The organism is Streptomyces sp. NPDC051563 (assembly GCF_044454225.1).
Classification (GTDB): domain Bacteria; phylum Actinomycetota; class Actinomycetes; order Streptomycetales; family Streptomycetaceae; genus Streptomyces.
This window is the reverse complement of record NZ_JBITDL010000027.1, coordinates 1-111,693: the sequence shown is the minus strand read 5'-3', so window position 1 is coordinate 111,693 and position 111,693 is coordinate 1. Positions and strand designations below refer to the sequence as shown.

The 111,693-nt window shown below is 72.4% G+C and carries 88 protein-coding genes, 1 tRNA gene and 1 pseudogene; 39 read left to right on the top strand and 51 right to left on the bottom strand.

The features are described 5' to 3' along the window. Positions 1 to 125: 125 nt before the first annotated feature. Complete coding sequence (locus ACIA8F_RS28810) at positions 126 to 1,409, bottom strand: MFS transporter (protein ID WP_399383066.1); 1,284 nt, start codon at positions 1,407 to 1,409, stop codon at positions 126 to 128. Between the two features lie 82 nt (positions 1,410 to 1,491). On the opposite strand from ACIA8F_RS28810, the gene treY reads away from it, so the two are divergent. Together treY and ACIA8F_RS28800 are read left to right on the top strand one after the other, a co-directional pair. After that, a complete protein-coding gene (gene treY / locus ACIA8F_RS28805; RefSeq protein ID WP_399383065.1) occupies positions 1,492 to 3,981 on the top strand; it encodes a malto-oligosyltrehalose synthase in 2,490 nt (829 codons plus the stop codon). Between the two features lie 95 nt (positions 3,982 to 4,076). Continuing rightward, on the top strand, positions 4,077 to 5,411 hold the full coding sequence (locus tag ACIA8F_RS28800; RefSeq protein ID WP_399383063.1) for a M14 family zinc carboxypeptidase: 1,335 nt from the start codon (positions 4,077 to 4,079) through the stop codon (positions 5,409 to 5,411). A 38-nt stretch (positions 5,412 to 5,449) separates the two neighbouring features. Here the strand turns inward: ACIA8F_RS28800 and ACIA8F_RS28795 are convergent, their stop codons facing one another. Both ACIA8F_RS28795 and ACIA8F_RS28790 read right to left on the bottom strand, forming a co-directional pair. Beyond that, complete coding sequence (locus tag ACIA8F_RS28795) at positions 5,450 to 5,938, bottom strand: GNAT family N-acetyltransferase (protein ID WP_399383061.1); 489 nt, start codon at positions 5,936 to 5,938, stop codon at positions 5,450 to 5,452. Between the two features lie 84 nt (positions 5,939 to 6,022). Next, positions 6,023 to 6,586, bottom strand: coding sequence for a DUF1707 and FHA domain-containing protein (locus ACIA8F_RS28790; protein ID WP_399383060.1), 564 nt, complete (start codon positions 6,584 to 6,586; stop codon positions 6,023 to 6,025). Positions 6,587 to 6,698: 112 nt separating this feature from the next. Between ACIA8F_RS28790 and treZ the strand changes: the two genes are divergently transcribed. Both treZ and ACIA8F_RS28780 read left to right on the top strand, forming a co-directional pair. Continuing rightward, positions 6,699 to 8,666 (top strand): malto-oligosyltrehalose trehalohydrolase, encoded by a 1,968-nt coding sequence (gene treZ, locus ACIA8F_RS28785; protein WP_399383058.1) that lies wholly within the window; start codon positions 6,699 to 6,701, stop codon positions 8,664 to 8,666. A gap of 116 nt (positions 8,667 to 8,782) precedes the next feature. Further along, positions 8,783 to 9,562: a class I SAM-dependent methyltransferase gene (locus ACIA8F_RS28780; protein ID WP_399383057.1), complete on the top strand. Its 780-nt coding sequence runs from the start codon at positions 8,783 to 8,785 to the stop codon at positions 9,560 to 9,562. Positions 9,563 to 9,598: 36 nt separating this feature from the next. Here ACIA8F_RS28780 and ACIA8F_RS28775 read toward each other — a convergent pair whose 3' ends face one another. Continuing rightward, complete coding sequence (locus ACIA8F_RS28775; protein WP_399383055.1) at positions 9,599 to 10,720, bottom strand: M24 family metallopeptidase; 1,122 nt, start codon at positions 10,718 to 10,720, stop codon at positions 9,599 to 9,601. Positions 10,721 to 10,939: 219 nt separating this feature from the next. Here ACIA8F_RS28775 and ACIA8F_RS28770 point away from each other — a divergent pair. Then, a tRNA-His gene (locus tag ACIA8F_RS28770) sits at positions 10,940 to 11,012 on the top strand. A 212-nt stretch (positions 11,013 to 11,224) separates the two neighbouring features. Here ACIA8F_RS28770 and ACIA8F_RS28765 read toward each other — a convergent pair. Together ACIA8F_RS28765 and ACIA8F_RS28760 are read right to left on the bottom strand one after the other, a co-directional pair. Further along, the gene (locus ACIA8F_RS28765) at positions 11,225 to 11,980 is read right to left on the bottom strand and encodes an alpha/beta fold hydrolase (protein WP_399383053.1); all 756 of its coding nucleotides are present in this window, start codon (positions 11,978 to 11,980) and stop codon (positions 11,225 to 11,227) included. 125 nt (positions 11,981 to 12,105) lie between these two features. After that, complete coding sequence (locus tag ACIA8F_RS28760) at positions 12,106 to 14,169, bottom strand: phosphocholine-specific phospholipase C (protein WP_399383052.1); 2,064 nt, start codon at positions 14,167 to 14,169, stop codon at positions 12,106 to 12,108. A gap of 311 nt (positions 14,170 to 14,480) precedes the next feature. Here ACIA8F_RS28760 and ACIA8F_RS28755 point away from each other — a divergent pair, with 311 nt between their 5' ends. The 7 genes from ACIA8F_RS28755 to ACIA8F_RS28725 all read left to right on the top strand — a co-directional run bounded on the left by ACIA8F_RS28755 (position 14,481) and on the right by ACIA8F_RS28725 (position 21,638). Beyond that, positions 14,481 to 15,548: a 3-oxoacyl-ACP synthase III family protein gene (locus ACIA8F_RS28755; protein WP_399383050.1), complete on the top strand. Its 1,068-nt coding sequence runs from the start codon at positions 14,481 to 14,483 to the stop codon at positions 15,546 to 15,548. After that, entirely contained in the window at positions 15,545 to 16,297 is a 753-nt protein-coding gene (locus tag ACIA8F_RS28750) for a glycosyltransferase family 2 protein (RefSeq protein ID WP_399383048.1), read from the top strand. Before ACIA8F_RS28755 ends, ACIA8F_RS28750 begins: the two co-directional genes overlap by 4 nt. Beyond that, positions 16,297 to 17,889, top strand: coding sequence for an AMP-binding protein (locus tag ACIA8F_RS28745; protein ID WP_399383047.1), 1,593 nt, complete (start codon positions 16,297 to 16,299; stop codon positions 17,887 to 17,889). Before ACIA8F_RS28750 ends, ACIA8F_RS28745 begins: the two co-directional genes overlap by 1 nt. Positions 17,890 to 17,990: 101 nt before the next feature. Then, on the top strand, positions 17,991 to 18,731 hold the full coding sequence (locus ACIA8F_RS28740; protein ID WP_399383046.1) for a YhjD/YihY/BrkB family envelope integrity protein: 741 nt from the start codon (positions 17,991 to 17,993) through the stop codon (positions 18,729 to 18,731). Beyond that, positions 18,728 to 19,486: a glycosyltransferase gene (locus tag ACIA8F_RS28735; RefSeq protein ID WP_399383044.1), complete on the top strand. Its 759-nt coding sequence runs from the start codon at positions 18,728 to 18,730 to the stop codon at positions 19,484 to 19,486. The genes ACIA8F_RS28740 and ACIA8F_RS28735 overlap by 4 nt, the downstream gene beginning before the upstream one ends. Next, entirely contained in the window at positions 19,483 to 20,586 is a 1,104-nt protein-coding gene (locus ACIA8F_RS28730; RefSeq protein WP_399383043.1) for a cytochrome P450, read from the top strand. Before ACIA8F_RS28735 ends, ACIA8F_RS28730 begins: the two co-directional genes overlap by 4 nt. Before the next feature lie 80 nt (positions 20,587 to 20,666). After that, positions 20,667 to 21,638, top strand: coding sequence for an NAD-dependent epimerase/dehydratase family protein (locus ACIA8F_RS28725; protein ID WP_399383041.1), 972 nt, complete (start codon positions 20,667 to 20,669; stop codon positions 21,636 to 21,638). Here the strand turns inward: ACIA8F_RS28725 and ACIA8F_RS28720 are convergent. The 8 genes from ACIA8F_RS28720 to ACIA8F_RS28685 form a co-directional block, all read right to left on the bottom strand. Continuing rightward, a complete protein-coding gene (locus tag ACIA8F_RS28720) occupies positions 21,586 to 22,164 on the bottom strand; it encodes a GTP-binding protein (protein WP_399383040.1) in 579 nt (192 codons plus the stop codon). The genes ACIA8F_RS28725 and ACIA8F_RS28720 overlap by 53 nt on opposite strands. 64 nt (positions 22,165 to 22,228) lie before the next feature. Then, positions 22,229 to 22,597, bottom strand: coding sequence for a DUF742 domain-containing protein (locus ACIA8F_RS28715; protein ID WP_399383038.1), 369 nt, complete (start codon positions 22,595 to 22,597; stop codon positions 22,229 to 22,231). After that, positions 22,597 to 23,019, bottom strand: a complete 423-nt coding sequence (locus ACIA8F_RS28710) for a roadblock/LC7 domain-containing protein (protein WP_399383036.1) — start codon at positions 23,017 to 23,019, stop codon at positions 22,597 to 22,599. Before ACIA8F_RS28710 ends, ACIA8F_RS28715 begins: the two co-directional genes overlap by 1 nt. Then, positions 23,016 to 25,340, bottom strand: a complete 2,325-nt coding sequence (locus ACIA8F_RS28705; RefSeq protein ID WP_399383034.1) for a nitrate- and nitrite sensing domain-containing protein — start codon at positions 25,338 to 25,340, stop codon at positions 23,016 to 23,018. The genes ACIA8F_RS28710 and ACIA8F_RS28705 overlap by 4 nt, the downstream gene beginning before the upstream one ends. Positions 25,341 to 25,594: 254 nt before the next feature. Continuing rightward, entirely contained in the window at positions 25,595 to 26,002 is a 408-nt protein-coding gene (gene msrB / locus ACIA8F_RS28700; RefSeq protein WP_327255659.1) for a peptide-methionine (R)-S-oxide reductase MsrB, read from the bottom strand. Positions 26,003 to 26,038: 36 nt separating this feature from the next. Beyond that, positions 26,039 to 27,433, bottom strand: a complete 1,395-nt coding sequence (murC, locus tag ACIA8F_RS28695) for a UDP-N-acetylmuramate--L-alanine ligase (RefSeq protein WP_399383033.1) — start codon at positions 27,431 to 27,433, stop codon at positions 26,039 to 26,041. A gap of 88 nt (positions 27,434 to 27,521) precedes the next feature. Continuing rightward, positions 27,522 to 27,989, bottom strand: coding sequence for an indole-3-glycerol phosphate synthase (locus tag ACIA8F_RS28690; protein WP_399383032.1), 468 nt, complete (start codon positions 27,987 to 27,989; stop codon positions 27,522 to 27,524). Positions 27,990 to 28,136: 147 nt separating this feature from the next. Beyond that, a complete protein-coding gene (locus ACIA8F_RS28685) occupies positions 28,137 to 28,910 on the bottom strand; it encodes a pyrimidine reductase family protein (RefSeq protein ID WP_399383030.1) in 774 nt (257 codons plus the stop codon). A 36-nt stretch (positions 28,911 to 28,946) separates the two neighbouring features. Between ACIA8F_RS28685 and zapE the strand changes: the two genes are divergently transcribed. The 5 genes from zapE to ACIA8F_RS28660 all read left to right on the top strand — a co-directional run bounded on the left by zapE (position 28,947) and on the right by ACIA8F_RS28660 (position 34,392). Next, the gene (gene zapE, locus ACIA8F_RS28680) at positions 28,947 to 30,050 is read left to right on the top strand and encodes a cell division protein ZapE (protein WP_399383028.1); all 1,104 of its coding nucleotides are present in this window, start codon (positions 28,947 to 28,949) and stop codon (positions 30,048 to 30,050) included. A 63-nt stretch (positions 30,051 to 30,113) separates the two neighbouring features. Then, positions 30,114 to 30,539 (top strand): OsmC family peroxiredoxin, encoded by a 426-nt coding sequence (locus ACIA8F_RS28675; RefSeq protein ID WP_383938963.1) that lies wholly within the window; start codon positions 30,114 to 30,116, stop codon positions 30,537 to 30,539. A gap of 138 nt (positions 30,540 to 30,677) precedes the next feature. Then, positions 30,678 to 32,114, top strand: a complete 1,437-nt coding sequence (locus tag ACIA8F_RS28670) for an alkaline phosphatase PhoX (RefSeq protein WP_399383026.1) — start codon at positions 30,678 to 30,680, stop codon at positions 32,112 to 32,114. A 395-nt stretch (positions 32,115 to 32,509) separates the two neighbouring features. After that, complete coding sequence (locus tag ACIA8F_RS28665) at positions 32,510 to 33,436, top strand: polyphosphate kinase 2 family protein (protein WP_399383085.1); 927 nt, start codon at positions 32,510 to 32,512, stop codon at positions 33,434 to 33,436. 17 nt (positions 33,437 to 33,453) lie between these two features. Then, positions 33,454 to 34,392, top strand: coding sequence for a polysaccharide deacetylase family protein (locus ACIA8F_RS28660; protein ID WP_399383024.1), 939 nt, complete (start codon positions 33,454 to 33,456; stop codon positions 34,390 to 34,392). Positions 34,393 to 34,418: 26 nt separating this feature from the next. Here ACIA8F_RS28660 and ACIA8F_RS28655 read toward each other — a convergent pair whose 3' ends face one another. Continuing rightward, complete coding sequence (locus ACIA8F_RS28655) at positions 34,419 to 34,631, bottom strand: hypothetical protein (protein ID WP_399383022.1); 213 nt, start codon at positions 34,629 to 34,631, stop codon at positions 34,419 to 34,421. Positions 34,632 to 34,719: 88 nt separating this feature from the next. After that, the gene (locus ACIA8F_RS28650) at positions 34,720 to 35,394 is read right to left on the bottom strand and encodes an AIM24 family protein (RefSeq protein WP_399383021.1); all 675 of its coding nucleotides are present in this window, start codon (positions 35,392 to 35,394) and stop codon (positions 34,720 to 34,722) included. 71 nt (positions 35,395 to 35,465) lie between these two features. On the opposite strand from ACIA8F_RS28650, the gene ACIA8F_RS28645 reads away from it, so the two are divergent. The 5 genes from ACIA8F_RS28645 (at position 35,466) to ACIA8F_RS28625 (ending at position 41,603) form a co-directional block, all read left to right on the top strand. Further along, positions 35,466 to 36,215 carry an aminoacyl-tRNA hydrolase gene (locus tag ACIA8F_RS28645; RefSeq protein WP_399383019.1) on the top strand — a complete coding sequence of 250 codons (750 nt, stop codon included), beginning with the start codon at positions 35,466 to 35,468 and terminating at the stop codon, positions 36,213 to 36,215. Positions 36,216 to 36,441: 226 nt separating this feature from the next. Beyond that, a complete protein-coding gene (locus ACIA8F_RS28640) occupies positions 36,442 to 37,809 on the top strand; it encodes a DUF692 family multinuclear iron-containing protein (protein WP_399383017.1) in 1,368 nt (455 codons plus the stop codon). Beyond that, complete coding sequence (locus ACIA8F_RS28635) at positions 37,806 to 38,867, top strand: TIGR04222 domain-containing membrane protein (protein ID WP_399383016.1); 1,062 nt, start codon at positions 37,806 to 37,808, stop codon at positions 38,865 to 38,867. The genes ACIA8F_RS28640 and ACIA8F_RS28635 overlap by 4 nt, the downstream gene beginning before the upstream one ends. 84 nt (positions 38,868 to 38,951) lie before the next feature. Beyond that, positions 38,952 to 39,737, top strand: coding sequence for a TIGR04222 domain-containing membrane protein (locus ACIA8F_RS28630; RefSeq protein ID WP_399383014.1), 786 nt, complete (start codon positions 38,952 to 38,954; stop codon positions 39,735 to 39,737). Between the two features lie 81 nt (positions 39,738 to 39,818). Further along, on the top strand, positions 39,819 to 41,603 hold the full coding sequence (locus tag ACIA8F_RS28625; protein ID WP_399383013.1) for an alpha/beta hydrolase: 1,785 nt from the start codon (positions 39,819 to 39,821) through the stop codon (positions 41,601 to 41,603). Between the two features lie 106 nt (positions 41,604 to 41,709). On the opposite strand, the gene hemQ is transcribed toward ACIA8F_RS28625, so the two are convergent. Both hemQ and hemG read right to left on the bottom strand, forming a co-directional pair. Beyond that, a complete protein-coding gene (gene hemQ / locus ACIA8F_RS28620) occupies positions 41,710 to 42,423 on the bottom strand; it encodes a hydrogen peroxide-dependent heme synthase (RefSeq protein ID WP_327303858.1) in 714 nt (237 codons plus the stop codon). Between the two features lie 4 nt (positions 42,424 to 42,427). Next, a complete protein-coding gene (hemG, locus tag ACIA8F_RS28615) occupies positions 42,428 to 43,921 on the bottom strand; it encodes a protoporphyrinogen oxidase (RefSeq protein WP_399383011.1) in 1,494 nt (497 codons plus the stop codon). Between the two features lie 164 nt (positions 43,922 to 44,085). Between hemG and ACIA8F_RS28610 the strand changes: the two genes are divergently transcribed. Then, entirely contained in the window at positions 44,086 to 45,180 is a 1,095-nt protein-coding gene (locus ACIA8F_RS28610; protein WP_399383009.1) for a DUF4349 domain-containing protein, read from the top strand. A gap of 64 nt (positions 45,181 to 45,244) precedes the next feature. Next, positions 45,245 to 46,633, top strand: coding sequence for an FAD-dependent oxidoreductase (locus ACIA8F_RS28605; RefSeq protein WP_399383083.1), 1,389 nt, complete (start codon positions 45,245 to 45,247; stop codon positions 46,631 to 46,633). Positions 46,634 to 46,754: 121 nt separating this feature from the next. Here ACIA8F_RS28605 and hemE read toward each other — a convergent pair whose 3' ends face one another. Continuing rightward, positions 46,755 to 47,819 (bottom strand): uroporphyrinogen decarboxylase, encoded by a 1,065-nt coding sequence (gene hemE / locus ACIA8F_RS28600; RefSeq protein ID WP_399383008.1) that lies wholly within the window; start codon positions 47,817 to 47,819, stop codon positions 46,755 to 46,757. 91 nt (positions 47,820 to 47,910) lie between these two features. On the opposite strand from hemE, the gene ACIA8F_RS28595 reads away from it, so the two are divergent. From ACIA8F_RS28595 to ACIA8F_RS28575, 5 genes are all read left to right on the top strand, one after another. After that, positions 47,911 to 48,573 carry a DUF3000 domain-containing protein gene (locus tag ACIA8F_RS28595; protein ID WP_399383006.1) on the top strand — a complete coding sequence of 221 codons (663 nt, stop codon included), beginning with the start codon at positions 47,911 to 47,913 and terminating at the stop codon, positions 48,571 to 48,573. 301 nt (positions 48,574 to 48,874) lie between these two features. Next, entirely contained in the window at positions 48,875 to 49,537 is a 663-nt protein-coding gene (locus tag ACIA8F_RS28590) for a response regulator transcription factor (RefSeq protein WP_214956508.1), read from the top strand. A gap of 133 nt (positions 49,538 to 49,670) precedes the next feature. Then, positions 49,671 to 50,981, top strand: a complete 1,311-nt coding sequence (locus ACIA8F_RS28585; protein ID WP_399383005.1) for an HRDC domain-containing protein — start codon at positions 49,671 to 49,673, stop codon at positions 50,979 to 50,981. A gap of 342 nt (positions 50,982 to 51,323) precedes the next feature. Continuing rightward, complete coding sequence (locus tag ACIA8F_RS28580) at positions 51,324 to 52,550, top strand: thiolase family protein (RefSeq protein ID WP_399383003.1); 1,227 nt, start codon at positions 51,324 to 51,326, stop codon at positions 52,548 to 52,550. Then, the gene (locus tag ACIA8F_RS28575) at positions 52,547 to 54,688 is read left to right on the top strand and encodes a 3-hydroxyacyl-CoA dehydrogenase NAD-binding domain-containing protein (protein WP_399383001.1); all 2,142 of its coding nucleotides are present in this window, start codon (positions 52,547 to 52,549) and stop codon (positions 54,686 to 54,688) included. The genes ACIA8F_RS28580 and ACIA8F_RS28575 overlap by 4 nt, the downstream gene beginning before the upstream one ends. Positions 54,689 to 54,787: 99 nt before the next feature. Here ACIA8F_RS28575 and ACIA8F_RS28570 read toward each other — a convergent pair whose 3' ends face one another. The 6 genes from ACIA8F_RS28570 to ACIA8F_RS28545 all read right to left on the bottom strand — a co-directional run bounded on the left by ACIA8F_RS28570 (position 54,788) and on the right by ACIA8F_RS28545 (position 64,851). Continuing rightward, the gene (locus ACIA8F_RS28570) at positions 54,788 to 56,056 is read right to left on the bottom strand and encodes a phosphodiester glycosidase family protein (RefSeq protein ID WP_399382999.1); all 1,269 of its coding nucleotides are present in this window, start codon (positions 56,054 to 56,056) and stop codon (positions 54,788 to 54,790) included. Then, on the bottom strand, positions 56,049 to 56,765 hold the full coding sequence (locus tag ACIA8F_RS28565) for a hypothetical protein (RefSeq protein WP_399382998.1): 717 nt from the start codon (positions 56,763 to 56,765) through the stop codon (positions 56,049 to 56,051). The genes ACIA8F_RS28570 and ACIA8F_RS28565 overlap by 8 nt, the downstream gene beginning before the upstream one ends. Further along, the gene (locus ACIA8F_RS28560; protein ID WP_399382996.1) at positions 56,762 to 57,529 is read right to left on the bottom strand and encodes a rhamnogalacturonan acetylesterase; all 768 of its coding nucleotides are present in this window, start codon (positions 57,527 to 57,529) and stop codon (positions 56,762 to 56,764) included. Before ACIA8F_RS28560 ends, ACIA8F_RS28565 begins: the two co-directional genes overlap by 4 nt. A gap of 19 nt (positions 57,530 to 57,548) precedes the next feature. Then, on the bottom strand, positions 57,549 to 61,988 hold the full coding sequence (locus ACIA8F_RS28555; protein WP_399382995.1) for a glycosyltransferase: 4,440 nt from the start codon (positions 61,986 to 61,988) through the stop codon (positions 57,549 to 57,551). After that, positions 61,985 to 63,166 (bottom strand): CDP-alcohol phosphatidyltransferase family protein, encoded by a 1,182-nt coding sequence (locus ACIA8F_RS28550; protein WP_399382993.1) that lies wholly within the window; start codon positions 63,164 to 63,166, stop codon positions 61,985 to 61,987. Before ACIA8F_RS28550 ends, ACIA8F_RS28555 begins: the two co-directional genes overlap by 4 nt. 218 nt (positions 63,167 to 63,384) lie before the next feature. Further along, positions 63,385 to 64,851, bottom strand: a complete 1,467-nt coding sequence (locus tag ACIA8F_RS28545) for a hypothetical protein (protein ID WP_399382991.1) — start codon at positions 64,849 to 64,851, stop codon at positions 63,385 to 63,387. Positions 64,852 to 65,161: 310 nt separating this feature from the next. On the opposite strand from ACIA8F_RS28545, the gene ACIA8F_RS28540 reads away from it, so the two are divergent. Beyond that, the gene (locus tag ACIA8F_RS28540) at positions 65,162 to 66,226 is read left to right on the top strand and encodes an LCP family protein (RefSeq protein WP_399382990.1); all 1,065 of its coding nucleotides are present in this window, start codon (positions 65,162 to 65,164) and stop codon (positions 66,224 to 66,226) included. Between the two features lie 76 nt (positions 66,227 to 66,302). Here the strand turns inward: ACIA8F_RS28540 and ACIA8F_RS28535 are convergent, their stop codons facing one another. The 7 genes from ACIA8F_RS28535 to ACIA8F_RS28505 all read right to left on the bottom strand — a co-directional run bounded on the left by ACIA8F_RS28535 (position 66,303) and on the right by ACIA8F_RS28505 (position 75,340). Beyond that, a complete protein-coding gene (locus tag ACIA8F_RS28535) occupies positions 66,303 to 66,821 on the bottom strand; it encodes a GNAT family N-acetyltransferase (RefSeq protein WP_399382988.1) in 519 nt (172 codons plus the stop codon). A gap of 21 nt (positions 66,822 to 66,842) precedes the next feature. After that, positions 66,843 to 68,357, bottom strand: coding sequence for an amino acid permease (locus ACIA8F_RS28530; protein WP_399382987.1), 1,515 nt, complete (start codon positions 68,355 to 68,357; stop codon positions 66,843 to 66,845). A 137-nt stretch (positions 68,358 to 68,494) separates the two neighbouring features. Continuing rightward, a complete protein-coding gene (dxs, locus tag ACIA8F_RS28525; protein ID WP_399382985.1) occupies positions 68,495 to 70,411 on the bottom strand; it encodes a 1-deoxy-D-xylulose-5-phosphate synthase in 1,917 nt (638 codons plus the stop codon). A gap of 263 nt (positions 70,412 to 70,674) precedes the next feature. Then, entirely contained in the window at positions 70,675 to 71,946 is a 1,272-nt protein-coding gene (locus ACIA8F_RS28520) for a sugar ABC transporter permease (RefSeq protein ID WP_399382984.1), read from the bottom strand. Continuing rightward, the gene (locus tag ACIA8F_RS28515; RefSeq protein ID WP_383939046.1) at positions 71,943 to 72,731 is read right to left on the bottom strand and encodes an ATP-binding cassette domain-containing protein; all 789 of its coding nucleotides are present in this window, start codon (positions 72,729 to 72,731) and stop codon (positions 71,943 to 71,945) included. Before ACIA8F_RS28515 ends, ACIA8F_RS28520 begins: the two co-directional genes overlap by 4 nt. Before the next feature lie 160 nt (positions 72,732 to 72,891). After that, positions 72,892 to 73,995, bottom strand: a complete 1,104-nt coding sequence (locus ACIA8F_RS28510; protein WP_399382983.1) for a substrate-binding domain-containing protein — start codon at positions 73,993 to 73,995, stop codon at positions 72,892 to 72,894. Positions 73,996 to 74,125: 130 nt separating this feature from the next. Beyond that, positions 74,126 to 75,340: an ROK family protein gene (locus tag ACIA8F_RS28505; protein WP_399382982.1), complete on the bottom strand. Its 1,215-nt coding sequence runs from the start codon at positions 75,338 to 75,340 to the stop codon at positions 74,126 to 74,128. A 591-nt stretch (positions 75,341 to 75,931) separates the two neighbouring features. Between ACIA8F_RS28505 and mgtA the strand changes: the two genes are divergently transcribed. Then, the gene (mgtA, locus tag ACIA8F_RS28500) at positions 75,932 to 78,652 is read left to right on the top strand and encodes a magnesium-translocating P-type ATPase (RefSeq protein WP_399382980.1); all 2,721 of its coding nucleotides are present in this window, start codon (positions 75,932 to 75,934) and stop codon (positions 78,650 to 78,652) included. 33 nt (positions 78,653 to 78,685) lie between these two features. Continuing rightward, positions 78,686 to 79,411, top strand: coding sequence for an MgtC/SapB family protein (locus ACIA8F_RS28495; protein ID WP_399382978.1), 726 nt, complete (start codon positions 78,686 to 78,688; stop codon positions 79,409 to 79,411). 9 nt (positions 79,412 to 79,420) lie between these two features. Here ACIA8F_RS28495 and ACIA8F_RS28490 read toward each other — a convergent pair whose 3' ends face one another. The 5 genes from ACIA8F_RS28490 to ACIA8F_RS28470 all read right to left on the bottom strand — a co-directional run bounded on the left by ACIA8F_RS28490 (position 79,421) and on the right by ACIA8F_RS28470 (position 87,063). Continuing rightward, positions 79,421 to 80,356 carry a carbohydrate ABC transporter permease gene (locus tag ACIA8F_RS28490; protein ID WP_399382977.1) on the bottom strand — a complete coding sequence of 312 codons (936 nt, stop codon included), beginning with the start codon at positions 80,354 to 80,356 and terminating at the stop codon, positions 79,421 to 79,423. Positions 80,357 to 80,368: 12 nt separating this feature from the next. Beyond that, positions 80,369 to 81,313: a carbohydrate ABC transporter permease gene (locus ACIA8F_RS28485; RefSeq protein WP_399382975.1), complete on the bottom strand. Its 945-nt coding sequence runs from the start codon at positions 81,311 to 81,313 to the stop codon at positions 80,369 to 80,371. Between the two features lie 44 nt (positions 81,314 to 81,357). Beyond that, complete coding sequence (gene ngcE, locus ACIA8F_RS28480; protein ID WP_399382973.1) at positions 81,358 to 82,809, bottom strand: N-acetylglucosamine/diacetylchitobiose ABC transporter substrate-binding protein; 1,452 nt, start codon at positions 82,807 to 82,809, stop codon at positions 81,358 to 81,360. Positions 82,810 to 83,114: 305 nt separating this feature from the next. After that, complete coding sequence (gene acnA / locus ACIA8F_RS28475) at positions 83,115 to 85,829, bottom strand: aconitate hydratase AcnA (RefSeq protein WP_399382972.1); 2,715 nt, start codon at positions 85,827 to 85,829, stop codon at positions 83,115 to 83,117. 154 nt (positions 85,830 to 85,983) lie between these two features. Beyond that, positions 85,984 to 87,063 (bottom strand): LacI family DNA-binding transcriptional regulator, encoded by a 1,080-nt coding sequence (locus tag ACIA8F_RS28470; RefSeq protein WP_399382970.1) that lies wholly within the window; start codon positions 87,061 to 87,063, stop codon positions 85,984 to 85,986. Between the two features lie 93 nt (positions 87,064 to 87,156). Between ACIA8F_RS28470 and ACIA8F_RS28465 the strand changes: the two genes are divergently transcribed. Beyond that, a complete protein-coding gene (locus ACIA8F_RS28465; protein ID WP_399382969.1) occupies positions 87,157 to 89,136 on the top strand; it encodes an amidohydrolase in 1,980 nt (659 codons plus the stop codon). Between the two features lie 130 nt (positions 89,137 to 89,266). Here the strand turns inward: ACIA8F_RS28465 and ACIA8F_RS28460 are convergent, their stop codons facing one another. After that, positions 89,267 to 90,148: a haloalkane dehalogenase gene (locus ACIA8F_RS28460; protein WP_399382967.1), complete on the bottom strand. Its 882-nt coding sequence runs from the start codon at positions 90,146 to 90,148 to the stop codon at positions 89,267 to 89,269. 103 nt (positions 90,149 to 90,251) lie between these two features. Between ACIA8F_RS28460 and ACIA8F_RS28455 the strand changes: the two genes are divergently transcribed. From ACIA8F_RS28455 to ACIA8F_RS28435, 5 genes and pseudogenes are all read left to right on the top strand, one after another. After that, the gene (locus ACIA8F_RS28455) at positions 90,252 to 90,746 is read left to right on the top strand and encodes a MarR family winged helix-turn-helix transcriptional regulator (RefSeq protein WP_399382966.1); all 495 of its coding nucleotides are present in this window, start codon (positions 90,252 to 90,254) and stop codon (positions 90,744 to 90,746) included. Positions 90,747 to 90,824: 78 nt separating this feature from the next. Next, positions 90,825 to 92,354, top strand: a complete 1,530-nt coding sequence (locus tag ACIA8F_RS28450) for a UDP-N-acetylglucosamine 1-carboxyvinyltransferase (protein ID WP_243331486.1) — start codon at positions 90,825 to 90,827, stop codon at positions 92,352 to 92,354. A 297-nt stretch (positions 92,355 to 92,651) separates the two neighbouring features. Next, positions 92,652 to 93,359, top strand: a complete 708-nt coding sequence (locus ACIA8F_RS28445) for a hypothetical protein (RefSeq protein ID WP_399382964.1) — start codon at positions 92,652 to 92,654, stop codon at positions 93,357 to 93,359. A gap of 139 nt (positions 93,360 to 93,498) precedes the next feature. Continuing rightward, complete coding sequence (locus ACIA8F_RS28440; RefSeq protein ID WP_399382962.1) at positions 93,499 to 94,281, top strand: hypothetical protein; 783 nt, start codon at positions 93,499 to 93,501, stop codon at positions 94,279 to 94,281. Between the two features lie 202 nt (positions 94,282 to 94,483). Further along, a pseudogene (locus ACIA8F_RS28435) lies at positions 94,484 to 94,681 on the top strand (cytochrome P450); the annotation flags it as partial. Between the two features lie 20 nt (positions 94,682 to 94,701). Here ACIA8F_RS28435 and ACIA8F_RS28430 read toward each other — a convergent pair. Continuing rightward, positions 94,702 to 96,267, bottom strand: a complete 1,566-nt coding sequence (locus tag ACIA8F_RS28430) for an MFS transporter (RefSeq protein WP_399382961.1) — start codon at positions 96,265 to 96,267, stop codon at positions 94,702 to 94,704. Positions 96,268 to 96,387: 120 nt separating this feature from the next. Here ACIA8F_RS28430 and ACIA8F_RS28425 point away from each other — a divergent pair, with 120 nt between their 5' ends. Beyond that, entirely contained in the window at positions 96,388 to 98,493 is a 2,106-nt protein-coding gene (locus ACIA8F_RS28425; protein WP_399382960.1) for a prolyl oligopeptidase family serine peptidase, read from the top strand. Between the two features lie 172 nt (positions 98,494 to 98,665). Here the strand turns inward: ACIA8F_RS28425 and ACIA8F_RS28420 are convergent, their stop codons facing one another. From ACIA8F_RS28420 to ACIA8F_RS28365, 12 genes are all read right to left on the bottom strand, one after another. Continuing rightward, complete coding sequence (locus ACIA8F_RS28420; RefSeq protein WP_399383081.1) at positions 98,666 to 99,595, bottom strand: ABC transporter ATP-binding protein; 930 nt, start codon at positions 99,593 to 99,595, stop codon at positions 98,666 to 98,668. Between the two features lie 95 nt (positions 99,596 to 99,690). After that, positions 99,691 to 100,710 carry an ABC transporter ATP-binding protein gene (locus tag ACIA8F_RS28415; protein WP_399382959.1) on the bottom strand — a complete coding sequence of 340 codons (1,020 nt, stop codon included), beginning with the start codon at positions 100,708 to 100,710 and terminating at the stop codon, positions 99,691 to 99,693. Then, positions 100,710 to 101,696, bottom strand: coding sequence for an ABC transporter permease (locus ACIA8F_RS28410; RefSeq protein ID WP_399382957.1), 987 nt, complete (start codon positions 101,694 to 101,696; stop codon positions 100,710 to 100,712). The genes ACIA8F_RS28415 and ACIA8F_RS28410 overlap by 1 nt, the downstream gene beginning before the upstream one ends. After that, complete coding sequence (locus ACIA8F_RS28405) at positions 101,693 to 102,706, bottom strand: ABC transporter permease (protein ID WP_399382955.1); 1,014 nt, start codon at positions 102,704 to 102,706, stop codon at positions 101,693 to 101,695. Before ACIA8F_RS28405 ends, ACIA8F_RS28410 begins: the two co-directional genes overlap by 4 nt. A 41-nt stretch (positions 102,707 to 102,747) precedes the next feature. Further along, entirely contained in the window at positions 102,748 to 104,493 is a 1,746-nt protein-coding gene (locus ACIA8F_RS28400) for an ABC transporter substrate-binding protein (protein WP_399382953.1), read from the bottom strand. A gap of 209 nt (positions 104,494 to 104,702) precedes the next feature. Beyond that, positions 104,703 to 105,413: a GntR family transcriptional regulator gene (locus tag ACIA8F_RS28395; RefSeq protein ID WP_399382951.1), complete on the bottom strand. Its 711-nt coding sequence runs from the start codon at positions 105,411 to 105,413 to the stop codon at positions 104,703 to 104,705. Between the two features lie 74 nt (positions 105,414 to 105,487). After that, the gene (locus tag ACIA8F_RS28390) at positions 105,488 to 106,420 is read right to left on the bottom strand and encodes an ornithine cyclodeaminase family protein (protein WP_399383079.1); all 933 of its coding nucleotides are present in this window, start codon (positions 106,418 to 106,420) and stop codon (positions 105,488 to 105,490) included. 23 nt (positions 106,421 to 106,443) lie between these two features. Then, on the bottom strand, positions 106,444 to 107,475 hold the full coding sequence (locus ACIA8F_RS28385; protein WP_399382949.1) for a proline racemase family protein: 1,032 nt from the start codon (positions 107,473 to 107,475) through the stop codon (positions 106,444 to 106,446). After that, a complete protein-coding gene (locus ACIA8F_RS28380) occupies positions 107,472 to 108,476 on the bottom strand; it encodes a proline racemase family protein (protein ID WP_399382947.1) in 1,005 nt (334 codons plus the stop codon). Before ACIA8F_RS28380 ends, ACIA8F_RS28385 begins: the two co-directional genes overlap by 4 nt. A 20-nt stretch (positions 108,477 to 108,496) precedes the next feature. Beyond that, a complete protein-coding gene (locus ACIA8F_RS28375; protein ID WP_356507596.1) occupies positions 108,497 to 109,426 on the bottom strand; it encodes a dihydrodipicolinate synthase family protein in 930 nt (309 codons plus the stop codon). A gap of 87 nt (positions 109,427 to 109,513) precedes the next feature. Further along, a complete protein-coding gene (locus ACIA8F_RS28370) occupies positions 109,514 to 110,917 on the bottom strand; it encodes an NAD(P)/FAD-dependent oxidoreductase (protein ID WP_399382945.1) in 1,404 nt (467 codons plus the stop codon). Continuing rightward, positions 110,898 to 111,233: a (2Fe-2S)-binding protein gene (locus ACIA8F_RS28365; protein ID WP_399382943.1), complete on the bottom strand. Its 336-nt coding sequence runs from the start codon at positions 111,231 to 111,233 to the stop codon at positions 110,898 to 110,900. Before ACIA8F_RS28365 ends, ACIA8F_RS28370 begins: the two co-directional genes overlap by 20 nt. Positions 111,234 to 111,693: the final 460 nt, after the last annotated feature.

Below are 111,693 nucleotides of genomic sequence, written 5' to 3'. Positions count from 1 at the left end.
CGCGGAGTGGGTGGGTGGGGGGGCCCCCCCCCCCCCGCCGCGCCCCCCCCCGCCGCCCCCCCGCCCCCCCCCCCCGGCGGGGGGGCGGGGGGGGGCCGGGGGGGGGGCGGGCCCCGGCCCCCGCTTCAGTGCCCGGCGTAGGCGGCGCCCTCCAGGAGGACGTCCGGACGGGCGCCGCCGCCGGTCGCCACCGGTGCGTGCGTCCGGTCCGACGGCACCCGGGTGACCAGGGCCAGGACCAGGCACAGGGCGGCCGCCCCCACGGCCACCGCGAAGGCGGCGCTGGGCCCGTACGCCTCGGCGAGCCGCCCGGAGACGGCGAGCGAGGCGGCCTGCCCGGCGACGAGGGAGCTGGCGGCGAAGGCCATCGACTCGGCGAGCCGGCAGGGCTCCACCGCGCGCTCGGTGATGGCGAAGGCGGTGATCAGGTGCGGGGCGTAGGCGGCTCCGAGCACGGTGACGACCGCGTACAGCGGCCACAGCGTCTGCGTGAAGAGCAGCGGTACGGAGAGCACGAGCGCGGCGGCCGTGGCCCACCGCCAGCGCAGCCGCAGCCCGAAGCGGGCGGGCAGCGCGCCGAGCGAGAGCCCGACGGCGGCGCTGACGACGCCCATGGCCGCGTACACGATGCCGGCCTGGCCGGGGACGCCCAACTGTGCGGTGAGGGCGGCGATTCCGGCCTGGCAGGCGCCGAACATGGCGCCCTGGAGGGCGAGGGAGCCCCGTACCGCGAAGACCACGCGCGGCGGGCGGACCCGCGCACGCTCCTTCTCCCGGCGGACTCCCGCGGGCACTCCGGCCGTGACGGCGGCGGTCGGGTGCAGTGCGTAGAGGGTGCCGAAGACGGCGACGAGCGCGGCCGCGCCGCCGAGGGCGACGGCCGGGTGCAGGACGAGGGTGGCCAGGCCCACGAGGGCGGGTCCGAAGACGAAGGAGACCTCGTCCAGGGTGCCTTCGAGGGAGTGGATGGCGCCCACGACGCTCTCGTCGGACTTGGCGCGGTGGGCCAGGGCCACGGAGCGGGTGCGGGCGAGCGGTCCGATCAGCGGGACGGAGGCACCGGTGACGGCCCCGATCGCGGCGAGCGGCACGGTGGCGAGCCCGGAGAGCGCCCCGGCCACCAGGGCGGCGGTCGCCACCGCGTTGACCGCGGCGGCCGTCAGGACGACGGGGCGCTGCCCGTGACGGTCGGCGAGCCGGCCCAGCACGGGTCCGAAGACCACCTGTCCGGCGGAGAGGGTGCCGCCGACTATGCCCGCGGTGGCGAGGGAGCCGCTGGTTTCGGCGACCAGCAGGACGCTGCCGAACTGCGACATCGCGACGGGCAGTCGGGCGAAGAAGGAGATGAGCGGGAGTAGGGGCCCGGTCAGGGCGATGACTTTTCGATAGGTGTTGACGGTTCCAAACACTTGAGCAACGTTAACCCGGCGCAGTCACCCGGATGCATTGGGTCATGGCACGGAATCCCGCATCCTGGGTACGTACGTTCTCATGAGCCTGCCCCCGCGTACCGGTCGCACCAGTCCCGAGTTCAACCGGCCGGAAACCGATGTACCCCCGGCCGTCACCCCGGCGTCGACCTACCGCCTCCAGCTGCGGCCCGAGTTCACCTTCGGGCACGCGCGGGCCGTCGTGCCGTACCTCGCCTCGCTCGGCGTGACCCACCTGCACCTGTCCCCCGTACTGGAGGCCGTGCCCGGCTCCACGCACGGGTACGACGTCACCGACCACACCCGGGTCCGGGTGGAGCTGGGCGGCGAGGACGGCCTGCGCGCCCTGGCCGCCGAGGCCCGTGCGCACGGGCTCGCACTGGTGCTCGACATCGTGCCGAACCACATGGCGCTCCCGGCGCCGCTCCGACTCAACCGGCCCCTGTGGGAGGTGGCCCGGGAAGGCCCCGGCTCGCCGTACGCGCGCTGGTTCGACATCAACTGGGAGGCGCGCGGGGGACAGCTCCTGCTGCCCGTGCTCGCGGAGCCGCTGGACCCCGGATCCATCGAGGTCGCGGAGTCCGCGGAGGCCAAGGACTCCGGGGACTCCGGGGACTCCGGGGACTCCGGGGACTCCGGGTACTCCCGGGGCGGAGTCGGCTCCCGCGACCGGTCCGTCCTGCGGATCGGGGAGCTGGAGTTCCCGCTCCGGGAGGGCACGGCCGGGCTGGAACCGGCGGCCCTGCTCGCCGCCCAGTGGTACCGGCCCGCGTGCTGGCGCGAGGCCAGGACCGGCCTCAACTACCGTCGTTTCTTCACCATTTCGGAGCTGATCGGGGTGCGCGTCGAGGACCCCGAGGTCTTCGCCGCCACGCACGCCAAGGTGCTGGAGCTGGTCCGGGACGGGGTCGCGGCGGGGCTGCGCATCGACCACGTGGACGGCCTGGCCGACCCCGCCGGGTACCTGCGGCGGCTGCGGGAAGCCGTCGGCGCGGACTGCTGGGTGGTGGTCGAGAAGATCCTGGCCCGCGAGGAGCGGCTCTCTCCCGCCTGGCCGGTGGCCGGGACCACCGGGTACGAGGCGCTGTACCGGGTGGACGGGGTACTGACCGACCCGGCCGGGGCCGCGCGGCTCGACGCCCGCTTCCGCCGGGCGACCGGGCAGCCCCGCTGGGAGCGGACGGCCGCGGCGGCCGCCCGCGAGGTCCTGACCGGCGACCTGGCGGCCGAACTGGCCACCCTGGAACGGCTGGCGGGCTCTGAATTCTGCTCCGCTGTAAGCGAGTTGCTCATCGCCTACCCCGTCTACCGGCCCTACCCAGGGGATCCGGAGCTCTCGCCCGAGGCGCTGGAGCGGGCCGCCGCGGAGGCCGGCCCGGGCCCGGTGGCCGGCGTACGCGAACTGCTGCTGCGGGACCCGGCCTTCGCAGCCCGCTTCGCCCAGACCTCGGCGGCCCTGCGCGCCAAGTCCCTGGAGGACAGGGCCTTCTACCGGTACGCCCCCCTGCTGTCCGCCACGGAGGTGGGCGGGGATCCGGGGGCTCCGGCGGTCACGGTGGCGGAGTTCCACGCGTACTGCGCCGAACGGGAGCAGCTGTGGCCCCGCGCCGGAACGGTGCTGACCACGCACGACACGAAGCGCAGCGCGGACGTCCGGGCCCGGATCTCGGCGCTCTCGCAGGACCCCGACTCCGTACCGGACCCGGCCGGGGCGGATCCCCAACTCGCATGGGTGGCCTGGCAGACGGCGTTCGGACTCGGGGCCGACGGCTCCCCCGACGAGCGGCGCGACCGGCTCTCCGAGGCCCTGCTGAAGGCCGTCCGCGAGGCCGCCCTGCACACCACGTGGACCGAGCAGGACCCCGCGTACGAGGCCACGGTCCCCGGGTACCTCCCGGCGGCCGCACCGGAGCCCTCCGGACCCCTGGCGGCGGCGGCCCGCGCCAACCTGCTCGGCGCGGCGCTGCTGCACCTGGCCATGCCCGGGGTCCCGGAGGTCTACCAGGGCGCGGAGACGGAGTACCGGGCCCTGGTCGACCCGGACAACCGGCGGCCCGCCGTCTTCCCCCGGGAGACCCTGGCCCGGCTGGACGCGGGCGCCGCACCGTCCGGCGCCGCCGAGGAGAAGCTCGCCCTCACCGCCGCCCTGCTGCGGCTGCGGCGGAGCGAGCCCGCGCTGTTCACGGGCTACGCGCCGCTGCTCGCCCGGGGCCCGGCCGCGGAGCACTGCGTGGCCTTCGCCCGGGGCGCCGGAGCCGATTCCGGCCCCGACTCCGGTTCCGGCTCCGGTTCCGGCTCCGGTTCCGGCTCCGGTTCCGGCCCCGGCCTGGTGGCGGTGGTCACCCGGCTCTCGTACGGCCTGGCGACGGCGGGCGGCTGGCGGGACACGGCCCTGACCCTGCCCCCGGGCCGGTGGCGGCGGCTGGCGTTCCCCGGGCCCGCGGAGGGCACGCGCGAAGCCCCGTACGAGGGCGAGACACCGCTCGCCGCGCTCCTCGGCGGAGCCTGGCCGGTGACGGTCCTGCTCAGGGAGGACGCGGACCCGGCGTGACGGGCCACGTCCAGGTCACGGGCTGACCCGGCGCCGATCGGCAAACTTCCCGGTCACAGCACTAGGGCAGGCGCGGGGCGGGAATGGGACCGTCTGTGACCCTGATCCGTGACATGTGCTACCCCACCCCTCACGAACTCGCCCTGGCCGCACGGGCCCTGGCCGATGAACACCCGGCCCGGGCCCGGCTCCGCCAGATCGGCGCGTCCCGGGCCGGGGAACCCCTCTGGCTGCTCTCCGTCGGCAACGGGGACGCCGCCCGCGCCGTGCTCGTCGTCGCCGGGGCCCACGCCAACGAGCCCGTGGGCGGCGCCACCGCCCTCGCGCTCGCGCGCCGGCTCATCCACGCGGCCACGGGCTCCGGCGACGCCGAGGCCCGCGGCGGCGCGGCCCCACACCCCGACGTCGGCGCCGGGGCCGGGGCGGCCCCCACCGCCGCCGGAACGGCCTGGCACTTCCTGCTCTGCGCCGACCCCGACGGCGCGGCCCTGCACCGCACGCCCCGCCCGTACTCCCTGCTTGACTACCACCGGAACTTCTTCCGGCCGCCCGGCCCCGAACAGCCCGAATGGGCACCCTCTTTACTGCCCCCGGACCTCTTGCCGCCCGAGACCCTCGCCCTGACCCGGCTCATCGACGAGCTCCGGCCCGCCCTCCAGGTCTCCCTGCACGGCACCGATCTCGGCGGCTCCTGGGTGCAGCTGACCCGGGACATACCCGGGCTCGCCGAGCCCTTCGGCAAATCGGCCGCCGAGCTGCGCATTCCGGTCGAGACGAGCGCCTCCGACGCCTCGGGCTGGCCCTCGCCGGGGGCCGGGATCTTCGTGATGCCCGAGCCCGGGATCACCGCCGACGGGCCGTTCCATCCCGAGGACACCCGGCTCAGCACCTGGTACCACGCCCACCGCCACTCCGGCACGACCGCGATCGTCGAAGTCCCCATGTGGGCCTCGGACCTGGTGGACGACCCGGCCCCGCACCCCGACCCCCGCGCCGCCCTGCGCGTCCTGGCCCGTCGGCTCACCGCCGACGCCGAGCGGGTGGCGGCCCTGCGGGAGGGTGCGGGCGGCGGTACGGATCCGGGCGCCGCGGCCCTGCTGCGCGCGGTGGACTGGACGCTCGCGCTGATCCCCCGCATCACCGCCGAGTGGACGGGACCCGGAGCCCCCGCCGAGGCGACCGCCGCGTACATCGGGAGCATCGACGCCTTCGGGCGGCGGCTCTCGCTGCGCGCCGCGGCGATGCTGCTCCGGGTGCTGCGCGCCCAGGGGCAGCCGTCGGCGCCTGTCGTGGACCGGCTCGTCACGGGATGGTGCGAGGAGTTCGCGGACCGCTTCCAGGCACGGTGGGTCCCGGTGGCCACGCAGGTGGAGCACCAGTCGCGGGTGGTCCTCGCCGCCTACGACCGGCTCGTGGCGGCGGGCCGGTAGGCGCGGGGGCCAAGGCCGGCGGCCGCGGCCGGCGCGGCCTACTCCACCGGCAGGGCGTACCGGAGCTTCGGCTTGCCGGTGGCCCCGAGCCGGTCGTAGAAGCGGATCGCGCCCTCGTTCCAGTCGGGCGTCTGCCACTCGACGCGGCCGAGGCCCCGCTCGCGGGCGAGTGCGGCCACGCCGTCCATCAGGGCGGCCCCGAGGCCGTGTCCGCGGGCCTCCTCGGCCAGGTAGAGGCAGTCCATGTGGAGGTACTCGCGGGCCTCCCAGAAGGAGAACTCGGCCGAGCAGGCGGCGTACCCGGCCACCTCGCCCTCCGGGGTCCGCGCCAGCAGCACCCACAGGCGGGAGCCCTCGGCGAACAGCTGCGCGCCGAGCCGTCCGGCGAGACCGGCGGGACCGGCGGGACCGGCCGGGCGGGGCGCGGACCTCTCGTAGACCATGTGCTCGCCCATGAGCTCGACCAGGCGGGGCAGGTCCTCGGGGCGCGCGGGCCGTACGGCGGGGGCGGCAGACGTGGGTTCCATGGGTGCCATCCTCCGCACGGCGGGCGTCCGCACGCCAACCGGGTCCCGTACCCCGGGCCGGTGCCCGGAGCCGCGGCCCGGGGATCAGCCTCGCGACAGCCTGAAGGTCATCCGCCCGAAGCCGATCTGGTCGCCCTCGCGCACCACCGCCGAGCCCGTCACCCGGCGCCCGTTGACGGTGGTCCCGTTCGTCGAGCCGAGGTCCTTCAGCACCCAGACGCCGTCCCTGATGCCCAGCTCCGCGTGCGCCCGCGAGACCGTCTCGTGGCTCAGGCGCAGCCCGTTGCCCGGGTCGCGGCCGATGCGCAGCGGTCCGGCGCCCGGGTGCGGGAGGAGCAGCGCGGGCAGCTTCTCCGCGGCCCAGGCCCGCCGTACGCCCACCGACACGGCCGAGACCCGCCCGACCCAGCCGAACAGCCGGCGGGTCCACGGGCTCTCCCCGGCCTCCCGGCCCTCCAGGTCCGCGGTGAGCACGGCGAGGTCCTCGGAGCGGCGGGCCACGAGGGCGAGTTCCATGCGGCGCAGGAAGGTGTCGTGCGACAGCTTGCCGACGGCGGCGCCCTCCCTGAGCTGGCCCAGGGCGCGGTCGCGCTCGGCATCCGAGAGCCGTGGGGCGGGGAAGGGAGGGAACTCGAAACTCGACGTCACCAGGTGATTGTCGGCCTGTCGGGGGCAGAGTGTCCAGAACTCCCGCGACGAGCCGGGGATGATGGGCCGGACACGCAGGTTGGGGTACCGCCGCCAGACGAGGGGACCGTCCGTGCAGTTCGAGGTGTGGGCACCGCTGACAGACCGGGTCGCACTGCGGCTCGACGGGGCCGCGTACGCGATGGCGCCCGATCCGGAGCGCGCCGGCTGGTGGGTCGTGGAGGCCCCGGGCGCCGACGGTTCCCGGTACGGGTTCCAGCTGGGCGGCGCGCCGCAGGCTCCCGCGCCCGGGGGCGATCCGGACGAACCGGTGCACCCCGGGGACGATCCGCGCGACCCGGTGCACCCCGGGGCCGATCCGGGCGGCCCGTTCCACCCCGAGGACGATCCGCGCGACCCGGTCCACCCCGGACACCCGGAGCACCTCGGGCACCACGGACAGCACGGGCAGCACGGGCACCGGGCGGCCGGCCTCGTACAGCCCGTGCATCCCGTACGCCCCGATCCGCGCGGGCGGCGCCTGCCGGACGGCCCCGACGGGCTCTCGGCCGTGGTCGACTTCGCCGCCCTCGCCCCCGCCGAGCCGGCCCCCTCCCCCCGGGTGCCGCTCCAGGACGCCGTCCTGTACGAGCTGCACGTGGGCACCTTCACCCCCGAGGGCACCTTCGACGCGGCCGCCGCCCGCCTCGGTCACCTCACCTCCCTCGGCGTGACCCACGTCGAGCTGATGCCCGTCTGCTCCTTCCCCGGACGGCACGGCTGGGGGTACGACGGGGTCGCGCCCTGGGCGGTGCACGAGCCGTACGGGGGCCCGGCCGGGCTGGTCCGGTTCGTGGAAGCCGCGCACGCCGCCGGGCTCGGCGTGGTGCTCGACGTGGTCCACAACCACCTGGGCCCCTCCGGCAACCACCTCCCCGTGTTCGGCCCGTACTTCACCGAGACCCACCACACCCCCTGGGGCGCGGCGGTCAACCTGGACGCACCCGGCTCCGACGAGGTGCGCGCGTACCTCCTGGGCAGCGCACTGGCCTGGCTGCGCGACTACCGGATCGACGGGCTGCGGCTGGACGCGGTGCACGCGCTCGCCGACGGGCGGGCGCTGACCTTCCTGGAGGAGCTGTCCGCGGCGGTGGACGGGCTGGCCGCCGAGACGGGCCGGCCGCTGTTCCTGATCGCGGAGTCCGACCGCTGCGATCCGCGCACCACCAGCCCGCGCGCCGCCGGGGGCCTGGGGCTGCACGCGCAGTGGAACGACGACTTCCACCACGCCCTGCACTGCACGCTGACCGGCGAGTCCCAGGCGTACTACGCGGACTTCGCCGAGGCCCCGCTCGCGGCGCTCGCCAAGACCATGACCCGGGCCTTCTTCCACGACGGGACCTGGTCCTCCTTCCGGGGCCGCCACCACGGCCGTGCTGTGGACCGCGGGCGCACCCCGGCGCACCGCTTCCTCGGCTACGCCCAGACCCACGACCAGATCGGCAACCGCGCGCTGGGCGACCGGCTCGCGGCCTCGCTGTCCCCCGGGCTGCTGGCGTGCGCGGCGACGGTGGTGCTGACCGGGCCGTTCGTGCCGATGCTGTTCATGGGCGAGGAGTGGGGCGCCGGCACCCCGTGGCAGTACTTCACCGACCATCCCGACGAGGAGCTCGCCGAGGCAGTACGGGCGGGCCGGCGGCGGGAGTTCGCGGAGCACGGCTGGAAGGCGGAGGAGATCCCCGACCCCCAGGACCCGGCGACCCGCGACCGCTCCTGCCTGGACTGGGCCGAGCCGGGCCGCTCGGCCCACGCCCGCCTCCTGGACTGGCACCGCGCCCTGATCACGCTCCGCCGGACCCACTCCGACCTGCGCGACCCCGACCTGGCGGCGCTGCGGATCGCCCACGACGAGGAGCGCCGCTGGCTGACGTTCCGCCGGGGCGACGTCCGCGTGGTGGTGAACCTCTCCGCGGAGCCCGTCACCGTCGCGCTCGGCCGCAACGGGGTCCGGGTGCTGGCCGCCTGGCTGCCCGTCGAGCATCCGGACGCCGACGGGCGGGTGCACGTACCGGCGGAGTCGGCGGTGGTGCTGGGTCCTTAGCCTCGGGGCTCGGGGCTCGGGGCTCGGGGCTCGGGGCGGGGGGCTCGGGGCGGGGGCCGGGGCAGGGGGCGTAAACCCTGTCGCGGAGGCGCGGGGCCGTCTGATGGGATCGGCCCATGAAGATCGAATCCGACGAACTCTCCGCGGGCACGGGCGGCCGGACGGCCACGTACGACCGGATCGGGGTGGGGTACCGGCAGATCCGGCGGCCCGACCCGCGGCTGGCCGCGCTGATCGCGGGGGGCCTGGGTGACGCCCGTACCGTGGTCAACGTCGGTGCGGGCGCAGGTTCGTACGAGCCGGAGGACCGTGAGGTGACGGCCGTGGAGCCCTCGCGGGTGATGCTCGACCAGCACCCGGGGACCCGTAAGGTGCGGGCCGTTGCGCAGGAACTGCCCTTCGTGGACGGGGCGTTCGATGCGGCGATGGCCGTGATGACCGTCCACCACTGGCCGGACCCGGCGCGCGGGCTGGCCGAACTGCGGCGGGTCTCCCGCCGCCAGGCCGTCTTCACCTGGGATCCGGCGCACGCGACCGAGCTGTGGCTCTTCGAGGAGTACCTGCCGGAGATCGGGAAGGCGGACCGCTCCGCCTTCACCCCGCTGTCCGTGGTGACCGGGGCGCTGGACGCGCACACCGTGCTGCCCTTCCCGGTCCCGCACGATTTCACCGACGGGTTCCGGGCCGCCTTCTGGCGCCGGCCCGAGTCCTACCTCGACCCTGCCGTGCGCGGGGCCAGCTCCACCCTGGCCAGGCGGCCGGCCTCCGCGGTGGAGCCGGGGATCGCCCGGCTGCGCGCGGACCTGCGGTCGGGGGCCTGGCAGCGGCGCCACGCCGGCCTGCTGGAGCGGGAGAGCGTCGACTACGGCTACCGCCTGGTCCTCGCCGGGTCCTGAGCCCCGGCGAGGCGGCGGCCTCCGGCTGCCGCGGGCCTACTGCACGACGGCCAGCTCGCGGGAGGCGTTGTTGAAGCTGCGGCAGCCGTTCTCGGTGACCGTGATGATGTCCTCGATCCGGACCCCGAACCGCCCCGGGAGGTAGATCCCCGGCTCCACGGAGAAGCACATGCCGGGGACGAGGGGCTGTTCCTCGCCCTCCACCATGTACGGCGGTTCGTGCGTGGTGACTCCGATGCCGTGACCCGTGCGGTGGATGAACTGCTCCCCGTAGCCGAACTCGGTGATCACCGCGCGCGCCGCCCGGTCCACGTCCTGGCAGGCGGCCCCCGGCCGGGCCGCCGCCACGCCCGCCAGCTGGGCCTCGCGGACGATGTCGTGGACCCGCTGCTCCTCCTCCGTGGGCTCGCCGACGTGGACGGTGCGGGAGATGTCGGAGCCGTAGCCGTGCTTGAGGCCGCCGAAGTCGAGGACCACCATGTCCCCGTGCTGGATGACCCGGTCACCGGCTTCGTGGTGCGGGTTGGCGCCGTTCGGGCCGGAGCCGACGACGGTGAAGTCCACCTGCGAGTGGCCGTGCACGCGCAGCAGCGCGTCCAGGTCGGCGGCGACGTCGCTCTCCCGGCGCCCCGCGAAGGGAACGTGCAGGATCTGCGCGTACGCCGCGTCGGCCGCCTCGCCGGCCGCCGCGAGCCGGGCCAGCTCGCGCTCGTCCTTGACCGCGCGCAGCATCGGCAGCGCATCGGTCAGCGCAACGTACGAGGTGCCCGGCAGCTCCCTCTGCAGGCCCAGCAGGTGCAGGGCCCAGGTGTTGTCGCTGACCCCGAAGCGGCCGGTCACGTCCAGCAGCGGCGTGGTGACGGCGTACGGGTTCTTCCCGTCGGCCCAGTCCCGCAGGGTCAGCGCCCCCGCTCCGGGGGCCTTCTCCGCGTCGGGGGCTTCCAGGGCGGGGACGACGAGGACGGGGTCCTGACCGGCGGCGAGCACGAGCAGGGTCATCCGCTCGGTGTCGACGGGCCGGTACCCGGTGAGGTGGGCCAGGTCGGGCCCGGGAGCGACCAGCAGGCCGGCCAGCCCCGCGTCGGCCGCGGCCTGCGCGGCGGCGGCCATCCGGGCGGCGTAGTCGGCGGCCGTGAAGGGATCGGAGTCATGGTCCATGCCCCGATCCTCCCGCGCCCGCCCCCCGGCCGGCAGGGGGCCGCGCCGATCACCCGGCCGCTACCCCTCACGGCCGCTTCGCGGGCCGGCCCCGCGGGCGGCGTCCGGGCCGGCCGTGGCAGCGGCGGGCGGGGCCCTGGGAAAAGGCGTCGCGGGAGCACCCCGCTGATCAGCTATGCTGTGCTTGCACATCGAACGGACGGTCCGCCGTCCTTCGTGGTGGGTGTAGCTCAGTTGGTAGAGCACCTGGTTGTGGTCCAGGTGGCCGCGGGTTCAAGTCCCGTCACTCACCCTGTTGATCCCGTGGGGGTCGCGAGTTCTCTCGTGACCCCCACGGGATTTTTCTTGTCCCCGCAGGACAGGATCAACCACACGAAAAGTGACATAGGCGACATCCCGGCGCTGCTGATGCGGGACGCCCACTCCTGGCGGCACGCCGGCCCCGAGGGCTCCCCCGGGGCCCCGCCGGAGGTACGGAGCGGGTCGCGCGAGCGCTGCGCCGACCTACCCGCGCAGGAAGGACTCCACCTCCGTGGCCAGGGCCACCGGGGTCTCGTGCGGCGGGTAGTGCCCCGCACCGGGCAGGGGCCGGATGCGGCAGTTCGGGTACCAGACCTGCCAGGTGGACCGCATGAAGTCGACGGTGATCGCGAGGTCGTACTCGCCGACGAGGACCAGTACCGGGACCGTGCTGCCCTTCACGGCGGCGGTCAGGTCCAGCGGCTGCCAGCTCGCGAGGTAGGCGGCGAAGGCCTCCGGCCGGGACACGGCGAGCGAGTGCGCGACCATCCGGTCCAGCCAGTACGGGCTCGCGCGGCGGCCGGTGACGATGTCGAGGATGGCCCGGCGGTTCTCCTCGCCGGCGGCGGCCCCGTAGAAGAGCGCGTGGGTGGCGTCGTCCATCTCGTAGGGGCCGGCGGGGACCGGGTTGATGCCGATCAGCTTCTCCACGCGCTCGGGGGCGCGCACGAGGACCTGCTGCATGGCCTTGCCGCCCATGGAGTGGCCGAGGAGGGAGAAGGTGTCCCAGCCGAGCTCGTCGGCGAGCGCGAGGACGTCGTCGGCGATCTCGGGGAGCGCGTACCGGCCGGGGACGTCCCGGCGGTCGCCGTAGCCGCGGTAGTCGAGGAAGGCGTACGAGAACTCCCGCGGGTCCAGGTAGTCCAGTACGGAGCCCCAGTTCGCGGACGTGCCGAACCAGTCGTGCAGCACGATGACGCGGACGGGGCCGGTGCCGGTCCTGCGGTGGGCGATGGCCATGCGTTCTCCCTCGGTGACGACGGTTGCGTACGCGGACGCCTCCGTTCTGCCCACCGCCCGCGGGGTCGATGCGAGCGTCGACCCCGCGGGCGGCAGAAACGGGCGGGTGCACCCTGCGGGAGCGGTCAGACGGTCTTGATCGCCGGGTCCGAGACTCCGGTCGCGCCGGTTTCCACGTGGCCGGCGAAGCGGCGCAGGAAGGTGGCGTCCGCGTCGGAGACGACCGAGACGTCGTACCAGCGGCCCGTCGCCGACAGGGCCACCGTGTGCGCGACGGTGGCGCCCGCCGCGACGCGCAGGATCTGGGCCGTGCCGCCGTAGGCGTTGGTGACGGTCAGGTTGACGGCCGCCGTGCCCTCGTTGGTCAGGGACAGCAGCAGGTTGCCGGTGGCCTTGTCGTGGCGGGCCGTGACCTCGGGGCCGGCCTTCTTCGCCGGGCCCTTCCAGGTGCGCAGGAAGCCGTTCGGGCCCCAGACCGTGAGGTTGATCTGATTGCCGGTGGAGCTGCTCGTGCTCCAGGTGTCCGACAGGGTCTTGCCGGCCTCGACGGTGTAAGGCCACGGGCCGTCCGTACGGTTGCCCGAGTTGCTGTGGAAGTGGGCGCCGAGGGCGGGACCGGAGGAGAAGGTCAGGGTGAACTTGCCGGTGGAGACCGTGGCCTTGCCGTCCACGTACGGGGCGTAGCCCAGGGCGCGGGTCGGCTTGGCGCCGGCCTCCTGCTTGGGCAGGGTGCCCGTCGCGGGCGGGGCCGGGTTGTAGGACGCGTGGCGGTTCTTGTCCGGCGGTACGTACGCGGCCGTGGAGGGCAGGGCGGCGGGCGCGGAGTCGGCCCGGGTGAAGTCGAAGGCCGAGGTCAGGTCGCCGCAGACCGCACGGCGCCACGGGGAGATATTGGGCTCCTGCACGCCGAAGCGCTTCTCCATGAAGCGGATCACCGAGGTGTGGTCGAAGGTCTCGGAGCAGACGTAGCCGCCCTTGCTCCACGGGGAGACCACGATCATCGGGACGCGCGGGCCGAGCCCGTACGGGCCGGCCGCGTAGCCGGAGACGTTCCCGGTGTACAGGTCGCCGGTGACGCTGACCGTGGACAGGCCCTGCGCGGCGCTCGCGGGAGGGTACGGCGGGACGACGTGGTCGAAGAAGCCGTCGTTCTCGTCGTAGGTGATGAAGAGGGCCGTCTTCGCCCACACGTCCGGGTTGGCGGTCAGCGAGTCCAGGACCTGCGAGATGTACCAGGCGCCGAAGTTCGTCGGCCAGTTGGCGTGCTCGCTGAAGGCCTCGGGAGCGGCGATCCAGGAGACCTGCGGCAGGGTGCCGTTCACGACGTCCGCGCGCAGCTTGTCGAAGTAGGTGCCGCCCGACTTGACGTCGGTGCCCGTACGGGCCTTCTCGTAGAGGGCGCTGCCGGGCTGGGCGTTGCGGTAACTGTTGAAGTACAGCAGCGAGTTGTCGCCGTAGTTGCCGCGGAAGGCGTCGTTGATCCAGCCCCAGGATCCGGCGGCGTTCAGGCCGTCGCCGATGTCCTGGTAGATCTTCCAGGAGACGCCGGCCGTCTCCAGGCGCTCGGGGTAGGTCTTCCAGCCGTAGCCGGCTTCCTGGTTGCCGAGGACCGGGCCGCCGCCCACCCCGTCGTTGCCCGCGTAACCCGACCACAGGTAGTAGCGGTTGGGGTCGGTGGCTCCGATGAAGGAGCAGTGGTAGGCGTCGCACACCGTGAAGGCGTCGGCGAGCGCGTAGTGGAATGGGATGTCGTTCCGGGTCATGTACGCCATGGTGGTGGCCGTCTTGGCCGGGACCCACTTGTCGTACTTACCGTTGTTGTACGCCTGGTGGCCGCCGGCCCAGTCGTGGTTCAGCCCCGTCAGGAACTGCATGCCGAGGTCGTTGATCTGCGGGTTGAAGGGGAGGATGTCCTTCGTCCCGTTGGACTGATAGAAGACGGACTTGCCGTTGTCCTGGACGACCGGCCTCGGGTCCCCGAATCCGCGGACCCCCTTCATCGCACCGAAGTAGTGGTCGAAGGAACGGTTCTCCTGCATGAGGACGACGATGTGCTCGATGTCCTGGATGGTGCCGGTACTGCCCTGGGCCGAAATCGCGGCGGCCCGCGCGATGCTCTCGTTCAGCATCGTGACGGCGGCGGCACCACCGGCGATCTGCAGGAACCTGCGCCGATTCAATTCAGTCATGGAGAACGACCTCTGCGGGTGAGACGGGTGCGGGGGGATGTCAACGGGCGCCCCAAGAACAGCGGCCCCGGGGTACCGGTCGGCATTGCTTTGATGACAGTGGGCCGTACACCTGGAGAACGGAATACCTCGTCAGACGGTTCATGCCCCACGCGCCACATCCCTTCGGAGCCGTCGGCTCCGCTCGGGAGGAGGGCGGGAGGAGGGGGAGGGGGGAGGTATGAGGGCGGGAGCGGATACTCACCCGCCGGGCCCCCGGGTTGAGCATCCGTACTCAGGACCGGGCCCGGCCCGCGCGTCATCGTGAGGGCATGCCGAATCAGCCATCCGCACCGCGTCCGCCCGGCCCGCCGGGCCCGCCCGGACCGTCCGGCCCGCCGCGGCTCCGCGCCGGGATCACCGCCGTCGCCGGCATGCTCCCCGGGGACGTCCTCACCTCCGAGCGGCTCCAGCGCGAGATCGCGGACCGGTCCGGAATCACGCTGCCGCCCCGGCTGCTGACCCAGGCCACCGGGATCCGCGCCCGCCGGATCGCGGGCGACGGGGTGTACGCCTCCACGCTGGCGGTGGGCGCGGCCCGCCGGGTCCTGGACACGGCCGGGCTGGAGCCCGCCGACATCGACCTGCTGCTCTTCGCCTCCGCCTCCCGCGACGTCGCCGAGCCCGCCACCGCGCACATCGTGCAGGCCGAACTCGGCACGAGGGCGCATGCCGTGGACGTCACGAACGCGTGCAACAGCTTCGTCAACGGCATCGACCTCGCCCGCGCCATGATCCTCGCCGGCCGGGCCCGGCGGGCCCTGGTGGTCACCGGGGAGACCCCGAGCCGGGCCGTACGGACGGCGCCGGCCGACTTCGCCGAGTTCCGCTCCGGTTTCGCCGGTTACACCTTCGGCGACGCGGGGGCCGCCGTCGTCGTGGAGCCGGTGGAGCGCGGCGGGATCCTCGACGTGGACACCGAGACCCACTCCGAGCACTGGGGGGTCGGGGGCATACCGGGCGGCGGTTCGCGCCACCCGCGCGGGGACGCGTACACGTACTTCCGCGGAGACGGGCACGAACTGCGCGGTGTCTTCGAGAAGGTGGGCACCGCCGTCATCGACCGGACCCTGCACCGTACGGGGATGGGCTGGGAGGACTTCGCCAAGGTGCTCGTGCACCAGGTGACGGTGCCCTACCTGGAGCGGTTCGCCGAGCTGACCGGGGTGCCGGCCGGGAAGCTGGTGGTGACCGTGCCCGAGCTCGGCAACATCGCGAGCGCGACGATCGGGGTGCAACTGGACCTGGTGTTCGACGAACTGGCCTCTGGTGACCGGGTGTTGTTCGTCGGACTCGGCGGCGGGATCAGCATCATGACGATGGTCTGGGAGAAGTCGTGAACGTACCCGGACGGCTGTGGGTGGTGGTGCCCGCACACGAGGAGGAAGCCCGGCTCGCCGGTACCCTCGCCGCGCTGGCCCGCCAACGTGACCGGGATTTCACCCTATTGGTCGTCGACAACGCCTCGGCCGACCGGACGGGCGCGGTGGCCCGGGAGTTCGCGGCGGACGCGCCCTTCGCGGTGGAGGTCATCGAGGAACCGGAGAAGGGCGTCGGCTCCGCCGTGGACACCGGATTCCGGTACGCGATCGGGCGCGGCGCGACCCTGCTCGCCCGCACCGACGCCGACTGCCTGCCCCACCCGGGATGGACGGGTGCGGCGCGGACGGCCCTGACCCGGCAGCCGGGTCTGGTGTGCGGGCGGATCGTGGCCCGGCGCGACGAGCACGGCCCGCTGGGACGGGCCGGGTTCGGGATCCTCGTACGGCTCGCCGGGCTCTTCGGCCGGCTGCGCCCCGAGCACGCACGCCGCCGCGGCTACCGCGCCCCGTACCGGATGCACGCGGGGAACAACATGGCCATCACCGCCGAGCTGTACCTGGCCGTCGGCGGGATGCCCCGGCGCCCCTCCCCCACCGACCGGCTCTTCCTCAACGCGGTGCGCCGCCACACCGACCGGATCACGCGCTGCCGGGCCATGGTCGTGGAGAACTCCACGCGCCGGCTGCGGGCGTACGGGATCGCCGGCACGGCCCGCTGGTACCTCGGCCGGGGCAGCGGCCCGCACGGAACGGACGACCCCCGCTGATGCTGGACCGCCTCGATCACGCGCTGCGCGCCCGCCCCGAGCGGCCCGCCGTCCTGACCGCCACCCGTACGGGAGCCACCCGGACGGCCGCCACCCGCGGCGAACTCGCCGCGCTGTCGGATGCGTTCGCCGCAGCACTGCACGCGCGCGGACTGCGCGCCGGCGACACCGTCGGGGTCGCCGTACGCCCCGGACCGCGTGCGCTCGCCGTGCTGCTCGCACTGTGGCGACTCGGTCTGCGCGGGGCCGTCCTCGACCCCGGAGCCGGACCCGACGTGCTGCGCGCCCGGCTGGCCTCGGCGCGGCCCGCCCTGGTGCTCGCCGACGCCGCCGCGCAGGCGGTGGCCGGGTGGGCGCGGCCGCTGGCCCGGCGGGCGGTGGGACTGGAACTGCCCGAACTGGCCGCGCTGGGCGCACCGGTGGCCACGGTCGGGCGGCGGCTGCCGGGGTGCGCGCCGGGGCTGGACCGGCATGCGGGGCGGCTCGGGGTTCCTCCCCGCTTCACCGGCGACGGGGATGCCGACGCCGTCATCGTGTTCACCTCCGGGACCACCGCGCGGCCCCGGGCGGTGGTGCACACGCGGGCGAGCCTGGACGCCGGAATGGAGACGGTGTCGGCGCTGTTCTCCCCCGCTCCGGGGAAGGCCTGGGCCTCCGGCCCGGCCGCCGGGCCCGTGCTCGGCGGCACCTTCTTCGTGCTCGTCCCCGCCCTCGTGCGCGGCGCCCCGGTGGCCCTGCCGGCCCGTTCGCCCCGGGTACTGGCCCGCCAGCTGGCCCGGCTGGCGCCGCGGGACACCTACCTCACCCCGCCGCAGCTGCGGGACGCGCTGCGGGCGGGGGCCCGCTTCCGGGGCCGGGTGTGGACCGGCTCGGCTCCGGCGAGCGCGGAACTGCTGAGACGCGTAAGGGAGTCGGGGGCCGATGAGGCCTGGGGGGTGTACGCGCTCACCGAACTGTTCCCGGCCGCCGCGGTGGAGTCGCGGGAGAAGGCCGCGTACGAGGGCCCCGGCGACCTGGTCGGCGCCCCGCTGCCCGGGGTGCGCGCCGCGTCCGACCCGGACGGGCAGCTGCTGCTGACCGGCCCCGGGGCCCGGCACCGCTACCTCGGCGAGGATCCCGACCCGTGGGTGCGCACGGGCGACCGGGCCCGCCTGGACGGGGCGGGCCGGATCGTGCTGGAGGGCAGGGCCAAGGACATGGTGCTGCGCCGGGCCGAGAACATCTACCCGGGCCTGTACGAACCCTCCCTGCACGTGCCCGGGGTGGAACTGGCCCTGCTGGTCGGCATCCCGGCGGGGGCGGACGGCCGCCCTGGTGACGGCTCCGGCGATGAGCGCCTCGTGGCCGTGGTCCAGCCCTGCCACGGCGCCGCCGAGCCCGCCCTGCGGTCCGCCCTGGCGGGCCCGCTGCGCCGGATGGGCAAGGCCGCCCCCGATGCCCTGCTGTTCGCGCGGGTCCCCCTCTCGGGGCGCTCCCGCAAACCGGACCGCGCGGCAACGGCGGCCTTGGCGGCGCACCGGCTGAGCTCCGGCACCGGCACCGGCACCGGCTCCCGCTCCGCCCCCGCACGCAACGGGGCTCCCCGGTCGTGACCCGCCGGCCCGGGGCGGGGGCTCACGGGGCGGGGGCTCACGGCATCCACGCCGCCGCCGCCCCGTGGCGGGCCCGCGGGGCGGGCGTCCGGGAGCGGGTGATGGCCTCCCACCGCCGCTACGCCCGCGCGAACGGAGACGCGCTCGCGGGCTCGCTCACGTACGCCCTGCTCGTGGGGACGGCCCCGGCGGTGCTGCTGCTCGGCTCGCTGGCCCGCCGGGCCGGAGCGGGGGCGGAAGGGATCCGGCGGGTCGTGGACGGACTGGCGGCGGCCCTGCTGCCCGCCGCCGCGGCGCCGGCGGCCGAGCGGCTGCCCACCGCGGCCCCGCACTGGCGGCCGCTGCTCGTCCTCGCCCTCGGCTGGTCGGTGGTGCGCACGGCCCGGGCGCTGCGGACGGGCATCCGGGCCGTGTGCGGGCAGAACGCGGGCAGCGGGAACCCGGTGCGCGACGCGGCCCGGGACCTCGCGGGCGCGGTCCTGCTGTGCCTCGCGGGCGCCGCCGTCGCCGCCGTGGTGGCGGCGGGCGGTCCGGCGCTGACCGTCCCCGCGCTGTGGGCGCTGTTCTCGGCCGTCCTGTGGCTCGCCCCGCACCGGGCACCCGGCAGGCCCCGGCCGGGAGCCGTCGCCGGTCCCGCGCTGGCGGCCGCGCTGGCCTGCCGGCTGCTCGTCCTCGCCGCGGACCCCTGCCTCGCAGCGACGGCCGAACTGCACGGGGTCCTCTACCACCGGGCCGGTCCGCTGATCGGACTGCTCGTCTGGGGCGGACTGTGCGCGCGGGTCCTGCTCCGCGCGGCCTCCTGGGCCGCCACATCCCACCAGCCCGAAGGAGTCAAGCGTTGACGAACCTGTGGGTGGTCGTGCCCGCCTACAACGAGGCGGCGGCCATCGGTGCCGCCTTGGCCGCGCTCGCCGCCCAGCACGACACCGGATTCACGCTCGTGGTCGTGGACAACGCCTCCACCGACCAAACAGCCCGAGCCGTACGGGACTTCGCGCGCACGGCGCCCTTTCCCGTCGAGCTGGCCCGGGAGGAGCTCCCCGGCGCCGGGACCGCCGCCGACACCGGCTTCCGGCACGCCATCGCCGCCGGCGCCACCCACCTGCTGCGCACCGACGCCGACTGCCTGCCCGCCCCGGACTGGACGGCCGTCGCGAAGGCGGAGTTCGGCCGGGGCGCCGAGATGCTGTGCGGCCGCAGCGTGCCGCGCCGCGACGAGGCGCCCGGTTTCCTGGAGGCCCGGCTGCTGCCGGCGCTGATCCGGCTCACCTCGCTCTACGGCCGCTACCGCCCGGCCCACCGGCATCCGCGCTACCGCGCCCCGTACGTCCTGTGCCACGGCCACAACCTCGGCATCACCGCCGGCCTCTACCTGCGCTGCGGCGGCGCCCTGCGGGTGCCGCTGCACGAACGGTCCGAGGACGTCGCCCTGCTGAACCGGGCCCGCGAGCACAGCGACCGGATCGTCCGCGCGGAGCGCCTGGTGGTGCAGAACAGCGCGCGCAGACTGCGGAGTTGGGGACCGCGCCGCACCTTGCTCTGGTACTGGGACCGGCGTTACCGGCCCACCGACACCGCGGAGGCACACGTCCGATGACCACCCACACCAAGGCCCGCCGCCGGGACCGGCGGGTCTACCTGCGCGCCCACCCGGTCCTGTTCGCGCTGCTCGCCGCCACCCGCGGCCGGCCCGTGCGCCGGCTCGGCCGCGGCACGCTGCTCGTCCACGGTGCGGCGGCCTACCGGGAGGCGCTGACCCGGCTGCCGCTGGACCGCACCGCACCCGGCACCACGGGCGGCGCGGCCCGGGCCGCCCGGGTGGAGGACGTCCTCTTCGACCAGGAGGGCTCCGGCCACCGGAGCGCCCGCCGGGAGCTGGCCGAGCAGCTCGGCGCGGCCGGGACCGGTGAACTGCGCGCAGCATGGCACCCGTTGCTCCTACGGAGGCTCGCGCCGCTGCCGCTCGGGGGCACGGTCGACCTGGTGCCGCTGGCCCGGGAACTGGCCGGCGCGGTGGTGTACGCCCTGCTGGGCCCCGGCTCCGCGGGAGATTCCCGCACCTCGCCCCTCGCCCTCGCCGAGGCGGCCGCCGAGGCCGCGGCCGCCTCCGTGCGCAGCCACCTCCCTGGCCCGCCCCGCCCCGGCGCCGAGGCCGCGGCGGTCCGCGCCGCCGGGCGGCTGCGCGGGCTCCTGGGGCCGGGGGCGGACGCCCGGGCCGCGATGCTGGCGGTCGCGGCGGTCAACACCACGGTCGCGTCGCTGCCCCGGGCCGTGGCCTGGTGCGCCGACGCGGGTTTGTGGGACCAGGCGGCGGACCCCGCCCTGTGCCCGGCCCTGGCCGGCGAACTGCTGCGCGTGACGGCGGCCTCGCCCCTGCTGCCCCGGGTGGCCGCGGCGGACGGCTCGGTCGGGGGCTGCCCGGTCCGGGCCGGGGACCGGCTGCTCCTGGTGGCCCGGCACGCCGCCGGGGCCCACCTGCGGGACCCCGACGGACGCCGCCCCGCCGAGCCGGGCGTCGCCCGCCTGGTCTTCGGCGCCGGGCCGCACGCCTGCCCGGGGGCACGCCTGGCGCGGGAGCAACTGGCCGGCGTACTGGCGGCGCTGGCTCCGCACCGGCCGGTCGTGGTCCGGGCCCGGGTGGACCGCCGGGCCGCCCTGCCCGGGTGGCGTTCGCTGGTCGTACGGGCGGTGGCATGACCTCCCCCGCGCCGTTCCCTGCGCCGTTCCCCGGGCCGTCCCCCGAGCCGTCACCCGGGCCGCCCCCCGCACCGTCCGCCGTGGCCGGGCTCCGAATCGCCGTCACGGGCGCGAGCGGCTTCTGCGGCGGGCACGTCGCCCGCGCCGCGGCGGCGGCCGGTGCCCAGGTGGTGTGCGTGGGCCGCAGGCCCGGCCCGCTCGGGGAGCACCGCTTCTGGGACGCGGCCCTCGGGGAGCCGGACCTCTCCGGCACGGACCTCGTCGTGCACTGCGCGGCGGCGGTCGGCGATCCGGCCCCGGGCTCCCCCGCGGAGGCCGTCATGCACGCGGTCAACGTGACGGGCACCGAACGACTGCTGCGCGCGGCGGGCGGCCGCCCGGTGGTCTGGGTCAGCAGTGCCAGCGTCTACGACCCCCGCCGCGACCGCACGCTCGTCCGCGAGGACCACCCGCGCGCGGGGCACCTGAACGCCTACGGCCGGACGAAGGCGGCGGGCGATGCCCTCGCCCTGGCCGCCGGGGCGGTGGTGCTGCGCCCGCGCGCCGTGTACGGCCCCGGCGACACCCAGCTGCTGCCCCGGCTGCTGTCCCGGGTCCGTGCCGGGACCCTGTTCCTGCCGGGCCCGGACGTCCCGCTCAGCCTGACGGCGGTGGAGAACCTGGCCGCGGCCTGTCTGGCGGCTCCCGGCTGGCCCCCGGGCGCGTACAACATCGCCGATGCCCGCCCCTACCTGCGCGACGCGGCCGTATCCGAGGTCCTGCGGGCCCACGGCGTCCGCGCCCGCATCCGCCACCTCCCGCCGGCCCTGGCGCTCACGGCGGCCCGGCTCGCGGAAGCCCTGTCCTCCGGCGAACCGGCCCTCAGCCGCTACGCGGTGGACCAGCTCGCCCACCCCGTGGTCCTGGACCTGACCCGCGCCCGTTCCCGGTCCTGGGTCCCGGAGCGGAATCTGGCGGGGTACCTCGGCTCCCTGCGCGGCGCCCCGGACTCCGGTCCGTTCAGCCGGCCCGACCGCTCCGGGCGGGCGCCGCGGCCCCCGCGTTGGCGATGAGCTGGTCGAGGAGCGAGAGCAGGCAGGCCCGGACGTCCTCGCGGGAGCGGGCGTCGAGCATGAGCACCGGCGTGGCCGGATCCTTCAGGTGCAGGGCCGTCGCGATCTCCTCGGCCGTGTAGGGCTGTTGGCCGTGGAAGCAGTTCGCGCCGACCACGAACGGCAGTCCGCGGTTCTCGAAGAAGTCGACGGCCGGGAAGCTGCGGTCGAGGCGCCGGGTGTCGACCAGCACGATCGCCCCGAGCGCCCCGGCCAGCAGGTCGTCCCACATGAACCAGAAGCGTTCCTGGCCCGGGGTGCCGAAGAGGTAGAGGACGACCCCGGCGTCGTCGAGGGTGATCCGGCCGAAGTCCATCGCCACGGTGGTGGCCGTCTTCGACTCGATGCCGTCGAGGTCGTCGACGCCGACGCCCGCGGCGGTCAGCCGCTCCTCCGTACGCAGCGGCTCGATCTCGGAGATCGTCTCCACCAGGGTCGTCTTGCCGACTCCGAACCCACCGGCGATGAGGATCTTGACCGGGGCCACCTCTTGCGAGGCAGGGGCCTGAGGGGCAGGGGCCTGAGAGGCAGGGGCCTGCGGGGCGAACACATCATTTCCGGGCAAGGTTGTCCCTGATTCTCATGAGCAGGTGGACGTCGGTGGTCTCGGCGCCCCCCAGGGGCGGCCGGTGGTGGATCAGCCCGCGCTCGGCGAGTTCGCCGAGGAGCAGCGTCATCGGCGTGAGCCGGATGTGCATCCGCGCCGCTATCTCGGCGACCGCCCGCCCGCCCGGCTCCGTGCACATCGCGAGGATCTCCTGCCACTCGGTGGGCAGCCCGGCGCGGGCGTCCTCGGCCACCGCCGCCGTGATCGTGGTGTCCATGGTGAGGACGGTGTGCGCAGCGGCCGTACGTCCGTCGGTGAGGGCGTACAGCCGCGTCCGGCGGCCCCGTGCGGGCTGTGGCTCGTCCTGCGGCATTACGGGGTCGGCGCCTGGGCACGCTCCGGGGTGCCCAGCCACTCGCCGAGCGCCTGGGCCGTCCGTACGGCTTCGCCGCCCAGCTCCCCGAGCCGGGCCTTGCGGGAGGTCACCACGATGAGCGTGCTGCCCTCACCGCACCCGACGATGCAGAGGTACCGGTCGTCCATCTCGACCAGCTGGCGGATGACGCGGCCGCCGTCGATCTCCCGGGATATCGCCTTCATCGTGGCCGCGATGCCGGAGGCCGCGGCCGCCATGCGCTCGGCCTGGGGTTCGTCCAGCAGGTAGGCGCTGAGCTTGATGCCGTCGTTGGACAGGAGCACCGCTCCCTGGATGCCGGCGATCCTGCTGAGGTTGTTGTCCAGGACGCTGTAGATCACGTTGTCGGATGCCGCTGTGCTTGCTGAGGAGGTAGTCATGGCCGATCCCGTCGGAGCTCTTCTTCCACTGTCTGGGTCCCGCGTTCGTAGTCCGCCCAGGCGTCGGCCACCTCTTCGGGAGTCGCCGTGTCCTGCGGGACCACTGGTTCCGGTGCGCCGGGCGCGCGCAGCTGCTCGGCGATGTGCGTCTGCGGGACGCGCTCGGGGAGGGCCGGGCGGGCGGGTGCCGAGAGGGCCGCGGACGCGGGCACGCGTACGGGCGCGGAGGCGGGTTCGGGCACCGTCGTACGGCGGCTCGGCAGCCCGGCGCCCGTGTACAGGACCGGCTCGCGCTCCTTCGCGAGCCGCGGCGCCGGGGCGGTGGCCGTGGCCGTCGCGGGGGCCGCGGCGGCGGACGATACGGCGGCGGCCGCGGGCTCGCGCGGCGCTTCCCCTTCCGTCGCCACCAGGAGGTCCCCGGGGAGGATCACCACGGCGGAGGTCCCTCCGTACACCGAGCGGCGCAGGGTGACGGTCGCCCGGAGCTGGTCGGCGAGGTGGCCGACCACGAAGAGCCCGAGCCGGTGCGCGTTCTGCGCCAGGACGGAGTACGGCGGTGCCTCGTGGAGGCGGCCGTTCATCTCCTCGTACCGCTCGGGAGTCACCCGCGGTCCGCGGTCCTCGATCTCGACCGACAGCCCGTCCGCGACCAGTTCGGCGCGGATGACCACCTTGGACCGCGGCGGGGAGAACCGCGTGGCGTTGTCCAGCAGCTCCGCGAGCAGGTGGCTGATCTGGCTGATCACGCGCGGTTCCACGCTGGTCTCGTCCAGGGCGTGCCGCTCGATGCGCCGGAAGTCCTCGACTTCCGCGGCGGCTTCGCGCAGCAGGTCGGCGACGCGCATGGGATCGGTGTGCGGGTCGGGGACCTCTCCGCCCGCCAGGATGAGCAGGTTCTCGATCTGGCGGCGCATGCCCACCGTCAGCTGGTCGGCCCGCATCAACTGGGCCAGCAGCACTTCGTCGTGGCCGAAGGTGTCCTGGAGGTCCTCGGTGAGGCTCAGCTGGCGGCTGACCAGGTTTCCGGTGCGCGAGGCGATGCCGGTGGCGAACAGGCCGAAGCCGTGCCGTTCGGCCGCGAGTTGGCGGTGTCCGTCGACGGATACGGCGACGGCCCGGGCGAAGGCGTCGCTGATGCGCCCGACCTCGTCCCGGTCGCCGCGCACCGCCGGCAGGGCCTGCGCGTCGACGGGCTGGCCGCGCTGGAGCCGGGCCACGACGTCGGGGAGGGTTTCCTCGGCGACGGTCACCGTGCGTTCGTGCAGGTCGCGCAGGCGGCGGAGCACCGATCGGGTGGTGAACACGACCACGACCGCGACGGCCAGCAGACCGCCGGCGCTTCCCCCGATCAGCCAGGCGACCTCGGTGTCCAGCTCCGCGGCCTTGGCCTCGCCGCGTGCGAGCATCTTGCGCGCCCGGTCGACGTTGAGCGTGGCCAGCTGCACCGCGAACCTCTCGTGCGCGGAACGCCAACCGCCGACCTCTGCGGGCAGTTTGATGCCGGAGGCGACGTCCGTGTGCTTCGAGACGATCGCGTTCTCGATGCGGAGCTTGGTCTGCCACTCCGGGGAGGCGACGATCCGCTCGTAGAACCGCCGGTCGGCCTCGGGCAGGTCCGGCACGACCCAGGTCTCGTACAGGTACCGGTGGGCTCCGAGGGCGCCGAGGAACTGGTCGAAGCCGGCGGCGTTCAGCTGCCTGGACGGCCCGGCCAGGGCCAGGAGCGTGTCCTCGCGCGCCACCATCTCGGTGGCGGAGAGCATGGACACCACGGACCGGCTCTCCTTGGTGAGTTCGGCGTCGTCCGCGTGGCTGAAGTCCTGCTGGTAGGCCTGGATGACCGCGCCGACCACTCCGGTGTAGAAGGTGAGCGTGCTGTCGGCGCCGCCGGCGCGGGCGTCCGCGCGCTGGCGGTACGCGGCCAGGCTGTCGAGCCGGTGCTCCACCTCTCCGAAGAACACGTCCGAACCGACCGCCAGCCGGCGGAAGTCGGCCGCGGCCCGGTCCGTGGCCTCACGCCGTTTGCCCAGTTCCTCCTCCGCCCCGTCGGCCCCCGACCACAGTGCGGCGGTCACCGTCCGCTCGGCCTGCATGTCGACCATGAGCGTGTACAGCGGTGCGCCGACCCGCTCGGCGGCCGCGACGTCGGCCCGCAGCCGGTCCGACTGGGCCAGCAGCCGCTGGGCGGTCACCGCCACTTGGGTGCCCATCGCCAGGGTGGGCAGCACCGCCAGCCAGACGAGCAGGGTGCGCAGGCGCAGGGTGCGCCGCCGACGGGTCGTCGACTGCCCTCGTAGGCCTTCGGGTTCTATGGGAGACATCGGTCCTCGGAAGCTGGGGACGCGGCGGATGTGAGGGTGCCGATCATAACCAGCCATGCCAAGGAAACGGATAGGTGTCTTCCGTGCTCAAATCCCGTCATTCACGGCGGATCTCCGCAAGCGAGAGACCTGATCGGAACCCAACCGCGACACCGCCGACACCGGACCGCCGGTTCGCGCGCCGGGAGGACACGAGGGCGCCGGCCGTCGGAAGCCCGACGACCGGCGCCCGGTCGGTCTCCGTCCGTGCGGGGTCAGCCCCCGGCCGGGGTGAGGCGCAGCGAGATGCTGTTGATGCAGTACCGCTGGTCCGTGGGGGTCGGGTAGCCCTCGCCCTCGAAGACGTGGCCCAGGTGGGAGCCGCACTTCGCGCACAGCACCTCGGTGCGGACCATGCCGTGGGCGACGTCCGCCTTCAGTTCGACCGCGTCGGAGTCCTTCGGGTCGTAGAAGGACGGCCAGCCGCAGTGCGACTCGAACTTCTCCGTGGAGCGGAACAGCTCGGAGCCGCAGCCGCGACAGCTGTAGACGCCCTCCGTCTTGGTGTCCGTGTACTCACCGCGGAAGGCGGGCTCGGTTCCGGCGAGGCGCAGCACCTGGTACTCGGACGGGGTCAGCTCCGCCTGCCACTGCTCGTCCGTCTTCTCTACCTCGTACGACATGACTGTTCTCCCGTATTCCCGCTCTTCCCAGAGCCGTCAGTTCGACAGACGGGCCAGGATGGCCGGCCCCAGGTCCGTGACATCGCCCGCACCCATGGTGAGAACGAGATCGCCGGGCTTGGCCATTCCCGCGATGACGTCGGCGACGGCGTCCTTGGAGTGCTCGGGGGTGACATCGGCCCCGGCGGCGCGGGCGGCGTCGATGATGATCTCGCTGGTGATCCCCGGGATCGGGTCCTCGCGGGCCGGGTAGATGTCGAGGACGACCGAGGCGTCGGCGAGGGCGAGGGCCCCGCCCATCTCCTTGCCGAGTTCCTGGGTGCGGGAGAAGAGGTGGGGCTGGAAGACGACCAGGATGCGGGAGTCCCCGGCGGCTCCGCGGATGGCCTCCAGGTCGGCGGTCATCTCGGTGGGGTGGTGCGCGTAGGAGTCGATGACCTGGACCCCGGCGGCCTCGCCCTTGAGCTGGAGGCGGCGCTTGACCCCGGTGTACTTGCCGAGGGCGGAGGCCAGGTTGTGCGCCGGGATGCCGAGCGCGACACCGGCGGCGAGGGCCGCGACGGCGTTGTGCGCGTAGTGGCGGCCGGGCACCGACACGGTGAAGGTGAGCATCCGGCCGTCGATGACGACGGTGACCTCGCTGGTCAGACCGCGCGGGGTGATCTTCGTGATCCGGACGTCGGCCTCGGGCTCCTCGCCGTACGTGACCACCTTCAGCCCGTCGTTGCCGCGGACCCGTCCGGCGATCTCGGCCGCGCCCGCCTGGCCGTGGGCGATGACCAGGGTGCCGCCGTCGGGGATCTTGCCGACGAAGGTCTCGAAGGACGCGTAGATCTCGTCCATCGACGCGTAGTTCGCGTGGTGGTCGAGTTCGGCGTTGAGGATGATCGCGACCTGCGGGGTGTACTTGTGGAAGCTGCGGTCGCTCTCGTCGGCCTCGGCCACGAAGATGTCGCCCTCGCCGTGGTGGGCGTTGGAGCCGGGGGCGTCCAGGTCGCCGCCGATGGCGTACGAGGGGTCCAGGCCCAGTGCCGAGAGGGAGACGGCCAGCATCGAGGTGGTGGTCGTCTTGCCGTGCGTGCCGGCGACGGCGATCGGCCGCAGGCCGTCCATCAGCCCGGCCAGGGCGTCGGAGCGGTGCACGACGGGGATGCCGAGCTCGGCGGCGCGGGCCAGCTCCGGGTTGTCGGCGCGGATGGCGCTGGAGACGACCACGCAGGTGGCGTCGTCGGCGAGGTGCCCGGCGGCGTGCCCGATGTGGACCGTGGCGCCGTGGGCGCGCAGCGCCTGGGCGGTCTCGGAGTCACGGGCGTCGCTGCCGGCCACCTTGGCGCCGCGCTGGGCCAGGATCTTCGCGATGCCGGACATGCCAGCGCCGCCGATGCCGATGAAGTGGGGCCGTTCCATGGCGGTCGGCAGGCCGGGCTTCATTCAGGTAGCTCCAGGATCGAGTGCGTACGTACGGCAGCCGGTGCGCGGGGACGGGGATACCCGGATCCGCGGTCCGGCCGCCTCCACCCTATTCCTTGTGGGCGAAGAGCTTGAGCACCGGAACACCGACCTTGTGGCGCGCCCGCGAGGCCCAGTCCCGGTGGAAGAACTCCTCGACGTAGTGCGGGGCGGTCAGCACGATCACCTCGTCGGCGTTGGTCTCGGCCACCACCGCCTTCAGCTTGTCGAGCGGGTGGTCGTCGACGATCTGCCCGACGGCCTTGGCGCCCTTGGCCCGCAGGGACGCGAGGGAATGGGCGATCGCCAGTTCGGCCGGACCGCGGGCCGCGTCGCCCTCCGGTTCGTCGCCCTCGTGGATGGCCTCGGGAAGCTCACCGAGCGCTACGTCGTCGATGGCGCGCAGCAGCCGGTCCCGGTCGCCGCGGGGCTGCATGAGGACGATGAAGGAGACCTGCTCGTCTCCGTGGAGGGTCGTGACGAAGTCCACGTCGACGGGGGTCAGCGGCTGCTCGATCATCAATACGCTCGTGAACACGGACGCCCTCTCCTTCGTGGGCCGAGACCGGCCGGCCGGCCCCTGCGGAAACCATCCTGCCCCGCTGTCGCACGGGGCCTGCGCGGTTATACCTGCCCAGTACTGTGCCCAGCGGAAGCTAAGCGGAACGACAAATTCCGCCTCTCTTCAGATCCGACGGTAACGCGTGAACAGAAACCCGGCCTCTTCCAGCAGGCAGGCCGGTGCGAGCCGGTGCGGAACCGTGACGGAGGGGCCGCCGGAGATCCGCTGGGCGTCACCCGCCGTGAGCATCGGGGAGATCGTCAGGCAGAGCTCGTCCAGCGCGTCCGCGGCCACGAACTGCCCCAGCAGCCGGGGCCCGCCCTCGGTGAGCTGGCGGCGCAGCCCCCGGTCTGCGAGCTCCCGTACGGCCCGGGCCGGGTCCACGCCCGCCCCGTCACCGGCCACCACCACCTGGACCCCGGCGGCGGCCGCCTCCGCGACCCGCCCCTCGGGGGCGGCGGCGCCGGTGAGCACCACGGTGGGCACCAGCGGCGAGGTGAACAGGGGCAGCGAGAAGTCCAGGTCCAGGCCGGCGGTGACCACGGCGATCACAGCGGCGGGCCCCTGACCGGCCGCCTCGCGGCGGGCGGCGAAGGCCTCCCGGGCCCGCGCGGGGCGGTACCCCTCCAGGCGAACCGTTTCCGCACCGACGACCACCACATCGGCCAGGGCCCGCAGGGTGCCGAAGATCCGCATGTCCGTCTCGCCGGAAATGGGCTGGGAACGCCCGTCGTGCTGGCCGGCGCCGTCCAGCGTGGAGACCATGTTCGCGCGCAGCCAGTGGCCGTCCGGGCCGAGCTCCGGGTACGCGTACGCCTCGGCGAGTTCGTCCAGCGACCATGCTCGGTCGGTCTGGTCCGCGGATGTCTGATCGGTCACAGGGAACAGGCGTCGCATCGGTGCAGTGTGCCACGCCCCGTAGAGTTAAGAGCTGTGTCAACCTCTCTCTCGCCCTCAGCGTCAGCCTCCGGGCGGCCCCCGATAGCCGACGCGGGACCGCAGTCCCTGTGCGCCCGCGAGCCGCGGGTGCCCGCAGAGCGGCTGGTGGCCGAGATGGTGCCGCCGCCCCGCTTCGACGCGGTGCGCTTCGACACCTACGACCCGGACCCGGCCCAGCCCAGCCAGTCCGAGGCCGTCACCGTCCTCGCGGACTTCGCCGCGGGCCTCGGCGGGGCGCACGCGAGCGGCTCGGGCAAGAAGCGGTGGTTCTCGAAGAAGCCGGCGGCTCCCACCGGACCGCGCGGGGTCTACCTCGACGGCGGCTACGGCGTCGGCAAGACCCACCTGCTCGCCTCCCTCTGGCACGCCACCCCCGCCGAGCCGGCCCTCAAGGCCTTCGGCACCTTCGTCGAGCTGACCAACCTGGTCGGCGCGCTCGGCTTCCAGCAGACCGTGCAGACCCTCGGCGGGCACCGCCTGCTGTGCATCGACGAGTTCGAGCTCGACGACCCGGGCGACACCGTCCTCGTCTCCTCCCTGCTCAGCCGCCTCGTCGAGCAGGGCGTGGCACTGGCCGCCACCTCCAACACGCTGCCCGGCAAGCTCGGCGAGGGCCGCTTCGCCGCCGCCGACTTCCTGCGGGAGATCCAGGGGCTCTCCGCGCACTTCCGCCCGCTGCGCATCGACGGCCAGGACTACCGCCACCGCGGCCTGCCCGAGGCCCCCGCACCGTTCTCCGACGAGCAGGTCACCAAGGCCGCGTACGCCACCGAGGGCGCGAGCCTCGACGACTTCCCCGGGCTGCTGGAGCACCTGGCGCGCGTGCACCCCAGCCGGTACGGGGCCCTGACCGACGGCATAACGGCCGTCTGCCTCACCGATGTCGGCCCGGTCCCGGACCAGTCGACGGCGCTGCGGCTGGTGGTCCTGGCCGACCGGCTGTACGACCGGGAGGTTCCGGTCCTCGCGGCGGGCGTCGCCTTCGACCGGCTGTTCAGTGACGAGATGCTGAACGGCGGCTACCGCAAGAAGTACTTCCGGGCCATCTCGCGGCTCACCGCACTGGCACGCGACGCGAAGCCCCTGGTGTCCCAGTAGGTTTGGGGGCGCCGGGCCGTTCCCACGGCCCGGCCGTACCCACCTTCTGTGAAGGGATCCACCATGGCCACCACGCGTACCGCCCACACCAACTGGGAGGGCAACCTCCTCAAGGGTTCCGGCGTCGTCACCCTCGACTCCTCGGGCCAGGGCTCGTTCGACGTCTCCTGGCCCTCGCGCGCCGAGGCCGCCAACGGCAAGACCAGCCCGGAAGAGCTGATCGCCGCCGCGCACTCCAGCTGCTACTCGATGGCCCTCTCGCACGGCCTCGACGGCGCCGGCACTCCCCCCACCCGGGTGGAGACCAAGGCCGATGTGACGTTCCAGCCGGGTGAGGGCATCACCGGCATCCACCTGACCGTGGTCGCCGAGGTTCCGGGCCTGGACGCCGAGGGCTTCGCCGCGGCCGCCGAGGACGCCAAGAAGAACTGCCCGGTGAGCCAGGCGCTGACGGGCACGACGATCACCCTCACCGCCACCCTGGCCTGACGGCCGCCTGCCGGGCGCGGCCGGGATCGGCCGCGCCGGGCACCGGTGGCGGGGGACGGCGCGGCGCAGCCGGTCCCACCGGACCCCCGTGGTACCACGGCTCGGTCCTCTGTCCTGTCCCACCGCCGGGAGTTGCCCATGCCGCCCAAGCCGCCGATGTCCCTCAGCCGGCGCAGCCTGCTCGCCGCCGGATCCGTCTCCTTCGCCGGGGCGCTCGGCGCCCTCTTCGCCGGAGCCGGCCCGGGGGCCGGAGCGAGCACCGGAACCGGAGCGGGCACGGGAGCCGGAGCGGGCACGGGTCCGGGTGCGCGCACGCCCGCCCCCGTCTCCGACCGGGGCTACGGCCCGCTCGTGGCCGACCCCGCCGGGCTGCTCGACCTGCCCGCGGGATTCACGTACCGCGTCCTCTCGCGCGCCGGCGACCCGCTGCGCTCGGGCGGGGGCACCGTCCCGGGCAACTGCGACGGCATGGCCGCCTTCGACGCCGGGCGGGGCCGCGTCCGGCTGGTGCGCAACCACGAGAACCGCACCACCGCCCCGCTGCGGGTCCCTCCCGTCGAGGGGCTCACCTACGATCCGCACGCCCTGGGCGGCTGCACCCTCCTCGACCTGGACCCGTCCGGCGGGGTCACCGCCGAGCGCGTCGCCCTCGCCGGCACCGCCGTCAACTGCGCGGGCGGCCGTACCCCCTGGAACACCTGGCTGTCCTGCGAGGAGACCGAGGACCGGGCCGGCACCAACGGCTACACCCGCGACCACGGCTACGTCTTCGAGGTCGACCCCGCCGACCCCCACCGCTCGGGCGCCGTCCCGCTCACCGCGATGGGCCGCTTCGCGCACGAGGCCGTCGCCGTGGACCCGTACCGCGGCGTGGTCTACGAGACCGAGGACGCCTTCGTCGAACCCTTCGGGCTCTTCTACCGGTTCCTCCCCGCCCGCCCCCTCGGCGGCCTCGGCTCCCTGCGCGCGGGCGGCGAACTGGAGGCCCTGCGGGTCCCGGGCCTCGCGAACCTCGCGGTGGTGGACGAGCCCGGGGCCGAGTTCCCGGTGGAGTGGGTCCCCGTGCCGGACCCGTCCGCCGCCACGACCCCGATCCGGCTCCAGGACTTCGGCCCCGGCGGGATCACCCACGCCCAGAAGCTGGAGGGCTGCTACTGGGGCGACGGCGGCGTCCACTTCGTCTCCAGTTACGCCCGCACCCGCGAGGGCTCCCCCGCCGAGCACCACGGCCAGGTGTGGTTCTACGACCCGCTGCGCGCCCGGCTCCGGCTGGACGTGGTCTTCGGCCCGGCCACCGACATCCAGCTGCCCGGAGACTCCCCCGACAACATCTGCCTGGCCCCCGACGGCGGCCTGATGGTGTGCGAGGACGGCGGCGGCGCGCAGTACGTCTTCGGCGTGACCCCCGGCGGCACGGTCTACCCGATGGCCCGCAACGCCATCGACATCGGGAAGCCGGGGGCGCCGGAGTGGGGCGAGTTCGCCGGGGTCACCTTCTCCCCGGACGCGCGGACGATGTACGTGAACGCCTACACGCCCGGGACCACCTTCGCCGTGACGGGTCCATGGCAGTGACCCGCACTGCCTTACGGCCCGCCCGTACCGCCTTCCGGCCCGCCCGGCCCGGCCTTTCGTCACGTCGCGGTCCACTGCGTTGTGGTGGAAGATCGGATGGAGTCGACGGATAGAGGTAGGTAGCGGTGGCCAAGAAGGACAGCAAGTCCGCCAAGGGCGCCAAGGGCGAGAAGACCGGCAAGGCGGAGAAGGCCGAGAAGGTCGCGAAGGCCGCGAAGGCGGAGGCCAAGGCCGCTGCCAAGGCCGCCGCCGGGAAGGCTGAGGAGGCGGCCGCGCCTGCGAAGGCCGAGAAGGGCGAGAAGGCCGAGAAGGGCGTCACGGCGGAAAAGCCGGAGAAGACCGAGAAGGCCGAGAAGGCGAAGTCCAAGCCCCTCTCCCTCCGCGAGCTGCTCCGCATCTCCGCGGAGAACTCCAAGGGCTCCAAGGGCGGCGCCCGCAAGTCCGGCGGGCACGGCCACGGACACGGCTCCGCGTACGGCTACGACACGCCCCTGAGCCCCCTGCTCCGCGTCCCCTCCGGCGAGCGCGTCGACCTCGGAGCCCTGCCCACCGCGGCGACCCCGGCCGGTCCCAGCGACAAGGCGGCCGGCGTGGCGGCGACCGCGCTGATGGGCGAGCGGCTCGCCTCCCTCCAGGAGCGGCTCTACGCCGCCAGCACCGCGGGCGACCGCCGCCGCGTCCTGCTCGTGCTCCAGGGCATGGACACCAGCGGCAAGGGCGGCACCGTCAAGCACGTGATCGGCCTGTTCAACCCCTCCGGCTGCCGGATCAAGGCCTTCAAGGCGCCCACCCCGGAGGAGCAGAACCACCCCTTCCTCTGGCGCATCATGAAGGCGCTCCCCCAACCGGGCGAGATCGGAATCTTCGACCGTTCGCACTACGAGGACGTCCTCATCGCCCGCGTCCGCGACCTGGTGCCGCGCAGTCAGCTGGGCCGGCGCTACGCGCAGATCAACCGGTTCGAGAAGTCCCTCGCCGACGACGGGGTCACCGTGGTGAAGGTGTTCCTCCACATCGGCTACGAGGAGCAGCGCAAGCGGCTCCTGGAGCGGCTCGACAACCCGGACAAGCACTGGAAGTTCAACGTGGGCGACATCGAGGAGCGCTCGGTGTGGCCCGCGTACCAGCAGGCCTACGAGCTGGCCCTGGAGCGGTGCTCCACGGACGCCGCGCCCTGGTACGTCGTCCCTTCGGACCGGAAGTGGTACCGCAACTGGGCCATCAGCAAACTGCTGCTGGAGCATCTGGAGGGCATCGCGCCGCAGTACCCGAAGGGTGACTTCGACGTGGAGGAGTGCCGCACCCGTCTGCTTGCCACATAGTCATATATTTTGCGCATGTGACCATCTCAGTGCGCAGGACGGCCGCCGTCGCGGCCGTAGCAGCTCTCAGTGCCGCCCTCGCCGCGTGCGGGGGCGGCACCGGTACGCCGGAGGCCGGCGGCCGGGCCCGGCTGGGGGCCTCCGCGGCCCCTTCCGCTCCGCCGTCCGCCTCCCCCTCCACCGCGGGCGCCGCGGCTCCCTCGCCGAGCCCTCCGGGCGGTGCATCGGTGACTCCGCAGCCCGGAGCTCCGGGCAAGGCGCCGACCATGGCCCCAGGTCCGGGCGGTCTGACCCCCGTCTTCGACCGCGCGAAGCAGCAGACCGACAAGACGGTGGCGCTGACCTTCGACGCCGACATGACCTCCGATCAGGGGCCGCGCGCGGCCGGCGGCGAGCACTTCGACAACCCGCAGCTGATCTCCACGCTGCGCACCCTCAAGGTGCCCGCGACGGTCTTCATGACGGGCCGCTGGGCCGAGGAGTACCCGGACCAGGCGAAGTCCATCGGCACGGACCCGAACTTCGAGATCGCGAACCACTCGTACAGCCACCACGCCTTCAAGTCCCCCTGCTACGGACTCCCCACCCTCGACGAGGCCGCCGCCCGGGCCGACGTGGACCGGGCCTTCGAGGCCTTCCACAAGGCGGGCGCGGTCAACACCGTCCCGTACTTCCGCTTCCCCGGCGGCTGCTACGACGACCAGGCGCTGCGCGCCATCTCCACCGCCAAGGTGACGGCCGTCCAGTGGGACGTGGTCAGCGGGGACGCGTTCGCGAATGATCCCGACGCGGTGGCCGAACAGGTGCTGGCCGGGGTGAAGCCCGGCTCGGTGGTGGTCATGCACTGCACGCGCAGCGCCGCCCCGGTCACCGAGGAGGCCGTCCGGAAGGTCGTCCCGGAACTGCGCAAGCGCGGCTACCGCTTCGTGAAGGTCTCCGACCTGATCGGCAAGTAGCCCGGGCGGCCGGCCGACCCGCCGGTTCAGCCCGAGCAGGCCGTGCGCTGCGCGTCCTGCCACTCGCACACCGGGCACAGCACCACGCCCGGTGTGGCGACCCCGTACTCGGTGGGCTTCCCGCACTCCACGCAGTCGGCGTAGGGCGGCCCGGGCACCCGCCCGGCGGGCGCCGCGGGGGCGGGGCAGTACGGGGAGTCGGGCAGGTGCTGCCCTGTCTGGTGCTCCGTCTGGTCCATGCGTCCGAGCCTACTCACCTCCGCCGCGCCGCGACCGCGCAGGCCGCCGCCCCCGCCCCGGCGGCCGGCGGCAGCGCGACGGGCGCGGTCAGTGGGCGGCGGCCGGCTCGGCGGCCTCGCTCGGGCGGACGATGACGAAGCCCTCGCCGCTGAGCTTCAGCTGGACGGCCTCGCCGGAGCCGCCGCGGATCATCGAGCCGACGGACTGGGAACGGTGCAGTGCCGTCTCCAGACGGGCACTCCAGCCGACCACCGCGTCGGTGTCCGCGTAGACCGGCGCCTGCGGGGTGACGGGGATGACGATCGGGTTCCCGTCGCAGACCACGGCGAGCTTCCCGGTGCCGGTGAAGAGGCTGTTGAAGAGGCCGCCGCCGGTCATGCCGGCGCCCTTGAGCATCTTGATCTCGTAGCCGAGGGTCGCGTCGAAGCACAGCACGTTGCGGCCGTTGACGGTGAGGGCGTCACCGGGCTCGAACTCGACGATGAAGCAGTTCCCGGCCCGGTGGGCGAACCAGGCCTCGCCCTGGCCGGTCACGGACATCAGCGCCAGCCCCTCGCCCGTGACGGCGCGCTTGAGCATGCCCCCGATGCCCTGCCCCTTGCGTTCGAACTGCAGGTTCCCGCGGAAGGCGACCATGGAGCCCTGACGGGCGAGCATCTCGCCGTTGACGGCGTACTTCACGGATTTGGCGTTCTGGAGGGTCATACCGGGTACGGCAGACGCCTCGGCCAGGTTCTCGGACGCGAAAAGATCACTCTTCATGCGTGCGATCCTCGCCCGGCCCTGGCCCCTCGGTCATCAGCCTGGAGGCGGAGGCTGGCATCCTTGGCCGGATGAGCACCGAGGACACGCGCCACGACACCCGGGTACCCGCAGTCGGGTCCGACAGCCCCTTCCGGCAGGAGCGGATCGCCCGCGACGACGCACCGCAGTACGTCCTCCCGCTGGTCGTGCGGATCGAGAAGACGGAGCCGCCGGCCCGGACCGATGCCCTGGAGACGGCCGCGCGCGCCGTGCTCGTCCTGCTCACCGACGAGCGGTCGGCCGGCGAGGGCGAGTGGGCGGCGGCGGTCCGGGACTGGCAGGACGCGCGGATCCGCAAGGTGGTGCGCAGGGCGCGCGGGGCGGAGTGGCGCAAGGCGGAGGCCCTGCCGGGCCTCACGGTGCACGGCGCGGGCTCCGAGGTACGGGTCTTCCCGCCGGTCCCGCTCGACGGCTGGCCCAGGGAACTGGCCAAGCTCCAGGTGTCGGGCACCGATCTGGACGACCCGGAGCCGGTCGCCCCGGCCGGGGCGGGACTGCCCGTCCTCTGGCTCAACCCGGACCTGGACATGTCGGCCGGCAAGGCCATGGCACAGGCCGGGCACGCGGCGCAGCTCGCCTGGTGGGAGCTGACCGGCCCGGAGCGGGCCGCGTGGCGGGAGTCCGGCTTCCGGCTGGCCGTGCGGACGGCCGCGCACGAGCGGTGGACGGAGCTGTCCGGGAGCGGGCTGCCGGTGGTGCGGGACGCGGGGTTCACGGAGATCGCGCCCGGTTCCTGCACCGTGGTCGCGGACCATCCGGCGCTGCGGGCGCGGCTGTAGGAGGGGCGCGGCGGTCCGCTCGTAGCCCGTCGCCCCTCACCCGCCGCCCGTCGCGAACGGCCCGGAGCCCGTGGCGCGGACGTGCGGGCTCCCGCGTCCCGGCATCCGGGACGCGGGCCGGGCCGGGAACCTCAAATGTTGCTCTGAACGTCCCCCCGGGCGGTTGGCCCGACTCCGTCGGGGCCATGACATCGGCACACGGACCGATGAGAGGGGGCGAGGGGACATGAAGCCCATGGCACACCTGGGGGTGGGCATCGGCTGGCGGCCGGAGATCGCGGGGGCGGTGGAGGGCCTGCCGGGCCTGGACTGGGTCGAGGTGGTGGCGGAGAACATCTGCCCCGGCCACCTGCCGGAGTCCCTGCTGCGGCTGCTCGAACGCGGGGTCCGCGTGGTGCCGCACGGAGTCTCGCTGGGCATCGGCGGCGCCGACCGCCCGGACCCGGCCGGGCTGGCCGCGCTCGGGGAGCGGGCGGTGGCCCTGGGGGCTCCGCTGGTCACCGAGCACATCGCCTTCGTACGGACCTCCTCGGTGGCGCCGGGACCTGTGCTCGAAGCCGGGCACCTGCTGCCCGTACCGCGGACCCGGGACGCGCTGGACGTGCTCTGCGCCAACGTACGGATCGCGCAGGACGCGCTGCCCGTGCCGCTCGCGCTGGAGAACATCGCGGCGCTGGTGTCGTGGCCCGGGGAGGAGCTCACCGAGGCGCAGTTCCTGACCGAGCTCGTGGAGCGGACCGGGGTGCGGCTGCTGATCGACGTGGCCAACCTGCACACCAACCGGGTCAACCGGGGCGAGGACCCGGTCGCCGTGCTCGACGGGATCCCGCTGGAGGCGCTGGCGTACGTGCACGTCGCCGGGGGCGTGGAGCGGGGTGGGGTGTGGCACGACACGCATGCGCATCCCGTGCCGGAGGCTGTGCTGGAGGTCCTGGCGGAGCTGCGGGCCCGGGTGGACCCGCCCGGGGTGCTGCTGGAGCGGGACGACGAGTTTCCGGGCGGGGCCGAGCTGGCGGGTGAGCTGGCCGCGATCCGGGGGGTGCTGGGTGGCCGCGGCCCCGCGGGGGCTGTCCCCCGCCCGCCGTTCCGCCGTTCCCCGGGGCTCCTGCCTGGACCCCGCGCCTCACACGCGGGCGAGGCTGGAGGGGGCTCCGCCCCGGCCGACGCCGAGGACAGCGCGCTCGACGCCGCGCGGACCCGGGTCGGGATCGGGCAGGCCGCCCTGTTGTCGGCGCTGGTTGCCGGAACTCCCGTGCCCGAAGGGTTCGACCGGCAGCGGGTCCGCGTGCAGGCGCGGTCGCTCGCGGCCAAGCGGGCCGGGATCGTGGCCGGGCTGGCGCCCGAGCTGCCCCGGATCCTGGGCGGGGAGGACGCGTACCGGGAGGCCTTCCTCGGCTATGCCCGGCACCGGCCCATGACCGGCGGATACCGGCGCGACGCGATGGACTTCGCCGAGCACCTGCTGGTCCGGGACCTGCCGGCCGATCCCGCGGCCCGGCGGCGGCTCACCCTCTGGTGGCGTGACCGGGCCGGGCAACGGCCGCCGCGCCGCGCCGTGCGCTGGGCCCGCGCCCTCGTGGGGAGGGCGGCGTGACCTTCTTCGACTTGCTCGCCGTGGCCATCTGGGCCGGCGTCATCGTCTCCAGCGTGCTGCTCCTGCGCGGCCTGCGGCGGTCGCGGCCGTCCACCATCGGCCCGCCCCCGCGGCTGCACGACCTGTCCGAGGCCGCCTTCATGGCCGGCGGCCCCGGCGCGGTGGTGGACGCCGCGCTCGTCTCGCTGCTCTGCGACGGCCGGATGCTGGCCGGCGGGCCCGGGATCGTCCAGGTGCGGCCCGGGGTGCGGGGCGGCGACCCGGCCCAGCGGGCCGTGCTCCAGGCCTGCCAGGGGGCACCGTCCGGGTGGCTCTACCAGATCCGCTACGCCGCCATGCGGGACCCGGCCGTGCAGGAGACCGGCGACGCACTGGCGGCCCGCGGGCTGATCGCCACCCCCGGCGGACGCCACCGCTGGCTGCGCCACGGGGTGATCCAGGCCATCGTGTGCGGGGTGCTGCTGGTCCTCTCGCTGCCGCTGTCCTTCGTCGCCTTCATGCTCCAGGAGGGGGCCGGGACCTTCCACGTGCCCTTCGTGGCCGAGGTACTGCCCGTCCTGCTGGGCGGCATCGTCGCGGGCACCATGGGCGCCTCCCGCGCCCGGCAGCGGATCACCCCGGCCGGGGCCGCGGCGCTCCGTGCCATCCGCGCCCACTACGGGGCCGACCAGAGCCCGTACGTACAGACCTCGCTGTTCGGGCTGCGCGGCCTGCGGGACCCGTACCTGCGCGAGCAGTTGGTGCCGGCGGCCCGCGGGACCCGGCTGGCGGCGGGCCAGTCCCGCACGCGTTCCGCCGGCTCGGGGTCCTCCTGGCCATCGGGATCCGAGGTGATTCCGGTCGTCTGGTGCGCGAGCTCCGACGGCGGCGGTTCCGGCGGGTCGGGCTGCGGCTCCCCGGGGGGCAGCAGCTGCTCCTCGGGGTCGGGCTGCGGGTCCTCGGGGAGCAGCTGCGGGAGCGGCGGGTCGAGCTGTTCGGGCAGCTCCGGAGGGTCGAGCTGCTCCAGTGGCTCGAGTTGTAGCAGTTCGTCCAGTTCCAGTTGCGGCAGCAGTTCCTGACCTCCCATCACGGACCCGTCACGAGCTGCTCACACCTCGGCAGAACGCTGTACCGGCCCGTTCCACATCTTGTAGAACTCGGGCATGTTCTGGGTCCTGTTCCTCCTCCTCGCCTGGGCAGGGCTGCTGTTCGCGTGCACCCGCCTCCTGCGGGCCGCCGCCGAACCGGCGGCCCCCGCACCGGGCACCGCCGCGCGCCGGCGTCACGACGAGCTGAGCCTGTACGAGGCCGCCTATCTGGCCGGCGGCCCGGAGCGGGTGGCCGAGCTGACGCTGCTGTCCATGCAGCGCCAGCGGCGGCTGCTCCTCGCGTACACGGGCTGGGCCACGGTGGTCGACCCGGTGGGGCGCGATCCGCACGAGCGCTCGGTGCTCGGCGCGTTCGGGCCGGACGGGCAGGAGCAGGTGATCTCCGTACGGGCCGTCGCGGCGCGGGATCCGGCCGTACGGGCCCTCGCGGACCGGCTCGGGGAGGCCGGGCTCGCGCTGTGCGACGGGGACCGGCAGGAGATGGACGCGGGGATCCGGGCGGTCCGGCAGGCCACCCTGCTGGTCCTCGCCATGGCGGGGGCGGCGCTGTGCGTGCCCGATCCGCGGACCACGACCACGATGATCCTGTGCTGGTTCGCGCTGCCTCTGATCCTGGCGCTGGGCTGCCTGGCCATCGCCCGCGTCGAGGGGCACGCACAGTCCGGGTGGGCCTCCCCGGCCGGCCGGCGGCTCCTGGTGGAGCTGGGCCGGGAGCAGGGCGTACGGGGTTCGCTCACGGCCGTGGCCCTGCGGGGGCTGCGCGCGGTCACGGAGCCGGAGCTGCGGGCGGCGCTCGCCTACGGCAGGCGGGGGCGGATTCCGCGGCAACGGGGGCATTGAGCGCGACACCGGCCGGCGGTCCTGTACAGGAGGCCGCCCGGCGGATTTCATCGGACGGTCCGATGAGATGAGAGGCCCGCCATGCGCATGCCCCGGGTGCCCGTCGCGGTCGCGCTGGCCGCCCTCGTGCTGGCCGCCTCCCTGCCGCTGACCTCCGGCGCCGAGGCCGCAGCCGCAGCCGGGACCGCTCCCCCGGGCCCGCCCCGGGTGACGGCCGGGCCCGGTCCCGCCGGAGCCGCCCGGGCGGCCGCTGAGGCCGCCGGGGCCGAACTCGTGGCCCGGCGGGCCGCGGCCGCCGCCGCGCGCGCGGGGCTCCCGGGCCCGGCGGGAGGCCGGGCGGGAGGTCCGGCGCCGGACCGTCAGGGCGCCCGCGAGGGGCTGGAGTTCGGGCCGTGCCCCGTCTCCGAGGGGCTCGGCCCGGACGCGCGGTGCGGCACGCTCCGCGTCCCGGTGGACTACGCCCGGCCCTTCGCGCAGCAGACGCAGATCCTCGTCAGCCGGGTCGCCGCCTCCGGCGCGGGCGGGGTCCGGCGGCAGGGGGCGCTCGTCTACAACCCCGGCGGGCCGGGCGGGAACGGCCTGTTCTTCCCGCTCGTCGCCGGCCTGCCCGAGTGGCACCGCATCGGGGCCGCCTACGACCTCGTCGGCTACGCCCCGCGCGGGGTGGGCCGCTCGGGGCACCCGCTGTCCTGCCAGGACCCGGCACGGTACGCCCCGGCCCCGTCCGCAGCCGCCGGCGCGCAGCCGGACGCCGCCGCCAAGGAGGCCGGGATCGCCGCCGCCCGGGCCTACGCCCGCGGCTGCGCGGAGCGGGCCGGGGCGGCCCTGGGCTCGTATACGACGCTGAACAACGTCCGCGACCTGTACGTGCTGCGGGCCGCGCTCGGCGAGAGCGGGCTGACCTTCATGGGGGCCTCGTACGGCACGTACCTCGGTGCGGTCTACGCCACCCTCTACCCCGGTCACGTCCGCAGGATGGTCTTCGACTCGGCCGTCGATCCCGACCCGCGCAAGGTCTGGTACGGCAACAACCTCGCCCAGGCCCCCGGCTTCGAGCGCCGCTGGGCCGACTTCCGCGCCTGGACGGCCCGGCACCACGCCGTGTACGGGCTCGGCTCCACCCCCGGCGCGGTGCAGGCGAGTTACGACCGGGTGCGGGCCGCACTGGCCCGCGAGCCGGCGGGCGGGGTGGTCGGCACCGGGCAGCTGCACGCGGCGTACTTGCGGGCCGCGTACTACGACGAGGTCTGGCCGGGCCGTGCGGCGGCCCTGGCGGCGTTCCTGCGCGGCGATCCGCGCCCGCTGGTCTCGCTCGCCGCCCCGGACCCCTCGGCGGCCGTGGAGAGCGAGAACGCGACGGCCGTCTACACCGCGACCCTGTGCAACGACGCCCCGTGGCCCGCCGACTGGGAGACCTGGGACCGCGACACCACCGAACTGGCCCGCACGGCCCCCTTCGAGACCTGGACCAATGCCTTCCTGAACCTGCCCTGCGCCTTCTGGCCGGTGCGCGACCGGCAGCGGCCGGTGGACGTGGGCTCACGGCCGGACGTCCCGCTGCCCGGCACGCTGATCGTCGCGGCCGAGCGGGACGGCGCCACTCCGTACGGGGGCGCTCTGGAGCTCCAGCGGCGGCTCGGGCCGCGGGCCGGGCTGGTGACGGAGCGGGGGGCCGGCACCCACGGGGTGGTCGGCGGACGCAATGACTGCGTGGACGCCCACGTGGAGCGGTACTTGCTGACGGGTGACACGGCGGGTTCACGTGTCACGTGTGCGCCGCATCCGGAGCCCGCACCGGTGTCGCTGGACGACCGGGCAGCGGTGGCCAAGGGGCACCCCAGGGCACTGCTGCCGCCAGTCGTCTGAACTTCCGGGCGGGATCTCCGGCTGCGTCGATTCGGGGGCAGGGCCTCCCGATCCCCGGAGGACGCCGGTCGGGCGGTCCTCCGGTCCTTCCCCCCAGGGGAGGTCTCTAGGCGAGTCCGTCCACCAGGTCGGCGACGGACTTGCGGCGCCCGGTGTAGAAGGGCACCTCTTCGCGGACGTGCATGCGGGCCTCGGAGGCGCGCAGGTGGCGCATGAGGTCGACGATGCGGTACAGCTCGTCGGCCTCGAAGGCCAGCAGCCATTCGTAGTCGCCGAGCGAGAAGGAGGCCACGGTGTTGGCGCGCACGTCGGGGTAGCCGCGGGCCATCATGCCGTGGTCCTTGAGCATGCGGCGGCGGTCCTCGTCGGGCAGCAGGTACCAGTCGTAGCTGCGCACGAAGGGGTAGACGCTGACGTAGTCGCGCGGCGTCTCGTCGGCCAGGAAGGCCGGGATGTGGGACTTGTTGAACTCGGCCGGGCGGTGCAGGGCCATGTTCGACCAGACCGGCTCCAGCGCGCGGCCCAGCTTGGTGCGGCGGAACAGGTTGTACGCGGTCTGCAGCTCGTCGGAGGTCTCCGCGTGCCACCAGATCATGATGTCCGCGTCGGCGCGCAGGCCGGAGACATCATAGGTGCCGCGGACGGTGATGTCCTTGGCGGCCAGCTGGTCGAACAGCTCCTGGACCTCGTCGGCGAAGCCGGCGCGGTTCTCGGGGAGCACGTCCTTGAGCTTGAAGACGGACCACAGGGTGTAGCGGATGACCTCGTTGAGGTCCTTCGCCTTCTTCCCCGCGTTGGGAATCTTCTCTGGTGCAGTCATGTGTCTATTGTCCCGTGCGCTGGTCAGTGGTCGGTGCCAGGGGTGCCCCAGCGGCCCCCAACGTGGCGATCACCACGTCGGCGGCCTTGCCCGCGCTCGCGATGCAGGCCGGGATGCCGACCCCGTCGTACAGCGCTCCGCACACCGCGAGGCCCGGCAGGGCAGCGACGGCGGAGCGGATCCGGGCCACCTTCGCGAGGTGGCCGACGGGGTACTGGGGCAGCCCGGCGTCCCAGCGGGTGACGGTGGAGGCCACCGGACGGACGGCGGGCGCGAGGCCCACGGCCGCGCCGAGGTCGGCGCGGGAGACCTCGACCAGTTCCTCGTCGGAGCGCTTCAGGTCGCCCTCGTCCCCGTGGCGGCCGACGGAGGTGCGCAGCAGGAAGAGCTCGGGATCGGTACCGGCCCAGGCCCACTTGTTGCTGGAGAAGGTGGAGGCCTTGATCGTCCGCCCGTCGACGGGCGGTACGAGGAACCCGCTCGCGCCGCCGTCGGCGATCCCGGCCGGCAGGTCGCGGCGACGCAAGGCCATCGTGACCAGGGCCATGGAGGCGTACTCGACCCCGCGCAGTTCGCCGGCGGCCGAGGGCGCGATCCGGTCGAGCAGGCGGGCGGCGGGTCCGGCCTGGACGGCCACGACCACCGCGTCGGCCTCGATGGCCTCGGGTCCGCCGGGGGCGTCGGCGACCACGCGCCAGCCGGCGGCGGTACGGGTCAGCTCGCGCGCGGGGCTGTCGAGGAGGATCCGGGCTCCGGCCGCCCGGCAGGCCTCAGCGACGGCGAGCGGGAGCCTGCCGATGCCGCCGTCGATGCCGGAGAAGACGGGACCGCTCTGCCCCGCCCGGGCCGCCCGGGCCTGGAGTTCCCGTACGCCCTCGCCCAGGGAGGCGTGGCTGCGGGCGGCGTCGAAGAGCTGGGGGACGGCGGCCCGCATGGAGATGCGGTAGGCGTTGCCGGCGTAGACCCCGCCGAGCAGCGGTTCCACGAGGCGGTCGACGACCTCGTGGCCCAGGCGGGCGGCGACGTACTCGCCGAGGGCCACGTCCTCGCCGATCTCCTGCGGCTCCAGGGCGCCTTCGGCCCCGGCCCGGGCCAGGCCCTCGGCCGAGAGCACCCCGGAGGCGGCGAGCGGGCCCAGGTCGCCGGGGACGCCCATGACGTGACCGCCCGGCAGGGGGCGCAGTTCGCCGCGGGTCCACAGGCGGGCGGTCGCGGTGGCGGGCGGCTGCAGGGCCTCGCCGAGTCCCACGGCGCGGGCCAGTTCGAGTGCTTCGGGGCGGCGGGCGAGGACGGATTCGGCGCCGAGGTCCACGGGCAGGCCGGCCAGTTCGCCCGAGCGCAGCTTGCCGCCGAGGCGCGGGCCGGCTTCCAGGAGGGTGACGCGAAGGCCCTCGGCGAGCAGCCGGTGGGCTGCCGCGAGGCCCGCGATACCGCCGCCGATGACGACGACGTGCCCCGCGGGGGCCGGCCGGTCCGTACGCGTGTCCGCTTCGTGCATGGACACATCGTCTCAGACCGCTCACCGGGCGATCGCCGAGGCCTGACCGTGACCGCTTCGGCATCACCTCGGGACCGGGCGTACGAAACCCGGGGCGGGGCCGCGTACGTCAGAACGGCGAGGCACGGAGCACGAACGCATCCGACGATTCCGATGATTCCGACATGCAGCAGGGGGACCACGCGATGCACACCCAGCACAGACGTCACGGCCGGTACGGGAGGCGTTCGGCGACGGCCCTGGCCGCGCTCTCCCTGACCGGGGCCCTCGTCCTCACCGGCTGCTCCGCCGGCGGCGACGCCGGCGCGGACAAGGCGGCCGTCGCGGCTCCCGGGCGGCAGGACGCCGCCGGGGAGGGCGGGGCGGCGGCCCCCGCCCCGGCCGCGTCGGGGGCGCCGGCCCCGGGCGCCGACAAGGGCCAGCCGCAGGCTCCGGCCGTACGCGCCCAGATCATCCGGACGGCGACCCTCGGCGTGGAGACGGCGGACGTGCAGAAGGCGACGGCCGGGGCCCGGACGGCGGCGGAGAACGCCGGCGGGTACGTGGGCAACGAGTCCACCGCGCGCGATTCCGAGGGGTCGATGACCTCGACGGTGACCCTGCGCGTGCCGGGCGAGCGCTTCGACGCGGTGCTGGCCGCGATGGAGGGCAGCGGGAAGCTGCTCAACCGCAAGGTCGAGGCGCAGGACGTGACGCAGAAGGTCGCCGACGTCGACAGCCGGGTCAAGTCCCAGCAGGCGAGCGTGACAAGGGTGCGGGAGATGATGGAGAAGGCCTCGGGGCTGAGCGAGGTCGTGACGCTGGAGTCCGAGCTCAGCAAGCGCCAGGCCGATCTGGAGTCGCTGCTCGCCCAGCAGACCGCCCTGAAGGACCAGACCTCGCTCGGCACGATCACGCTGACGTTCTCGGAACCGGGGAAGCCGGTGGCCAAGGAGCCCGAGGAGCCGGATCCGGGCTTCACGGACGCGCTGCTCGGCGGCTGGGCCGTGTTCACCGCCGTGATCATGTACCTGCTGATGGCCCTCGCCGCGGCCTCCCCCTTCCTGCTGTCGGGCGCGTTCCTGCTGCTCTGCTTCCGCCGGTACCGCAAGTGGCGTCCGGCGCAGCAGAAGCCCGACGGTCCCGTGCGGCGGCTTCCCGCGCAGGCCGGCCCGGTGCGGCCGGGGCACACGGCCGCCACCGCGACGGATCCGCCGACCCCGCAGGCGGCCCCTGCGGTGATCTCTCCGGCGGCCCCTCCGGCGGACGACAGGGACTGAACACCCGTACGCACGTAGCGTGGTCCCCGCAGACATCGGCGGCGGGGAAGGGCGGTACGGGCACATGGGGAACGGCACGGAGCGGCTGGTGGTGGTGGGCGGTGATGCGGCGGGGATGTCCGCCGCATCACAGGCCCGGCGGCTCAAGGGCCCGGCGGAGCTGGAGATCACCGCCTTCGAGCGCGGGCACTTCACCTCGTACTCGGCGTGCGGGATCCCGTACTGGATCGGCGGCCTGGTCGGCGGCCCGGACGAGCTGATCGCCCGGACGCCCGAGGAGCACCGGGCGCGGGACATCGACCTGCGGACGCGGACGGAGGTCGTGGAGCTGGACCTCGCGGGGCAGCGGGTGCGCGCCCGCGATCTGGAGTCGGGCGCCGAGTACTGGACGGGGTACGACAAGCTCGTCCTGGCCACCGGAGCCCGCCCGGTCCGCCCCCGGCTGCCCGGCATCGGCGCGCACGGGGTGCACGGGGTGCAGACGCTGGACGACGGGCAGCGGCTGATGGCGGACCTGGAGCGGACGGCGGGCCGCCGGGCGGTGGTCGTGGGCGCCGGGTACATCGGGGTGGAGATGGCGGAAGCCCTGCTCGGACGGGGCTTCGAGGTGACCGTGCTGCACCGGGGCGCGCAGCCGATGTCCACGCTGGACCCGGACATGGGCGGCCTGGTGCACGGGGCGATGAACCGCATGGGGATCCGTACGGTCGCCCGCGCCGAGGTGACGGAGATCCGCACGGACGAGGCGGGCCGGGCCCGCGCGGTGGTCACGGCGGCCGGGGAGGAGTACCCGGCGGACGTGGTCGTCCTCGGCATCGGCGTGGAACCGCGCACGGCCCTGGCTCGCGCGGCGGGCCTGCCGCTGGGCGAGTCGGGGGGCCTGCTGACCGACCTCTCCATGCGGGTCCGCGGCCACGACAACATCTGGTCGGGCGGCGACTGCGTGGAGGTCCTGGACCTGGTGGCGGGCCGGATGCGGCACATCCCGCTGGGCACGCACGCGAACAAGCACGGCCAGGTCATCGGCTCGGGCGTCGGCGGCGGCTACGCCACCTTCCCGGGCGTGGTCGGCACGGCCGTGAGCAAGGTCTGCGACCTGGAGATCGCGCGTACGGGCCTGCGCGAGCGCGACGCCCTGGCCGTCGGGCTCCGCTTCGTCACGGCGACGATCAGCTCGACGAACACCGCGGGCTACTACCCCGAGGCGGCGGAGATGACGGTGAAGATGCTGGCGGAACGCCGCACGGGCCGCCTCCTGGGTGTCCAGATCGTCGGCGGCCCGGGCTCCGCGAAGCGGGTGGACATCGCCGCGGTGGCCCTGACGGCCGGCATGACGGTGGACCAGATGGTCTCCCTGGACCTCGGCTACGCCCCACCGTTCTCCCCGGTCTGGGACCCGGTCCTGGTGGCCGCCCGCAAGGCGGTCTCCGCGGTACGGGCGGCGGGGGTCTGACTTCGGGGGTCTAGCTGCGGGACGTGGGGGGGGGGGGGGGGGCGGGGGGGGGGGGGGGGGGGGGGGGGGGGGCGGGGGCGGGGGGGGGCGGCCCGGGGCCCCACGTCGGCGCAGCTCGGTCCTAGACCGCCGTCTGCGTGTGGACGTAGTCCACCAGGCGGGTCAGGGCGTCCGGGTTGGTCGTCGGGAGGACGCCGTGGCCCAGGTTGAAGATGTGGCCCTCCAGGCCCGCCGCGGCGTCCAGGACCTCGCGGGTCTTGGTCTCCACCGCCTCGGTGGTGGAGAAGAGGACGGCCGGGTCCAGGTTGCCCTGGAGCGCCTTGCCTGGGCCGACCCGCTTGACGGCCTCGTTCAGGGAGACCCGGTAGTCGACGCCCATGACGTCCGCGCCGGCCTCGCCCATGAGGCCGAGCAGCTCGCCGGTGCCCACGCCGAAGTGGATGCGCGGGACCCCGTACGAGGCCACGGACTCCAGGACCTTCGCGGAGGCGGGCATCACCGAGCGGCGGTAGTCCGCCGGGGCGAGCGCGCCGACCCAGGAGTCGAACAGCTGGACCGCGGAGGCGCCGGCTTCGATCTGCACCTTCAGGAAGGCGGAGGTGATCCCGGCGAGGCGGTCCAGCAGGTCGGCCCACAGCTCCGGGTCCCCGTACATGAGGGCCTTGGTGTGCTCGTGGTTCTTGGAGGGGCCGCCCTCGACCAGGTAGCTCGCGAGGGTGAAGGGCGCACCGGCGAAGCCGATCAACGGCGTGGAGCCGAGTTCACCCGTGAGCATGCCGATCGCCTCGGTGACGTACGAGACGTCCTCCGGGGTGAGGTCGCGCAGCTGTGCGAGGTCCTCGCGGCGGCGGATCGGCTGGGCGACGACCGGGCCGACGCCCGGCTTGATGTCCAGGTCGATGCCGATGGCCTTCAGCGGGACCACGATGTCGGAGAAGAAGATGGCCGCGTCCACGTTGTGGCGGCGCACCGGCTGCAGGGTGATCTCGGTGACCAGGTCGGGCCGCATGCAGGATTCCAGCATCTGCGTGCCCTCGCGCACCTTGCGGTACTCGGGGAGCGAGCGCCCCGCCTGTCGCATGAACCACACGGGGGTGTGCGGTACCGGCTCGCGCCGGCACGCCTTCAGGAAGGCGGAATCGTACGTCTGGCTCGGCGTGCCCGTGGGGCGGGTGTTGGCGCTCACGACTCAAATCTTCGCACGTATGAAGAAGTGCCCGGCCCGGCGCGGGTGTCCCTGCGCCGTACGGGCGCTCGTTCCGCCTAGTCTTCCCCGCATGGCTGCGGCTCAGGGACGATTTTCAGATGGCGCTGACGGTACGGACAGCGCGAAGGACAGCTCCGTCCCACTCCCGTTCCGGCGGGCGGTCGAGGGCTTGAAGAAGGCGAGACTGCGGCAGGGGATCGAGATCGATCCCACCAAACCGCCACAGAGGCTGGCGCCCCACGCGTACGCGCTGGAGGCGGCGGTCGTGGACGGGGACGAGGACCTGGCCGACGGCCGGCTCATCCTCCTGCACGACCCGGCCGGGCACGACGCCTGGCAGGGCACCTTCCGGCTGGTGACGCTCGTACGGGCGGAACTGGAGCCGGAAATGGCCGTGGACCCGCTCCTCCCCGAGGTGTGCTGGTCCTGGCTGACGGGGGCGCTGGACGCGCGCGGGCTGACGTACGGGGAGGCGAGCGGGACCGTCACGATGGCCGCTTCGCACTACTTCGGCGGGCTCGGCGAGAGGCGCCCGGCGACACAGATCGAGATCCGGGCCTCGTGGACCCCGCGCGAGGGGGTGGGCGGAGTGCCCGACACCGCCGCACACCTGTCGGCCTGGTGCGAACTGCTGTGCCAGATCGCGGGGCTGCCGCCGGTCGGGCCGACCGAGACGGTGACCGGCGTGGTCTCGCTCCCCCAGCGGCGCGGTCCGCATCACCCTCAGGGGTGACGCCCCGAGGCCACGACCCGTCCGACGTGCCGACCCGCGCCGTGGAGCCGGGCCGGACGACGGGCCGGAAGACGGGGCCGAAGACGGGGCCGGATGTCGTTAGAGGGCGCCCCTTGCGGGCTTCTGATCACCCTATGATCGATCGTGCGTCCGAATTGCCCGAATTGTTACTCACCAAATCGTGATCATTCCCTAAAGCCGGGCGGGTGACGTGCCGAAGGAGTCATAGACCATCCGCACGGTTCGCACCGGCTTCCTTCCCCGAGCCGGCCGTCCCGCCACTCCCCCCCAGGAGGCCTAGGTGTCCGTTCTTCTCGAGCAGCCCGCAAGCCTGGTCGCCTACCGCCCGAACAAGCCGACGGCCATGGTCGTCGTGGCCGACCCGCGCGTGCGTTCCACCGTGACCCGCCATTTGTGGGCCCTCGGAGTACGCGACGTGATCGAGGCTTCGTCCATCGCGGAGGCCCGTCCACGCATCGGCAGCCCGCGCGACATCTGCGTGGCCGACGTACACCTGCCCGACGGCTCCGGTCTCACCCTGCTGTCCGAGACCCGCGCCGCCGGTTGGCCGAACGGCCTGGCCCTGTCCGCCGCCGACGACATCGGCGCCGTGCGCAACGCCCTCGCGGGCGGAGTGAAGGGCTACGTCGTCACCGGCACCCGGACCAACATCGGGCTCCCGTCCCGGCCCGGCGCCGCCCCCATCGGCGCTGCCGCGGCCCGTATGCACCGCCGCCCCCCGGGTGCCCCGAGCCACCCGGGCGGCTACCGAGAGCTCTCCGGCCGCGAGGTCGAGGTCCTGCGCCTCGTCGCGGAGGGCCAGTCCAACAAGGCCATCGGCGTCTCGATGGGCTTGTCCGCCCTGACCGTCAAGTCCCACCTCGCACGGATCGCCCGCAAGCTGGGCACCGGCGACCGGGCCGGGATGGTCGCCGTCGCCCTGCGGACCGGGATCATCCACTGACCCGGCCGATATCCCCCGAAAGACTCCGGGAGAACTCCCGGACAACCCGGGGAAACGCCCGTCCTCCCCCCTCGCGCCCGTCGCCGGAACGTTCCGGCGACGGGCGCGCGGCATCCACGGATACCCTTGACCGGTGACCGACGCCCAAGAAACCGCAGCAGGCCTGCGCACCACCACCGGGGGCGGCCCCCCGGACGACGAGGTTTCGTCCGACGGGCTGCCCGTTCCCTTGCTAGAACCCCGTGAGGGCATCCCTCCGGTGGTCGCCGACGCGGCCGCGCTCGCCGAGGTGGTCGCGGCCTTCGCCGCGGGCACCGGACCCGTCGCCGTGGACGCCGAACGCGCCTCCGGCTACCGCTACGGCCAGCGCGCCTACCTCGTGCAGCTGCGCCGCGAGGGTGCGGGCTCCGCGCTCATCGACCCGGTGGGCTGCCCCGACCTCTCCTCCCTGGGCGAGGCCTTGTCCGGCACCGAGTGGATCCTGCACGCCGCCACCCAGGACCTGCCCTGCCTGCGCGAAATAGGCATGGCGCCCACCTCCCTCTTCGACACCGAGCTGGCCGGCCGCCTCGCCGGCTTCCCGCGGGTCGGACTCGGCGCGATGGTCGAGGGGGTCCTCGGCTACTCGCTGGAGAAGGGCCACTCCGCCGTCGACTGGTCGACCCGCCCGCTCCCCGAGCCGTGGCTGCGCTACGCCGCGCTCGACGTGGAGCTGCTCGTGGACCTGCGGGACGCGCTGGAGAAGGAGCTGGACCGGCAGGGCAAGCTGGAATGGGCCCACCAGGAGTTCGACGCCATCGCCTCCGCACCGCCCGCGCCGCCGCGCAAGGACCCGTGGCGCCGCACGTCCGGCATGCACAAGGTGCGCCGGCGCCGGCAGATGGCCGTGGTCCGGGAGCTCTGGGAGTCCCGGGACCGGATCGCGCAGCGACGTGACGTGTCACCGGGCAAGGTGCTGGGTGACGCCGCCATCGTCGAGGCCGCCCTCGCCATGCCGCTGAACGCGCAGGCCCTCTCCGCCCTGCCCGGGTACGGGCAGCGCATGGGCCGGCGCCAGCTGGACCAGTGGATGGCCGCCGTGGACCGGGCGAAGGCCCTGCCCGAGGCCGAGCTGCCGCAGCCGGGGGCGACCCCGGCCGGTCCGCCGCCGCCGCGTTCCTGGGCGGACAAGGACCCGGAGGCCGCGGCGCGGCTGGCCGCGGCCCGGACGGCGGTGTCGGCGCTGGCGGAGGGGCTGAACCTGCCGCAGGAGAACCTGATCACCCCCGACACGGTCCGGCGGCTCTGCTGGGAGCCGCCGCTGCGGCGGGAGCCCGAGGCGGTGGCCGAGGCCCTGGCGGGCTACGGAGCCCGCCCGTGGCAGATCGAGCAGGTGACGGACGCCCTGGTCACGGCGCTGGCCGCGACCCCGCCCGCTCCTCCGGAGCCCCCGACCGAGGACTGACGCACCCCGCGCCCGTGCGCCGCACGACGGAGCCCCCCCGCCCTTCGGGCCGGGGGGCTCCGTCGTGTCCCGGTGCCGATCGGCGAGGCCGACCGGGCTGGCGACCCGGTGTACGCGCAGGCCGTACGCCTCACCGGCGCTGCGCACCCTCGGCGTCGGGGGCGGGTCGGGGTCCGTGGGCGCCCGTCACCGGCGGGGCGGCGGAGTGTGACCTTCGCCGCTCCTCCCAGGGGGGCTGTGCATGCCGGTTACCGACAAGTAGCATGATGAGGTGAGCGGGCGCTCAGCAAGTGGGCGCGCCCCCGCGCAGCAGTGCACACCCGCACCTGGAGGAGAGCCAACGTGCCTCGTACCGTCAGGGACGTCGTCTTCGTCGACGGCGTCCGCACCCCGTTCGGCAAGGCGGGCCCGAAGGGCATCTACAACGAGACCCGCGCCGACGACCTCGTCGTCAAGGCCATCCGGGAGCTGCTGCGCCGCAACCCGGACCTGGATCCCGCGAAGATCGACGAGGTCGCCATCGCCGCGACCACGCAGATCGGCGACCAGGGCCTGACGCTGGGCCGCACGGCCGGCATTCTCGCGGGCCTCCCGCAGTCCGTCCCGGGCTACTCCATCGACCGCATGTGCGCCGGCGCGCTCACCGCCGTGACCGCCGTCGCGGGCGGCGTGGCCTTCGGTGCGTACGACGTCGCCCTCGCCGGCGGTGTCGAGCACATGGGCCGCCACCCCATGGGCGAGGGTGTGGACCCGAACCCGCGCTTCGTCTCCGAGAAGCTGGTCGACGAGTCCGCCCTGTTCATGGGCATGACCGCCGAGAACCTGCACGACCGGTACCCGACGATCACCAAGCTCCGCGCCGACGAGTACGCCGTGCGCTCGCAGGAGAAGGCCGCCAAGGCGTACGCCGACGGCAAGATCCAGCAGGACCTGGTACCGATCTCGGTGCGCAACAACAACGAGGCGGCCGGCGAGACGGGCTGGGGCCTGGTCACCGCCGACGAGCCGATGCGTCCGGGGACCACCCTGGAGAACCTGGCGAACCTCAAGACCCCCTTCCGTACCCACGGCAAGGTCACCGCGGGCAACGCCGCCGGTCTCAACGACGGCGCCACGGCCGCGATCATCGCGTCCGAGGACTTCGCCCGCGAGAACAACCTCCCGGTCAAGATGCGCCTGGTCTCGTACTCCTTCGCGGGCGTCGAGCCGGAGGTCATGGGCTACGGCCCGATCCCGGCCACCGAGAAGGCCCTGGCGCAGGCCGGCCTGACGATCGACGACATCGGCCTCTTCGAGGTCAACGAGGCCTTCGCGGTCCAGGTCCTCGCGTTCCTGGAGCACTACGGCATCGCCGATGACGACGCCCGCGTCAACCAGTACGGCGGGGCCATCGCCTTCGGCCACCCGCTCGCCTCCTCCGGCGTCCGTCTGATGACCCAGCTGGCCCGCCAGTTCGAGGAGCAGCCGGAGGTCCGCTACGGCCTGACCACCATGTGCGTCGGCTTCGGCATGGGCGCCACGGTCATCTGGGAGAACCCGAACTTCACCGCCGAGGGAGACAGCAAGTGAGCACCACCACCACTGAGCTCCTGAAGGGCGCGGCCGAGCTGTTCCCGGACGAGGTCGTCACGCGCGCGCTCGTCCGCCACCTCGACCTGCCCTTCGGCGCCGGGCGCTTCGCGCTCGTCACGCTGGACAACGGCCTGGACCACACCAAGCCGACCACCTTCGGCCCGCAGTCCCTCGCCAACCTGAACGCGGCGATCGACCAGGTCGAGCAGGAGGCCCTCGCGGGCTCCATCGTCGGTGCGGGCATCACCGGCAAGCCGTTCATCTTCGCGGTCGGCGCCGACCTCAAGGGCGTCGAGCTGCTCAAGAAGCACGACGAGGCGCTCGCCATCGGCAAGGGCGGCCACGACGTCTTCAAGCGCCTCGCCGAGCTGGCCGTCCCCACCTTCGCGTACTACAACGGCGCGGCGATGGGCGGCGGTGTCGAGGTCGGTCTGCACTGCACCTACCGCACCGTCTCCAAGGCCATCCCCGCCTTCTCCCTGCCCGAGGTCTTCCTCGGCCTGGTTCCCGGCTGGGGCGGCTGCGCCCTGCTGCCGAACCTGATCGGCGCGGACCGCGCGGTCTCGGTCATCATCGAGAACTCGCTGAACCAGAACCGCCAGCTGAAGGGCAAGCAGGTCTTCGAGCTCGGCATCGCGGACGCGCTGTTCGAGGGCGCGGACTTCCTGGAGCAGTCGCTCCTGTGGACCGCCCGCGTGCTGAAGGGCGAGACCGAGGTCGTCCGCGACGAGATCGACCGCGGCGAGGCCTGGGACGCGGCGGTCGCCCGCGGCCGCTTCATCGCCGACTCCAAGGTGCACGGCGCGGCCCCGGCCGCCTACCGCGCACTGGAGATCATCGAGGCCGCCAAGGACGGCGACCTGCAGAAGGGCTTCGACGCCGAGGACGCCGCGCTCGCGGACCTCATCATGGGCGGCGAACTGCGCTCCGGCATCTACGCCTTCAACCTGGTCCAGAAGCGCGCCAAGCGCCCGGCCGGCGCCCCGGACAAGAACCTGGCCCGCCCGGTCACCAAGGTCGGCGTCGTCGGCGCGGGCCTGATGGCCTCGCAGCTGGCGCTGCTGTTCCTGCGCCGCCTGGAGGTGCCGGTGGTCCTCACCGACATCGACCAGGAGCGCGTGGACAAGGGCGTGGGCTACGTCCACGCCGAGATCCAGAAGCTGCTCGGCAAGGGCCGCATCAACCAGGACAAGGCCAACCGCCTGACCGCCCTGGTGACGGGGGTCCTGGACAAGGCCGAGGGCTTCGCGGACGCGGACTTCATCATCGAGGCCGTGTTCGAGGAGATGTCCGTCAAGCAGAAGGTGTTCGCGGAGGTCGAGGCGGTCGCCCCGGCGCACGCGATCCTCGCCACCAACACCTCCTCGCTGTCGGTCTCCGAGATGGCCTCCAAGCTCCGCCACCCGGAGCGCGTGGTCGGCTTCCACTTCTTCAACCCCGTCGCGATCCTCCCGCTGCTGGAGATCGTCCGCGGCGAGCAGACCGACGACGCCTCGCTGGCCACGGCCTTCGGTGTCGCGCGGAAGCTGAAGAAGACCGCGGTCCTCACCAAGGACGCCCCGGCGTTCGTCGTGAACCGCATCCTGACCCGCTTCATGGGCGAAATCCAGAACGTCATCGACGAGGGCACCCCGGTGGTCACCGCCGAGAAGGCCATCGAGCCGCTCGGCCTGCCGATGTCCCCGCTCGTGCTCCTGGAGCTCGTCGGCCCGGCGATCGGCCTGCACGTCTCCGAGACCCTGAACCGCGCCTTCCCGGAGCGCTTCACGGTGTCCCCGAACCTCGCGGCCGTGGTCAAGGCCGGCAAGCGCGGCTTCTACGTCTACAACGCGGAGAACGGCTTCAAGCCGGAGCTCGACCCCGAGGTCGCCGCCCTCCTCGTGCAGGGCGACTCCGTCCTGACGGAGGAGCAGGTCCGCCACCGCGTCCTGGACGCGGTCGCGCAGGAGATCGGCCTGATGCTGGAGGAGGGTGTCGTGGCCGAGGCCCAGGACATCGACCTCTGCCTCATCACGGGCGCGGGCTGGCCCTTCCACCTGGGCGGGGTCACCCCGTACCTGGACCGCGAAGGCGTGTCCGAGCGGGTGAACGGCAAGAAGTTCCTGGCCCCGGGCGTGGCGAGCGTCCCCGCGTAACGAGCGGCAGCCGGTAACCGGTAACCGGTTGCCGGTGACACGAAGAGCGGGCCGTACGGGAGGAGATCCCGTACGGCCCGCTCTTCACGTCCGCCCGCGTTACTTCTCGAAGATGCCGATCCCGTTGGCGACCGGCCGCTCCGAGGGCTCCGCGCCATCGGCGCCGCGCGGGGTGTTGCGCAGCTGATCGCGCACGACCATCGTGGTGGAACCGCCACCGTCGAGCATCATGGCGTCGCGCGCCCCGAGCGAGGCCATGAGCTTGGACGTCTGCATGACCGTGGCGCCCGCGTCGATCCCCGGTGCCCGTCCGTCGATGGTCACCAGGAGCAGGCTGCCGTTCTTGGTGATGCCGGCGGCGGTCCTCGGGGCCGTCTTCGTGGGCGACGTCGCCTCGCCGATGTCGGGGACTCCGTCGCGCAGCAGCCGGTAGCGGCCGCCCACCGCCGTCTCGACGGGACCGGGGACCACGGATCCGGTCGCGTCGTTCATGACGAAGGAGGTGGTGAGCACGGCGCCGGTCTGGGCGTGCGTGCGCAGCCACTCGGTGCCGGTGCCGATCCCGTAGAGGGTGGTGCCGTTCTTGGGGACGGCGCCCCCGGCGGGTTTGCGGACGCCCGTCACCCGGCCGTCGGCGTCGAGCAGGGCCTCCATGCTGCCCGGCGGGCCGGGAGGCGTACGGTCTCCCCACTCCGGGGTGAAGGACACGAGCTCGTCGGTGTCCGTGCACAGCCCGCCGTACGGTTCCTGCATCGGCTCCTCCGTGACCGCCAGGACGTCGCCGCCGACGCCCCCGCAGCCCAGGATGCGACCGGGCACCCGGTTGATCCCGTCCAGTTCCTGGGGCACGCCGTCGTCGGAGACCACCACCCCGTCGGTGGAGACCTCGTCGACCCGGGCGCTGAGCTTGCCCCGGTTGTAGCCCAGGAGCAGGGTGGGACGGCCCTTGATCGCCTCGCTGAGGACCTTGCCGCCCTCGGTGTAGAGGCCGAGCGGGTCTCCGTCGTAGCCGGCGTAGCTCTTGCCGGTGCTGATGTCGAAGAAGGAGGCGTTGACGGCGGCCAGCGCCCCGAAGGACTCGGCCATCTTGCGCACCGTCTCGGCGTGCGCGACGGCGGGGCCGTGCATGCCCGCCACCCTGACCTTGGCGTCGGGACGGATGGTCAGGACCCGCACGTGCGAGGCTTCCCGGCCGTCGAGCTTGCGGACGGACTCCTTGTACGTGACCCCTTCGGGCAGCCCGAGGTCCTCGGGCTGCGACTCCGAGGGGGCCGGGTCGTCCGGGGTCCGGGGCTCCGCCGTGCAGCCCGCGAGGGTGACGGCCAGGGCCACGGCCAGCGCGGCGGTGAGCCGCGTGCGCCTAGCCACGGACGGCGCCCAGCGCACCGGGAGAGCCACCGAGGTCGCCCACGCGGACTACCACGTGGCCCTCGGCCGCGTGCCCGTCCTGGTCCTCGTAGGTGCACACGAAGCGGTCGTAGCCGTGGAACGAGTGGGGGGCCTGGTACGTGACCGCCCCGTCGGGGGAGCATCCGAGCATGCCGTACCGGGCGATGGTCACTCCGGTCACCCGCAGACCCCCGTTCCTCGCCGGCAGCCCCACGACCTCGCCGGGGCGCAGGTTCAGGAGCCGGGCCGGGATGCTGTGGCGGCGCACGTAGTAGCCCTTGTCCTCGATGCCCGAGGAGGAGGAGAGCTTGTCGCCCTGGAAGGGCATGATGCCGACGACCACGCGCGGCACCACGACGGCACCGTCCGAGCCCTCGTCCAGGACGCGCACCACACAGGTCGCGGTGACCGGCTCGTCGCCCGAGGCGAGGGCCGCATAGCGGCCGTTGGGGAGCTTGCGCATGCCCTGGAGGTCCTCGACCACCACTCCGTCCTCGAGGCTCTCGCCGAGGATGTAGCCGTACGTGCGGAACGCTCCGCCGGACGGGGTCACCGTCATGGCGAGCTGGACCTGTGCGCCGGGCGCCAGGGGGTAGGACGGGTCCGCCGTGGAGAGCAGGTCGAGCACTCCCGTGTAGGGCCCCTGCGAGGCCCAGGCGCGGACCAGGGGGAACCAGTTCCCGCTCACTTCATGCCTCCCGCGACACGTGCCTTGGTCATCTGGTCGAAGACGGTGTCGTCGAGGAACTCCACCACCTGGTCCGCGTCGAAGCCCGTCTCCAGGTTCCGGAAGAAGTGCGCGGGCAGCATGCCCTGCGCCAGCAGCCGGCTCGCGACGAACCGGGAGCACTCCAGCGCCCCGTGGGACCGCAGGTGGGAGTTGTCGGCCACCCCTTCGGGGTAGTTGGGGTGCTCGCCCGGCTGAAGGTACACGAACAGGCTCTTGGTGCCGTCCGGACCGAGCTGGCGCCACCAGGCGATGGACCACTCGTTCAGGTCGATCAGCGGCACGGCGAGCTCCGCCGCCACCTCGCGCATCGCGGCGGGGTACATCAGCAGTGGCCGGCGCATGTTGCCGAACCGGTCGAAGACCCGGCGTTCGTGGCTGGTGACGAGCACCGGGTGGGCACCGCGGTCGCGCGCCTCGTTCACGTAGCGCCGCAGGTTGGTCTGGAAGGCGCCGAACGGCTCGGTGAAGATGCCGGGCTGCTCCTTCATGTCGGTGAGGCCGAAGGAGACGACCAGGAGGTCCTCCGGCTTGATGTTGTCCAGGATCCAGCCCAGGCGGCCGCGTTCCATGAAGCTCTTGGTGCTGGCGCCCGCGCGGGCGCAGTTGACCACCTCGACCCCCTGCAGGAACAGCGGGAGCGTCTGCCCCCAGCCGGCCATGGGCGCCATGCTGCGCTGGCGGCTGCAGACCGTCGATCCGCCCGCCAGGTATACCGCCGTCATCGTGCGTCCCCCACGTGTCTCAGAACTCCCCGTTTCCGCGTTCCCCGAAGTGCAGCCGGGCCCGTTCGTCACCCACGATGTTGGAGTCCATCGACTCGATGACCTTGAAGGCACGCTCGCAGTTCGAGGTGTCGCGCAGGATGAAGAAGTCGTCCACGCGCTGCTTGTACTGCGGTTCGAGCTGGAAGTTCCGCTCGAGGACGCCGATGATCTCCTGCACCGCGTGGTCGACGGTCCGGCAGGCCGGGCCGAAGCCGTCCCTGTCGATGTCGAAGTACCCGCGCTTGTAGTGCTTGCTGTAGAAGGACTCGTCGTCGAAGTTCGTGTACACGACCGGCTTGCCCATGTAGGCCACGTCGAAGAACACCGAGGAGTAGTCGGTGACCATCATGGAGCACTCGCGCATGGCCAGCTGCACGTCGCGGCCCGTCGAGGACACGATGATCGACGGGTGCTCGATCTTGAAGTGCTGGAGGTAGGGCCGGATCTCGTAGTGCGGCATGAACTCCAGCTCGACCCCGTGGTACTGGAGCGCGGCGAGCAGCCGCTCGTTGCGCAGCAGGGACGAGAAGAAGCGGTAGTACTCGGACGCCGCGAACGGGATCTCGGGCTTGGCCGCCTTGTTGTACGAGGGCGCCACGATGTCACGGCGCCAGGTGGGCATGACCAGGACCCGGCGGAGCCCCGGCACCGGCTCCAGCGCGTCGAAGCGGGGCATGCCCGTGGCGGCGACGCGCCCGTAGCCGTAGCCGCAGTGCTCCGCGGTGTAGGACCGCTCGCTGCGCCCCGTGCTGAGGACCATGTCGACGTTGGTGGTCTGGCCGTGGATCGAGGCGACGACGTCGTTGTAGCCCACGCCGTGCCCGAGGAACACGCGCTTGTAGCGCAGCAGGTCGCCGTAGCCGCGCAGGAAGGAGCGCTTGTTCAGGCCCGGGAAGCCGAGGTAGGCCTCCAGGTCGTAGGAGTTGATCAGGCGCTCGGCGTGCAGCAGGTACGCGCGGTGCTTCCACGAGAGCCTGTCGATGACCTGCCCGTACTGGGCGACCTTGTCCCAGTCGTGCGCGTCGCCGTTCATCGAGTAGTAGATCTTGCGCTTGGGCTGGTTCAGCCGGATCCACTTGAAGAGGTGGTAGCTGTTGTCCTGGGCGGTGTCCTCGCGTTCACCGATGATCCAGATGCCCCGGCCGTGCAGGTAGGGGTAGGTCAGCCAGTACATGAAGCGGGTACGCCAGCCCGGACGGCCGGGAAGGGAGTTGCGCAGCTCCTGGCGGAAGCGGCGCAGCTTGTCCTTGCGCCGCGCCGCGAAGCCCTTCACCCAGCGCGCGGTGACCTGCTCCTCCTCGTCGATCGACAGGAGGAAGCGCTGCCGGCCCGAGGTGTGCACCCCCTTGAAGCGGTGCATGTTCATGCGGGCCGCGAGCTTGATGTCGTGGTGGCGGTCCTCGTCGAGGACCCGGATCACCATCGTCAGCTCGGCGTTGGCCAGGGGGTTGAGCGCGGACGGGCGCGCGGTGGCGCGCCAGCCGGAGAACCAGTCCTGGTTCTTGCGGGTGCGCCAGCGGTCGCGGCGGTAGACCTGCTCGACGGGGAGCGCCACCTCGCGCGTCCCGTCGGAGAACACCAGCTGGAGGCGGTTGGTGTACTGCGCGTCGATGTCCACGCCGGACAGGACGAGGAGGCCCTCGAACTGGATCTCGTCGCCCTTCCAGACGAAGGTCTCCATGACGGCGTTGGACCGCGGGACGCGCAGCAGCTTCGTCTCCACCGGGTCGCTCGCCAGCCGCCGGTAGATGCCCTCGTCGTCGAGGTAGAGCCTGGGCAGGAACTCGGGCGCGCCCAGCGGGTCGGCGAAGAGTTCGAGGTTGCCCGTGACGATCGCGTGGTGCTGGACCTTGGACTGCGGGTGGGTGGCGTACTGCAGGATGATCTCGTCGGGGATCTTGCTGTAGACCGAGGCGAGCAGGGGAAGGACCCCGGCGAGCTCCGTCTTGCTCATGATGCGGTGCATGTTGCGCACGTAGGGCTGGAGCGAGCGGACGACGAAGCGGTGGGCCAGGCGGACGACCCGGGGCGGTGCGCCCTGGACCGACGCGAGGACGTACTCGGCCAGCCGGACCCGGTCCACGGCCTTGGCCGGGTCGTTCCAGGGACGGTCGAAGAGGGAGTTCTGCTTCTCTTCCTCGCGCTCGAAGAAGCGGGCGCCGCGGGCGATGGTCAGCGTCTTGGAGAACAGCAGGGCGGGGACGGTGAACCAGTCGTCCTCCAGGCCGTGGCCCGGACCGCACCGGAAGCCGTGCTCGCGCACGAAGGAGGTCTTGAAGAGCTTGCCGCCGAGCCGGGTCGAGAAGACCAGGTACGGGGCGTCGGCCAGCCTGCGGACGGTGTCCTTGGAGGTGAAGTAGCGCTCCCAGGGCTCGTCCTTGCCGAGCCAGGGGCCCGGGAAGTTGTCCGCCACGCCCACGACGGCGTCGGCGCCCTTGGCCTTCCGGGCCGCGGTGAGCAGGCGGCCCACGGAGTCCTCGCCGAGGATGTCCCGGGCCCGCGCGAACATCACGTAGGGGGCGGCGGCGTACTGCAGGCCGTTCTCGAAGGCGATGCGTCCGCCAAGGCTCTGCTGGGTGACGACCATCGCGTTCGGGTAGTAGGCGGCGAAGGCCGCCAGCTGCTGGGCGGTGGTGTCGTTCGAGCCGTCGTCGACGAACACCACCTGGGTGCTGCCGAAACTGCCCTGGGCGACGAGGGAGGAGAGGAACTCGCGCAGGTGGTACTCGTCGTTGTGGCACAGGACCACGAGCGCCGCGGCGTACTGCTCCGGAGCCTGGACGGGTCCGGTCGGCTTGACCTCCTGCCACCACAGCCAGGGGGTTCCCCGGTCGGAGGCCTTGGCCTGCAGCGCCTCGGTCTCCGGGCGCAGGCCCAGGTTTCCGCTGATGGTCTCGTAGACCTCGTGGACGCCCGTGGCGGAGGCGTACCGCAGGCTGGTGGCGTCGAGTCCGCTGACGTTGAGGGCGGTGGAGGCCCGCTCGCCGTCGTGCCGGAGCTGGACGAAGAAGTTCCAGTGCCCGGCGCGGTCGGCCTTGTCCAGGGTGGAGGTGAGGTCGACGGTGGCGTGGTAGCGGATCCAGTCCCCGTCGATCTCCAGGCTGGAGACGGGGAAGTGGTAGTCGGTCTTGGAGCTGCGGCGGCGCAGCACCGCGATGAGCTCGACCTTGTCCTCGGGGCGGACCCGGCCGAACTGGTTGCGTATCGCGCCCGCTATGTGCAGTTCGCCGTCGACCAGCTCGACCGAGGTCGCCTGGTTGTAGAGGCGGGCGTCGGCGAGCTTCTGGCCGGTCAGGTCGAGCTCGGTGACTTCCAGGAAGCGCTCGGCGTCGGGGTGGCGCAGCAGCGATCCGGACCAGAACACCCGCCCGTCGCGCTCCACGACGTCGGAGCTGATGACGCTGCGGCGCCGCATGTAGTCGGCGGCGGACACGGCGATGTCGACCCGGCCGTGCATCAGGCCGAAGGCGCGCACGCGCTCCATGGGGCCGCACAGCTCGTAGGTGGTGGGCTCCAGGGTGCGCAGGTACGGGGCCACGGCCGCGAGGAACCCGTTGCGGTAGTCGCGGTCGCCGCTGCGGAGCTCGGGCGTGTACAGGCGCAGGTCGTGCGAGAGGAACTTGGCGGCCTTGCGGGCCAGCAGGTCGGGCCGGCCCACGCTGTGCAGGAAGCTGTCGGCGTACTGGTGCACCAGGATGCGGTCGCGGATGCTGCGCAGCTCGTGGCGGCGGTTGGTGATCGAGGGCTGGTCGGACTCCCGCTCCCACATCCACCGGTAGACCGGGGTGGCGAGGATGGTGAACGAGCGCGCGTGGAAGTTCGCGACCGTGGAGAAGTACGTGTCCTCGAAGAAGACGCCTTCGGGGAAGCGGATGCCGAAGTTGTTCAGGTAGTCCCGCCGGTACAGCTTGCCGGCGGCGATCGGGTCCTCGAAGAGCTCCGGCATGGCCGACAGGCCGCCGACCGTCTGGTCGGCGGGGTACAGCTGCGGCTGCCAGACGGTGACCTCGTCGGTGGCCTGGTTGATGCGCACGACGCGGCCGGCGGTGACCTCCGACCCGGTGACGACGGCGGAGGAGAGCAGGCTCTCGACGGCCTTGAGCGGCAGCTCGTCGTCCGCGTCGAGGAACATCACGAACTGGCCGGAGGCCGCTTCGATGCCGTTGTTGCGGGGGGCGCCGCAGCCTCCGCTGTTGTGCTGGCGCTCGATGATGCGCACCCGGCGGTCCTGGGCGGCGAACTGGCGGGCGACGCCCCGGGTGCCGTCGGTGGAGCAGTCGTCGACGACGAGTACCTCGATGCCCCGGTGCGTCTGGGCCACGGCCGACTGGATCGCCCGGGCGAGAGTGGCGCTCGCGTTGAAGGCCGGGATGACGATCGTGACGCCGTACGGGGAGATGTCGACCGGGAAACTCATCTGGGGTGGCGCTCTCGTTCGGCGTAGTCAGGTCGCTGCGAGTTCTGCGAGGGGATCTGGGCCAGCTGCATCGTGTCGGTCACGCTGCCGGTGAACTGGTCCGTGTAGGCCCGCGGAAACGGCTCGAAACCGGGGTCCTCGTAGGGCTCGGGTGCGGGGAACATCTGGGCGGGGTCGATTCCGCCGAGGACGTCCTCGCCGCGGCGCCGGTGGCGTCCTGCGTGCAGGTGCGGGGCGATGGAGCCGGCCCTGGAGGGGATGTTGCCCGGGTCGAGGCGTTCCATCGTGCGCGTGAAGTCGCGGGTGGAGAGCCAGAACTTGAACATGATGACGAGCTCGAAGCCGCCCATCAGCACGGCGGACACCGCGGTGGTCCACAGGATGTGACCGATGACGGGGCCGATGATGAAGATGAACATCTGGAACTCGATGCCGCTGATGAGGTGCGGCCGGATGCGGCTCTGCACCAGGGCGTGGCGGAACCGTGCGTACCAGGGGAAGCTCTCGCGGAACTGCTGGTGGAGGTCGATGACCTCGGCCTGCTCGACCTGCGCGGTCTCCCGCTTGAGTTCGTCGGCCTGGCCGAGGGGGTTCTCCCGCAGGAGGTCCTCGATGAAGACGACCTTGCGCTCCTCCTCCTCGATGCCCTCCTCTGCCTGGCGGGCGAGCGTGACGGCCTCGATCTTGTTACGCATGGACATGCGCATCTTGTAGATCTGGAGGGCGTCGACGTAGCGGAGCATGTCGAGGAAGATCACGACGAGGGCCGCGAGGAGGTAGACCTCTTCGTCGTGCTGCAGGAACTGCCCGCCCATGAGGGCCAGGGCGCAGAACAGCACGCGGATGCGGTCGAAGACGTAGTCGAGCCAGCCGCCGAAGATGGTGCCGTTGCCCTTGAGGCGGGCGAGCTTTCCGTCGATGCAGTCGAGGATGAAGCTGACGTGGTACAGCCCCGCGCCGATGCACAGGGAGACCCAGTCGCCCTGGAGGAAGAAGTAGGCCGAGCCCAGGCCGACGTAGAGCGCGGCCCACGTCACACGGTTGGGCGTCACGAAGTTCCAGCGCGCGAAGACGCAGACGAGGCGGGTCGCGATCGGATCGACAAGAAGGACCGTCCACCAGGCGTCCCGTTTTTTGCACGTGAGCTTCTGGACGGCCTTCAGTGACAGCTTGGACATAACCCCTCAGTCGTCAACGGCGCCAACCTGTTCAACAGAGCGCCTGCGCCCACCCCACGAGACACGGAAGCGAGCGCCGCCCCCGTGACGCCGAACGTTCACCTATGGTCCAGGTAAATGGGCGCTGAATGACCATAACAAGTCACCGGTGAAGCCATCCAGCACAGAAGGCGGCGACCAGAGTCTTTAAACCTGCATATTCCTGAAGTAAACGATCCTTAGTGGACAGTCCACGGAGTGAACTCCAAGCCCTGAGATCCCAGTTGCTGGCGCGCCACGCGGAGCCTTCCGTCCATTCCCACTGTGGCGATCACCACACGGCCGTGGCTGTCAAAAGCCGCCGCGGGCGGAACCGCCGAGGGCTCCCCGGACTCTTCCCACCACACCCCGATGTCCGGCCGTCCGTCCGGATGCGCACCGATCGCCGTCACTCCCCCGGTGCCCTCGCGCACGAGCACCGTGCAGCCCCACCCCTGGATGTCGGCTCCCGACACCCCGGCGACCGGCCCGAGGCCCTCGGGCCCGCCGAGCCCTATCGGCACCTGCGCGCCCGGCCACCAGACGCAGACCTCGTTGCTCCCGGCATAGCGGAAACGCACGACTCCGCTCTCCGGGGCCACCGAGAGGCTGCCCGGGTAGGGGCTCACGGGAATCCGCCGGTCCTCCGCCCAGGGCGCCTTCACGTCCTGCTGGAACCAGTGCCCCGCGGACGCGGTGTCACGCGCCCTCGCCACCATGTGCACCCCGCCCTGCGCGGCCGGGAAGGCGACCAGCTCGTCGGCCACCCGCAGTCCGCCCAGCGCTTCCCAGCCGGACATGCGCCCCTTCGGGGTCTGCCGCCGGACGCTGACGCTGTGCCCGAAGTTGCGCACGAACACGTGCAGATCGCCGTTCGCGTCGAAGGCGGCCGCGGGAAATCCGGTTTCCCGGGCCTTCTGCCAGCTCGACGCGTTGGGGTTGCCGACCGAGGTCCAGGGGCCGAGGGGCCGGCCCGTCTGGTACTGGGCGGCGTACACCACCTCGACGTCGGAGCCGCTCTCCTTGCGCTTGGTCCGGCTCAGGCCGAACAGGTACGCGTAGCCCTCGGGGCCCTGCAGCACGGTCAGCCCCGGCATCAGCTCCGGGCCGGCGAGCAGCTCCGGGCCGGTCCAGCCTTCGGCCTCGGTGCGCCCCTCGGTCCAGCGGACCACGCCGGCGGCCGTCGGCAGGTACGCGGACAGCCGCCCGTCCTTGCCCGTGAGCAGCCATCCGGACGGGCGGGGGTAGCGGGAGCCGGCCGCGGCGGGCAGCGCCGGGTCCGCTCCGGCCCGGCGGCAGTCCACGAACACCGGGGTGCCGGTCTCGAGCTGGTAGCGGCGGGCGGCCCTGAGGGTGCTGCGTGCCACCTGTCCACGCGCCGGCGGCTCGGTGACGATCGGGAGCTTGCGCTCGTTGTCGACGCCGGTGTGCTCGGGGTCCGGATCGAGGGTGCGCACGCGCACGGGACCGATGTCGCGGAGGATCTCGAAGATCTGGCCCGCGAGGTTGCCCTCCTCCGGATAGAGGAGGAACGGTTCGCCGGGGAAACTGCACCCGCGCCGCTTCGCCTGGGCCACGGCCGCTTCGAGCACACGGTGCTCGGCGGGGGCGCCGCCGTCGAGGAAGACCAGCTCGATCGCCGAACCGGAAGGTTCGGAATGGATCATGGGAACGGCGTCGGCGGGGCCGGCGACGACGACGGCCACCGCGGGGGCCCGGCCCGGCTGCGGAGCGGAATCCTGCCGCAGTTGCTCGCGAGAGGCGTCACCGCGTCGCGCACGTCGTCCGGTATTTCGGCCCATGGCTCTTACTCCCCCTCCCCCGCGCAGTGGGGACTCCGGTATTTTCCGCATCACGGCCGACCAGGAGGACGATAAGCGCACTCCCATTCGACTTGGAAATCTGCTTATAGTGCAGCGGCATCCGGCCACCCTTGCCCGCTGCCCTCCGACCCAGGGCCCCGAGGATTCGAGCAGTATGACCCAAGACACCACCGTACGCAGTCGTCGGCGATCCGCAGGGCGCGGGGTGCGTCCGCGCAGGCGCGTCCTGAGGATCGTCCTCGTCGTACTGGTCCTGCTGCTGCTCGGCGCCGCCGGCACCGGCTGGTGGGCATACAACCACCTCAACGGGAACATCGACAGTGTCGACCTGGACCAGGCGATCGGAGCCGACAACCGCCCCGCGAAGGTGCCGGACAGCGGACAGAACATCCTGGTCCTCGGCTCCGACTCGCGCGCCGGCGCCAACGGTGAGCTCGATCACGGTGATGTCAGCGGCTCCCGCTCGGACACCAACATGCTGGTGCACATACCCGAGGGCCGTAAGAAGGCCACCGCGATCAGCATCCCCCGCGACACCCTCATCACCCGGCCGGAGTGCAAGGACAAGAACGGCAAGACGGTCCCCGGGGCGAACCGGGTCATGATCAACAGCGTGATCGGGACCGCCGGTCCGGCCTGCGTCGTCAAGACCGTCGAGCAGATGTCCGGCATCCGCGTCGACCACCTCGTGAAGGTGGAGTTCGCCGGCTTCAAGGAGCTGGTGGACGCACTCGGCGGCGTGGACGTGACCCTCGACAAGCCCATCAAGGGCGGCCTGAACCTCGACGCCGGCACGCACCGCCTGAACGGCACGGACTCGCTCAAGTTCGTTCGCACCCGCCACGGTTATGGCGACGGCAGCGACCTCGGCCGCATCGACCTCCAGCAGAAGTTCATGATCGCGATGCTGTCGGAGATCAAGAAGCAGGACGTCCTCAGCAGCCCGGCCCGGCTCTACAAGCTCGCCGACGCCGGCACCAAGGCGCTGACCACGGACGCCGAACTCGACTCCCTCAAGGGCCTGTCGGACTTCGCCCAGAGCATGAAGGGCGTGGACCCGGAGACCATGGAGACGATCATGCTCCCGGTCGCCTACGACAAGGTCGACAAGAACCGCGTCATCGCCGCGGAGCCGCAGTCCGCCCAGCTGTGGGAGGCCCTGCGCAGGGACGAGCCGATTCCGGCCGCGGCCAAGAAGTCCCCCGCCACCGGCGGCTGACGGACACCGCCTCCGCCGTCGGCTCCACCCCCGGCCCGCAGCCCCGGCCCCGCAAGGGTGCCGGGGCTCCTCGGCGTTACGAGCCGTCGTCGCCGCCCAGCACCGCGCGCCAGTCGCTGCTCGCGTGCCACTGCCCCGGCGGGTACTCGAAGCGCACCTCCCCGAGGAGTTCGAACCCGGCCGCGCGGCACACCGCGTTGGACGCCGGGTGGTCGACGGCCGGGAAGGCGTGCAGGTGGCGGCGGGCGCCGTGGACTCCCGCGTGGACCACGAGCGCCCGGGCCGCGCGGGCGGCGAGCCCGCGGCCCTGGAACTCGGGCAGGATGCTCCAGCCGGCCTCATACACCTCCTCGTCCTGCCAGACCCGCTCCCAGAAGCCGATGCTGCCCACGCTCTCCCCGTCGGCCACGACCCGGAACATCCGCCCGGCCTCCGGTTCCCCGGCGCTCATCGCCAGGTAGCGCCGGTGGCGGTCCCGGAGCTTGGCCTCGGTCTCCGGGCCGCCCAGGTGTTCCGTCATGGCGGGCTCGTTCTTGCGCAGCAGCAGCCAGAAGTCGTCCTCCGCCCAGGGTTCCAGTCCTACGGTGCTCTCCATGCCTTCACCGTAGGAGACGGGTCAGCGGCCCTCGCGCGCCGGGTTCGGGGTCATGCCCTCGCCCCGGCCCAGCCGGCTGTGCTGCCTCCCGTAGAGGAAGTAGACGAAGAAGCCGATGACCATCCAGATCCCGAACCGCAGCCAGGTCTCGGCCGGCAGGTTCAGCATCAGCCAGACCGACGCGGCGATCGACACGACGGGCACGAACGGTACCCACGGGGTACGGAAGGACCGGTGCAGGTCGGGGCGGGTGCGGCGCAGGATCATCACGCCGAGCGCGACGACCACGAAGGCGAAGAGGGTGCCGATGTTCACCAGGGTCGCCAGCTCGTTGATGCTGGTGAACCCGGCGACGACGGCGATGATCCCGCCGAGCAGGATCGTGGGCCGGTAGGGCGTACGGAACTTCGGGTGGGTCCGCGAGAAGAAGCGCGGCAGCAGGCCGTCGCGGCTCATCGCGAAGAACACCCGGGTCTGGCCCAGCAGCAGGATCATGCACACGGTGGTCAGGCCCACGGCGGCGCCGAAGCTGATGATGCCCCCGTAGACGGGATGGCCGGCGGATTTGAAGGCGTCGGCCAGCGGAGCGCTGACGGAGAGCTCCTTGTAGTTCTGCATGCCGGTCACCACGATCGAGACCGCCACGTAGAGCACGGTGCAGATGATCAGCGAGCCGAGGATGCCGCGCGGCATGTCCCGCTGCGGGAGCTTGGTCTCCTCGGCCGCGGTGGCCACCACGTCGAAGCCGATGAAGGCGAAGAAGACCACGGAGGCGGCGGTGAAGATGCCCATGACGCCGAAGTTGGTGGGCTCGTAGCCGAAGAGCAGCTGGACGAGCGGGGCATCGAGCCCGGAACCGCCCGTCTGCGGTTCGGCGGGCGGGATGAAGGGCGTGTAGTTGGACTTCGTGATGAAGAACAGGCCGGCGATGATCACGATGAGCACCACCGTGACCTTGATCGCGACGACCACGGTGGTGATCCGCGCGGACAGCTTCACGCCGACGACCAGGATCACGGTCAGGACCAGGACCAGGACGAAGGCGAGCAGGTCGAAGTGGCCGCCCGGCACGTCGGGGCCCTGGAGCGAGGCGGGCAGGTGGACTCCGGCGTTGTCCATGAGCGAGCGGACGTACCCCGACCAGCCGACGGCGACGACCGCGGTGCCGAGCGCGAACTCCAGCACGAGGTCCCAGCCGATGATCCAGGCGGGCAGCTCGCCGATCGAGGCGTACGAGAAGGTGTACGCGGATCCGGCCACCGGGACGGTCGAGGCGAACTCGGCGTAGCACAGGGCGGCGAGGGCGCACACGATGCCGGCGGCGACGAAGGCGAGGGCGGTGGCGGGGCCGGCGGTCTCCTTGGCGACCTTGCCCGTGAGGACGAAGATGCCGGTGCCGATGATCACGCCGACGCCGAAGACGGTCAGGTCCCAGGAGGAGAGCGACTTCTTGAGCGCGTGTTCCGGCTCTTCCGTGTCGAGGATCGACTGTTCGACTGATTTGGTACGGAAGGGACCGTTCTGGTTCCTACTCACCGACGCACCTCCGCAGGAGAGACCGCATCGAAGCGAAACGGGCCGGAAGGCCCACCCTCCAAGGGTGAACCTCCCGGCCCGTGACGTGCAACCGCAGATGATCAGTCGACCGGTCAGCCGACGGATCGGCCCGCGGATCAGTCGACGGCGGCCGCCGGCTCGCTGTCGTAGCGCCCGTCCAGCTTGGCCACCAGGCCGGTGACCTGGCGCGCGATGTCCGGGGCGGTCAGACCGATCTCGGCCATGACCTCCTTGCGCGTGGCGTGGTCCAGGAAGCGCTGCGGGATGCCGAAGTCGCGCAGCGGTACGTCGACCCCCGCGTCCCGCAGGGCCTGCGCGACGGCGGAGCCGACACCGCCGCTGCGGCTGTTGTCCTCGACGGTGACGACCACGCGGTGGCGGTCGGCGAGCGGGGCCAGGGCCTCGTCCACCGGCTTGACCCAGCGGGGGTCGACCACGGTCGTGGAGATGCCCTGCTTGTCCAGCAGATCGGCGATCTCCAGGCACATCGGGGCGAGCGCGCCGACCGAGACGAGCAGTACGTCCGGGCGGGTGACCTCGGCGGCCGGGGTGCGCAGCACGTCCATGCCGCCGATCCGGCCGACGGCCGGGACGGCCGGGCCGACGACGCCCTTGGAGAAGCGCACGACGGTCGGCGCGTCCTTCACCAGGACGGCCTCGTTCAGCTGGGCGCGCAGCTGCTCGGCGTCGCGCGGGGCCGCCAGGCGCAGGCCCGGGACCACCTGGAGGATGGACATGTCCCACATGCCGTTGTGGGAGGCGCCGTCGGTGCCGGTGACGCCGGCCCGGTCCAGGACGAAGGTGACCCCGCACTTGTGCAGGGCCACGTCCATCAGGACCTGGTCGAAGGCGCGGTTGAGGAAGGTCGCGTACACCGCGAAGACCGGGTGGGCGCCGCCGGAGGCCAGGCCGGCGGCCGAGGTGGCGCCGTGCTGCTCGGCGATGCCGACGTCGAAGATCCGGTCCGGGTAGGCGTCGGCGAACTTCTTCAGGCCGACGGGCTGGAGCATGGCCGCGGTGATGGCGACGATGTCCTTGCGGTCCCTGCCGAGCTTGACCATCTCGTCGGCGAAGACCGAGGTCCAGCTGGCGGCGTCGGTGGAGACCGGCAGGCCGGTGTCCGGGTGGATCACGCCGACCGCGTGGAAACGGTCCGCCTCGTCCTGGACGGCCGGCTCGTAGCCCCGGCCCTTCTGGGTGAGGCAGTGCACGATGACCGGCCCGCTGAAGCGCTTGGCGCGCTGCAGGGCCGATTCCAGGGCCTCGATGTCGTGGCCGTCGATGGGGCCGATGTACTTCAGGCCCAGGTCCTCGAACATGCCCTGCGGGGCGATGAAGTCCTTGAGGCCCTTCTTGGCCCCGTGCAGGGTCTCGTAGAGGGGCTTCCCGACGACCGGGGTGCGCTCCAGGAGGTCCTTGCCGCGGGCCAGGAAGCGCTCGTAGCCGTCCGTGGTGCGCAGGGTGGCCAGGTGGTTCGCGAGGCCGCCGATGGTGGGGCCGTACGAGCGCTCGTTGTCGTTGACGACGATCACCAGGGGGCGGTCCTTGGCGGCGGCGATGTTGTTCAGCGCCTCCCAGGCCATGCCTCCGGTGAGGGCCCCGTCGCCGATGACCGCGGCGACGTGGTGGTCCTCCCTGCCGAGCACCTCGTTGGCCTTGGCGAAGCCGTCGGCCCAGCCCAGCACGGTGGACGCGTGCGAGTTCTCGATCACGTCGTGCTCGGACTCGGCGCGCGAGGGGTAGCCCGACAGGCCGCCCTTCGTGCGCAGGCCGCCGAAGTCCTGGCGGCCGGTGAGCAGCTTGTGCACGTAGGCCTGGTGGCCGGTGTCGAAGAGGACCTTGTCCTTGGGCGAGTCGAAGACCCGGTGCAGGGCGATCGTCAGCTCGACGACGCCGAGGTTGGGGCCGAGGTGCCCGCCGGTCTTGGAGACGGCGTCGACGAGGAAGGACCTGATCTCCGCGGCGAGCTGGTCGAGCTCCTCCTGGCTGAGCCGGTCCAGATCGCGCGGTCCCTTGATGCGGGTCAGCAGCACCCGTGCCTCCTTGCAGTTGCTTGCTGGTCTGTCGAGTCTAATGTTCCGCTCGCGGCGGGCATCATCGGGCGGTACCGGTCGGGTCACACCTTTGTCATACCTGTACACAGTGGTGCGAGATCACACCCACCAAACGGGCGTATACCCGCACAGCTGTACGCATGCGCCTACGCACAGGTGCCCGGCGCCACACGAAGTGGCACCGGGCACTGTGACGGTTCTTACCGCCGCATCGGGCTCCGGACGGGGCTACCGGGCGGCGGTCAGGCGCGCCCGGCCGTCTTCTGCGTCTTGCGGGTGACCGAGTCGATCACCACGGTGGCGAGGAGGACCGCGCCGGTGATCATGTACTGGATCGGCGTCGCGATGCCCTCCAAGGCCAGACCGTACTGGATGGAGGTGATGACCATGACGCCGAGGAGGGCGTTCCAGGTCCGGCCGCGGCCGCCGAAGAGGCTGGTGCCGCCGATGACGGCCGCCGCGATCACGTTCATCAGCAGGTCGCCGGCGCCGGCGCTCTGGTTCGCCGCCGCGATCTTGGAGGCCCAGAAGAGGCCGCCGATGGCCGCGAAGGTGCCGGCGATCGCGAAGACCGTGATCCGGACCCGGTTGACGTTGATGCCGGCGCGCCGGGAGGCCTCGACGCTGCCGCCGAGGGCGAAGACCTGACGGCCGAAGGTGGTGCGCCGCAGCAGGAAGTCCGTGCCGACCAGGGCCAGCAGGAAGAGCACGATCGCCAGCGGCAGGCCCTTGTACTGGTTGAACACGAAGGCCGGGCCGAAGGTGAACACCGCGAGGAGCCCGGTGCGCAGCAGGATCTCGCCCAGGGGACGGGACGGGACGCCCGCGGCGGCGCGGCGCCGGTTGTCGGAGAAGGTGGCGAGGAAGTAGCCCGCCACGGCGAGGGCGGCGAGCCCGTAGCCGACGGCCACGTCCGAGAAGAAGTACGTGGTCAGCTGCCCGACCACGCCCTCGGAGTCGAGGTTGATCGTGCCGTTGCTGCCGAGGATCTGCAGCATGGCGCCGGACCAGAAGAGCAGGCCCGAAAGGGTGACGGCGAAGGCCGGGGCGCCGATCTTGGCGAAGAAGAAGCCGTGGAGGGAGCCGATCAGGGCGCCTCCGGCGATCGCCGCCAGGATGGCCAGCCATTCGTTGACGCCGTGGGTGACCGACAGGACGGCCACGATCGCGCCCGAGACGCCGCTGACCGAGCCGACCGAGAGGTCGATCTCGCCGAGCAGCAGCACGAAGATGATGCCGACCGCCATCATGCCGGTGGCCGTCATCGTGATCGCGATGTTGGTGAGGTTCTCGGCGCCGAGGAAGTTCGAGTTCAGGCCCTGGAAGATGCTCCAGATGATGATCAGGCCGAGGACGACGGGCACGGAGCCCAGGTCGCCGGCCTTGAGCTTGCGGCCGAACTCGTTCATGTACCCGCTGAAGCCCTGCTCGCGCACGAGCAGGCGGGGGTCCACGGCCGGGATCGCGTCGTGGGCGGCGGCCGGGTTGACGGGGTCTATGTGCTGGGTACTCACTTGCGGGCCTCCCCGGTGCGGGCCGCCCGGCGGGTCACGGCGTTGTCCGTGGCCCCGGTGATGGCGGAGATGATCTCTTCCTGCGAGGTGTCCTTCACGGAGAAGACTCCGTTGTTGCGTCCCAGCCGCAGGACGGCCACCTTGTCGGCCACGGCCTTCACGTCGGCCATGTTGTGGCTGATGAGGATGACCGCGTGACCGCGCTCGCGCAGCCGCTCGACAAGGTCGAGCACCTGTGCGGTCTGCTCGACGCCGAGGGCGGCGGTGGGCTCGTCGAGGATCACGAGCTTGGGCTCGCCCAGCATGGAGCGGGCGATCGCCACGGTCTGGCGCTGACCGCCGGAGAGCGAGGCGATGGGGATGCGGACGCTGGGTATCCGGATGGACAGGGTGGTCAGGAGCTCGCGTGCGCGGCGCTCCATCTCCACCTCGTCGAGGATGCCGCGGCGCTTGAGCTCGCGTCCCAGGAAGAGGTTGCCGACGACGTCGATGTTGTCGCACAGCGCGAGGTCCTGGTAGACCGTCGCGATTCCCAGGTTCTGGGCGTCGTGGGGCTTGCCGATGGAGACCGGGCGGCCCTCCCACTCGATGACTCCGTCATCGATGGGGTGCACGCCGGCGATCGTCTTGACCAGCGTGGACTTACCGGCGCCGTTGTCGCCGACGAGGGCGACCACCTCGCCGGAGTGGATCTCGAGTTCTACGTCGGTGAGGGCCTGAACGGCACCGAACCGCTTCGAGACCCCTCGCAACGCCAGTACGGGCGCAGCGGACACATGAACCATCTCCTTGCCGCCTGACCGGCGGGGATGTCGTACAAAAGAGCAGGACCACGGGGTACGTGAGAGAAACGTTTCTGTCCGGCGCCCCGCCAGTGGCGGGATGGAGGCGGGAGCGCCGGACAGGCAAGGGGGGCCGGCTCGGTGGGACCGAGCGGCGGGGGCCCTACTTCAGGCCGGCGGTGGCGCAGGCGGCCGCGTACTTGTCGGTGCAGATCTCGTCGAGCGTGTAGACGTTGTCGCGGATGACGGTGTCCTTCACGTTCGCCTTGGTCAGCGAGACGACCGGGATCAGCAGGGACGGGACGCCCTTGGTGGTGGGGCTGTCGACCTTGGCGGTGGCCGTGGTCGCGATCGACTCGCCCTTGGCGAGGGCGACGGCCATCTTCGCGGCGGCCTCGGCCTCGGGGGCGTACGGCTTGTAGACGCTCATGAACTGCTCACCGGCGACGATCCGCTGCACACCGGCGAGTTCGGCGTCCTGGCCCGTGACGGGGGGCAGGGGGTTCACGCCGGCCGCCTTGAGGGCGGTGATGATGCCGCCGGCCATGCCGTCGTTGGCGGAGTAGACACCGATGACCTTGTCCTTGCCGAGCGCCGAGAGCGCGGCCGCCATGTTGGTGTTGGCGTTCTCCGGCTTCCACTCGACGGTGTCGTACTCCTTGCCGACGTTCACGTTGCCGTCGAGGACGGAGTGCGCGCCCTTCTTGAACAGCGCGGCGTTCGGGTCGGTGACCGAGCCGTTCATCATGACGATCTGGCCGTCCTTGGCCTTGGCGCCCAGGGCCTCCAGGAGCGCCTTGCCCTGGACCTTGCCGACCTCTTCGTTGTCGAAGGAGGTGTAGGCGTCGATCGGGCCCTCGGCGAGGCGGTCGTAGGCCACGACCGGGATGCCGGCCTCCTTGGCCTTCTTGACCGAGCCGGCGATGGCCTTGGAGTCCACCGCGTCGATGATCAGGACGTTCACCTTGTTGGTGATCATCGTGTCGACCTGGGAGTTCTGCGTGGTCGCGTCCTGCTTGGCGTTGGCGTAGACGACCTCGCCCTTGCCCGCGGTGAGGTCCTTGACGGCCTTCTCGATGAGCGGCTTGTCGAACTTCTCGTACCGCGCGGTCTGGTTCTCCGGCAGGAGAAGACCGACCTTGATCGCGCCGCCCTTGACCGCACCCGAGGCGTCGTCCTTCTTGTCGCCGGACTCCTTCGCACTGCCGCAAGCGGCGAGCGAGACGGCCATGGTTCCGGCGGCAACGGCGACGGCAACTCTGCGCATACGCGTGTTCATTACTTGAACCTCCCTGACGAGGCCGCAACACTGCGGCCGAGGTGAGTGTGAGTCAACCCCGGCCGCAAGTTTGCCGTCAAGGAGTGAATCCTTAACGAGATGACAACGGTGCCATCCGTTATCTAACTGAAGACAAGAGAGCGGGAGCTCGCACTCCACTCCCATTTTCCGCCAAAAGCGTCGAATCGCCCATCTCACTCAGTACGAGGGCCAGCGCGCCCAGTACCTCGGCCCGCCCGCCCAGCGACCCGGTGAGCACGGACAACTGCCGGGCGGCACTGGGAATCGCGTACCTCCCCACGGATTCACGGATGGGGGCCAGCACCAGTTCACCCGCGTCCGCGAGCGACCCGCCCAGGACCACCCGGCTCGGGTTCAGGAGGTTGCACAGGCTGGCCACGCCGCTGCCGATGTGGCGGCCCACGTCCGTGATGACCCGGCGGCAGCCGGGGTCCCCGCCGCGGGCCAGTTCCACCACCCGCTCCATCGTCAGTTCCGGGCCGTGGCTGCTCTGCAGCAGTGGCAGCACGTACCGGGCGGCGGCGAAGGTCTCCAGGCAGCCGCGGTTGCCGCAGCGGCAGACCGGACCCGATTCGTCCAGGGTGATGTGCCCGATCTCGCCGGCGGTGCCCCCCGGCCCCCGGTAGATCTGCCCGTTGATCACGAGTCCGGCGCCGACACCGCTCGCGACCTTGATGTACGCGAGGTCCTTGACCCCGCGCCCGCTCCCCCAGACCAGCTCCCCCAGCGCCCCGAGGTTCGCGTCGTTGTCCACGTAGACGGGCACGCCCAGGCGCTGCGAGAGCTCGCGCCGGGGGTTGATCCCGGCCCAGCCCGGCAGGATCGCGGTGGACCCCAGGGTGCCGGACTCCACGTCGATGGGACCCGGTACCCCCAGCCCGACGCCGATGACCTTGTCCCGGCCGATCCCGATGCCCTGGACGAGCCGTCCCACCAGGGCTTCCGCCCGGTCGAAGCCGTCCACCCAGGAGGCGTCCACGTCCAGCGGCTCGGACTCCTCGGCCAGCACCTGGTGGGCCAGGTTGCCCACGGCCACCCGCAGGTGGGTGTGGCCGAAGTCGACGCCGATCACGATGCCGGCGTCACCGCTGAGCGAGACGCTGCGCGCCCGCCTGCCCCCGGCGGAGGTGTCCGTGACCTCGACGGTCCCGGCCTCCTTCAGTTCCCGGACGATGTTGGAGACCGTGGCCGCCGACAGTCCGGTGCTCCGGGCGATCTCCGCCTGGGTCAGCGAACCGGCGAGCCGTACCGCCCGTACGACGCGCTCCAGATTGGCGCGATGCAGTGAGGACTGCGATCCGGGAGTCTGCACGACTCATTCACTCCTGCCCATAAGCAACGGCAAGCCGTCGCCCCCCGGCCGGGGGGCGTCAGCGGCTGCATGCTCCGGCTGACACGAGACCCCGGCGTCTCTCCAACTTGTGAACCTTAAGTCGAGCCTTTGCGCCTCGCGACGTCAAGAGGCAGCCACAGTACGAAACGGCCACTACCGGCCATAAGTATGAGAGAAACCTCCATCCTGATCGTGTTACGGTCACCGTGGCGCTTGTCTTCCACGGCCTTCACGGCCGGACAGGTCGTCCCCTGCAATGACAGTGCTACGCAAGGAGGTGTTCGGGATGAGTCCCGATCGAAGTCCTTGCAGCACTCTCCTCGGCTGAGCTCCCTGAGCGGCCGGTCTCTCTTCGAGTGTGCACGCCCGCGGCCCCGCGCCGCCGCCGTGCGTTTCTGCATTCACCTTCGTAACCCCTTCCGCACGTCCTGACGCTTCCGTCGGGCGCGCGTCATCCATGCCCATCGGCGTGCCTCGTGGCCGTACGTGCCACCGTGCGCCGACCCATGATCACTCCACGTGACCGTGCGGCTCCGTGCTGCCCGGACGCCGTGGAGGGAGGTATTCGTCATGACCATACTCACCCCCCGTACCCCCACGAAGCTCGCACCCCCGGGCCGGGCCCGCCGCGAGCGCAAGGCGGCCGAGCTGGAGGCCCGCACCCGGGCCGTCGGCGAGCGGCTCGCCGCGATCAGCGCCCGCCCGGGCGTCCAGGTCCTGCAGGACATGGACGCCTCCCGCAACGGCCTCACCCACACCGAGGCCGCGCTGCGCCTGGAGCGCCACGGCTCCAACGTCATCGCCCAGGAGCGCGCCCCGCGCTGGTACGTCCAGCTGGCGAAGGCGTACGCGAACCCCTTCATCGCCGTCCTGGTCCTCCTCGCCTGCCTCATCTCCTGGCAGGACCCCGAGTCGCCGAGCGTCGTCATCCTCTCGGTGATGATCACGATCAGCGGACTGCTGCGCTTCTGGCAGGAGTTCCGCTCGGGCCGCGCCGCCGACGCCCTGAAGCAGCTCGTCACCACCACCTGCGCGGTGCAGCGCCGGGCCGGCAGCGGCTCGGGTCCCACCACCTTCGAGATCCCGATGGACCGGGTCGTCCCCGGCGACGTGGTCAAGCTCGCCGCCGGCGACCTGATCCCCGCCGATCTGCGCCTGATCACCTCCAAGGACCTGATGGTCGGCCAGGCCGCCCTGTCGGGCGAGTCCCTGCCGGTCGCCAAGGCCGACACCCGGACGGACGACCCGGGCCAGTTCGAGACCTCCGACCCCGTCGAGGCCGACAACATCTGCCTGATGGGCACCTCGGTGACCTCCGGGACCGCGACCGGAGTCGTCGTCGCCACCGGCGCCGGCACCTACTTCGGCTCGATGGCCGGTTCCCTGGTCGGCGAGCGCCCGGAGACGAACTTCGACACCGGCGTGCGCAAGGTCAGCTTCCTGCTGATCCGCTTCATGCTCGTCATGGTCCCCGTCGTCTTCGTCATCAACGGCGTCACCAAGGGCGACTGGAACGAGGCCCTGCTCTTCGGCATCGCCGTGGCGGTCGGCCTGACCCCCGAGATGCTTCCGATGGTGGTCTCGGCCAACCTGGCGCGCGGCGCCGTCGCGATGTCCAAGCGCAAGGTGGTCGTCAAGCGGCTCAACGCGATCCAGAACCTGGGCGCGATGGACGTGCTCTGCACGGACAAGACCGGCACCCTCACCGAGGACCGCATCGTCCTGGACCGCTACCTCGACGTGCACGGGGACGAGGACAACGAGGTCCTGGAGTACGGGTACCTCAACTCGCACTTCCAGACGGGCCTGAAGAACCTGATGGACCAGGCGGTCATCGACCGCGTGGGCGAGGCCGAGGAGGTTGTCGTCGACGCACGTTTCTCGATGGTCGACGAGATCCCCTTCGACTTCGCCCGGCGCCGGATGTCCGTGGTCCTGAACCGCAACAGCATCGTGGGCGGCTCCGGCCGGCCCGAGCACGTCATGATCACCAAGGGTGCGGTCGAGGAAGTCCTCGCCCTGTGCACCCACATGACGGACCGCGGGCAGAAGGTCGAGCTGACCGAACAGCTGCGGTGGCACGTCACCCGCATCGCCGAGGACAACAACCGCCAGGGCCTGCGCGTCCTCGCCGTCGCCACGCGCACGATGGAAAGCCCGTGCGACACCTACACCGTCGCCGACGAGGACCGGCTGACCCTGGTCGGCTTCCTCGCCTTCCTCGACCCGCCGAAGGCGGACGCGGCCCGGGCCCTCCAGGGCCTCGCCGACAAGGGCATCGCGGTCAAGGTGGTCACCGGCGACAACGAGCTCGTCGCCGCCCGGGTGTGCGCCGACGTCGGCCTCACCGTCGGCCACGTGGTCAGCGGCACCGAGATCGACCCCCTCGACGACGCGGACCTGCGCGCGCTGGCCGCCCGTACGACGGTCTTCGCCAAGGTGAACCCGGTCCAGAAGGCCCGGATCGTCCGGGCCCTGCAGGCCGACGGCCACACGGTCGGCTTCCTCGGGGACGGCATCAACGACGCGGCGGCGCTGCGCGACGCGGACGTCGGCATCTCGGTGGACACCGCCGTGGACATCGCCAAGGAGTCCGCGGACATCATCCTGCTGGAGAAGGACCTGACCGTCCTGGAGCAGGGCGTGGTCCAGGGCCGGACCACCTTCGGCAACACGATCAAGTACATCAAGATGACGGCCAGTTCCAACTTCGGCAACGTCTTCTCGGTGCTGGTGGCGAGCGCCTTCATCCCCTTCCAGCCGATGCTCGCGATCATGCTGCTGGTGCAGAACCTGGTCTACGACATCTCCCAGCTGGCCACGCCCTGGGACCGGATGGACGAGGAGTACCTGCGCAAGCCCCGCAACTGGGACGCCAGGGGCATCGGCCGCTTCATGGTCTGCATCGGCCCGATCAGCTCCGTCTTCGACATCACGATGTTCGTGGTCATGTGGCACGTGTTCGGCGCCGACAGCACGGCGCACGAGGCGCTCTTCCAGTCGGGCTGGTTCGTCGAGGGCCTGCTCTCGCAGACCCTGGTCGTCCACATGATCCGCACCCGCAAGATCCCCTTCATCCAGTCCCGCGCCTCCTGGCCGGTGATGGTGATGACCGTCCTCGCGGTGCTGACCGGGCTCTTCCTGCCCTTCTCGCCGCTGGCCGCCTCGCTGGGCTTCGTGCCCCTGCCGGCGGGCTACTTCCCGTGGCTGATCGGGGTCCTGCTGGCGTACTGCACGCTCACGCAGCTGCTGAAGACCGTGTACATCCGCACGTTCGGCACCTGGCTCTAAGGGCCGGCGAAGGAGAAGGAAGGGAGAAGGCCGATGATGCTCACCGAATGGGAGATGGCCGGGCACCTGGTCGCGGCGCTCGGATTCGGGGCGGCCATCGGCCTGGAACGGCAGTGGCGGGCCCGGATGGCGGGCCTGCGGACCAACGCCCTGGTGGCGGGCGGAGCCGCGCTGTTCGTGCTGCTCTCGCAGTACGGGTTCATGAGCGAGGTCTCGCAGGTCCAGTACGACGGCTCGCGGGTCGCCGCCCAGATCGTCTCGGGGATCGGCTTCCTGGGTGCCGGCGTGATCATGCGCGACGGGCTGAGCGTCCGGGGCCTGAACACGGCCGCCACCCTGTGGTGTTCGGCAGCCGTGGGCTGCCTCGCGGGCACCGGGATGTTCGTCCTGGCGGCCTGCGGCACGGTGGGCGTGGTGGGGGCGAACCTGCTGCTGCGCCCGCTGGGCCGGCGGATGGACCGCGAGCCGGGGGGCGGGGCCGAGGTGGCCACCGACTTCCACTTCGAGGCCGTGTGCCTGGAGACGGAGGAGGCCCACATCCGCCACCGGCTGGTCGACGCACTGGGCCGGCCGGGCTACCAGCTGCGCTCGATCCGCAGCCAGGACGGCCCGGAGGCCGGCCTGGTCACGGTGTCCGCACTGCTGACCGCCGAGGGCGAGGGGGGCCGGATGCTCGAGGAAGCCGTCAGCAACCTCTCTCTCGACCCCTCCGTCTCGGCGGTCAGCTGGTCGGTCGTGCCCGACCCGTCCGCTGCGTGAGCGGCCGTTCTACTTGAGCGTGGCGGAGGTCAGGCCCGCCTGGATCTGCCGCTGGAAGGACAGGTAGACCACCAGCATCGGGATCATCGCGATGGTCACACCGGCGAACAGCACCGGCAGGTCCGTCTCGTAGCCCATCTGGTACTGCAGCTGGATCAGGCCCTGGGTGAGCATGTAGCGCTCGGGGTCCGATCCGGTCTGCGGCTGCATCAGCACGGAGGGCAGGATGTACTGGTTCCACTGGCCCAGGACATTGAATATCCCGACGCTGATCAGGCCGGGCTTGGCCATCGGCAGCATCACCTGGAAGAAGATCCGGGTGTGCGAGGCACCGTCGATCACCGCCGCCTCGTGCACGGCCGTCGGCAGCGTCCGGAAGAACGAGTGCATGAAGAAGACGGTGAACGGCATCGAGTACGCCACGTACACCAGGATCAGGCCCTGGAAGGTGTTGAGCATGTCCAGCCGCTTCACCATGAAGAACAGCGGGACGAGCGCCAGGAAGACCGGGAACATGGCCCCGCTGACGAAGAAGTAGTAGATCGGCCGGTTACCCCAGAAGGGGTAGCGGGCCAGGACGTACGCGGCCATCGAGCCGAGCAGCATCGTCAGCGGGACCGAGAACACCATCACGATCAGCGTGTTGGCGAAGTAGTCCCCGATGCCCTTGTTCCAGGCGCGGGGGAAGGCGTCGAAGTGCCAGTTGGCCGGCCAGCTCAGGGCCGACTCGCCGATCTGCACGTCGGTCTTGAACGAACCGAGCACCAGCCAGATGAGGGGCAGGATGATCAATATCGCCCACACGGCGAGGAAGCCGTGCGAGAAGACGTTGAGGACCATGCCCTCGGAACCGCTGTTGCTCTTCTTCCCGCGGGGGTGCCCGGTGGCGGCGGAGCGCTTCTTCTCGGCTGCCGCCTCGCCCGGTGCTTTGACAACTGTGGTCATCGTGGTCTCCCGCTAGAACTCGACGTGCTCGCGGCGAGTGGCCCGCAGCGTGATGGCGGAGAGGATCAGGGTGAGGATGAGCATCACGACCCCCATGGCGCAGGCGTATCCGGCCTTGCCGAAGTAGAGGAAGTTACGCATCAGCACCGTCGCCATGACCTCGCTGTGGTGGTCCGGTCCGCCGCCGAACTGGCCCGAGGTCATGGTCGACACGAGGACGAACATGTCCATCGCGGCGATGCCCAGATAGACCGCGGAAGTCTGTACAGAATCCCACAGCAGGGGCAGCGTGACCTTGAAGAAGGTCTGGGCGCGCTTCGCGCCGTCGAGCAGCGCGGCTTCGTAGATGTCCTTGGGGACCGACTGCATCGCGGCCGAGAAGAGGACGAGGTAGAAACCGACCCCGTGCCAGACCACGACGAGCAGCATGCACCAGAGGACGAAGTTCGGCTCGTTGAGCCATTCGATGGGGTGGGCCGGGTCGACCAGGCCCAGTTTGGTGAGGAATCCATTCAGCAGCCCTCCCTCGTCACTGCGGTACACGGCTCCGAAGAGCACCGCGAGGATCGCGAGGGAGAGGACCTGCGGGAAGAAGTAGATCACCTTGTAGAGCGCCGAGCCCGCCACTCCCTGGACTCCGCCAGCCCCGCTGCGCCCACCGGCGTTCAGCATGAAGGCGAAGAACAGGGAGATCAGGATGGTGATCGTCGGGACGAACACCAGGAGCAGCAGGTTGTGCAGCAGCGCGCCGCGGAAGACCTCGTCCTTCATCAGGGCCGAGTAGTTGTCCAGCCCGACGAAGTCGAAAGTCGGAGACTGACCCGTCCAGTTGGTGAAGGAATAGCCGAACGTCTGAATGTACGGCCAGATGACAAAGGTCAGGTACAACGCGAGGGGCAGGATGAGGAAGCCGGCGATGAAGCCGCCCCGCCCCTTGCTGTTTGCTACGTGGCTCATGGTGTCCGTCCCTGGTGTTTCCGGGTGACCGGTGGACGCGGGTGTCAGCTGCGCTTGTTGTTCTTGGCGTTCGGGTCCTTCGTGGCCTTGTCTACCGCAGCCTGGGCCCGCTTGATCCATTCCTTGGGCTGGATGCGCTTGGCCATCAGCTCATTGGACGCGTTTTCGATCTCCGTGCCCATCTCGCTGTACCAGTCCGCGTAGCGGTAGTTGAAGGTGTTGTCCCCGGCCGCCTTGAGGGCGCCGACGGCCGACTGGGTACCCGGACGGAGCTTGACCGTCGGGTCCACGCCGTCCTTGAGGACGGTGAGGGAGTTGGCCTGCTGGGCGAAGAGGGTCGACCACTCGCGGGACAGCATCGAGCGGAGGAACTCCAGGCCACCGGCCTTGTTGGCGGCCTTCTCCGGGACGATGAAGGGCTCGCCGGCGCCGGCGCGGATGGCCTCGAACGGCAGCTTGGAGTCCGGCAGCACCGGCATCGGCAGGAACTGCATGTCGAAGTCTTCCGGGGTCTGCTTGAGCTGCTCGTTCTCCAGCCAGGACCCGGAGGTGATGAAGGCGGCCTTGCCCTGGTTCCACTGGGTCTGGGACTCGGTGTGCGTCAGGCCGTTGGTGCCCGGCATCAGCAGGTCCTTCTCGACGATCTCGTAGATCGCCTCGACCGCTTCGAGCGCCACCGGGTTGTCCGCGAAGGCGTTCGGCTCCAGGTTGTCGATCGCCTTCATGGCATCCAGGCCGCCCTTCTTGGCGATCAGGTCCATGATGGCGACGTTGATGTAGTAGGGGTACTTGCCCTGGTGGGCCAGACCACCGATACCGGCCGCCTTGGCCTTCTGACAGATGTCCATGAACTCGGCCCAGGTCTTCGGCGGGGCCCAGCCCTTCTCCTTGAAGAGCTTGCCCGAGTACCACAGACCCCACACCGTGTAGACGTACTGCAGTGCGACGAACTTGCCGCCGATCATGCCGCCTTCGATGGTGCCGGGCATCAGCGTGTCCCGGACCTTCTTGGACGGGTCGTCGAGCGACGGGGCGTCGAGCACCACGGTCAGGTCGGCGAGCTGGTTGCCCTTGGCGAGCACGTCCAGCTTGATCTGCTGGGCGCCCGAGTCGTCGACGACGTCCGGCGGGTTGCCGCCGTTGAAGCGCGGCTGCAGCTTGGAGGTGATCTCCTGGGTGGAGAGGTGCGAGGAAGTGGTGCCCCACTTCTTGTCGAACGCCGCCTCCCAGGCCTTGGCGTAGTCGTCGCCGTAACCACCCTTGAAGACCACGACGTCGAGCTTGCCGCCCTTGGCGACGCCGAACGGGTTCTCCTTGGTGACGGCCACCTTGGACTCGTTGCCCTTGGTCGTCTCGTCGGAGCCGGAGGCGCACGCGGACAGGAAGCTCATCGTCGGTACGGCGATCAGGCCGAGTGCCGCGGAGCGCTTGATCAGGTCCCGGCGGCCGAAGCCCTCACCGTTGCTGTGCTCGCCGTGGGCGGAGGTGGATCCCATGCTCAAGTCCTCGCCTTCGTCAGGAGTGTGAAGGAGGAAGGAAAGTGCGACTGCTGCCGCCCAGCGGACATCACCGCAGGTCCCCGCCGTCCCCCCGTCCGGGGCCGCTCGTTTCGCGGTGACCCGGACGGGCACAGGTATAGTCCACTTCCGCTCCTGTGAGCAAGATCATGTACCGGTATGGGCCCCGGCTTTTCCGAGTTGAGACCTCACCGTCACCTGAGCTGGACCGTAGGAGCCGCCCGCAGAAACGGAAGGGCCGTACCTCCTTAACGGAAGTACGGCCCTTTGGTGCCGATTTGCGGTCAGCCGCGAATGAGGTTGCGCAGCACGTACTGCATGATTCCGCCGTTGCGGTAGTAGTCCGCCTCACCCGGCGTGTCGATGCGGACGACCGCGTCGAACTCCACGCCGGTGTCGGTGGCGACCTTGACCGTGCGGGGGGTGGTGCCGTTGTTCAGCTCCTCCACACCGGTGAAGGAGAAGGTCTCCTCGCCGGTGAGGCCCAGGGAGGCCGCCGTGGCGCCCTCGGGGAACTGCAGGGGCAGGACGCCCATGCCGATCAGGTTGGAGCGGTGGATGCGCTCGTAGGACTCCGCGATGACGGCCTTGACGCCGAGCAGGGCGGTGCCCTTGGCGGCCCAGTCGCGGGACGAGCCCGAGCCGTACTCCTTGCCCGCCAGGATGACCAGCGGGATGCCGGCGGCCTGGTAGTTCTGCGAGGCGTCGTAGATGAAGGCGACCGGAGCGCCCTCGACGGTGAAGTCGCGGGTGAAGCCGCCCTCGGTGCCCTCCGCGATCTGGTTGCGGAGGCGAATGTTGGCGAACGTACCGCGGATCATGACCTCGTGGTTGCCGCGGCGGGAACCGTAGGAGTTGAAGTCGCGGCGCTCGACGCCGTGCTCCGTGAGGTACTTGCCGGCCGGGGTGTCGGCCTTGATCGCACCGGCCGGGGAGATGTGGTCGGTGGTGACCGAGTCGCCCAGCTTCGCCAGCACGCGGGCGCCGGCGATGTCGGAGACCGGGGTGGTCTCCATCGTCATGCCCTCGAAGTAAGGGGGCTTGCGCACGTAGGTGGACTGCGGGTCCCACTCGAAGGTGTTGCCGGTCGGGATCGACAGGGCCTGCCACTGGGCGTCGCCCGCGAAGACGTCCTGGTAGGACTTGTTGAACATGTCCTCGCCGATCGCGTTCGCGACGACGTCGTTGACCTCGGCCTCGGTGGGCCAGATGTCCGCGAGGAAGACCGGCTTGCCCTCGGAGTCGGTGGCGATGGCGTCCCGGGTGATGTCCACCTTCATGGAGCCCGCGATGGCGTACGCGACGACCAGCGGCGGGGAGGCCAGGTAGTTCATCTTGACGTCGGGGTTGATGCGGCCCTCGAAGTTGCGGTTGCCCGAGAGGACCGAGGTGACCGCGAGGTCGGCGTCGTTGATCGCCTTGGAGATCTCCTCCTCCAGCGGACCCGAGTTGCCGATGCAGGTGGTGCAGCCGTACCCGACGAGGTTGAAGCCCATCTTGTCGAGGTACGGGGTCAGGCCGGCCTTGTCGAAGTAGTCGGTGACGACCTTCGAGCCCGGGGCCAGGGTGGTCTTGACCCACGGCTTGCGGGCGAGGCCCCGCTCGACGGCCTTCTTCGCCACGAGCGCCGCGGCGACCATGACGTAGGGGTTCGAGGTGTTGGTGCACGAGGTGATCGCGGCGACGGTGACGGCGCCGTGGTCGAGCTCGAAGGAGGTGCCGTCGGCCAGGGTCACCGGGGTGGGCTTGGTGGGCACACCGTTGGTGGAGGCCGGGGAGTCGGACGCCGGGAAGGACTCCTTGCCGGACTCCTCGTCGTCGTTGACGTAGTTGCGCACGTCCTGCGCGAACTGCTGCGAGGCGTTCGCGAGGACGATGCGGTCCTGCGGGCGCTTGGGGCCGGCGATGGAGGGGACGACCGTGGAGAGGTCGAGCTCCAGCTTCTCGGAGAAGTCGGGCTCGGCGGCCGGGTCCAGCCACAGGCCCTGGGCCTTGGCGTAGGCCTCGACGAGCGCGACCTGCTGGGCGTCGCGGCCGGTCAGGCGCAGGTACTTCAGGGTCTCGCCGTCGATCGGGAAGACGGCGGCGGTGGAGCCGAACTCCGGCGACATGTTGCCGATGGTGGCGCGGTTCGCCAGCGAGGTGGCGGCGACGCCCTCACCGTAGAACTCGACGAACTTGCCGACGACGCCGTGCTTGCGGAGCATCTCGGTGATGGTCAGCACGAGGTCGGTGGCGGTGGTGCCGGCCGGCAGCTCGCCGGTCAGCTTGAAGCCGACGACGCGCGGGATCAGCATGGAGACCGGCTGGCCGAGCATCGCGGCCTCGGCCTCGATGCCGCCGACGCCCCAGCCCAGGACGCCCAGGCCGTTGACCATCGTGGTGTGCGAGTCGGTGCCGACGAGGGTGTCGGGGTACGCCTGGCCGTTTCGGACCATGACCGTGCGGGCCAGGTGCTCGATGTTGACCTGGTGGACGATGCCGGTGCCCGGGGGGACGACCTTGAAGTCGTCGAAGGCGGTCTGGCCCCAGCGCAGGAACTGGTAGCGCTCCTTGTTGCGGCCGTACTCCAGCTCGACGTTCTGGGCGAACGCGTCGGCGGTGCCGAACTTGTCCGCGATGACCGAGTGGTCGATGACCATCTCGGCGGGCGAGAGCGGGTTGATCTTCGCCGGGTCGCCGCCGAGGGCCTTCACGGCCTCGCGCATGGTGGCGAGGTCCACGACGCAGGGGACGCCGGTGAAGTCCTGCATGATCACGCGGGCCGGCGTGAACTGGATCTCCTCGCTGGGCTGGGCCTGCGAGTCCCAGTTTCCGAGCGACCGGATGTGGTCGGCGGTGATGTTCGCGCCGTCCTCGGTACGGAGCAGGTTCTCCAGCAGGACCTTCAGGCTGTAGGGAAGGCGGGCGGAGCCCTCGACCTTGTCCAGCTTGAAGATCTCGTACGACTCGTCGCCCACCTGCAGCGTGCTGCGGGCGTCGAAGCTGTTCGCCGACACGACAGTCTCCTTCATGCATGAATTCGCGCGTATTGCCGCAATCCTGCCGCGAGGCACTCTGGCCTTTCCGCTAAGGTGAGGCTAAGTTAGGTAACCCTTACCAGCGGGGCGGCTGCGGCACGTCCGGGGCAGATATCTCGATGTCGAGATAACTCTAGTACATGCCGGGGGGCCGGGACGAGGCACGCACCCTCAGCGCCGCCGGTACGACTCGTCGCCCAGTGAATTCCGCATGTCCGGATTCGATGAGCTTGACCAGGGACGAAACCGCCGATTCGGCGATCCGCTCCGGGTCGAGGGTGACGGTGGTCACGGAAGGTTCGTTCTCGGCGTACGCCGGGTCCTCGCTGGCACAGACGAGCAGCAGGCCCCCTCCCGCCGGTCCTGTGCCCGCTGCGCCGCCCGGTATGCCGATGCCGTGGCGCGCGGCGGCGGCCAGCACCTGCCGGCCTCCCGGGTCGTACACGCAGTACACGGCGTCGGGCCGGTCCGGTCCGGCGAAGGCGGGGTCGAAGGCGTGCCCGGCCCCGTCGTCCGGGTCGAAGGCGATCACCAGCGGGACCCGGCCCCGCTCGGCGCACCAGTGTTCATAGGCTGAGGTGACGGCCCCGGTGTAGAACTCCCGGCCGTAGCCCGCGTGCAGGGCGATCCGCCGGGCGCCGGAGGCCTCCAGGTGGTCGAGCACCTCGCGGGTGGTGGCGGTGTGGTCGTTGTCCACCCACACGTCGCCCGGCCGCGGATCGGCCGGAGGCCCGTCGAAGACCACCGGCAACCCCCGCGCCCGCAGGGCGCGCAGCACCGGATCGTCGGCCGGGCTGTCGAGCAGCAGCATCCCGTCCACCGCCAGGGTGTGCCACAGCGGCTCGGCACCGCGGTCGGCGGGCAGCGTGGTCAGGGCGTAGCCGTGGGCGTGCGCCGCCGAGGTGGCGGCGATGAGCAACCGGGCGTAGTAGGCGATCCTCGCGAAGTCCCAGGCGAAGCCGGCGTACGTGGTCACGGCGATGCCCAGGCTGCGGTTGTGCGGTCCGCGCCGGCCTCCGTAGCCGAGGGCCCCCGCGACCTCGCGCACCCGGCGGCGGGTGGACTCGCCGAGCCGGCCGGTCCCGTTGAGCGCGTGGGAGACGGTCGCGGTGGAGACCTCGGCGGCGCGGGCTATGTCGGCGAGGGTCGGACCCGGCACCGGCGCGGGCGGGGGCGTCGGGACGTGTCCGACTGCGCGGAAGGGGGCGGGCACGGCGCCATCGTACGGATTCCGTCGCCGGAAGCGGCTTCTGGTTAAGGCCTTAATCAAACAGCGTCCTGGCCACGCCAACGTTTGGGAGTGTGCATGCAGTCTTCCCCTTCCCCCCGGTCCCCGCTGTCCCCTGCGTCCCCGCTGTCCCCGCCGTCCGCCTTCTCCCCCTTGTCGCGCCGCGGGCTCCTCGCCGCCGCCGGAGCCGCCGGCGCGGCCGGTCTGCTGGGGGCCGGGCCCGCCGCGGCCGCCTCCGCCCCGCACGCCGGCGGGCGGAACTCGGCCGCGCTGGTGATCCGCAACGCCTCCGTTTTCACGGGGGTCACCGGGACCGGCCACCGGGGGCCGGTACGGGCCGTCGCGGTCGGCCGGGACGGGAAGATCCTGGCCACCGGCACCGATGCCGCGCTGCGCCGGTACGTGGGCCGCGACACCGAGGTGGTCGACGCCCGCGGGAACACCGTGATGAGCGGGATCCACGACGGCCACGTCCACCCCCTCGGGGCCGGCGAGCGCTCGCTGTCCCCTTCGCTGGAGAGCGCGGAGACCACGCAGGCCGAGCTCCTGGAGATCCTGACCGGCTTCCTCGCCGACACCGGAGGCGCGGGCGCCGAGCCCGACGGCTGGCTGGTGGTGGAGGACTGGAACCCGGTCGGGCTGCTCCCCACGGGCACCGCCCCGCATCACTCGGTGCTGGACCGGCTCCCGACCCGGCGGCCGGTCGTCCTGATCGGCGGCGACGGGCACAACCTGTGGGCCAACCAGCGCGCCCTGGACATCGCCGGGATCACGGCGGCCACCCCCGACCCGGTCGGCGGCAAGGTGGTCAAGGGGGCTGACGGGAAGCCGACGGGCGTCCTCAAGGACGACGCCCAGGGGCTGGTGCGGCACCTGATACCCGAGCACACCCGCGCCGAACTCGTCGCCGCGTGCGCCGAGGTGCTGGGGCTGGCGGCCGCGTCCGGGGTCACCACGATGATGGACGCCCTGGTGGGGCGGCATGAACTGGAGCTGTACCAGGCGCTCTCCGCGGCGGGCCGGCTGCCGCAGCGGATCGTCCCCGCGATCCGGCTGGAAGCGGACCAGGCCAAGGACCCGGCGGCCTCGCTGGCGTACGCGCGGGGCCTGCGGCGGGAGTTCGGGGGCGTGCGGGGGCTCCGGTTCGGGATGATCAAGGTCTTCCTGGACGGGGTCATCGAGTACCCGGCGCAGACCGCCGCCCTGCTGGAGCCGTACCTCGACGGGAACGGCAAGCCGACCGCGAACCGGGGCGAGCTCTACACCTCGGCGGCGGACTACGGCCGGCTCAGCGCCGCCTTCAACGGGGCGGGCTGGCAGATGCACGCCCACGGGCTCGGGGACCGGGCGGTACGCACCGCGCTGGACGGCTACGCGTACGCCCGGCGGGTCACGGGACAGCGGGACGCCCGCAACGCGGTGGCACACCTGCAACTCGTGGACCCCGCCGACCTGCGGCGCTTCGTGCAGCTCGGGGTCGCGGCGTGCATGCAGCTCCAGTGGGCCACCCGGGACACCTGGACGGTGGAGGCACTGCTCCCCTACATCGGGCCCGAGCGGCACCGCCGGCTGTACCCGGCGCGCAGCCTGGAGAAGGCGGGCGCCCGGCTGACGGGCGGTTCGGACTGGCCGGTGGACGCCCTCCAGGTGTGGAACCAGCTCCGGACGGCGATCGACCGGCAGGGCGCGCAAGGCGCCGGCGAGCTGTACCGGGAGCGGGAGGCGCTGAGCCGGGACACCACCCTGCGGATGCACACCGCGGGGACGGCGTGGCAGCTCCGCCAGGAGGAGCTGACCGGCACCGTGGAGGTGGGCAAGGCGGCGGACCTGGTGCTCCTGGACCGGGACGTGACGCGCTGTCCGGTGGCCGACATCAGCGGGACGGGCGTACGGATGACCCTGGTCGGCGGCCGTGTGGTGCACGAGGCGGATTCGGCGTCGGGCCGGGCGGCCTCGGCCCGGCTGGCCCGCGCCGCGGCGGCGGGCGCGCGCCCGGCCTCGTACGCCTCGGTCCACGGGGGCGGCGGCAAGGGGCGGCACCACGCCTGCGGGCACTGAGGCGTGCCGGGGCGGGGTGCCCGTGCGGCCCCCGGCCCCGGGCGTTCGGTCCGCAAGGCCGTTGGGGCCGCATCGCCGGTGGGCCTGCATCGCCGGTCGGCCCGCAAGGCCGGTCGGCCCGCATCGCCGGTCAGCCCGCGAGGCCGTGGCGTGCGGCCCAGGCCGTGACGGCGGCGGCGATCTCCTCGGGCCGGTCCTCCGGGCAGAGGTGGGCGGCGGCGCCGCAGTACTCGGTCTCCAGCGCGGAGATGTTCCGCTCGCTCCAGGCGGCCAGCTCCGGGGTGATCATCAGCGTGGGCGAGCCGTCGAAGGTCAGGAGCAGTTTGGGGACCTCGGGGCTGTCGGCGAGCCAGCCGTCGTAGGCCTCCACCCGGGCGGTGACATCGGCCGGTTCCCCGCCGATCGGCATGGAGCGCCCCCACTGGAGCATGGGCCGCCGGCTGTCGGGGGTGGGGTAGGGGGCGGCGTAGACGGCGTGGTCGGCGGCCGGGAGCGGGGTCAGGACCGTCCTGTGCAGGCTGTCCTCGATGAAGAGGTTCTGGCCGAGGACCAGTTCCTCCCCCACGCCCGGGGTGCGCAGCGCCTCGAATCGCGGGCGGGCGGGTGCCGGGAACTCCGCCCAGCTCACCGGCCGCAGGATCGTCTCCATGAAGGCGAGGCCGCGGACCGTCCCGGGGTGCCGGGCGGCCCGGTCGAAGGCGAGCGCCCCGCCCCAGTCCTGGCCGACGAGGACGGCCTCGCCGATCCCCAGGGCGTCGAACCAGGCGTCGAGGTACCGGGCGTGGTCGGCGAAGCGGTACGCGCCGCCGGGCTTGCCGGAGCGGCCCATCCCGATGAGGTCGGGGGCGAGGACGCGGACCGGGCCCCCGATCCGGGGCAGCACCCGCCGCCACAGGTGGGAGGAGGTCGGGTTGCCGTGCAGGAAGACGAAGGGGACGCCGTCGGGGGCAGCGTCGGGGGCTCGGAGCTCCTCGTAGTACATGGTCGAGTCGAGTACGTCGATGACGGGCATGGCGGAACCATCCGTTCGCTCAATTTCGTTGGCGCCACTAACGTTCGTGACACCAACGAACTTAAATCGTTAGTGCCCCGAACGCAAGGGGTACGATCCCGGCATGACCACGGAAGAAGCAGGCAGGGATGCCTCCGCCCTCCCGGCGCGACTGCGCGAACTGCCCAGCCGACTGCTCTCGCAGGCCTCGGCGCACGCCGCACGCCTCGTCACCGAGGAACTGAGCGGGGCAGATGCGCACAAATGGCACTACGCGGCCCTGGTCGCCCTGGACGAGTTCGGCCCCGCGAGCCAGGCGGCCCTGAGCGGCCGCACCGGCATCCACCGCAGCGACCTGGTCGCCGTCATCAACGAACTCGCCGAAGGCGAGCTGGTGGAACGCACCCCCGACCCCGCCGACCGGCGCCGCAACGTCATCACCCTCACGGCCGCGGGCCAGCGCCGGCTGCGCAGGCTGGAGCAACTGCTCACCGCGGCCCAGGAGGAGCTTCTGTCCCCTTTGTCCGCACCGGAGCGCGAGCAGCTCGTCAGCCTGCTGGGCCGGCTCGTCGCGCACCACGCACGGAGCGGCCCCACCATGGGAGCTGACGACCGGTAAGGCCCGCCGGCGCCCCGCCGCCACCCGTCTGCCACACCCGACTCGATCGACATCTCATATCTGAGATACGGTGCACCCATGGCAGACGACTACCTCGTACGCATCGGCAAGCTCATCCGTGACGCCCGGCAGCACCGGGGCTGGACGCAGAGTCAGCTCGCGGACGCCCTCGGCACCAGCCAGAGTGCCGTGAACCGGATCGAGCGCGGCAACCAGAACATCAGCCTTGAGATGATCGCGCGCATCGGGGAAGCCCTCGACAGCGAAATCGTCTCCCTGGGCTACGCCGGCCCGATGCACCTGCGCGTGGTCGGCGGCCGCCGCCTGTCCGGCGCGATCGACGTCAAGACGAGCAAGAACGCGTGCGTGGCCCTGCTGTGCGCCTCGCTGCTCAACAAGGGCCGTACGGTCCTGCGCCGGGTCGCCCGCATCGAGGAGGTCTACCGCCTCCTGGAGGTCCTGAACTCCATCGGCGTCCGCACCCGCTGGATCAACGACGGCGTCGACCTGGAACTCGTACCGCCGGCCCGCCTCGACATGGACGCCATGGACGCGGACGCGGCCCGCCGCACCCGCAGCATCATCATGTTCCTCGGTCCCCTCCTCCACCGGATGGACCACTTCAAGCTGCCCTACGCGGGCGGCTGCGACCTCGGCACCCGCACCATCGAGCCGCACATGATCGCCCTGCGCCGCTTCGGCCTGGACATCACCGCGACCGAGGGCATCTACCACGCCCAGGTCGAGGCCGGCATCTCCCCGGACCGCCCGATCGTGCTGACCGAGCGCGGGGACACCGTCACCGAGAACGCGCTGCTGGCCGCCGCCCGGCACGACGGCACCACCGTCATCCGCAACGCCTCCTCCAACTACATGGTCCAGGACCTGTGCTTCTTCCTGGAGGCCCTCGGCGTCCGGGTCGACGGCGTCGGCACCACGACCCTGACGGTCCACGGCGTCCCGAACATCGACGTGGACGTCGACTACTCCCCCTCCGAGGACCCGGTCGAGGCCATGAGCCTGCTGGCCGCGGCGGTCGTCACGGAATCCGAACTCACCATCCGCCGGGTCCCGATCGAGTTCATGGAGATCGAGCTCGCGGTCCTGGAGGAGATGGGCCTCGACCACGACCGCTCCCCCGAGTACACCGCGGACAACGGCCGCACCCGCCTGGTGGACCTCACCGTCCGCCCGTCGAAGCTCGAAGCCCCGATCGACAAGATCCACCCGATGCCCTTCCCCGGGCTGAACATCGACAACGTCCCCTTCTTCGCCGCCATCGCGGCCGTGGCCCAGGGCCAGACCCTGATCCACGACTGGGTGTACGACAACCGCGCCATCTACCTCACGGACCTCAACCGCCTCGGCGGCCGCCTCCAGCTCCTGGACCCCCACCGCGTCCTGGTCGAGGGCCCCACCCGCTGGCGCGCCGCGGAAATGATGTGCCCCCCGGCCCTGCGCCCCGCCGTCGTGGTCCTCCTGGCGATGATGGCAGCCGAGGGCACCTCGGTCCTGCGCAACGTCTACGTCATCAACCGCGGCTACGAGGAACTGGCGGAACGCCTCAACTCGGTGGGCGCCCAGATCGAGATCTTCCGCGACATCTAGTGCTGTGGCCGGAAAGGTTTGCCGGGTCGCGTCGTCCGGTGCGGTGCATCGCAAGGCGGAGGACCACGCCTCGTACTGGACGTACTAGCGTGGTCCGACAACGCGGCGAGGTGCCGTGCCGGGCGGCGTGACCCGGTGAACCTTTCCGGTCACAGCACTAGGACCGGCACCACACCGGCTGGCCTGAGGCCCCGCCCCTCTGACGGAGGATGACGGGGCCTCAGTCATTTCAGGCTCACGCACGCCAGACCCGCCGGCGCCTTGAAGCCCGTGCCGCTCGGCCTCTTGAATGTCCGGATGACATCGACACCGCAGCAGCTGAGGACGATCGCCGGCATACCGCTCGGCGAGGTGATGGACGCACTGCGCCGGACCCGACCGGTATTCCACTCGGAGGCCGATCTCCAGCACGCTTTCGCCCGCGCCCTGTGGGAGGTGGCACCCGACGTGCGCTGCCGGCTGGAGGTACCGCAGCGGAGCCCTGGCCGGCGCGAGCACCTCGACCTCCTCTGCCTCGGGCCGGAAGGCCAGACCCTGATCGAGTTCAAGTACTTCACCCGTAGCTGGGCCGGGACCGTGCCCGGCCTCCCGGACGAGGAGTACCAGCTCCGGAACCAGGCCGCGGACGATGTCGCCCGCCACAAGTTCGTCGAGGACATCGTGAGGCTGGAGAAGTTCTGCAACCAGCCCCACCAGGACGGGCTCGCGCTTCTCGTCACCAACTTCCCGGGACTCTGGACCGCCCCGAAATCCGGCTCCCGGCCGACGCGCGACCGGCAGTTCCGCATCCACGAAGGCCGCACCCTCACCGGCACGCTCCTGTGGGCCGAGGGCATCTACGCCGACAACACCCGGCACCTCCGCGGCCGCTACGACCTCACCTGGCGGCCGTACTCCGAGCTGCCGGACCCCGGGGGAACCTTCCGCTTCCTCGCCGTCCCGGTGACAACGACCGGGAGCAGGCCCGTTACCGCAGAGGCGGGGTCCGGTCAGGCCGGGATGTGATGTCCGGCGGCGTCGCATGCGACAACGCTCACGCGGTAGACCAGGTGCGGAGGGGGAACCGAGTACGGGACCGGCCCGGACGGCCTCCGTGGCCCGGCGCTACACTCCCCGCAATGCGACGCAATGCCGGAGGATCCCCGTGCCCGATCTGCCCTCCCCCGGCCGGTACCCGCTGAACCAGCCCCCGCCGCCCGGGCGGTTCGGGTCGCCGCAGAGGACCCTGCTGGGGTGCGGGGGCATGGCGACCGGCTTCCTCGTACTGCTCCTGATCGTCGCGGCGTGCTCCGAGTCGGGGTCGAAGCAGCCCGTACCGGGGCCCACCGTCACCGTCACGGTCACCGCCACCACCACCGCGCAGGCGGCGCCCGTGGCACGCCCCATGCCCCAGATCGTGGGGGTCACGTACGCGGCCGCGGCGCAGCAGATCGAGATCCTCGGCGGAGGGGCCCTCCAGCGCAGGAGCGTCTTCACGGACGTCACCCTCCCCGCCGATGCCGGCGCCTGGCTGGTGTGCCTCCAGGGACCGGCCCCGGGCGAGGGCATCACGAACGGCGGACAGCGGGTGGCCCTGACCGCCCCCGATGCGCCCTGCCCACAGAGCGAGGGAACCCGCCTCCACCCGGAGCCCCCGCCAAGCCCTACTCCGCCCCCGGCCGCCGATCCCCCGAAGGACGACGACAAGGGGACGTCCTCGGGAGGCAGCAGCTCCGGCGGAGGCGGCAGTTCGAACGGGGGCGGCAGCTCCAACGGGGGCAGCGGCACCAGCGGTGGCAGCAGTACGAGCGGCGGTGGAGGGACCCCGGGCCTCCAGTTCGGCCAGTCCTGCTCCCCGGTCGGCGCCAGCGCGACGACCAAGGACGGCCGCCCGGCGAAGTGCTTCATGGGCAAGGACGGCCACGCACGCTGGGGATACCGCAGCTAGTTCCGTAGCGAGCTGCGCGGGGACGGTCTGCGGAGCACCTCCGCCGCAGTACCCCACCACCACCAGAACGGCGAGTCGTCGGAGGCCAGTTCCTCCCGCCATCCCGTCTGGACTCCGGCGGGCTGCCCCGGCCGAAGAGGGCGGCGCTGCCAGGCAGCGGACGAGCTCGGCGGGGCGGCGAGGTTCGGCCTGATGGGTCGGAATTCCGGCCCGCGCCGATGTGATCGTGGTGCCCTGGGTGACGCACCGCCATCCCGGCCACTGGCCGGACCCGGAGCGGTTCGATCCAGACCGGTTCACCCCGGAGGTGGAGGCGGCCCGGCCGCGTTGCGCCTGGCTGCCCTTCGGCGGCGGACCGCGCGCCTGCATCGGCCGGCACTTCTTCTCGATGCTGGAGTCGGCTGCCCGGAGGCCTGAGCCTCAGGCCGTCTGCGAGTCGGCCGTGTGGTGGCCCTGGAGGCGGGCGAGGTCCGAGGGGCGTACCTGGATGACGAAGAGTGCGATCAGCGCGGTGACCAGGGTGAACGCGGCTGCCGCCACGAAGGCGGCGCTGACGCCCGAGGTGAGGACCTGGTCGCTCCACGGCTTCGGGTACTGCTTGGTCTTGGCGAAGAAGAGCTTCTGTTCGGGTGTGGCGGTGCGCAGGAAGGAGCCCGCCTGGTCCTTGGCCTCGTTGCGGCTGGCCGTGCCGAAGACCGTGACGAGGATGGACAGGCCCAGCGAACCACCGACCTGCTGCATCGCGTTGAGGAGCCCGGAGGCGGCGCCCGATTCGCGGTCGGGGACGTTCGAGAGGGCCATCAGGGTCAGGGACACGAACTGCATGCCCATGCCCGCGGCGAACAGCAGCATCGGGCCGAGGATGCTGCCCAGGTACGTCGAGTGGATGTCGGTCTGCGTGAGCCAGGCCAGGCCGGCGGCCGCGAACAGGGAGCCGGCCACCATGAACGGTTTGGGCCCGAATTTCGGCAGCCCCTGGGAGGTGATCCCCGCCGTCACCGCGATCATCGCGCTGACGGGGAGGAAGGCGAGTCCGGCGCGCAGCGGGCTGAAGCCCAGCACGTTCTGCACGAACAGGGTGAGGAAGAAGAACATCCCGAAGATCGCGCAGGCGAAGAAGAGCATGATCGCGTACGTGCCGGCCCGGTTGCGGTCGGCGAACATGTGCAGCGGGGTGATGGGCTGCGGCGAGCGCCGTTCGTTGACGATGAAGAGGGACAGCAGGATCACGGCCGCCGCGAAGGAGCCGAGCGTCAGCCCGTCCCGCCAGCCCTCCTGGGAGGCGCGGATGAATCCGTAGACCAGGGCCACCATGCCGAGGGTGGAGAGCAGGGCGCCGGCGAAGTCGAAGTGGCCGGGGTGGCGCTTGGACTCGCGGATCACCTTCGGGGTGACGAGGGCGATGAGCAGCGCGATCGGGACGTTGACGAAGAGCACCCAGCGCCAGTTGAGCCATTCCACGAGGATGCCGCCGGCCAGCAGGCCGATCGCGCCGCCGCCGGCCGAGACTCCGGCGAAGACGCCGAAGGCCCGGTTGCGTTCGGGGCCTTCGCGGAAGGTGGTGGTGATCAGGGCGAGGGCGGTCGGCGAGGCGATGGCGCCGCCGACGCCCTGGAGGGCGCGGGCGCCCATCAACTGGCCCGCGTTCTGGGCGAATCCGCCCAGCAGGGAGGCGAGGCCGAAGAGCAGGACGCCGAAGATGAAGACGCGCCGCCGGCCGAGGATGTCGCCGGTTCGGCCGCCGAGGAGCAGCAGGCCGCCGAAGGTGAGGGTGTAGGCGTTGACGACCCAGGACAGGCTCTCGGTGGAGAAGTTGAGCGCCGTCTGGATGTGCGGCAGCGCGATGTTCACGATGGTGATGTCGAGAACGACCATGAGCTGGCACGAGGCGATCACGAACAGGGCAAGTCCGTTTCCGCCTCCGTTGCCTTGGACCTTGCCGTCGGTCCCGGTGCTGGTATTGCTCGGCGTCGCGTTCGGATCCACTTTTTCGACGCTAAACCCGTATTCGGGGTGTCACCACTCGAACGGCCTAGGCCTCACGGCCCGTCCGGCAATGGCTATGTGATATATGCCGTGTGGTATTTCACATGACACACTGATTCCATGGATCGCATGGATGACGACTTCCTCAGGCTCTCCGCGAGCACCGCCCGCTTCACCTACGGCGCCCCGCGCGCCTTCTCCTTCGGCGACGAAGGCCGGCTCCTCTGGTTCCTCCGCTCCAGCGGCCCCACCGACCCCTTCGACGGCCTCTGGGTCCTGGACACCGCCACCGGTGCCGAAACCCTGCTCGCCGACCCCCGCGAGCTGTCCCCCGAGCCCGCGCCCCTCCCCGTCGTCGAGCGCCGGCTGCGCGAGCGCTCGCGGCTCGTCGCCGCCGGGATCGGCTCCTACGCGCTCTCCGCCGACGGGCGCACCGCCGTGTTCGCGCTCTACGGACGCCTGTTCCGTGCCGCGTACGAAGGCGCCCGCGCGGCGCAGGCCGGAGCGCCCGCGCAGCCCGAGGAACTCCCCGCCGCCGGGCCCGTCTTCGACCCGCGCCCGAACCCCGACGCCTCGCGCATCGCCTACGTCACCGGCGACGCCCTGCACACCGTCCCCGGCGGCCGGGTCAGCCCCGACGACGGGACCCGCTGGGGAGTCGCGGAGTTCGCCGCCGCCGAGGAGCTCGACCGGCACCGGGGGCACTGGTGGTCCCCCGGCGGGGAGCGGCTGCTGGCCGCCCGCGTCGACGAATCCGCCCTCCAGCGCCGCTGGTTCGCCGACCCGGCGCATCCGGAACTGCCGGCCGAGGACTTCGCGTACCCCGAGGCGGGCGGCCCCAACGCCGACGTGCAGCTGTGGGTGCTCGGTCCGGGCCCGGACGGCGCCGTGCGCCTCGACTGGGACGCCGAGACCTATCCGTACGTCTCCGACGCCGCATGGGACTCGACCGCCGAGATCCTGCTCACCGTGCACGACCGGCTCCAGCAGAACGTCCTGCTGCTCTCCGCCGACCCGGACACCGGCCGCACCCGGGAGCTGTCGCGCACCACGCACCCCCAGTGGGTGGACCCTCTGCTCCCCGGCACCCCGGCGCGGCTGGCCGACGGCCGGATGCTCACCTCCGCCGACACCCCCGGCGGGGCCGCCCGCGCGCTCGCGCTGGACGGCACGCTCCTCACCGGCGACGGGATCCAGGTCCGCGGGGTGGCCGGCACCCACGGGAACCGGCTGCTGATCGAGGCCGGGCTCCGCGACCCCGCCGAGCAGCAGGTGCTCCTGCTGGACCCGGACACCGGCGGCCTGACCCCGCTCGCGGACGGGCCCGGGGTGCACTCCGTCCTGGCGGCCTCCGCCGGGGCGCTGCTGCTGAGCCACGCCGACGCCGACGGGATCCGCCGCGTCCTGCGGACCGCCGACGGGCGGGAGCTCGCCCCCGTCGACCTCGCGCAGCCGCTGCCCTACCGGGTGGTCCCGGTGCTGGAGCGGGTCACCGAGCACGCGGTGCCCACCGCCCTGGTGCTGCCGCGCGGGCACGTCCGCGGCACGCGGCTGCCCGTCCTGATGGACAGCTACGGCGGCCCCGGCATGCAGGACGTCAGCGCCGAGCCGCGCCGCTGGCAGCACCGGCAGTGGTGGGCCGACCAGGGCTTCGCCGTGGTCACCGTCGACAACCGCGGCACCGCACACGTCTCGCCGCGGCACACGCACGCCATGTACCGGGGCTTCTCCGAGGTCACCCTGGAGGACCAGGTCGCCGCCCTGCAGGCGCTCGGGGCGCGCCACGGCGACCTCGACCTGACCCGGGTCGGCGTGCGCGGCTGGTCGTACGGCGGGTACCTCTCCGCGCTCGCGGTGCTGCGCCGCCCGGACGTCTTCCACGCGGCGGCGGCCGGGGCCGCCCCGACCGACTTCCGGCAGTACGACACCGCGTACACCGAGCGGTACCTCGGTCTGCCCCAGGAGCACCCGGAGGTGTACGAGCGGGACAGCCTGCTCGCCGACGCCGCGGGCCTGCGCCGGCCGCTGCTGCTGGTCACGGGGCTGGCCGACGACAACGTCCACCCCTCGCACACCCTGCGCCTCTCGCAGGCCCTGACCGACGCGGGCCGCCCGCACCAGCTCCTCGCACTGCCGGGGGTCACCCACATGACCCCGGGCGGGGCGCGGGAGAAGATCATGGCGCTGGAGCTGGAGTTCTTCCGCAAGGAGCTGGGCCTCGCCTGAGCCCCCGGCGGAACGGGCGCCGCAGGAACGGTCCCGGCGCAACGGGCGTCGTCGGAACAAGCGCCTTCTGGACGGCGCCGTCGGAACGGGGGAAGGGCCCCGGAGCGAGATCATCGCTCCGGGGCCCTTCCCCCGTACCCGGGTTCCCCGCCGGTCCCCCGGGCGTCCGCGGCTACGCCAGGTGGCAGGCCACCTCACGGGAGGCGACCGTCCGCAGCAGCGGCCGTTCGGTGCGGCAGATCTCCTGCGCCACGGGGCACCTGGGGTGGAAGGTGCATCCCGGGGGCGGGGCGGCCGGACTCGGCGGATCGCCGAGCAGCACGATCCGCTCGCGCCGCCGTTCCGCCGCCGGGTCGGGCAGCGGGACGGCGGACAACAGCGCCCTGGTGTACGGGTGCTGGGGGTTCTCGTAGAGCGACTTCTTGTCGCCCATCTCCACGATCCGGCCGAGGTACATGACGGCGACCCGGTCGCTGACCCGTTTGACGACCGAGAGGTCGTGCGCGATGAACACGTAGGCCAGGCCCAGTTCGGCGCGCAGCCGCTCCATCAGGTTCACGATCTGGGCCTGGACGGAGACGTCGAGCGCCGAGACCGGTTCGTCGGCGACGATCAGCCGGGGGCTGGTGGCCAGGGACCGGGCGATGCCGATGCGCTGCGCCTGGCCGCCGGAGAACTCGTGCGGATAGCGGTCGATGTGCTCCGGGATCAGTCCGACGAGTTCCATCAGCTCGGCGGCCCGGCGCCGGGCGTCCGCCGCGCCCGACCCCTGGACCAGCAGCGGGTCGGAGATGATCCGGGCCACCGTCTGGCGGGGGTTGAGGGAGGAGTGCGGGTCCTGGAAGACCATCTGGAGGTTGCGGCGCAGCGGGCGCAGGGCGCTCTGGGAGAGCCGGCTGATGTCCCTGCCCTCGAACTCCACGCTGCCGGAGGTCGGTTCCAGCAGCCGGACGAGCATCCGCCCGGTGGTGGACTTGCCGCAGCCCGACTCCCCCACGAGGCCGAGGGTGCGTCCGGCCTCCAGGTCGAAGGAGACTCCGTCGACGGCGCGCACGGGCGCCCCCCGGCGCCCGGTCGCGGTGCGTTTGCCGGGGAAGGCCATGGTGAGGTCGCGGACGCTGAGCAGCGGCGGCGGGACCTCCCCGCGGGCTGCCGGGATGCCGTCGGTGCGCGGGCCCGCCACCCGGTGCGGGGCGTTCATCGGGTCACCTCCCGGACGGCGCCCGCGAAGTGGCAGGCCGTCTCGCGGCCGGAGGCTCCGTAGGGCCGGAGCTCGGGGCGTACGGTCGTGCAGCGCTCCCGGTCCTCCTCGGTGTTCGCAGCGGCCACGGAGCAGCGCGGGGCGAAGGCGCACCCCGGGGCCGGGGCGAGCAGGGAGGGCGGGGAGCCGGGGATGGCGCGCAGCGGATCGTCGTCGGCGTCGTCGAGCCGGGGCAGCGAGTCGAGCAGCCCCCGGGTGTACGGGTGCGCCGGGTCGGCGAACAGGTCGTCCACGGGGGCCTGTTCGGCGGCCCTGCCGCCGTACATGACGAGCACCTCGTGGGCGACGCGGGCGACCACGCCCAGATCGTGGGTGATCATGACGACGCCGAGTCCGCGTTCCTCCTGGAGGCCGGCGATCAGCTCCAGGATCTGCGCCTGCACGGTGACGTCGAGGGCGGTGGTGGGCTCGTCGGCGATGAGCAGGTCCGGTTCGCAGGCCAGGGCCATGGCGATCATCGCTCGCTGGCGCATGCCGCCGGAGAACTGGTGCGGGTACTCCCCCGCCCTGCGGGCCGGTTCGGGGATGCCGACCTCGCCGAGCATGTCCACGGCGCGCCGTTTCGCGGCGGCCCGGCCGGCCCGGAAGTGGACCCGGAAGTGCTCGGCGATCTGCTCGCCGACCGTGTAGTAGGGGTGCAGGCTTGACAGCGGGTCCTGGAAGATCATGGCCATCTTGCGGCCGCGCAGCTTGGAGAGCTCCTTCTCGGACTTGGTGGTCAGCTCCTGCCCTTCGAGGGCGATGGAGCCGCCGATCTCGGCGCCCCGGTGCAGGCCCATGACGGCGAGGGAGGTGACGGACTTGCCGGAGCCGGACTCGCCGACGATGCCGAGCGTCCGGCCGGCCTCGACGGTGAAGCCGAGCGAGTCGACGGCCCGCACGGTGCCGCGCGGGGTGGTGAACGTGACGTGGAGGTCGCGGACTTGGAGCAGAGGCGGTGTGGGAGGAGGAGCCATCAGTACCTCACCCTCGGGTCGATGACGGCGTACAGGAGGTCGACGGCGAGGTTCGCGACGACGATGAAGAAGGCGGCCAGCAGGGTGACTCCGAGCACCACGGGCTGGTCGGAGCTGACCAGGGCCCCGTAGAACAGCCGCCCGATGCCCGGGAGTCCGAAGATGGACTCGGTGATGACAGCTCCGGCGAGCAGGCCGCCGAGGTCCATGCCGAAGATGGTGAGGATGGGGGTCATCCCGGAGCGCAGTCCGTGTTTGACCACGACGGTGCGTTCGGGCATTCCCTTGGCGCGGGCGGTGCGGATGTACGGCTCGGCCATCGCCTCGATCATCGAACCGCGGCTCTGCCGGGCGTACATGGCGGCGTAGAGCAGGGCGAGCGCGGTCCAGGGCAGGAGCAGGTTGCTCGCCCAGGCGAGCGGGTTGTCGGTGAAGGCCTGGTAGGTGGGGTAGGGCAGGAGACCGGCGATGCGGATGACCCCGTAGATGAGCATCACGGAGGTGAAGTAGACGGGCAGGGAGGCTGCGGCGACCGCGCCGACCATGAGCACCTTGTCCGTGGCCGTGTCCTTGCGCAGGGCCGCGGTGACCCCCGCGCCGAGACCGAGGACGAGCCAGAGGGCGGCCGCGCCGACGGCGAGGGAGGCGGAGACCGGGAGCCGGTCCATCAGCAGGTCCCATACGGGCAGGGAGTTCTCGTACGAGTAGCCCAGGCAGGGGAAGTCGCACTGGACGGCGTACTGGCCGGTGCCGAGGGTGCGTCCGGTGAAGATCCCGGTGAGGAACTCGCCGAACTGCCGCCACAGCGGCCGGTCCAGGCCGAGGTACGCGCGTACGTCGGCCAGCCGCTCGGCGCTGCAGGTCTTGCCGCAGGCGGCCGCGGCCGGGTCGGAGGGGAGCACGTAGAAGATGAGGAAGGTGACGGCGGCGATGGCCAGCAGGACGCCGGCGAGGGCGAGCAGCCTGCGCGCGAGGTAGAGGATCACGTGCGGCCGCCCCTCGGGTCGAGGATGTCGCGCAGGGCGTCGCCGAGCAGGGTGAAGGCAAGGACCGCGAGGAAGAGGAAGAGGCTCGGGATGACGAAGTACATGGGGTCGGTCTCGTAGAAGGCCACGGACTCGGCGATCATCTGGCCCCAGGAGGGAGTGGGCGGGCGCACGCCCACGCCGAGGTAGCTGAGCGCGGCCTCGGTGCTGATCATGCCGGGGATGAGCAGGGTGGTGTAGGCGATGACCGGGCCGGAGACCCCGGGGAGGATGTCGCGGGTCAGGATCCGCCAGGAGCTGGACCCGCCGACGCGGGCGGCGTCCACGTACTCGCGGTGTTTGAGGGAGAGGGCCTGGCCGCGGACGACACGGGCGACGCCGGGCCAGCCGAAGACGCCGATGACCACGGTCATGAGGACGATGCGGTTGACGTCCTTGGCCACGGACAGCATCGCGATCATGAAGATGAGGGACGGGAAGGACATCGTCAGGTCCATCAGCCGGGACAGGACGGTGTCGGTGCGCCCGCCGAAGTAGCCGGCGGCGATTCCGGCGGCGGTGCCCGTCACCACCACGATGGCGGTGGCGGCGAAGGCGATGAGCAGGGAGACCTGGGCGCCGTTCACGACGCGGGCGAACAGGTCGCGGCCGCTGACGGGTTCCACGCCGAGCCAGTGCTCGGGGCTGATCCCGCCGAAGGAGCCCAGCGGCTGACCGCCCAGATAGGGGTCGATGGCGGACTTGTCGAACTCGTCGGGGGACCAGCCGCCCAGCGCGCCGAGCCAGGGGGCGGTGGCGGCCATCAGGACGAAGAGGAGGACGACGAAGAGGCTGATGCGGACGGCGGGGCGGCGGCGCAGTTCCCGCCGGGCGAGCTGCCAGGGGCTGCTGCCGGGCGCCGCCGCGGGCCGGGCGGTGCCGGCGCCGGGCGCCGGTGTCCCGCCCGGCGCCGGCGCCGGGGCCGGGGCCGGGGCCGCCGGGCCGTCGGCGCCGGGTGCGGTGGTGGTCATGGTGTCAGGAATTCCTTGTTCCCCTGTTCCCCTTCCCTCCCTCAGCCCTGGCTCTTCGAGGGGTCCTTGAGGCCGATGGTGGCGTAGTCGAGCTGGCCGACCCAGACGGGGTGACCGAAGGCGCCGGCGATGTTGGTGCCGACGAGGAGCGGCTTGCGCTCCAGCAGGACGGGGACGGCCGGGGACTTCTTCATGAGCTCGGCGTCGAGGTCGATCCAGGCCTGGTTGGCCTGCTTGGCGTCGGCCATGGCGTTGATCTCGTCGATCCGCTTGATCGTCGCCTCGTCCTTGAACTGCGAGTAGTTGCCCGAGTTGCCCTTGGCCTTGATGGTGCGGCCGTCGAAGACGAAGGGGAGGAAGGTGGAGCCGGAGGGGTAGTCGGGGCACCAGCCGGACAGGACCAGGTCGGGGGCGGTGGTGGTGTCGCCGATGACGTCGTAGTAGGCGCCCGGGTCGACGGTGTCGATGACCACCTCGACGCCCGCGCGGGCCAGGCCCTGCTGGACGGCCTCCGCCTTGCCCTTGTCGCCGGTGGAGACGGCCAGGGAGACCTTCAGGGTCTCCTTGCCCGCGGCCTTGAGGAGCTCCTTTGCCTTGGCCGGGTCGCCGGACGGGGCGATCTTCAGGGTGTCGGCCTGCTTGCCGCCGGAGAGGGCCGGCGGCAGGTAGGCGGTGGCGACCTCGTTGAGCGCCGGGCCGCCGCCCGCGGTGACCACGGCCTCCTTGTCGACGGCGTACTGGAAGGCCTCGCGAACCTTCGGGTCGTCGAAGGGGGCGCGGGAGTTGTTCATCTGGAGCATCTCCGTACAGCCCTGGGACTCGGCCAGCAGCCGCGACTTGACCTCCGCCTTGGGCAGCACCTTGGGGGCACTCTCGGGCCGCATGTCGGACCACTGGACGGCGGAGGCGTCGGCGCCCTCCGCGGCGATGATCCGGTCGTCGATCTGGCCGCCCTTGAGGCCCATGACGACCACGAACTTGTCGGGGTAGGCCTTGCGGACGGTGTCGGTCGTGGCGTCCCAGTGCTCGTTGCGGACCAGGACGAGCTTCTTGTCGCGGTCGTAGGACTCGATCTTGTACGGGCCGGAGGAGAACGGGCGGGCGTCGTACTGCGTGCCCTTCTCCTGCGACTCGGGGACCGGGGCGAAGGTGGGGAGGGTGGCGGTCGCGGAGAACTCGGCGACGGGACGCTTCAGTTCGAAGACGATGGTGCGGTCGTCGGGGGTCTTCACGGAGTCGAGGTGCTTGCCCTGGAGCGGGCCCTTGTAGCCCTCGGTGCCGGCGAGGTACTGGGCCGCGTAGTCGGGGCCGCCGGTGAGGTCGGGGGCCATGGAGCGCTCGACGTTGTACTTGATGTCCTGCGCCTTGATGGGCGATCCGTCCTCGTACTTGAGGCCGTCCTTCAGGGTGAAGGTCCAGGTGCGGCCGCCGTTGGACGGGGTGCCGAGGTCGGTGGCGAGGTCGGGGACGAGCTCGCTGCCCGCCTTGCCCGGCTCGGCCTTGAAGGTGACCAGGGTGCGGTAGAGGAGGCGGGTGCCGAAGTCCATGGTCGGCATGACCCAGTTGCGGGCGGGGTCGAGGTGGGCGAAGTCCTGGTTGGACAGGACGGTGAGGGTGCCTCCCTTGACGGGCGCGCCGCCGAGGATCTTGCCGTCGTTGGCGGAGGCGGGGTTGGACGCGCCGGCTCCTGCGGCGGAGCCCTTCTTGGGGTCGGAGCAGCCCGAGGCGCCGAGTGCGAGTGCGGCCACCAGGGCGGTGGCGAGGGCGAGTTGGGTGCGCTTGGTCATGGGTCACTCCAGTGAAGGGCCGCGCTCTATGATGTGACCGGTAACATAGTAATGTGAAATTGCACTGACAAGGGGCTGGACCCCGGTTGCATCCACCGTTATCCAGCCGTGTCCAAATCCGCCCGGGGGAAGGGGCGTTGGGCATGCCGAACGCCGGGCGCGCTGCTGCGCTGCCCGGCGTCGCGATGACCGGTCTGGAGCTCCGGCGCCTAGAGCCCCGTGCCCAGGCGGCCCTTCGGGCGGCCGACCGGTTCGTCGCGGCCCTGGGCCCAGAGGGAGCGGACGTGGCCCAGGTGGCGGGTCATGCAGGCTTCGGCCGCCTCGGCGTCGCCGCTGAGCATCAGGTCGAGGAGCTCGATGTGCTCCTCGGCGGAGGAGACCAGCTTGCCGGCCTCGTCCAGGCCCGTCAGGCCGTACAGCCGGGAGCGCTTGCGCAGGTCGCCGACGGTTTCCACCAGGCGGTCGTTGCCCGAGAGGCCGAGCAGGGTGAGGTGGAAGCGGCGGTCGGCTTCCAGGTACCCGATGAGGTTGTGCTCGCGCGCGCTGGTGACGATCTCCTGCGCGATGGGGCGCAGCGCCTCCAGTGCCTCGGGCGTGGCGATCTTCGTGATCTTGCCGATGGTCGGGACCTCGATCATCGTGCGCAGCTCGGTGTACTGGTCCAGATCGCGCTCGCTGACCTCCGTGATCCGGAAGCCCTTGTTGCGGACCGGCTCCACCAGGCCCTCGCGGGCCAGGTCGAGCATGGCCTCGCGCACCGGGGTGGCCGAGACGCCCAGTTCGGCCGCGAGGCCGGGGGCGGAGTAGACGCTCCCGGGGCGCAGCTCGCCCGCTATCAGGGCCGCCCTCAGGGCGTGGCCGACCTGGTCGCGGAGCCGTTCCTGAGCCTTGATGAGGCTGTGCTGCTTCAGGTCACCCATTGCATTTCCTCCGAGACCGCTCACACCACTGGTGTGCGGAGGAACAGCGTACAATGTCACGTTGCGCTCCCTCCTCAGTGGACACCGCTCCCGGCCGCCTCGAACAGGGCGACCGCCACAGCGAGATCTTCCCAGGCCATGCCCACACTCTTGAAGAGCTGTGGACAACTCGCCGCGCCCGCCCCCGGCATCCGCCCCGCGACCAGGTCGGCCAGGGTGCCGCTGATGTGACCGGCGCCGATGGCCCCTTCGGCCTCGGGCACCAGCAGGTCCCCCGCCTCGCGCAGGGCCGCCGCACGCGACTCCACGTACACGGCCGCCCGCCGCACCAGCGCCGTGTCCACCTCGCGGGCGTCCGGCTCGTGCGAGCCGACCGCGACCACGGTGGCGCCCGGGGCGATCAGCCGCCCGTCGAAGAGGGGCTCGCGGGAGGTGGTGCAGCAGATCACCAGGTCGGCGTCGGCCACTTCCGCCGCCACCCCCGGCCGGGCCGGGACGCCCAGGCCGCGCGCGTGCGCCGCCAGTTCCTCCGCGGCGGCGGCGCCGGCCGCGGACCCCGCACGGGCCACGACCACCACCTCCGCCAGCTGCCGCAGCGCGAGCACCGCTTCGAGGTGCCCGTACGCCTGCGGCCCCGAACCGAAGAGCAGCAGCCGCAACGGCCGGCCCGCCGGAGCCAGGTGGCGCAGTGCGAGCGCGGAGACCGCCGGCGTGCGCAGGGTGGTCAGCGCCGCCCCGTCGAGCAGGGCGAGGGGGCGCAGGGTGGGCCCGTCCAGGAGGAGGTAGGACCCGGTGATCCGCGGCAGCCCGAGCGCCGGGTTCCCCGGGGCCACCCCGGCGATCTTCACGCCGGCGTAGGCCCCGGTGGCGGCCGGCATGAGCAGCAGTTCCCCGCCGCCCGGCACCGGCAGGGCGCTGCGCGGCGGGCAGGTCTCCGGATCGAGTCCGGCCCGCAGCGCCCCGGCCAGGGCGTCCGCGGCGGCGGCCGGGGTGAGCAGTCCGGCCATCTCGGCGGCCGACAGCTGCGGGATCACAGCAGGAACCCGGCGCCGAGCGCGTCCTGCGGGTCGACGCTGAAGAGGTGTTCGCCCGTGCGGTACGCCGTACCGGTGACCTCGGTGACCACGCCCTCCGGCACCCGCGCGGCGACGCGGCCGGTGAACACCGTGCCCACGACCGACTCGTGCAGCAGGTCGTCGCCCTCCCCCAGCCGCCCGTCCTCGGCGAGCAGCGCGAGCCGCGCCGAGGTGCCGGAGCCGCAGGGCGAGCGGTCGATCTGCCCGTCGGCGAAGACGGTGACGTTGCGCTGGTGGGGTCCGAAGGGGGTGTCGGGGAGCTCCTCGTACAGGGTCACCCCGTACACCCCGGAGAGCAGCGGCCCGTCCGGGTGCCAGGTCCCCGGGTGGGTGGCCAGGGCGGCCCGGATCTCCTTCCCGGCCCGCACGAGCGCGGGCAGGGAGGCCGGGGTCACGTCCAGGCCGAGGTCCCGGGCGGCCAGGGAGGCGTAGCAGGCCCCGCCGTGCGCGATGTCCACCTCGGCCATGCCCAGCGTGGTGGCCACGGGCACCTTGCGGGCGGTGGCGCGGGCCGGGACGTTGCGGAAGGTGACCCCGGTGGTGCGGCCCCCCGCGCGGTGCACGGTCGCGGCGACCCGCCCCGAGGGCACGTCGATCCGTACCTGGACGTCCCCGTCCTCCGGGGCGGCGACCCGGCCGGTGTCCACGGCCCAGACGCCCAGCGCCATGGTGCCGTGGCCGCAGGCGGTGGAGTAGCCGTCCTTGTGCCAGAACAGCACCCCGAAGTGGGCCCCGTCGTCGTCGGGCGGGACCACGAAGCCCCCGTACATCCCCGCGTGCCCGCGCGGCTCCTGCACGAGGAGCCGGCGTACGTCGTCCAGCGGCCCGCGCCGGGGGGCGGTGCCCGATCCCCCCGGTCCGATGGCGGTGGCGCAGCGCTCGGCGACGGTGTCCCCGGGCACGGGCAGGGCGCCCCCGGAGGTGAGGTCGACGATGCGGAAGGGCTCGCCCGCGGTGTGGTAGTCCACGGTTCTCACGACGGTCACAAGAGGAACCCTCCGGGGAACGGGTCGGACGGGTCGAGGAAGTACTGGGCGGTGCCGGTGATCCAGGCCCGGCCGGTGACGGTGGGCACGAGCGCCGGGCGGCCGCCCACCGTGGTCTCGCCGACGAGGCGGCCGGTGAACTCGGTTCCGATGAAGGACTCGTTGACGAAGTCCGTGTCCAGGCCCAGGAGTCCGCGGGCGTGCAGCTGCGCCATGCGCGCGCTGGTTCCCGTACCGCAGGGCGAGCGGTCGAACCAGCCGGGGTGGATGGCCATCGCGTGCCGGGAGCGGCGGGCGTCGGAGCCGGGGGCGGCGAGGTAGACGTGCTTGATCCCGGCGATGGAGGGGTTCTCGGGGTGGACGGGCCGGTCCTCGGAGGCGTTGATCGCCTCCATGAGGGCCAGGCCTGCGGCGAGCAGATCGTCCCCGCGCTCCCGGTCGAAGGGGAGCCCGAGGGAGTCGAGTTCGACGAAGGCGTAGAAGTTGCCGCCGTAGGCGAGGTCGTAGGTGACCGTGCCGTGTCCGGGGATGTCGGCCTTGAGGTCGAGGCCGACGCTGAAGGCCGGGACGTTGGTGAAGGTGACGGCGGTGGCCGCCCCGTCCTCGACCCGGACGTCGACGCTGACGAGCCCGGCCGGGGTGTCGAGCCGGACGGTGGTGACCGGCTCGACGACGGGCACCATGCCCGTTTCCACCAGAACGGTGGCGACCCCGATGGTGCCGTGCCCGCACATGGGGAGCAGGCCCGACACCTCGATGTAGAGGACGCCGAAGTCGGCGTCGGGGCGGGTCGGGGGCTGCAGGATGGCGCCGCTCATCGCGGAGTGGCCGCGCGGCTCGTACATGAGCAGGGTCCGGATGTGGTCCAGGTGCTCGATGAAGTGGAGCCGCTTGTCGGCCATGGTGGCGCCGGGGATCACCCCGACTCCTCCGGTGATCACCCGGGTGGGCATGCCCTCGGTGTGCGAGTCCACCGCGTGGTAGATGTTGCGAGTGCGCATCAAGTCCCCCTTGGACTGCGTTAGTTGAGACCCTCGGCGAGCGCCTTCTCGGTGGCGGCACGGACCCCGGCCTCGATCTCGCCGGTGAGCGGGAAGCGCGGCGGGCGGGTGGGGCCGCCGGGGCGGCCGGCCAGGTCCATGGAGAGCTTGATCGCCTGGACGAACTCGGTCTTGGAGTCCCAGCGCAGCAGGGAGTGCAGGGACTTGTAGAGCGGCAGGGCGGTGTCGAGGTCTCCGGCGACCGCGGCGCGGTAGAGGGTGGCGCAGGCCTGCGGGAGCGCGTTGGGGTAGCCGGCGATCCAGCCGACGGCGCCGGCCAGGGCCAGTTCGAGCAGGACGTCGTCGGCTCCGATCAACAGGTCAAGGCCCGGGGCGAGTTCGGCGATCTCGTAGGCGCGCCGCACGTCCCCGCTGAACTCCTTGACGGCGACGATGGAGCCGTCGGCGTGCAGCCGGGCGAGCAGGGCCGGGACGAGGTCCACCTTGGTGTCGATGGGGTTGTTGTACGCGACCACGGGCACACCGGCACGCGCGACCTCGGCGTAGTGGGCGCGCACGGCGTCCGCGTCGGCCCGGAAGGCGTTCGGCGGCAGCAGGAGCACGGACCCGGCGCCGGCCTCGGCGGCCTGCTCGGCCCAGCGGCGGGATTCGGCGCTGCCGTAGGCGGCGACTCCGGGCATCACGCGGGCGCCGTCGCCGGCGGCCTCGACGGCGGTGCGGACGACCGCGGCGCGCTCCTCGTCGGTGAGGGTCTGGTACTCGCCGAGGGAGCCGTTGGGGACGACGCCGTCGCAGCCGTTGGCGATCAGCCAGGCCACGTGCTCGGCGTACGCGTCGTGGTCGACGCTCAGGTCTTCCCTCAGGGGCAGGGTGGTGGCGACCATGATGCCGTGCCAGGGGCGGGTGCGGGTGTCCGTACCGGCGGGCGCGGGGGTGTGCGCGTGGGTCATGAGGAAGCTCCCTAGAGTGATGTGTGACATTTTACTAGTGCGTACGACGTGGCCACAAGAGGCGCGGCCACCCTGTCGGCGGTCCCGTCAGGGAAGTTCGGGGAGTTCAGGGAGTTCGGGCGGAAGCGCGGCGAGGTGCCGGAGCGGAACCGGGCAGGACAGCGGCCTGCGGTCGGGGGCCGGTCCGCCCCCTGCGAGGGCGGCGACGGCCGGACCGCACATCCGGCCCTGGCACCAGCCCATCCCGGCCCGGGTGAGGAGTTTGACCGTACGCGCGTCCCGCGCCCCCAGGTCCTCGACGGCCTCCCGGATCCGGCCCGCCGCGACCTCCTCGCAGCGGCACACGTCCGTGTCCTCCCGCAGCCAGCCGGTCCAGCCCGGGCCCGGCCGGTGCGCGCCGGCCATCGCGGCGGCGAAGGCCCGCAGCCTCGTACGGGTACGCACCAGGCGCGCCGGAACCGGCCGGCCCGCAACCACATGGGCCGCGATCTCCCCCTCCGCCAGGGCCAGTTGGGCTCCGCCGATACCACCGGTCTCCCCGGCCGACCAGATCCCGGGAACGGAGGTGCGCTGCCCGGCGTCCAGCTCCAGGGCAACGGTGGCGTCCGGACCCACCCGAGTGGCACAGCCCAGACCGGTGGCCAGCTCCAGCTGGGGCACCAGCCCGTGACCCACGGCCACGGCGTCGCAGGGGATGCGGCGGCCGGTGCCCGCGACCGGGCTCCAGTCCCGGTCGAGACGGGTCACCGTGACGGCCTCGACCCGGTCGGTGCCGTGGGCCTCGGTGACGGCGTGCCGGGTCAGCAGGCGCACCCCGTGGCGGAGCAGGGCCCCGCCGTACGTGGCGCCTTCGGCGAGCTTGCCGGGGTTGCGCAGCAAGGCGGGGGCGTGGGAGGCGTAGCCGCCGTACGCCGCGGCCTCCACGACGGCCGGCACCCGGGCTCCGGCCGCCGCGAGCGAGCCGGCCACGGCGAGCAGCAGGGGCCCGCTCCCGGCGACCACCACCCGCCGGCCCGGAAGCACGAGCCCGCTCTTGAGCATGGCCTGCGCCCCGCCCGCCCCGACGACCCCGGGCAGGGTCCAGCCGGGGAAGGGCAGCTGCCGCTCGTAGGCACCGGTGGCGAGCAGGACGGCCCCCGCCCGGACGATCACCTGGGCCTCATCGGGCCCGGCGACGGCGTGCAGGACCCAGGCAGGGCCCTCCGGGGTCACCGTCCAGACATGGTGCTGCGACAGGTAGCCGATCCGGCCGGCCGCCACATGCCCGCGCAGGGCGGCCTCCCGCGAGGCGAAGTCCGCCCACCCGTGATGCAGGGCCTCGGGGCGGGCCGCACCCAGGCCGGGCGCGGGGTGGCGGAAGTACTGCCCGCCGGGCCGCTCCCCCGCATCGAGCAGGGTGACCCGCAGGCCCAGGCCGGCGGCCGTGACCGCGGCGGCGAGACCGGCGGGGCCGGCGCCGACGACGGCGAGGTCAGACGGCGAGGTCGTCATGACCGGTCCCCTCCTGGGTGGTGACGTGGTCGCCCGAGCGGGCGGGCACGAGGCACGCACGCTGGTTCGGGCGGCCGTTGACGGTGACGAGGCAGTCGTAGCAGCTGCCGATCCCGCAGAACGCTCCGCGGGGGGCGGCGGATCCGCGGGTGGTGCGCCAGGCGAGGATGCCGGCGGACCAGAGGACGGCGGCGATGCTCTGGCCGGGCTGGGCCGGCAGCTCACGGTCGTCGAAGCGCAGGCTCCAGGTTTCGGCGGGGGCGCCGCCCACCAGGTCGCGGGGCGACCTTCGCCGCCCCCTCGTCGCTTCGCTCATCGCTTCCGTCCTCCCAGATCCCTCTGCCCATGTGCCACACCACAACCGCCCTGCCCTGCCCTGCGGGTCGAAGCCCCCGCTGCGCCCCTTGCCGCTGCGCGGGGCGGAGCTCCCCTACCCACCCTTCCACCGTTCCCCGGGCCAGCCCGGACCCGGCCCTCAAACGCCGGCCGGGCTGAAAGCGGGGTCCCGGGCTGCGCCCGGACCCCCTGGGGCTCCGCCCCAGACCCCGCGCCTCAAACGCCGGCGGGGCTGGATTTAGCGCAGCCCGACCGAAAACGGGGAACCAGGCTGCGCCCGAACTCCCGGGGCTCCGCCCCGGACCCCGGTCCTCAAACGCCGGACGGCTGAACTTCCCCGGGGTCGGTGGCTGCGGGTGGCAGGGGCGGGGACGGGGGCGGGGTGGGGTGTTGGCCTGGACGTAGAGCGTGATTTGTGGCGCGTGGGGAAGCCACAACTG

Bases quoted from the DNA above. Each gene is read 5' to 3' on its own strand.
- treY (WP_399383065.1), top strand. From the start codon at position 1,492: ATGAGCCTGCCCCCGCGTACCGGTCGCACCAGTCCCGAGTTCAACCGG.
- ACIA8F_RS28795 (WP_399383061.1), bottom strand. From the start codon at position 5,938: ATGGAACCCACGTCTGCCGCCCCCGCCGTACGGCCCGCGCGCCCCGAG.
- ACIA8F_RS28780 (WP_399383057.1), top strand. From the start codon at position 8,783: ATGAAGATCGAATCCGACGAACTCTCCGCGGGCACGGGCGGCCGGACG.
- ACIA8F_RS28775 (WP_399383055.1), bottom strand. From the start codon at position 10,720: ATGGACCATGACTCCGATCCCTTCACGGCCGCCGACTACGCCGCCCGG.
- ACIA8F_RS28765 (WP_399383053.1), bottom strand. From the start codon at position 11,980: ATGGCCATCGCCCACCGCAGGACCGGCACCGGCCCCGTCCGCGTCATC.
- ACIA8F_RS28760 (WP_399383052.1), bottom strand. From the start codon at position 14,169: ATGACTGAATTGAATCGGCGCAGGTTCCTGCAGATCGCCGGTGGTGCC.
- ACIA8F_RS28755 (WP_399383050.1), top strand. From the start codon at position 14,481: ATGCCGAATCAGCCATCCGCACCGCGTCCGCCCGGCCCGCCGGGCCCG.
- ACIA8F_RS28745 (WP_399383047.1), top strand. From the start codon at position 16,297: ATGCTGGACCGCCTCGATCACGCGCTGCGCGCCCGCCCCGAGCGGCCC.
- ACIA8F_RS28740 (WP_399383046.1), top strand. From the start codon at position 17,991: ATGGCCTCCCACCGCCGCTACGCCCGCGCGAACGGAGACGCGCTCGCG.
- ACIA8F_RS28730 (WP_399383043.1), top strand. From the start codon at position 19,483: ATGACCACCCACACCAAGGCCCGCCGCCGGGACCGGCGGGTCTACCTG.
- ACIA8F_RS28715 (WP_399383038.1), bottom strand. From the start codon at position 22,597: ATGCCGCAGGACGAGCCACAGCCCGCACGGGGCCGCCGGACGCGGCTG.
- ACIA8F_RS28710 (WP_399383036.1), bottom strand. From the start codon at position 23,019: ATGACTACCTCCTCAGCAAGCACAGCGGCATCCGACAACGTGATCTAC.
- ACIA8F_RS28705 (WP_399383034.1), bottom strand. From the start codon at position 25,340: ATGTCTCCCATAGAACCCGAAGGCCTACGAGGGCAGTCGACGACCCGT.
- msrB (WP_327255659.1), bottom strand. From the start codon at position 26,002: ATGTCGTACGAGGTAGAGAAGACGGACGAGCAGTGGCAGGCGGAGCTG.
- murC (WP_399383033.1), bottom strand. From the start codon at position 27,433: ATGAAGCCCGGCCTGCCGACCGCCATGGAACGGCCCCACTTCATCGGC.
- ACIA8F_RS28685 (WP_399383030.1), bottom strand. From the start codon at position 28,910: ATGCGACGCCTGTTCCCTGTGACCGATCAGACATCCGCGGACCAGACC.
- ACIA8F_RS28675 (WP_383938963.1), top strand. From the start codon at position 30,114: ATGGCCACCACGCGTACCGCCCACACCAACTGGGAGGGCAACCTCCTC.
- ACIA8F_RS28670 (WP_399383026.1), top strand. From the start codon at position 30,678: ATGCCGCCCAAGCCGCCGATGTCCCTCAGCCGGCGCAGCCTGCTCGCC.
- ACIA8F_RS28655 (WP_399383022.1), bottom strand. From the start codon at position 34,631: ATGGACCAGACGGAGCACCAGACAGGGCAGCACCTGCCCGACTCCCCG.
- ACIA8F_RS28650 (WP_399383021.1), bottom strand. From the start codon at position 35,394: ATGAAGAGTGATCTTTTCGCGTCCGAGAACCTGGCCGAGGCGTCTGCC.
- ACIA8F_RS28645 (WP_399383019.1), top strand. From the start codon at position 35,466: ATGAGCACCGAGGACACGCGCCACGACACCCGGGTACCCGCAGTCGGG.
- ACIA8F_RS28640 (WP_399383017.1), top strand. From the start codon at position 36,442: ATGAAGCCCATGGCACACCTGGGGGTGGGCATCGGCTGGCGGCCGGAG.
- ACIA8F_RS28630 (WP_399383014.1), top strand. From the start codon at position 38,952: ATGTTCTGGGTCCTGTTCCTCCTCCTCGCCTGGGCAGGGCTGCTGTTC.
- ACIA8F_RS28625 (WP_399383013.1), top strand. From the start codon at position 39,819: ATGCGCATGCCCCGGGTGCCCGTCGCGGTCGCGCTGGCCGCCCTCGTG.
- hemQ (WP_327303858.1), bottom strand. From the start codon at position 42,423: ATGACTGCACCAGAGAAGATTCCCAACGCGGGGAAGAAGGCGAAGGAC.
- hemG (WP_399383011.1), bottom strand. From the start codon at position 43,921: ATGCACGAAGCGGACACGCGTACGGACCGGCCGGCCCCCGCGGGGCAC.
- ACIA8F_RS28610 (WP_399383009.1), top strand. From the start codon at position 44,086: ATGCAGCAGGGGGACCACGCGATGCACACCCAGCACAGACGTCACGGC.
- ACIA8F_RS28605 (WP_399383083.1), top strand. From the start codon at position 45,245: ATGGGGAACGGCACGGAGCGGCTGGTGGTGGTGGGCGGTGATGCGGCG.
- ACIA8F_RS28595 (WP_399383006.1), top strand. From the start codon at position 47,911: ATGGCTGCGGCTCAGGGACGATTTTCAGATGGCGCTGACGGTACGGAC.
- ACIA8F_RS28560 (WP_399382996.1), bottom strand. From the start codon at position 57,529: ATGACGGCGGTATACCTGGCGGGCGGATCGACGGTCTGCAGCCGCCAG.
- ACIA8F_RS28555 (WP_399382995.1), bottom strand. From the start codon at position 61,988: ATGAGTTTCCCGGTCGACATCTCCCCGTACGGCGTCACGATCGTCATC.
- ACIA8F_RS28550 (WP_399382993.1), bottom strand. From the start codon at position 63,166: ATGTCCAAGCTGTCACTGAAGGCCGTCCAGAAGCTCACGTGCAAAAAA.
- ACIA8F_RS28545 (WP_399382991.1), bottom strand. From the start codon at position 64,851: ATGATCCATTCCGAACCTTCCGGTTCGGCGATCGAGCTGGTCTTCCTC.
- ACIA8F_RS28540 (WP_399382990.1), top strand. From the start codon at position 65,162: ATGACCCAAGACACCACCGTACGCAGTCGTCGGCGATCCGCAGGGCGC.
- ACIA8F_RS28535 (WP_399382988.1), bottom strand. From the start codon at position 66,821: ATGGAGAGCACCGTAGGACTGGAACCCTGGGCGGAGGACGACTTCTGG.
- ACIA8F_RS28515 (WP_383939046.1), bottom strand. From the start codon at position 72,731: ATGGTTCATGTGTCCGCTGCGCCCGTACTGGCGTTGCGAGGGGTCTCG.
- ACIA8F_RS28510 (WP_399382983.1), bottom strand. From the start codon at position 73,995: ATGCGCAGAGTTGCCGTCGCCGTTGCCGCCGGAACCATGGCCGTCTCG.
- mgtA (WP_399382980.1), top strand. From the start codon at position 75,932: ATGACCATACTCACCCCCCGTACCCCCACGAAGCTCGCACCCCCGGGC.
- ACIA8F_RS28495 (WP_399382978.1), top strand. From the start codon at position 78,686: ATGATGCTCACCGAATGGGAGATGGCCGGGCACCTGGTCGCGGCGCTC.
- ACIA8F_RS28490 (WP_399382977.1), bottom strand. From the start codon at position 80,356: ATGACCACAGTTGTCAAAGCACCGGGCGAGGCGGCAGCCGAGAAGAAG.
- ACIA8F_RS28485 (WP_399382975.1), bottom strand. From the start codon at position 81,313: ATGAGCCACGTAGCAAACAGCAAGGGGCGGGGCGGCTTCATCGCCGGC.
- ngcE (WP_399382973.1), bottom strand. From the start codon at position 82,809: ATGGGATCCACCTCCGCCCACGGCGAGCACAGCAACGGTGAGGGCTTC.
- ACIA8F_RS28465 (WP_399382969.1), top strand. From the start codon at position 87,157: ATGCAGTCTTCCCCTTCCCCCCGGTCCCCGCTGTCCCCTGCGTCCCCG.
- ACIA8F_RS28460 (WP_399382967.1), bottom strand. From the start codon at position 90,148: ATGCCCGTCATCGACGTACTCGACTCGACCATGTACTACGAGGAGCTC.
- ACIA8F_RS28455 (WP_399382966.1), top strand. From the start codon at position 90,252: ATGACCACGGAAGAAGCAGGCAGGGATGCCTCCGCCCTCCCGGCGCGA.
- ACIA8F_RS28450 (WP_243331486.1), top strand. From the start codon at position 90,825: ATGGCAGACGACTACCTCGTACGCATCGGCAAGCTCATCCGTGACGCC.
- ACIA8F_RS28445 (WP_399382964.1), top strand. From the start codon at position 92,652: ATGACATCGACACCGCAGCAGCTGAGGACGATCGCCGGCATACCGCTC.
- ACIA8F_RS28425 (WP_399382960.1), top strand. From the start codon at position 96,388: ATGGATCGCATGGATGACGACTTCCTCAGGCTCTCCGCGAGCACCGCC.
- ACIA8F_RS28420 (WP_399383081.1), bottom strand. From the start codon at position 99,595: ATGGCCTTCCCCGGCAAACGCACCGCGACCGGGCGCCGGGGGGCGCCC.
- ACIA8F_RS28415 (WP_399382959.1), bottom strand. From the start codon at position 100,710: ATGGCTCCTCCTCCCACACCGCCTCTGCTCCAAGTCCGCGACCTCCAC.
- ACIA8F_RS28405 (WP_399382955.1), bottom strand. From the start codon at position 102,706: ATGACCACCACCGCACCCGGCGCCGACGGCCCGGCGGCCCCGGCCCCG.
- ACIA8F_RS28400 (WP_399382953.1), bottom strand. From the start codon at position 104,493: ATGACCAAGCGCACCCAACTCGCCCTCGCCACCGCCCTGGTGGCCGCA.
- ACIA8F_RS28395 (WP_399382951.1), bottom strand. From the start codon at position 105,413: ATGGGTGACCTGAAGCAGCACAGCCTCATCAAGGCTCAGGAACGGCTC.
- ACIA8F_RS28390 (WP_399383079.1), bottom strand. From the start codon at position 106,420: ATGGCCGGACTGCTCACCCCGGCCGCCGCCGCGGACGCCCTGGCCGGG.
- ACIA8F_RS28380 (WP_399382947.1), bottom strand. From the start codon at position 108,476: ATGCGCACTCGCAACATCTACCACGCGGTGGACTCGCACACCGAGGGC.
- ACIA8F_RS28375 (WP_356507596.1), bottom strand. From the start codon at position 109,426: ATGACCCACGCGCACACCCCCGCGCCCGCCGGTACGGACACCCGCACC.
- ACIA8F_RS28370 (WP_399382945.1), bottom strand. From the start codon at position 110,917: ATGACGACCTCGCCGTCTGACCTCGCCGTCGTCGGCGCCGGCCCCGCC.
- ACIA8F_RS28365 (WP_399382943.1), bottom strand. From the start codon at position 111,233: ATGAGCGAAGCGACGAGGGGGCGGCGAAGGTCGCCCCGCGACCTGGTG.